Source organism: Martinezella paranaensis (genome assembly GCF_014200235.1).
In the GTDB taxonomy this organism is placed as follows: Bacteria; Pseudomonadota; Alphaproteobacteria; order Rhizobiales; family Rhizobiaceae; genus Rhizobium; species Rhizobium paranaense.
The window spans coordinates 285,644-395,733 of sequence record NZ_JACHBI010000006.1; the positions used below are offsets into that span (position 1 = coordinate 285,644).

The following is a 110,090-nucleotide window of genomic DNA, read 5'->3' on the forward strand; positions in this document are numbered from 1 at the left end:
CCTTGTCTCCGTTCGGATCGGTCAGATCGAGCCAGTTGCGGCCGGGCCGGAAGCTCTGGCGCGGATGGACGATATTGTTGCCGTCATAGTCGTAGACAAAGAAATATCCGTCCTTGCCGTAGTCGAGCGAACCGAGGATCGCCGCGACCTTCGCCTTGGCTGCCTGATCGTCCGCCGCCGCGTCTCCATAGGTCGTCTGGATCGCGGAAACGGCAAGATGGGTCAGGTTGAGGATCTCCGTTTCCTTGGACTTCAGCATGTTCTGCTCGAAGGTCGCGATATTGACTTGCGTGAGGTTCGCCGACTGCCAAGTGATGAAACTGGTGATCGCCAGGATCGCGATCACAAGCGGTATGATCGCCAGCGCAATGATCTGGTGCCTTAGCGACAAGAGATGGCCCTCCCAAGTTTCTCGGCCGATTTCGTCCGCGTCTCTCCTCTTCACGGACCGCCGAAATATCTTTCACTAAAGCGGCAAGGATAATGCACGGTCAAGTATGGCGCCTGCCCGATCGGGTGACGTTCCACTCCACGCGGTGGCGGATGACAGCGAGCCAAGGTGCGAGCACGTCGCAATAGTGTTGCTTTTTCGCAACGATTCGCGCCCGACATTCTACAATGTGAAATTGCATACTTGCCGATCGGCCGATCTCATGTACTATGGCCGCATCCGCAATCAAATCAGAGGAGGCGTGAAATGAAATCTATTCTCATGTTTAGTCGCTTCTCTGGCGGAATGGCTGCAGTGGTGTCGATGCGATGTGCCTCGAGCCCAAGCCAACATTGGCACCCGGGCTATTAAGCCTCGGATTTTCTGCCCGTTTAGCATTTTCCTTGTTACCTTGACGTGACCGGCTACCGGAGCGCTCGTTTGCATTTCCGCGTCGGTATCCGCGCGTCTTTTGACCTTCGAAAGGACCCGGCTGCATCGTTGCGCTGGGAAAGAAACTATGCGCGAAGAACAATCTTTAGTTGCCGACACTCTCGCGGCGACCGTTGATGAACTCTGCCTGAAATTCGGCGTCCGGAAGACCGCGTTTGCGTTGTTCCTCGCCGGATGGAGGCATCAGAAAACGGTAAATCAAACCTCTCACCTGTCCAACCGCATGCGCCAGGATATTGGCCTTCCGGAGGGTGAGGAAACGTGCGGATTTTCTGTTTTGAATTTCCGGTCATGGTGAGGGGCCGGAATGACCAGGCTAGGGCAAGGGGTGAAAGAGACGCCTCTCGCTCCATTCCCGGCCGGCTCGGGGCCGGTTTGGAACCATCGCTATGTGGACATGGCGCGCCCGCCACTGGGTGCGCCCGGCTCTTTTCTATTCGGCGTGCTGAGGTCAAGCGCTTTTGAGCTTTCAGCTTCTCGATGGTATGGCGTCTCTCGCGGGCCCTCGCTTCTCTTCGGGATCGGCACACGGCCCTCCCATTGGATCAGTAGAATGAGATGGCCCAATCTGTTGCGCGTTCTGACCGCGGTGAAGCGATCGACACAAGAGCCCAAGCGAGCTCATCTCATCCATCGTCCCGCGAAGGACGCCTTTCCACCGGTTGGCGGAACATTATTGTCTCTTTCCAGCAATCCACTTAGACGGACGCAGGCATATTTTCCCTCGTCCAGCGGAATTCTATTCCGTCGCTCCACATGCGGTCATGATCACGGCAAGCCGTCGCGCCAAGGCTACAATTGCCTTTTGCCGGCCGCGTCGCTTGGCGATCTGCATGGCCCACGCTTTGAGCCAGGACCATTTCTGGACCCGTGTCAGCATGACCTGCGCGGCCTCATAGAGCAGCACTCGCATGGCTTCATCGCCGCACAACGAGATCCGGCCGACACGGCGGCTTTCACCGGATTGGTTGAGAACTGGCGTCAATCCGAGGGATGGCCCAACAGCTTTCGAACTCTTGAAGCGGGCGGGAACGTCGATCGTGCTGATAAAAGCGAGCGACGTAACCGGGCCGACACCAGGAAGCGTCATCAAACGTGTGCAGATCGCATCGCTCTTGGCGATTTCCAACACTTGCCGATGCAGGCGGGAAAATTCCTCACGCAGCTTCCGCCTGGCGGCCAGGAGCGCGGCCGCGATCTGCGCCAGATCGGGCATGCCTTCAGTGAGCTCGCGGATCCTATCCTCGAAATTGACCGTTCCGACCACGCCAACTTTGAGCCCAAAATTGCGCAAGAGACCGCGAACGTCATTCTCGATGGCAATTGCCTTTTCCTGCAGAAGCTTGCGCGCCGTTAAAAGCGCACGGTACTTCTGGCTCGTCAACGTCTTCACATGGACCGGGCGGAACAGGTTAACACGCATCATCTGTGCGATGCCCCGCGCATCGTTGCGATCGCTCTTGTTGATCTGGGCCTTGAGGAAAACTTTGGTGTGCCGTGTCTCGATGCAGATTGCTGCCTGCCTCAGCAATCCGGATGAGGGAGAGCTCTCCGTCTCACTGGCCGTGGACGGTGGCGGCGGCCGTTCTGGCGAGGTCTCGCATTTAACAGCCAAGTGACCGCACTGGTGGTGTGTGGCACTACTGGGTGCGGCTTGACGTAGTGGTCGCCATCGCATTCAACGTTTCCGCGTCGCGTCCATAGATGTCGTCGTAATATTCGACAGTTCCGTCTGTAGTCGGCCATGCGGTGAAGTAAGCAACATAGACAGGCACCTGTTCAGGAAGCAGCATGTCCTTCTTCTCTCCACCCGCTATCTGCTGGCTGACGAAGTCGACCGTCTGATTGAGGACGGCCGCCGCCATGCCACGGGGGTTCTCCAGACGCACACAGCCGTGGCTGAACATGCGGTCCTGAGACGCGAATTTGCCGCGAGCCGGCGTGTCGTGCATGTAGATGTCGTGGGCATTGGGGAAGAGGATCTTCAATTGCCCGAGCGCATTATCTGGCCCAGGCGGCTGGACAACCGATATATTCTCGAGCGGCTGAGACCAATCGACCTTCGCTGACGGCATCTGCTTCCCCTTCACGGAAACGATATAGCCTTCCTTGTCCAAATAGGCAGGATCGCGCTTCAAATGTGGCAGCATCTCATTGTGAATGATCGATTGCGGCACACCCCAATCAGGATTGAATTCGACCGTCTTGATCGACGCATTGAAGAAATTTGTCTGATGGCCCTGCTGACCGATAACGGCCTTCATCGAAAGTGTGGTCTGGTCGTTTTCGTTATAATATGCCATGTAGGCGGGCTGGTTGATGAAGACGTACCGCTGCGGGAATTGCTGCGGTAGCCAACGAATCTCCTCCATGGCCACAATTACCTTATTGATATCGGCGGCGGTGTCCGGCCCCTGTCCGGATGTCCGCAAATAGTGAAGCTCGGCAGCAAGCTGGCCAAATTTCGGGTTGCCCGGCATCAGTCGGTCGAAGACGGGCATGAGATCGGGCAAGACGGATAGCTGAGACATCGTTGTCTTCAGATCGACCGGCTTGCGTTTGAAATCGTAATAGTGGGACAACTGGTTCGGATCGATGCGCCCACGGAAATTGTCCTGTAAGAACATCAGCATCTTACTGGACAACGCTACCTCGAATTGAGCCAGCGCCTTCACGCGCTCCGGTGAACCTTGCGGCAGGGACTCGAACGTTGTCGACACGGCGTAGTCCTCTGGCGTCAACCCCCAGTCGCCGGCCTGTTTCATCAGGTCGATTGCCTGCGCAGCCTTTACCGTCGCACCCTTACCATCCACCCAGACGAGCTTTGCCTTCGGTTGATTGTAGTAGGCCTCGACGATTTCCGCGATATCGACGTTCATAGGCACTTGCAGGCTGCTCATTTCGCGGAAGATCTTTGCCTGACTCGCGGCTACGGGATCAAAAAGCGTGGCTAGTGGCGATGCATTACCCTGTGGCGAGAGTTCGGCAATCCGGCGCGCCGGACCGGCGTAGGGAACTGACGATTGCGTCGCATCCGCAAGCGCCGCCGGCGAGGCTTCCGGCGGCTTGGTGGGCGCTGCCAGCGCACTTGCTGAAAGCATGCATAGACCAACGAAAGACGGGAGTGCGCAAACGGCTGGACTTCGTTTCATCTTTTGTCCCACAACGTGAATTGAATATCTGTCCACGGGCTCCGACAGTGGTTCGGCCATCGAGGCCGACATGCCATTGTTTCGAACTATCGGAAATTCGCGTGAACGTGCCGATGCCTTGGACGCATAAAGAGGCTATTTGAAGGTCAATCGCGCCGCCGATGATAACGCCAAGAGATCCCATCGCCGTCTGACGCGGGGCATAGCTGGTACACCCTTGGGCCGCTCTGGTCTTGAAAGAAGTCGAGCTGCCCGCCCGCTGCGTCTGGTTGCACTATTGTAATAGCTCGAGGCCTGCTGCACCGACCGATGTCGCGACTGCTCCATTGCTTCGGGCAGCGGAATACCGCGATTGGCCGCTTCCGTCAGATATCCCGACCGCAGCCCGTGCGCGGAAAACTCCCCAACCTCCCGCCCGGCCATTCCCACCCGCTGCCTACGATATCATTGACCGCCTTCGGATCGAGCGCCCGGCGAGACACATTCCCCCAACGATCGATCCCCCGAAACACACTGCCGCTGTCGATCTTCGCGGCCGCCAGCCAGGCATTCAACGCGTCAACGGGCCGGCCGGTCAGATAGACGACCTCGTCCTGGCTGGCGCCGGAATTTTTGGTGCGGCCGAGATGGATGGAGAGCGAGGGGAGGGGACTGCCGTCCTCGCCTTTCACCGGCGACTCGACGGTCAACTGCTCCTTGCGCAGACCGGCGACTTCGCTGCGCCGGCGGCCGCCGGAGGCGAAGGCGACCATCAGGATGGCTCGATCCCGGATTCGACCCGTCGCATCTCGTCTGGCAGGGCATCGATTACTGCCAGGCGATCAAGGATTATGCCAGCAAGGTATTCCATGTTCACGCCAAGGACATGGAGATCGACCGAAAGATTCTCGCTCGGAGCGGAATTCTCGGGCGCTCGTTCGCGCCGAAAAAAGGCCCCGACCGCCGGTGGTGGCGCGCGCGTGCGCCAGGTTGGGGCGAAGTCAACTGGCCGAAGTTCATCAGCGCCGTCATCATCTCGGGTTACCGGGGCAATCTCGATATCGAGCATGAGGATGACGTCTTCGCGAGCATGCAGACGATCCACTCGATCAGGTCGGAAGCCGATGTGGTCAGCAATTGTAGCCAGGAACGTGCTGGCTTGCGGCTCGGCTACAACACCCTCTCCAAGCTAATCGTGACGCGAGGCGGGAGATTGAGATGAGCAATTTATCCGGTCACGCTTTTCAATGGCGAGGATCTTTACGCGGCAAACCTGCAAGTCCAAGGCTGCCGGCGGCGCTGAAGACTGGCCCAGCGAAACGACGCACCGCACCGCTAACACGTTAGCTAGCAGCCGACATCAGCGCCAGCGCTGTCAGATGGATTATAGGCGCCAAGTACTTTATTCAATCCAATAGCTGAAATTTCAAATGTGACGATGGAAGTATTGCCCGTGCTATCCCGAATTAATTCCCGTTGAAATTACTTGTATATAAGGTGTAAAATCGCGGGAGAAGAAGTCGTGGTGCGGCTTCGTAGTAGTAGAAGGAGGAGATTGTCATGGCAATCGCTCTGATGAAAGGAAAACGGACGCAGGATTGGGCAATTTTAGTCCTAGCGGTATGTCTGTTCGTTTCTCCGTGGGTCTTTGGCTTCACAAGTGAGGCAATGCCAAGCTGGAACGCTTGGATTGTTGCCGTCATGCTTGGCGTGCTAGCGACCGCAGCGCTTTCGGTGTTTGCCGAATGGGAGGAATGGGCAAATATGGGGCTGGGTCTATGGTCCATCGCATCGCCCTGGTTGCTGGGTTTCGCCACGAACATGAATGCAATGTGGACAAATGTGGTTCTTGGCGTGCTTATCTTCGCTGTATCGGCGTGGGCGGTCTGGGACGTTCATCATCCACACGCCCATGCTTAGATTACGACCGCCTTGCGTCAAATGACCGTCGCGGCGGCGTGTTGCGCAGGATCAGGGCAACCAAGATTTCGAAACGCTCGTCGGCAGCCCAATGACCGCGAGCGAACTGCTCGAATCGGCGGCCCGCAAAGGCCGATTCTCGGGCGTGTGGTGCAGTTTTGGCTGCCGCCTGCCTGACCTGCCCGGATCAGAGTTGGCCGTCGATCAGTTTGGAGACCTCGGATGCCGGCAGCGGCCGCGAAAAGATATAGCCCTGGACCTCATGGAATCCTTCCGCATTGACGATCGCAAGCTGATCCTCCGTCTCGATGCCCTCGATTGTTGTCGTTATGCCCAAACTCTCACCAAGGCCGGCGACGGCTCTGACGATTGCGAGCGATTCCTTTCCATGCGGCAGGTCGCGGACAAAGGCTTGATCCACCTTGATCTTGTCGAAGGGAAAGCTTCTGAGATAGCCGAGCGACGAATAGCCTGTTCCGAAATCGTCCATGGCGATTTTCACTCCAAGGCCACGCAGCTCCTGGAGCACGTGGAGATTGTGTTCGCTCTCGTCCAACAGGACCGATTCCGTTATCTCCACTTGCAAACGTGCCGGAGCGAGGCCGGAAGCAGATAGGGCATCGGCCACCGTCTTAACAAGGTTCCGATGCTTGAATTGGACGGGCGATAGGTTGACGGCTATGCTGACATGCTCGGGCCATCGAGCAGCCTGGCGGCAGGCTTGAGCGAGAATCCACTCGCCCATCGGCACGATCAGCCCGGTTTCCTCGGCAATGGGAATGAACTCTGACGGGGAAATCATGCCTCTTTCGGGACTGCGCCACCGCAAAAGCGCTTCGCAGCCTGTTACACGGCGCGATCGTAAGTTAATTAGCGGCTGGTAATGCAGCTCGAATTCGTTCCTCTCCAGCGCACCTCGGAGCGCAATCTTGATCTGCTGGTGCGCTTGCAGTTGAGCATGCATCGCCACATTAAAGCGTCTGTAAGTGCCCCGGCCGCTCGACTTCGCGCTATAAAGAGCGATATCCGCCGCTTTCATTAATCGATTATTCGTTGAGCGAGATGGCAGGCCCCATCTTCATCCGTTGCGGCAGGGAGTATGATGGCGAATTCGTCACCCCCCAGTCGCGCAACGATGTCTGTAGCCCTCACGCTCTGAACCAACCGGGCGGATACCTGCCGCAGTTCTTCACGGCCGACTCATTCTACGACAAGAATTTTTTGCAACAAAACGCGCCATGTCGGCATCTATTTTGAGCGATTAGGCGGCCGACATTTCCGGTGTCGCAAGATCGCGCTGATCAGTCAGGTAGGTGATCAGATCTTCGATTGTCACCAGGAGAAGACCGTGACGTTCGGCGAACTTCTCAAGATCCGGAAGGCGCGCCATGGTGCCGTCGTCATTGGCGACTTCGCAGATCACCCCAGATCCGGAGTAGCCTGCAAGCCTTGCGAGATCGACGGCAGCCTCGGTATGGCCGGGGCGTCCAAGCACGCCCGCCGGGTGCGCACGCAGCGGAAAAATGTGGCCCGGGCGGGCAAGGTCGTCAGGCTGGGTGCCCTGCGTAACAAGGGCGCGAACCGTCGCCGCACGATCGGCTGCAGAAATCCCTGTCGTCGTTTCCGGAATGTAGTCCACGGACACCGTGAAGGCGGTCTTCAGAACCTCGGTATTGCGCGGAACCATGAGGGGAATGTCGAGCTCATCCAGCCTTTCACCCTCCATCGCCACGCAGATCAGTCCGCGCGCATAATTCATCATGAAGGCAATTGCCGCAGGCGTGATGGCATCAGACGCAATCACGAGGTCGCCCTCGTTTTCCCGATCCTGATCATCAACGACAACAACGATCTCACCACGCGAAATCGCCGCGATTGCATCTTCGATTTTAGAAATTGCCATGCACTTTGCCTTTCAAGGGTTAGCCGCTTTTGCGGCATCCAAGACTTCTTTCGAAGTCACTGTTTATCCCTTGGGCGAACAAGCCTGCGGACACACCACGACACTTGTGGTGCTCGCACGGTTGCTCTCTTCCATCCGGACTTTAACCGTCGGCCCCGGCCTCTCACCGGGTCTGCTGACCCTCCGCGATTTGCAGAGGCGCTCGCGGGCTCCGAGTTTCCTCGATACCGCCGGTGGGGAGTTTCACCCCGCCCTGAGAACGCGGATAAGATAGGCGATCGATATGGCTTCCCGCAAGAGGGCAGTTTCCCTCTCACTGTCTTTTATGCGACACAGCCGGTGAACAGCTTGGTTTCTCTTAGCCGACCGCGGTCAGGACATGATGAGACCGCCATCGACATTGATCGTCTGCCCCGTGATGTAGGCAGCATCATCGCTCGCGAGAAAGGTGACGAGGCCGGCGACGTCTTCGCCTGAACCGGCGCGCTTCATCGGAATGCCTTCGACCCATTCTTTCATCAACTCGCCCGGACCGTAATTGCCGAGGAGCTTACCCCAGGCCTGATCATTATAGGCCCACATGTCGGTCTCGATGATGCCGGGGCAGAAGGCATTGACGGTTATGTTTTCAGTGGCGACTTCCTTTGCGAGGCTCTGCGTGATCCCGACCACGCCCATCTTCGAGGCGGCATAGTGCGGCGTATAGATAAAGCCGTCTCGCGCCTGTCCCGATGCGGTATTGATGATGCGTCCGCCGCGACAATGCTTGCGCATGCGCAGGATCGCTTCCTGCGCGCACAGGAAAACACCCTTGGTGTTGACGGCCATGACCTTGTCCCACTCGCCTTCGGTCATGTCTTCAATCCGCGCGATCGTAATGACGCCGGCATTCTGGATCGAGACGTCGACAGAACCGAAGGCATCTTCCGCCGCGTCGTAAAGGGCCTTCACACTTGCTTTATCCGTGACGTCACCGACGAAGGAGATCGCTTTGCCGCCGTCCTTCCTGATCTGCTCGGCGACGGAGTGCACCGGTTCCTCATTGGCGGAAACGACGAGATTCGCGCCCTCTCTCGCAAAGCGTCTTGCGATGGCGGCACCAATGCCCCGGCTGCCTCCGGTGATGACGACGGTCTTGTTTTCGAAGCGGTTCATTCGGATGTCTCCCGGTCAATCGCCGTGCTTCCGCGAACGGCGCTTATCAAAGTAAACTTCAAGGCCCTGTCGGAGGCCGAACAAGCGATCGGTCTCGCCTTCAAGGAACCGCGCGAAGTATTGCCGCGAAATCCGACGCCTTGAGGGAGGCTCCCCCGACGAGCGCGCCGTCTACGCCGGCAATGGCAAAGAGCGAGGCCGCGTTCGATGGCTTCACGGAGCCGCCGTAAAGGAGCCGTATCTCACGGCCTTCCGCGCCAAAACGCTTGATCACGGCGCCGCGCAAAGCGGCGTGAACTTCGGCAATCTCGGCCTCCGTCGGAATGCGGCCGGTTCCAATTGCCCATACGGGCTCGTAGGCGATGACGGTGTTGGCAGCACAGGCGTCGTCCGGAACGGATGCCGAAAGCTGACCTTCGACCACCGTGAGCGTCTTTCCGTCGGCCCTCTCATCCTCCGTTTCGCCAACGCAGATGATGGCCGTCAGTCCGGCGCGATAGGCGGCCGCCGCTTTTGCGGCGACGAGAGCACTGGTCTCGCCATGGTCCGCCCGACGCTCGGAATGGCCGAGGATCACAGAGGCTGCTCCGAGATCGGCCAACATGTCCGCGGCAATGTCGCCGGTATGGGCGCCCGCTGACGAAACGTGGCAATCCTGGCCGCCGATCCGTAGTTTTGAACCTCTCGCTATCGACGCAGCGCGATCGATAAGGGTGGCAGGCGGGCATATGATTGCTTCGGCTTTAGCGTCATCGGCTGCCACCGCGATGGCGGCAATCTCGTTCAAATCCGAGAGCAACCCGTTCATTTTCCAGTTTCCGGCGATCAGCTTGTGAGGCATCGTCATCACCAGCAGCAGAAGCCGCCGTCGACGAGCAAGTCGACACCCGTGACAAAGCTTGCCGCCTCCGAAAGCAGAAATACGGCCGGACCAACCATCTCATCGACCGTCGCCATGCGCTGCATCGGGGTCTGCTCTTCAAACAGCTTCGTCTGGTGGACCATCTCCGGCCGGGTGTTCATCGGTGTCGCGGTATAGCCCGGGGAGATTGTGTTGACGCGAATGCCGCGGCCGACCCATTCCATTGCCAGCGACTTCGACATGTGGATGACGCCGGCCTTGGAGGCGTTGTAGTGGCACTGGCTGAGACCGCGATTGACGATCACGCCCGACATGGACGCGATATTGACGATTGATCCCTTGCCCCTCTTGAGCATCGAGCGTGCTTCGGCCTGGCAGGACAGGAAGACGCCCTTGAGGTTGATGTCCATCAGCGTCTGATATTGCTCTTCTTCCATCTCCTCGGCTGGGTTGGCGTTCGCAATGCCTGCCGCGTTAAGTGCGAGGGAGAGGGGACCAAGTTCGACATCCGCCCTTTCCACCGCGTCGGCAAGCGCTGCCTTGTTGGTCACATCAGCGGCGATCTGGATCGAGCGGCGTCCCGCCTTGCGGACGAATTCGGCGGTCTGCGACAGGCCGTCATCGTTGCGGCGGTCGAGCAACGCAACATCCGCGCCGCATTGAGCCAGGCCAATAGCGATGCGCTGGCCGATACCGCTGCCGGCGCCGGTCACGAAGGCAACTTGGCCGGAGAGATCGAAAAGCTTGGGAGCATTCAGAGTGATGTCAGGCATCGCTCTTCCTTTCTTGATGTCATTTTAGATTGTAGCCAATTCCATGACGGAAACGTCGTTTGCCTGGTCGCGCTCCAGGATCCCGGCCTGTCTTCCTTGCGCAAGCACCAGGATGCGGTTTGATACGCCGAGGACCTCTTCCAGATCGGAGCTGACCACGATGACGGCCACGCCCCTGTTCGCAAGACCGACAATAATGTCGTAGATGCCGGCGCGGGCGCCGACATCGATGCCTCGGGTCGGTTCATCGAGCACGACCACTTTTGGATCGCGCATCAACCATTTTGCGATGACGATCTTTTGCTGGTTGCCGCCCGAAAGGTCAGAGGCAAGTTGATCGCCACGGCCCTTGATGCCGAACGTTGAGATAGCCCGCTTTGCGAAATCCCGTTTCATGGCAGACGTAATCCAGCGGCCTCCGAACCGATCGAGGTTTGGATAAACGAGGTTTTCAGCGATGCGGTGGCTGACGACCAATCCCTGCAGCTTACGGTCTTCCGGCACCATAACGATGCCTCTCGCCACGGCGTCGGCCGGGCTGCGTAGTTTCAGCGGCACGCCGTTGAGGCGCACTGCACCGGACCTTATCGGATCAGCTCCGGAGATGGCGCGCACCAGTTCGGTTCGCCCCGCACCGACCAGGCCGGCTATACCCAGAATTTCTCCGGCCCTGACCTCGAAACTGATATCGCGGAACGAATCGTCCACCGAGGTCAGCGCTTCGACCTGCAACACCGGACGATCCTGCGGCACCGGCAATGTCGGGAACATTCTATCGAGCGAACGGCCGACCATGCTTTCAACGATGGTGCGGACAGGGGTCGAGCTATCGGCAAATTCCTGAACACGTTCGCCGTCGCGAAGAACGACGATGCGATCGGTGATCTGCTTGATCTCTTCCATCCGGTGCGAGATGTAAACGATACCGACGCCTTCGGAGCGCAGTTTCCTGACCTGCTCGAAAAGCGCCTCGGTTTCCGCACCGCCGAGTGCGGCCGTTGGCTCGTCGAGGATTAGCAGCTTCGCATCGAGCGCCAGGGCCTTGGCAATTTCAATAAGCTGCTGGTTGGCGGTCGACAGTCCCGCCACCTTGCGCGTTGCAGGAATATGCAGGTTCAGGCGCGAGAGCTGTTCTTGAGCGCGTTTGACCATTTGTGCCCGGTCGACGACGCCATTCTTCATCGGCCATCGGCCGATGAAGACATTTTCGGCGATCGTCAGCTCGGGAAGCAGTTGTAGCTCCTGGTGGATCAGGACCACGCCTTTGTCGATCGCCTCTCTCGGATTGGCAGGGGCGTAAGGTTGCCCCTGCCATGTCATGGAACCTTCGGAAGGCGTGCGCGATCCGGCGATGATACCCGACAGGGTCGATTTGCCCGCGCCGTTTTCGCCGAGCAAGGCGACGACCTCGCCCGAGAAGACATCGAGACTGACGTTCTTCAGGACTTCCAGAGGGCCGTAGCGCTTGGAAATACCCCTGAGTGTGAGCACCGGATCAGTCATCGCACCGCTCCCTTGGTTATGCTTACGGATGGTTGGCGATAAAGCCGGCCACGTTATCCTTTGTGGTCAGAGTCGCATCCATAAGCTGGACCGGGGGCGCTTTCTCGCCGGCGACGATCTTTACAGCATTGGCAACGGCATCGCGGCCCATTTTCTGGGTCTGCTGCGTCGCGGTCACGTCGAAGACGCCGTTTTTCAGCGCTTCGAGCGCCGCGGTGTCGCCATCGAAGCCGCCGAGAGCAATCTTCTGCGAGGGGTTTGCGACCTTGATGGCCTGTGCAGCGCCGAGCGCGAGAGCGTCGGCCTGTGCGAAGACGATCGAAACGTCCGGATTTGCCTGAAGCATGTTCTGCATGATCTGGAAGCCTTCATCCTGGCTCCAGATGTTCGACCACTGCTCCGAGACGATCTTCACGCCCGGATTTGCCTTGACGGCGTCCATGCAACCCTTCGTGCGATCGACTTCCGGCGTCGTGCCCTTCTGGCCATGGATGATCACCATGTTGCCCTTACCGCCGGCCTTCTCGATGATGTATTTGCAGACGGCGTTTGCCGATGCAACGGAATCAGTCGCCAGGAAGGTATCGCCGGGTGCACCGTCGGCGTTGCGGTCGACGTTGATGACCGGCACGTTCGACTGATGGGCGAGCTTCACCGGAATGGTTGCGGCGGCCGCACCGGCGGGAATGTAGATCAGTGCATCGATGTTCTGCGTGAGAAGATCTTGGACCTGGTTCACCTGGGTCGGGCCGTCGCCCTTCGCGTCAACGGTGATGACTTCGATGCCGCGAGTCTTGGCTTCCGCTTCGACAGCCTGCTTGATCTGGTTGAAGAAGTTTGCCTGAAGATTGGCGACCGCCAGGCCGAGTTTCTTGACTTCCTTGGCCTGAACCGAGCCCAGCGACAGTGCGAGTATGGCTGCCGTGGTCAAGAGAGTACGGGAAAGTTTCATGAGTTCCTCCTTTGGTTTCAATCCGCCCTTGGAAACGTCCTCCGCCCTCGGGCTTTCACAATCCCCGCCCGCGTGACGGAAGGGGAATTCTGGCTGTCGGCCTTGGCGGCCTGTCTTATGCCTTCCTCCGGCGCAGTGTTTCAGCGCCCACCGCAAGAACGATGACGACACCGATGATCACTTGCTGCAGGAATGGGGAGACGTTGAGCAGGTTCAGGCCGTTGCGCAAAACGCCGATGATGAGCACGCCGATCAGTGTTCCGCCGATGCCGCCGGCGCCGCCCGACAGAGATGTTCCGCCGATGACGACGGCCGCAATGGTGTCGAGTTCATAGCCAAAGCCGCTTGAAGGCTGGACGGCATCCAGGCGCGCAGCAAGGACGATCCCGGCAACGCCCGCCAGGATGGCGCAGACGACATAGACGCCGATCGTGACCACCGGCACATTGATACCGGCCAGGCGCGCGACCTCGGGATTGCCGCCGACCGCATACAACATGCGTCCTTCGGAACGGTATTTGAGAAAGAGCCAGGAGACGATGACGATCGCCAGCATCAGGAAGACCGTCGCGGTCAGGACGCCGAAATGACGGTCAATCGCCAGCATCGTGAACCAGTCGGGAAAGCCGACGATCTGCTGGCCGTCAGTAATCATATTGGCAATGCCGCGGGCGACCGACATCATCGCAAGGGTGGCAATGAAGGCGGGCACCCGGAAACTCGTCACCATCACGCCGACGATCAGGCCGCTGAGCGCAGAAGCCAGGAGCGCCAGCGGGATCGCGACGGCCATCGGAAAGCCGGCAACATTCGCGACCCAGCCCATGACCATCATCGACAGTGCAAGAACCGAGCCGACGGAAAGATCGATGCCGCCGATCAGAATGACGAAGGTCATACCCACGGACATGACGCCGAGCACGGTAATCTGATCGAGGATGTTAAGGGCATTGCGCACGGAAAGAAACCGATCCGTCGCAACGCTCAGGAAAACGCAGAGTATCAGCAAGCCGATGAGTGGGCCTGTGGCCCCGCTGAGCCATGCAATTGAGGTTCGCGGCTGCTGGCTTTGTTCGTCGACGCCCAATGCTGACATGGCTCCTCCACCCCTATGCTTGCTTTAGGTGATTTTCCTTCAAGCGTGCATATTTATGCATTCATGTTGGAAAATTCATTATCAACTCATATTTGGCCTGTCAAGCACTCAAAAAGGCGCATAGCTTTCTGGTCAATGAGGCGCAATCAATAAATGGGCTTGACTGAATGGCCATTTGTGCAAGAATATCTGTGAGTGAATATTTATGCAACGAGGGAGCATCATGCAAGTTAAGGAACTTGAGCGCGTCGCGCGCCAGATACGCCTGCGCGACCTGCAAGCGGTCTATGACGCAGGTGCGGGACATATTGGCGGTGAGATGTCGGCGATCGACATCCTGACGGCTCTCTATTTTCGCGTTCTGAAGATCTATCCCAGCGAACCGAAGCGGCCCGATCGTGATCGGTTCATTCTGTCGAAAGGCCATACCGCCTGCGCGCTATACGTCACCCTGGCAAAGCGCGGGTTCATTTCGGAGGAGGAGATTTCGACATTTCTGCAGCCGCATTCACGGCTCAACGGCCATCCCAATTGCAACAAGGTGCCGGGCGTCGAAACCAACACCGGTCCCTTGGGGCACGGACTGCCTGTCGCCGTCGGCGTTGCGAAGGCCGGGAAGCTGACCGGCGCCGGCTATCATACCTATGTCATGACTGGGGACGGCGAGATGCAGGAGGGATCGAACTGGGAGGCCATCATGGCCGCATCGCAGTTCAATCTGGACAATCTGACCCTGATCGTCGATCACAATCGTTTCCAGCAGGGCGCGGCACTCGCTGATACCAATAATGTCGCCCCGCTAAGGCCGAAGCTCGAAGCATTCGGCTGGGAAGTCAGCGAAATCAACGGCAATGAAATGGCGCAAATCGTTCCCGCGCTGGAGCATCGCAGCACGCGTCCGCACTGTATCGTCGCCCACACGAACAAGGGGCATGGCATTTCCTTCATGCAGGACCGGGTGGATTGGCATCACAAGGTGCCGAACAAGGAACAATACGAACAGGCTGTCGCAGAACTGTCGGAGGCGCTCTAATGGACACGTCCAACTCGAACTCCAATCTCTACGACTGCCGTGACGCTTTTGCTGCAACTTTGGAGGCGCTGGCCGCCGGCGAGCAGACGATTATTGCGGTCTGTAACGATTCCGTCGGCTCATCCAAGCTCGGCGGCTTCAAATCCAAATTTCCGGAACGACTGGTCAATGTCGGCATTGCCGAGCAAAACATGGTCGGCGTCGGAGCAGGGCTCGCAAACGGCGGACAGATCCCATTTGTCTGTGGAGCCGCATGCTTCCTGACGGGCCGCGCACTGGAGCAGATCAAGGCCGACATTTCCTATTCGAATGCGAACGTCAAACTGATCGGCATTTCCTCCGGCATGGCCTATGGCGAACTCGGCCCGACACATCATTCCATCGAGGATTTTGCATGGACGCGCGTCCTGCCGAACCTTCCGGTCATCGCGCCATGCGATCGCATCGAAACAGCCGCTGCCGTGAAATGGGCGGCAAGCTATGCCGGACCCTGCTTCCTGCGCCTATCGCGCGTCGGCGTTCCAGACCTGCTGCCGAACGATCACAAGTTCGAACTTGGCAAAGCCAACGTGTTGCGCGAGGGAGGGGATGTGACCCTGATTGCCAACGGCACGCTGACGCATCGCATCGTCAAGGCCGCAGAAATCCTCGCAAGCCAGGGGATCGACGCGCGTGTTCTCAATATGGCAACCGTGCGGCCGATCGATGAGCAGGCTATCATTGCCGCCGCAAAAGAAACCGGTGCAATCGTGACGGCCGAGGAGCATTCGATTTATGGCGGCCTCGGCTCGGCGGTCGCCGAAGTGGTCGTCGACCACGCGCCTGTTCCGATGAAGCGCCTGGGCGTTCCTGGTATCTTTGCTCCGACGGGCTCGGCGGAATTCCTTCTGGATGAGTTCGGAATGGCGCCGGACGCCATTGCCCAGGCGGCTTCGACGCTTCTCAAGAGGAAGTGACCTGACGCTTGCGGCGTGCTTGCCGGGGCATGGTGCCAGATGCCCCGGTTCATTCTTGCCCGGACCATTCTTGGAGGAAACATTTTATGCGAGCCATCCTGGCAATCGATCAGGGCACGACGAATTCCAAGGCCATTCTGGTCTCGGAAAAGGGCGAGCTGATTTCTCGCGGTGCCGCCCCCGTCGGGATCAGCTATCCCCAACCAGGCTGGGTCGAGCAGGATCCAAATCGCCTCTGGCAATCGGTATGCGAGGCGGTTCGCGCTTGCATCGAAGCTGCGCCGGCAAAGGTTGTGATCGAAGCGGTTGCGATTTCCAATCAGCGGGAATCGGTCACGATGTGGGATGGCGATACCGGCGAGGCGCTCAGCCCCGTCGTGAGCTGGCAGTGCCGCCGCACGGCCGCCGATTGCGAAAGATTGATCGGGCTCGGGCATGCGCAGCGGGTTGAGGAGACTACCGGTCTGCCGATCGATCCGATGTTTCCCGGCTCGAAGATGAAATGGTTGCTGGATCGCGCGCCGGCCGGGCGGACTGTGCGGATCGGCACTGTGGATAGCTGGCTTGTTCACTGCCTGACGGGTGGCCGGAAGCACGTCTCCGATGCATCGAACGCCGCTCGCAGCCAGCTCTTCGATCTCAAAGCCCAGCGTTGGAGCGAAGAGCTTTGTGCATTGTTCGGCGTAGACAAAAACCTGCTACCCGAAGTTCTCGACAGCGCAGGGCAATTCGGAACGACCGCGGGTCTTCCGGGCGTACCCGATGGAGCGCCCATTTGTGCCGCCATCGGCGATAGCCATGCCGCTCTCTTCGGGCATGGCGCCCATAAGGCTGGGGACGGCAAAGTGACGTTCGGCACCGGCTCGTCGGTCATGACGACGTTGCCGCACTTTATCGCACCACAACATGGGATCACGACGACCGTTGCTTGGCGCATCGCTGGAACCCCGACCTTCGCGTTCGAGGGCAACATCCTCGTCTCAGCGGCAAGCCTGCCGTGGATGACGGAAATTCTCGGTCTTCCCGACGTCACCGCACTTGTCGATCTGGCTGTGACGGCCGAGCCAGGCGGTCCCGGTTTCGTTCCCGCCTTTGTCGGTCTAGGCGCCCCCCATTGGAATTCGAACGCCCGGGCGCTGTTTTCGCAAATCAACTTCAGCACCACGCGGGCGCAGTTGGCGAGAGCCGTCACCGACTCCATCGCGCTTCAGGTGCATGATGTTGTCCGTGCGATGCAGAAGCAGAATGGCGGCAGCATCGGCTCCCTTTATGTGGACGGAGGACCCAGTCAGAACAGGTTTCTCATGCAGTGTGTCGCTGATCTCTTAGGGCATGCCGTCATCCAATGCGCCGCTCCCGAGGCGTCCGCTCTGGGTGCAGCCTATCTTGCCGGCCTGTCGTTGGGCATGTGGGCAGATCTTGACGCTATCGGCCGCCTTCCTCGGCAGAGCGCAATCATCGAGCCGCAGGCTAATGACAACGCCGAAAGGCTTAAAAAGTGGAATGATGCGATTGCACGCTCGACGTTCGAACCGGCGCCCGCTATTGGTGAATAAAAATTCACCGACGGAACAATCATGGGACGGATCAACGAGCTTCGCCTGATTTCTCGTGTAGCGCAGATGTATCACATCGAGCACAAGAGGCAGGCCGATATTGCCCAGCACCTGAGATTGTCGCAGGCGACCGTCTCGCGAATGCTGAAGCGTGCGGAAGCCGAAGACATTGTGCGGACCACGGTGATCCCGCCCGTCGGGACCTATACCGAACTCGAAACGGCGCTCCGGGAACGCTTCAATCTTCCCGAAGCGATCGTCGTGGAATGTTCCGAAGACCGTGAAGGTGCCATCATGGCGCGGATTGGCGAAGCGGCCGCCCACCTTCTCGAAGTCACCCTTTCCGAGGGTGAAATTATCGGCGTTTCAAGCTGGAGCCAGACGATTTTCAAGATGGTGGAGAATATCCACCCGCAAAAAAGCGCCCAGGCAAAATATATCGTCCAGACTCTCGGCGGCATGGGCGATCCTTCCGTTCAGACCCATGCGACGCAGCTAACCACAAGGCTGGCCCGCCTGACCGGTGCCGAACCGAAACTCCTTCCGGTCCAGGGTGTGACAAGTTCGCGGGAAGCCAAGCTACTCATGATGGCCGATCCGTTCGTGCGGGAAACCATCGAGCTTTTCGGCGCGATCAGCGTCGCAATCGTCGGTATCGGCGCGGTCGAACCGTCAGAGCTTCTGGCCAGATCCGGCAATATCTTTTCGTCGCGCGAACTGGCGGACCTCGCCGATGCAGGAGCGGTCGGCGATATCTCCCTGCGTTTCTTCGATGGTAAAGGCAGGCCGGTCAAAACGCCGCTTGACGAGAGGGTGATCGGTATTTCCCTCGACGAGCTTGCCAAGGTCGAGCGGGTGATTGCGCTTGCGGGAGGCGAAAAGAAGACCGCGGCAATCGCCGGCGCGCTGTGCATAGGTGTGATTGATACCTTGGTCACCGACAAATTCACCGCCCAGCGGCTGATAGAGCAGCCGGCATAGGCCTGCTCGATCAGCTCCACGGCTGTAACTTACGCCGCTGAGCTATGTTGACGGAGCTTCTCGCCAATCTCACCGGACGACATCGGCTTGCCGACCAGATAGCCTTGCAACTGGTCGCAGCCGGAGGCACGCAGTATTTCCGCCTGGCGGGGGTTCTCGATCCCTTCGGCGGTCACCGGAATTTCAAGGGCCGTTGCCAAAGCGACCGTGGCACGCAGAATATCGATCCCGTTGGCGTTCTCTTCGAGGCCCAATACCAGCGACCGGTCGATCTTCATGCGATCGAACCCGAACTGCCGCAAGGCGCCGATGCTTGCGTAGCCGCAGCCAAAGTCATCAAGCGCGAATTTGATGCCGATGCGCCTGAGCATATCGATCGAACGGCGTGCCTGGTCCGGATTGGTCATCAGGACGCCTTCGGTTATTTCCAGCATCAAGCGGGTTGGATCGAAAGCGGATTCCTCGAGGACTGCCATGACTTGCGCGGCAAAGTCCGGATTGCAGAGCTGGACGGGCGAGACGTTGACCGAAAGCGCCATGTCCGGCCAGTGCTTCGCATGATGGATCGACGCCCGCAGCATATGAACGCCCAATGCATCGATCAGACCAGACTTCTCGGCAAGCGGAATAAAAACTTCCGGGCTGATACTTCCACTCTCGCTCCGCCAGCGTGCCAGAGCTTCAAGACCGATGATGGCACCTGTGGATGCCGACACCAGGGGCTGGAAAACCGGTTGGATCGTACCGTTGTTGATGGCACTTCTCAGCTCGCTTTCCAGTTCGGCGATACGCTGGCGCTCGCGATCCAGCTCGAGATCATAGGTAACGGCCTGGCCCTTGCCATTTTCTTTGGCGCGGTAAAGAGCCATATCGGCTCTGCGAAGTAGCTCAAGGGGCGCGATATTGCCGACGCGATGCGCTACGCCAATGCTCGTCCCCACCTCGATCGTTCGTCCGCCAATCTTGAAGGGATTGAGAAAAAGTTTGAGGATGGATTCCTCGATATCGCTATGTGGAGCAGAGCCGAATTGCACCAATGCGAACTCGTCACCACCTAGTCTTGCCGAGGCCTGGATCTCGGGATGACAGCCTCGCAGTGCCTTTGCGACGATTCGGATCAATTGGTCTCCGACCGCATGTCCCCACGCATCGTTGACGGCCTTGAAACCGTCGAGATCGATCATATAGAGCGATACCGCGGAGTTGGTGCCATCCAATCGATCCAGCAGCTCAAGAACGCCGTGTCTATTGAGCAGGCCGCTCAAACTGTCATGACTTGCTTCGAATTTGGCCGCTTCCGTCAAACGGCGCAGACGCCCGGCCTCGGACGCACCTGCAAGCAAGACGGCCGCCAAGAAGAGGACGAGGATGCTGGCTGCGGCCGCCACATACGGGCGGACCCCATCAAAAATGGCATTTCCCGGGGCTTTGCTTGGCCAGACGAGATAGCCGATGATCACACCGCTCATATCCTTGATCGGCGTATTCAGCTCGTCCGGTTCAGGCGCCCCTTGGAGCCGCAGGCCGTCGAGCTCATGCTCATCCGAGAGCGCATCGACGACTTCCGGCGTCAACTCCTTGAAAAAGGTCAAAACGCTAGGCTTCGGGAGCCCGCCGCTCGCGTCGAAAGGTTGGATTGCTTGTGATGCCACAAGCAGGATTCCCGTCTTGGTCTTGAAGAAATTGAGCAGGGGTGCCGGCTGCGGGTTTACGGCAGCTTCAATCTGGTGGTCGAAGGCCTCTCCGAAATAGTCGCGCGGCTGAAACGGCTTGCCCTTCAAATAGGCGGAAACTGCTTTGCCATCGGGGCCCGTGACGACGGCACCATCATAGAGGGAATAATCCGCGCTGGTCTTGCCCCAGTTATCATAAGCCCAATCAGCGGCGGCAGGTGTGCCGATGGCCTTATAGGCATCATCCCAGACTGCATTGTCCTTGATTGTGGCGCCCAGCTTGGCCATGAACGAAACGACCGCGGCATGGGCGGCGCGGTCTGCCCGCGCATCGTCGATTTCGTTCGCCGACTGCGTCATCGTCGCAACCACATGGAACACGAGGCCGGTCAATACCAACGCAACGGCGATAAAGCACACCGTTATCGCGATCACGGAAGATGTTTGGACACGGAAGTGGCGGGGCGTCAAATCGGAGGACATAAAGGGATACGCAAACTAGGATTGACGGATCATTGCCTTGGGGGACGGCAGGAGACATCATGTCCGCTATGCGCTGCCTTTCAATTTTAAGGCCCGAAATCGTAAACCATTATTAACGGCTGCGGCACGACGCTGCCTTCGAGGTTAAATCTTGCGCGAATCGGCTACGCGCTGCGCAATTTGACCGGCCGATGCGGCTCGATAGAGGTGGCGTGGTCCGGCAGAATATAACAACGCGTCCGCCATCTATCGGCGGTGCCGGCGTTACCGCGGGCGATGGTTACATGTTTGTGACGGCTCAATTGCCAATGGCCGATAGTGTGTGGTACGCCATAATACGATTCTACTAAAGTCGATGTCGAACGGAAGTCGAGCTTGCGAAACACGTCCAATGTTGAGGTGCAGGAATGAGCGGTGCCCTAAAGGACGCAGCGATCAGGGTGGAGCGTCCCGCAAAGACGTTGCGAGAACTCGCGCTCGATAAGGTTCGCGAAGCCATCGTGAATGGATATTTTCGCCCGGGAGATAGGCTTGTCGAGCGCGACATGTGTGCTCAGCTCGGCGTGAGCCGGACGATCGTGCGCGAAGTTCTGCGGCATCTGGAATCGGAAGGGCTGGTTGCCAACCTGCCAAACAAGGGCCCGATTGTCGCCCAGCTCGATCTCGACGAGGCTAAGCAGATCTACGAAATCCGCGGTGTGCTTGAGGGCATGGCAGCGCGGTTGTGCGCACAGCGCAGAAGTCCCGAGATTGTCGCGGCGCTGGAAACATCACTGCAGGGAATCCGAGATAGCTACCGCAACAAGGACATGCCCGGAGTGCTCGCGCACACATCTGCTTTCTACCAAACGCTGTTCACGATGGTCGACCGACATGTCGCCTGGGGCGTCGTGAACCTCCTCACAGTGCGCATAAACCATCTGCGGTCGATGACGATCAAGACGAAGAACCGCGACATCGAAGGCCCGCGCCAAATGGCGAAGATCGTTGAAGCGATCCGCAATGGTGACGGGGAGGGAGCCTATCAGGCTGCCATGGACCACGTTGCCGCCGCCAGCGCCATTGCGGAAGCGGTTCTATCCGCAAAGGAATCCGCCGAATAAAGCGGTGAATGCTCCCTGCTTACAGCCGGAGCAACTGGAAACATCTTTCGACCTTCTCTTTCGATCTGTTTCGGCACGCGGGTTTGCTCGCGGGCGCGCTCGCGACTCCGCAAAAGGCGGCAAAGCAATATTGCAAGCTTGACACCTAACTTTGCTCAATGTGATGGTATGCCATATTAAGTAATAAGGTGGAGCATCGTATGAAATGCATTGCCGTGCCTCCCAACGCCCACCCGCATCCAGGGATACCTGAGCAGGCATTGCCGGCGCCGCGTCTGACGCCCGCGCTCGGAGAGATCTGGCTGGCCGATATCCGTTCGAAGTGCTTTGCATCGATGTTGAAGTCTTCGTGATCTGACAGAGGTTCGCCTCTGGCAGCTCCGTGACGCTGCAGGCAATTCATTGATTTTACGGTATATTTTAGAGATTCACTTTTGAATCTTCGCGGTAAGAAGGATTAGGCTTGACACTTTCATATTATGGCATACCATAATACGCAACGTCAAACCTGAGGTGTTCGATGACCATTCAAATTCGCAAAACCGGGCTGCAGATCGAGACGACGCTCATCGAGGGTGGCAAGGCTGCGCAGGTTCCGCTGAAGCTGTTTACCGCCTACGCCGTCGTGAAGAATCCTTGGGCGGGACGCGGCTTCGTCGAAGACCTGAAGCCCGAAATTCACGCGGTCGCTCCGATCCTCGGCGAGCTGCTGACAAAGATGCTCATCGAAGCCGTTGGCTCCGGCGATGCGGTCGAAGCGTATGGAAAATGCGCAGTGGTCGGCCTGGACGGCGAGCTCGAGCATGCCTCGGCGCTGATCCACACGCTTCGCTTCGGCAATCACTATCGCCATGCGGTTGGCGCGAAATCCTACCTCGCCTTCTGCAACACGCGCGGCCCTGCCAATGCGCCGATCATGATCCCGCTGATGGACAAGAACGATGAAGGGCGCCGCTCGCATTATCTGACAATCCAGACTGCGATCCCGGACGCACCCGCAGCCGACGAAATTGTCGTGGCGCTTGGCGCATCCATCGGTGGGCGTCCCCATCATCGCATTGGCGATCGCTACCAGGATCTCAAGGATCTGGGCCAAGACGTCGCCAACCCTGCCGGCGTTTGAAAAAAGCTGGGCGCTGACATGCTGACCGTTGGATCAACTACGCCGGGTGCTTCCGCAAAGACCAACTGGGTCTTTGCAAGGAACAAGACTGCAGGTGGAACGGCCTATCACGAAGCCGGCAACGGTGAGCCGCTTGTCCTGATTCACGGTGTCGGCATGCGGCTCGAAGCCTGGGCGCCGCAGATTCTCGCCCTGTCTGCGAGCCATCGTGTGATCGCCGTCGACATGCCCGGGCATGGCGAAACTGCCCGCCTGCCGGTCGGAAGCCGCCTTGAGGAGTTCGTCGCCTGGTTCGGGCAATTCCTGGACGAAATGGCGGTCGAGACCGCAAATGTCGCCGGCCACTCGATGGGTGCTCTGGTATCCGGAGGTGCGGCGGCAACGTTCGGCAGCCGTATCAAGCGGGTGGCGTATCTCAATGGCGTCTATCGGCGAGACCCGGCGGCAAAAGCGGCGGTGCTGGCGCGCGCTGCTGCCATTCCGCTGACGGGTGTGGACAAGGAAGGCCCGTTGCTTCGATGGTTCGGCGACGATCCGGATAGCGTCGTTGCACGCGATCTGACGCGCAACTGGCTGAACCTCGTCGATCCGCAGGGATATGCCGTTGCTTATTCGGCATTTGCCGAAGGAGACGAGACCTATGCGGATCACTGGAAGGATGTGGCAGGCCCGGCGCTGTTTCTGACGGGATCGGATGATCCCAATTCAACGCCGCTGATGGCGACCCAAATGGCGGCTCTTGCGCCCAATGGTTGGGTGCGGATCGTCGAGGGCCATCGTCACATGGTCAATCTGACGGCCCCCGACATCGTAAATGCGCTGCTCGCCGAATGGCTTTGCGAAGGGGAGGATGTGAAATGACGCTACAGCAAGCGGACCCAAGAGCGCTGCGCGATGCCTTCGGCGCATTTGCGACAGGGGTAACGGTCGTGACGGCCCAAGATGCCGACGGAAAGCCGATCGGCTTTACGGCAAATTCGTTTACGTCGGTGTCGCTCGATCCGCCTCTTCTGCTTGTCTGCCTGGCCAAGACCTCCCGCAACTACGCGACCATGACGGGTGCGAGGCATTTCGCCGTCAACGTTCTGTCGGAAGGCCAGAAGGATGTTTCGAACACCTTTGCGCGGCCCGTCGAAGACCGGTTCGCCGCGGTGGACTGGCAAGTAGGCGCCGCCGGATGCCCCATCCTGGGGAATGTCTCGGCGTGGTTCGAATGCGCGACTGAAAAGCTGGTCGAAGCCGGCGACCACGTCATCCTGATGGGGCGCATCGAAGCCTTCGAAAACAGTGGGCTGAACGGATTGGGTTATGCCCGCGGCGGCTATTTCACACCGATCCTCGCCAGCAAGGCCGTTTCGGCCGCAGCGGAAGGCAATATCGAACTCGGAGCCGTTCTGGAACGTCACGGCGAGGTTCTTCTTGTCGGCGATGATGTCTTTTCACTGCCGACCTGTGACGGCAAGGACGGAAGCCCCGCTGACATTCTTCGGGACTATCTGGAGGAACTCACCGGTCTTTCGGTGACGATCGGCTTCCTCTACTCGGTCTACGAGGGCAAGAGCGACGGAAAGCAGCACATCGTCTATCGTGCCTTCGCCTCGGAGGGCGAGCCGCGTAATGGCAGCTTCCTGAAGCCGGATTCGTTGGCCAAGACACATTTCAAAACAAGCTCGACCGCCGACATCGTTGCGCGCTTCGCAGTGGAGAGCCAGCTCGGCAATTTTGGCGTTTATTTCGGCGACGAGACCGTCGGCACGGTCCGTTCGGTTCCAACAAAGGCGGCACAGCCATGAAATTCTCTCTTTTCGTTCACATGGAGCGCCTCGACGCCAGCCAGAGCCACAAGAGCCTCTATGAGGAGTTCGTCGCTCTCTGCGAGATCGCCGACAAGGGTGGCATGCATGCCATTTGGACGGGCGAGCATCACGGCATGGATTTCACCATTGCGCCCAATCCTTTCGTGACCATCGCCGATCTGGCGCGCCGCACATCGCGGGCAAGGCTCGGCACGGGGACGGTGATCGCGCCCTTCTGGCATCCGATCAAGCTCGCCGGCGAAGCGGCTATGACCGATATCATCTGTGATGGAAGGCTCGATATCGGTATTGCGCGCGGCGCTTACTCCTTCGAATACGAGCGGCTGCTGCCGGGTCTCGACGCCTGGGGTGCAGGCCAGCGGATGCGCGAGCTCATTCCGGCAGTCAAAGGCATATGGGAAGGCGATTATGCCCATGACGGGGAATATTATAAATTCCCGTCGACCACTTCGGCGCCGAAGCCTCTGCAACAGCCGAACCCACCGATCTGGGTGGCTGCGCGCGATCCGAATTCGCATGAGTTCGCCGTCGCCAATGGCTGCAATGTTCAGGTGACGCCGCTTTGGCAGGGCGATGAGGAAGTCGTGGCGCTGATGGGCCGCTTCAACGATGCCTGCGCCAAGAATCCGGATATCGACCGACCCAAGATCATGCTGCTGCGCCATACCTATGTCGGCTCGACAGAGGCGGACATAACGCAGGCGGCCCACGAACTGAGCGTCTATTACAACTACTTCTTCGCCTGGTTCAAGAACGAGAAGCCCGTCAAGCAGGGTTTGATCGAGCGGATACCCGAAGAGGAGATCGGCGCGAACGCGATGCTTTCGGATGCGGTCATGCGCAGCAACAACGTCGTCGGCAATGCCGAGACCGTCATTGCCCGGCTCAAGGCCTATGAAGCCATGGGCTACGACGAATATTCCTTCTGGATCGATACGGGCATGTCCTTCGAGCGGAAGAAAGCGTCACTCGAGCGCTTTATCGCCGAGGTCATGCCGGCATTTGCGGAGTGAACCCCATGCAGCGTTTCCAGTGTTACATCGATGGCGAATTTCTGGACGGAGAAGCCCGATATCAGAGCATCGATCCCGCCACCGGCAAGAACTGGGCGGATATGCCGGAAGCGCGCGAAGGCGATGTCGATCGCGCGGTCAATGCGGCCGAAATGGCGCTCTATGACGGCCCCTGGTCGAAAATGACCGCCACGCAACGCGGCAAGCTCCTGTATAAGCTTGCCGATCTGGTGGCCGCCAATGCCCAGAAGCTCGCCGAACTGGAGACGCGCGACACCGGCAAGATCATCCGCGAGACGTCAGCGCAGATCGCCTATGTTGCCGACTACTATCGTTATTACGCCGGTATCGCCGACAAGATCGAAGGGTCCTATCTCCCGATCGACAAGCAGGACATGGACGTCTGGCTGCGGCGTGAGCCGATCGGCGTCGTGGCGATGGTCGTGCCCTGGAACAGCCAGTTGTTCCTCTCCGCCGTCAAGATCGGTCCGGCGCTGGCCGCTGGCTGCACGATGGTCGTCAAGGCGTCCGAAGATGGACCGGCGCCGCTTCTGGAATTCGCTCGCCTCATTCATGAGGCCGACTTTCCCGCTGGTGTCGTCAACATCATCACCGGTTTCGGCGCATCGTGCGGCGCAGCCCTTAGCCGGCATCCGAAGGTCGCACATGTCGCCTTCACCGGCGGGCCTGAAACGGCGCGCCACATCGTTCGAAATTCGGCCGAAAACCTTGCCTCGACATCGCTGGAGCTTGGCGGCAAGTCGCCCTTCATCGTCTTTGCCGACGCCGACCTCGAAAGCGCCGCCAATGCCCAGGTCGCGGGGATCTTCGCCGCGACCGGACAAAGCTGCGTCGCCGGTTCGCGGTTGATCGTGGAACGGAGCATCAAGGACAGGTTCCTGAACCTTTTGAAGGACAAGGCCGAGGCCATCCGTGTCGGTACGCCCTTGGATATGGCGACCGAGGTCGGTCCGCTTGCGACGAAGCGCCAACAGGATCACGTTGCCGCACTCATCGACAAATCCGTTCAAAGCGGCGCCCGCATCGTCACGGGTGGACAGACGCCGGACGGTGAGGGCTTCTACTTCCCGCCGACGATTCTTGACTGCGATGGCGTTGCATCGCCTTCGCTTGCCGAGGAGTTCTTCGGTCCTGTGTTGTCCGTCGTCGCGTTCGACACCGAAGCCGAAGCGTTGGGGCTTGCCAATGATACCCGCTACGGCCTTGCGTCCGGTGTCTTCACCCAGAATCTCACCCGCGCCCACCGCCTGATGAAAGGCATCCGCGCCGGTATCGTCTGGGTCAATACCTATCGTGCCGTATCGCCGATCGCCCCCTTCGGCGGCTTCGGCCTTTCCGGCCACGGCCGGGAAGGTGGCTTGGCCGCGGCGCTCGATTACACCCGCACGAAGACGATCTGGCTTAGGACGTCGGACGATCCGATCCCAGATCCTTTCGTCATGAGGTGATGCCGATGTTCTATGAAATCCGGACCTATCGGCTGAAGAACGGTGCGATCCCGCAATATCTGAAGGTCGTCGAGGACGAAGGGATCGCCATTCAGAAAGCGCATCTCGGCAATCTGGTCGGCTACTTTTATTCGGAGATCGGGACCATCAACGAGATCGTTCATATCTGGGCCTATGCGAGCCTCGATGATCGCGAGGAAAGGCGCCAGAGCTTGGCGTCCGATCCGCAATGGCAGGCTTTCCTGCCAAAGATACGCGACCTGATCGAACTGGCCGAGAACAAGATTATGAAGCCGGCGAATTTCTCTCCTCTCGGGAAGAGTGCGCCAGCCGCATAAAGCATGCCTGTAAGACAACAATACAAGGACAAGGGAACATGAAAAGAACAATTGCACTGGCGGCTTTCGCCGCAATAATGGCTGTGTCCGGGATTGCAAAGGCCGATACGCTCGTCTTCACGAGCTGGGGAGGAACGACGCAGGACGCGCAGAAGGTCGCCTGGGCCAATCCGTTCACGGATAAGACCGGCATCGTCATCGCACAGGACGGACCCACCGATTACGGCAAGCTGAAAGCCATGGTCGAAGCGGGCCAAGTCAGTTGGGACGTCGTCGACGTCGAAGGCGACTACGCCGCACAGGCTGGCAAGGACGGGCTGCTGGAAAAGCTTGATTTCTCTGTCATCGACAAGTCCAAGCTCGATCCCCGTTTCGTCACGGACTATTCGGTCGGCAGCTTCTACTATTCCTTCGTGATCGGCTGCAATGCCGACGCCGTGAAAGCCTGCCCGAAGACTTGGGCCGATCTCTTCGACACGACGAAATTTCCTGGCAAGCGCACTTTCTACAAGTGGTCGGCGCCGGGCGTGATCGAAGCGGCTCTGCTGGCTGACGGCGTTCCCGCCGACAAGCTCTACCCGCTTGATCTCGATCGGGCTTTCAAGAAGCTGGATACGATCAAATCCGATATCATCTGGTGGTCCAGCGGCGCTCAGTCGCAGCAGCTTCTCGCATCCGCCGAGGCTCCCTTCGGCAGCCTGTGGAATGGCCGCATGACCGCGCTCGCCGCCAGCGGCGTCAAGACGGAAACCTCCTGGGAGCAGAACATCACGGCGGCCGATTCGCTCGTCGTACCGAAGGGTGCACCGAACTCTGAAACCGCGATGAAGTTCATTGCCCTTGCGACGTCGGCACAGCCCCAGGCTGATCTGGCGAAGACGACTGGTTACGCACCGATCAACATCGACTCGGCCAAGTTGATGGACCCGGCAACGGCCAAGACCTTGCCGGACCAGCAGACCGCAAGCCAGGTCAATGCCAGCATGGCTTATTGGGCCGAAAATCGCGATGCCATCGGCAAGCGGTGGTATGCTTGGCAGGCCAAATAAGCTGAAGAAACTCCGAGGCAGCACCGCGAGCGTCGTTCTGCTCGCGGTGTGGCGCAGGTTCTAAATCTTCCTCGGAGCTGGCGCCGTTGTCTGATCCTACGGCGGGAAAGGATTGCCATGTCGACCTATATTGACGTCGCCAGTGAAACTGCGACTACATCCAAGGCCGCAAGGCCTACGGGCTTCGGCGAAATCATGCCGGCGCTGCTTTTCGTCGGGATATTCTTCATTGTCCCGGTCGTCGCGCTCCTGTTACGAAGCGTGTTGGAACCGGTGGCCGGCTTCGGCAACTATGCCGAATTGATAGGTTCGGCGACTTATCTGAAGATATTCGCCAACACCTTCATTGTCTCCGGCCTGGTCACCGCGATTTCGCTGCTGATCGGCTTTCCGGTCGCCTGGACGCTGGCAATCATGCCCACAAGACTGGCTTCTTTGATTTTCGCGGTCTTGCTGCTGTCGATGTGGACCAATCTGCTGGCCCGAACCTACGCCTGGATGGTCCTGCTTCAGCGCACCGGACTGATCAACAAGATGCTGATGGGAATGGGGCTGATCAACCAGCCTCTGCCGCTCGTCAACAATCTGACCGGTGTGACGATCGGCATGACCTATATCATGCTGCCATTCATCATCCTGCCGCTCTACGGCGTTATCAAGAAGATTGACCCGGCCATTCTGCAGGCGGCCGCACTTTGCGGAGCGAACCGCTGGCAAAGCCTTATCCGCGTTCTTCTGCCTCTGGCGGCGAGAGGCATGGTTGCCGGTGCGTTGATGGTCTTCGTCATGTCGCTTGGCTACTACGTTACCCCGTCGCTTCTCGGTGGAACGGCGAACATGATGTTGGCCGAACTCATCGCCCAGTTCGTGCAGTCGCTGGTCAATTGGGGAATGGGCGGGGCCGCAGCCCTGGTTCTCCTCGTCGTCACGCTTTCGCTCTATGCGGTCCAGCTACGGCTGTTCGGCGTGCAGAACACGGGAGGACGCTGACATGCTGCTCAATTTCGATCGTCTCGGCTGGTGGAAATATGTGCTTGTGGGGGTGACCGTCCTGACGGCTGCTTTCCTGCTGCTGCCGATCCTCTTCATCGCCGCGCTTTCCTTCGGATCTTCGCAATGGCTGATCTTTCCGCCTCCGGGCTGGACGCTGCAATGGTACAGCCAGCTCTTCGCCGATCCGCAATGGCTGGCATCCGCCTGGACGAGCTTCAAGATCGCCTCGATCGTCACGGTTCTTTCCGTGTTGCTTGGGCTGGTAACCTCATTCGGTCTGGTGCGCGGAACCTTCATGTTCCGTGACGCGTTGAAGGCGCTTTTCCTGACGCCGATGATCCTGCCAGTCGTCGTCCTCGCCGTTGCTCTCTATGCCTTCTTCCTGAGGATGGGCCTCGGCGGAACCATGATCGGCTTTGTCATTTCGCATCTCGTTTTGGCATTGCCCTTCTCCATCCTTTCCATTTCGAATGCGCTCGAAGGCTTCGACAAATCCATTGAGGATGCAGCGGTGCTTTGCGGCGCGTCGCCTCTTGAAGCGAAGATCAGGGTGACCCTGCCAGCCATCAGCCATGGACTGTTTTCGGCCGCCGTCTTCTCGTTCCTGACATCCTGGGACGAAGTGGTGGTGGCGATCTTCATGGCGAGCCCCACGCTGCAGACGTTGCCGGTGAAGGTATGGTCCACCCTCAGGCAAGATCTGACGCCGGTCATCGCTGCGGCATCGTCCCTTCTCATCCTCTTGACGATCACTTTGATGGCGCTTGTCGCGATCGCACGCAAGGTACTGAAATCATGAACGAATCTTTCCTACAGATCAGAGGCATCCGCAAGGAATACGGTCCTGTCGTCGCAGTGCAAGATGTCAATCTCGAGGTCCAGCGTGGCGAGTTCCTGACCTTTCTCGGACCGTCCGGTTCGGGCAAGAGCACGACGCTCTACATCTTGGCCGGCTTCGAAAACCCGACGAAGGGCGACATACTCCTCAACGGAGAAACGCTGCTTTCGACCCCGTCGCATAAGCGCAACATCGGCATGGTCTTCCAGCGGTACACCTTGTTTCCGCATTTGACGGTTGGCGAAAACATCGCTTTTCCGCTCAAGGTACGGCGCAAGTCCAAGGCGGAAGTCGACAGCAAGGTGAAGGAAATGCTGCGGCTCGTTAGGCTCGAGGGCTTCGAGGATCGCAAGCCGGCGCAAATGTCGGGCGGCCAGCAGCAGCGCGTGGCACTCGCCAGGGCACTCGCTTACGATCCGCCGGTGCTCTTGATGGACGAGCCGCTTTCTGCGCTCGACAAGAAGCTTCGCGAGGAAATTCAGCACGAGATCCGCCGGATCCATCAGCAGACCGAGGTGACGATCCTCTACGTCACGCACGATCAGGAGGAAGCGCTGCGTCTTTCTGATCGCATTGCGGTCTTCTCCAAGGGCGTCATCGACCAGATCGGAACAGGGCCGGAACTTTATGCCAATCCACGCACGCGCTTTGTTGCCGAATTCATCGGCGACAGCGATTTTATCTCCTGCGATCTGCTGTCATCGACGGATGGACACGCGACGATCTCGCTGGGCGGCGACGCAGTCTTCAGGATCCCGGTGCATGGCAAGGCCATCTCCGGAAAAAGGGGAGCTTTGATGCTGAGGCCCGAACGCATTCGACTGTCGCGAAATCAGGTGCAGAAGGGCAGCCTCGCGGCAACTGTCAGCGATATAACTTTCCTCGGCAACAACGTTCACGTTGCCACCGAGACCACCGCCGGCGAGGCATTGGCCGTGCGTCTTCCCTTCGGGCATGAGGCCATCACCGGGCTCAGCCGCGGCGAACAAGTGCATCTGGATTTCGATCCGGATGCTGCTCACGTATTTTGCTGAAAGTCGTCCCATGAAGCTGAATGATGTTTCACTATTTCGTCAGGCGTGTCCGGTCGCGGGCAATTGGATCGAAGCGAAGGATGATCATCAGGCGACGACGATCCGCAATCCGGCCACGGGCGACGCATTGGGCGTAGTTCCGGATCTGGGGGCTGCGGAAACCGAAGCCGCAATCCGCGCTGCAGTCATTGCCCAAAAGCTCTGGGCAAAGAAGACCGCGGGGGAGCGGGCTACCATATTGAAGGCGTGGCACCGCCTGATGATCGAAAATATCGATGATCTGGGGATGATCCTGACGCTGGAGCAGGGAAAGCCTTTGGCCGAGGCCAAGGGGGAAATTGCCTATGGTGCGAGCTTCATCGAATGGTTCGCCGAAGAGGCGAGACGCATCAACGGCGAGACCATACCAGGCCATCAGCAGGACAAGAGGATTCTTGTCCTCCGCCAGCCTGCAGGCGTTGTCGCAGCCATCACGCCTTGGAACTTTCCGAATGCCATGGTGACCCGCAAGGTCGGCCCAGCCCTTGCCGCCGGCTGCGCGGTCGTTCTCAAGCCGGCGCCGCAGACGCCTTTTTCCGCAATCGCGCTTGCCGTCCTTGCGGAGCGCGCGGGCTTGCCGCCAAGCCTTCTCAATATCGTGACCGGAGATGCCGCGGCGATCGGCGGCGCGTTGACTGCAAGCCCGGCCATCAGGGTTTTGACCTTCACCGGTTCGACGCGCACGGGCGAACTGCTTTATCGGCAATGCGCGCCGACGATTAAGAGGCTCGGTCTCGAGCTTGGCGGCAATGCCCCATTCATCGTGTTTGACGACGCGGATATCGACGCTGCGGTCGACGGAGCGATCATCGCCAAGTTTCGCAATAACGGACAAACCTGCGTTTGCGCCAACCGCCTGTATGTCCAGGAGGGTGTCTACGAAGCGTTTGCGGCCAAGCTCGCCGATGCGGTTGAAAAATTGCAAGTCGGCAACGGGCTGGATCAAGGTGTTGTCCTTGGCCCACTGATCGATCAGAACGCCGTCCTCAAGGTCGAGACGCATATTCGCGATGCGGTGGCCAATGGCGCCGAGGTCATCTCGGGCGGTAACCGTCATTCTCTTGGCGGCAATTTCTTTGAGCCGACCGTCCTTCGCAACGTCGACGACAGCATGCAGCTTGCCCGCGAGGAGACCTTTGGGCCAGTCGCGCCGCTCTTCCGCTTCCGCGACGAAAGTGACGTCATCGAACAGGCAAATGACACCGAGTTCGGTCTCGCTTCCTATTTCTACGCCCGCGACTTGTCGCGCGTATTCCGGGTCGCGGAAGCATTGGAATACGGAATGGTTGGCGTCAACACCGGCCTGATTTCCACTGCCGAGGCTCCATTCGGTGGTGTGAAAATGTCCGGTTTGGGCCGCGAAGGTTCACGCCATGGCATCGAAGAATATACAGAGCTGAAATATGTTTGTTTGGGCGGTATAGCGTAAATCTGCACTCTGCATGGCGCGGACCTCCCGCTCCATGGGGATGGTTTCTTCGGGTTGCCCCGTCAGATGGTCGAAGTTGTGCCGCCGGAAATATCCGAAAGGCGGCCATCGCCGCCGTCACGCACGGGCGGAAGGATGATCTCCACCACAAGACCATTCGGCGTCCGATCCAGCAAGGTCAGTTTTCCGCCATGACCTTTTCTAATGATGCCCTCCGCTGTCGGGAGGCCGAGGCCAAAGCCGCCTCCCACTCCCGTCGTGCGAGCCTCATCCGCTTTGAAAAAGGGTTCCAGCACCCGGGTCTTGAGCTCATCCGTCAAGCCCGGACCATTGTCGCTCACCCTAATGAGTATCCCTTCGTCGCCAGCATCCTGCAATTCGATATCGATCTGGGTCGCGTAGCGGGAAGCGTTTTCAACCAGATTGGATATCGCTCTCGTAATCGCCTCGGATTTGCACAGATACTTTAGCCGTCGAGGCCCGGAAAACCGGACATCGATGCCGGTTTCCGAGAAATCCGTCGCAATCGTTTGCAGCAGGCTCGAAAGGTCCACTTTCCGAGACGGCACGTTGTGGCCCGCATTTGTGAGAAACGCCAGACTCTCATTGATCATGCCATCGAGCACTGTCAGATCGTGGAGCATCTTGCCCTGAAGCTCCGGCTGCTCGCAGCGCTCCACGCGCATGCGCAATCGCGTCAAAGGTGTCCTGAGATCGTGGCTGATCGAACTCAGCATTCGCGTCCGACTTTCCGCCATTTGCAATATGCGGCTGCGCATCGTGTTGAGCGATGCGGCGAGGCTTCGGATCTCGGAGCTGCCTTCCGCCACGAATGGCTTTTCCAGACTGTCGTCGGTACTGGCGCGCACCGCCGCCGCGGCAAAGCGGCCCATCGGCCTGGTGATCAGCCAACTGCTGACATAGGCGAGCACGATCAGCGGAATGACAATCTTCAGAATTCCGCTGGCGACCGCGGGGAAGAACCACAAGGACCGGGAAAATACGGGCATATGGAAAACAAGAGCTCGTTCCTTGTCGACCTTCACGATGAGGGGAACGGATGTCGCTTCCTTATCAAAAAGATGGCGCAGGCCGTCGAAGAAGTCGTCTTCCAGAGCGCGTCGCGTTCTCTGAAGAATGTCGGCCGATGACGCCTCCGCCTCGTCACGCGGAGAGATCTGGCTTGCCGGCAGTGTCTCCACCGAGATTTGCAATCTCGCGGCCAAACTTAGGGCTGCCGCCTCCTCTTCAGGAGAGCGCGCATCTCGGAACTGGTCGGCCACGCGCTCGATCCGTCCCGCCAGCAAACCGATCGCCAGGCCCTTGTCGTGACGGCCGTAGATAAACGGCTCGGTGGTCGCAGCGACCACGGACACGAGAACGATCAGCAAGAACGGCAGCACGAGGATCTGTGTGCGGATGGAGGCCTTGCGGAGGCTTTTCACGGCAATTTCTCCACTGTCGCCGCGAACAGGTAGCCCCCCAGCCGGACCGTCTTGATGAAGGCCGGGTCCTTGAGGTTCGGTTCGATCTTCTGCCTTATCCGGCTGATATGGACGTCGATGCTGCGTTCGACCGGTCCAGCCGATCCGGCATGCGTCATGGAGAGAAGCTGGTCGCGGGTGAGCACCTTGTTCGGATTGGTGCAGAAGGCCCAGAGAAGATCGAACTCGGCAGTCGTCATCGACACTTCATCACCTTCGGCGTCGAAGAGCTGCCGGCTGTTGGGATCAATGCGCCATCCCGCAAAAGTCAGTGGCCCGGATACCTCTTCCTCACGCCGGGAATATGATGCCCGTCGCAGAATGCTTTTGATGCGGGCGAGCAGTTCACGGGAGTTGAATGGCTTGGTGACGTAATCGTCGGCACCCAGCTCGAGCCCCAGGACGCGATCAATATCCTCCCGCCGTGCAGTCAACATCAAAATGGGGATGGAGCGCGTGGCCCTCAGGCGCATGCAAATGCTGAAACCATCTTCGCCGGGCAGCATGCCGTCGAGAACGATCAGGTCGAACTTATGAAAACGGAGCAGCCGGTCCAACTCGGCGCCATTGGCGACGGATTGGGCAGTGATGCCATTGTTTGTCAGAAGCTCAACCAGCATGGCCGCGATATCGGCGTCGTCTTCGACGATGAGGATATTGGATTGCTCGTAGAGCGCCATTTCAAGTGCCTTTCCGTGGTTCGAGTGAGCCCCTCGAACCTCCGTGGTTTCAGCAATGATTACGTTTGCATGCGGGTAGGTCACGCCAACAACTCCGATGACTGGAAGTCATAAAGATAGCAAAGGAATTCGTGGCGCTGTGTTTGGAAATGTTGAGATATGTTGCGGAGCCGGCGGAGTCTCGGCGCTAAACGAGAGAGGCGCGCAGGAAAATCGCGGCCAGGTTCCGCCGTGGGACAGCATTCGCAAACGTCTTCGCAACATAACTTAACATCAAAAGACACTCCGCAATCTGGGCCTGGCGCATGGTGCATCGTCACGAGCGGGTCGAGTGTTTTGTCTCGCCCTCTCCCTTGCAAAACACGATGGGGCATCTCCATGCATTTCAGAATATTCGCTTTCGGCGCCTTCGTTCTCTCGCTGGCCGCGCCGGCTATGGCTGCAGACTTAATTTCGCAGTCTGCACCGCAACCGGAGCAACAGAACTATTCAGCCTTTGACTGGTCTGGCTTCTATCTTGGTGCCCAGGGCGGATACACCTGGAACAAAGCGACCTATTTGGGCCTGGACCAAAACCTCAACAGCGGATCGGCTGGCGTTCATGCCGGCTATAATTTTCAAACCGGAAGTATCGTTTACGGCATTGAGAACGACTTCAACTACAACTTCGAAAAAGGCAACGAAGCAAATCTCAAGTGGGACGCCTCCGGCCGCGCTCGCGTCGGCTACGCGCTGGATCAAAATCTGATCTTTGCGACGGCGGGTCTTGCGGCAGCAGGCGGCAAGGTCGACGTTCCCGCAGTCGGCAAAAAAGACGATATCCTGATCGGCTGGACGGCAGGCGGCGGCATCGAGCACGCGCTCACCAAAAATATCCTTATCCGTGGCGAATATCGCTACTCCGATTTCGGGAATAAGGACTTTGGCGACGGAATCGGAAAAGTCTCGGCCGATCAGCAAAAGATTACCATCGGTGCAAGCTACAAGTTCTGAGAGAACTGACTAGAATATTTCCTAATCGCCGCTTCGCCCAAATTGTCGTGGGCGAAGATGATGGACGTCGAGCTGCCGGTTAAATGGCAGACAAGTGTCCATAAAAGAACGGCCGGCAAACTTGAGCGCGAAGGTGATGACCTTTCTGGCTCAAGTTTGCCGACAGATAGAAACTACCGAGTTTAAACTGCTGCCGTCATTTCCAATCAGACGGTAAGCAGGTCGCTCGTCGTCGTATCATCCTGGTAGTTCGAGCTGAACAGCGAGCTGAAATCCGGAGCCGGCGGCGGTCCAGCCTTCATCGCGGTCTCGAACTGGCTCTCCGTCAGGGAACCCGAACCTGACGTATCGAGGCTATCGAACATATTGGTCGCTTGGTCCTCGCTCACGTCGGACGGACGCGCGGCGACGAATTCGGCTTCGCTGACGCTGCCGTCACCATCCGTATCCATTGCAGTGAACATGCTGGAGATCTGGCTGTCGTCCGGCGTTTCCCCAGAAGGCGGTGCCGGCGGCTGTCCATTGGACTGCATCGCACTTGCCAACTGGTCCGTCGTCAACGATCCGCTATTGCTCGTATCGAAGCTTTTAAACAGCGCAGTCGCCTGATCCTCGCTCACATCGGAGGGACGCGCGGCGACGAATTCCGCTTCGGTGATGCTGCCGTCACCATTCGTATCCATCGCAGCGATCATGTTGCTCTGGCTGCCGCCCTGACCGCCAGACTGTTGAGTAGACGATGCGCTGCTGGAGCTGTCATCCGAATCCGAGCTGGAATCGTCGCCCGAAGCGTTGGCCTGCAGATTGAGCATGATGTTCATGAGCTGCGAAACGAGCTGCTCGGCCGTCGATATCAAGGACTGATCATCCGTCGAAGAAGACGAAGAGGACGACGAAGACGAGCTTTTGCTGGACGAACTGCTGCCGAGAATGGACGATACGGATTCCTCGGATGAGGACGAGGTCGAGCCTGATCTTTGATATTGATAATAATTATTGGATAAAACGGATGAAATGCTCGTCAAGGGGGCCTCCAGATGCGAGCGTTGGCACGGACTCCGGTTTTTACGCTTACATGACTCTACGCTTGCTATGCCGCGATGAACGCGGCAGTGCATCTTTCGAGATCAATGCAGACGGATAGATTTACCGAAAACTGGAGGCCAAGCTTGGTCCGGATCCTCGCTTGCGCCGATGCGCAACCGGAAGACGGATGAAAAGATAGGCCATGACAGTTGCCGCCATCATGGCGTTATCGGCGGTCCGCATTCTCGATCTGGTACTCCCCAACGGCCTGACCTTGCACAGGAAAGCTTGCGCGAACCTTGTAAAGTTCCCCAGGCACATTCGTTTCCCGCTCCGTTGCCGGACGCGTCGCGGCCGATGAGAGGCATGCGTCACATCAATGTGCCAAGCCGGGCTCGCCAGAAACAAAATTCAATAATTCGGCACACACAGAAACAACGAATCTCCCTAGATTCCGGCGGGGCGCCCGTAGCGGAAAAGGGATATCTGGCGAATGATGGAAAATCGGCTTGTCTTCATAGCCACCCCTTGTTTTGGCGGCATGGTCGCCAAGGACTACATGCAATCCATCATTTCCCTGATGCAGGTCGGTGGGCAGTTCGGTGTGCAATTGACGCTGGCGTTGCTCGGCAACGATGCGCTGATCACCCGCAGCCGCAATACGCTCGTCTCGCATTTTCTCAATGATACCGCGGCGACCCATATGCTGTTCATCGATGCGGATATCAGCTTCGAACCGGAGCAGGTGATGCGGCTGCTGAATGCCGACAAGGATGTCGCCGCCGCCATGTATCCCATCAAGGATTATGATTGGGGCAACGCCGCAAAGGTACCCTCACGGAGCGCTGAAACTCTGGCGGAAGCGGCATTACACTATGTGGGCACGCCGCTGACCGGTCCGGGTACTGAACGGGACGGCGATTTCGTCACTGCGATCTATGCGGGCACCGGCATGCTTCTCATCAAGCGCGCCGTCATCGAAAAGATGATCGCCGCCTATCCCAACCTGCGCTACGACGCGATCCACGCCTATCCCGGCACCAAACGCACGCCAGCCACGCAATATGCGCTCTTCGAGTGTCTTATCGAGGAAGAGACCGGCATCTATCTCAGCGAGGACTTTGCCTTCTGTCACCGCTGGCGAGCGCTTGGCGGAGAGATTTGGCTCGATACCGGTAGCAAGCTCAGCCACACCGGTGCCCATCGTTTCGCCGGCAATCCCCGGCCGCGTTATGAAGTGTTTAAGGCCTGAAAAAGGCGCCGAACGATCCGTCCGCCAACGGCATCGTCGCCCGGATTGGTCAGCCCTTTCTTCGCAGCATCATCATGAGGAAGGGTGCGCCGACGATCGCCGAGACGAGGCCGGCCGGTATCTGATATGGCCAGACGATGGTCCGGCCGATGAAGTCTGCAAACACCATCAACGCGCCCCCGATGGCGGCCGCTCCCGCCATTTGCGGCAGCGCACGGACGAGCCCGGCTTCCCTTGCCAGATGAGGCCCCATCAGACCGATGAATGTCAGCGGACCGACGCTCAATGTGGCCGCAGCGCTCATCAGGCCGGCAAGTCCGAAGAGCGCGAAACGGGACTTGCGCACCGGAATGCCGATGGCGGCAGCCTGCGATGGACCGAGCGGCAGGATGTCCAGCCATCGCCGGGCGAGGAAAGCGGCGGCGGTCAGAATCGCGGCGGCAATAGTAACGGCTACGGCGGTCCGGGCATCGACGCCGTAGGTCGAGCCGCTCATCCAGCGCATCAGCAGGACGGCGCGCGGATCGCCGGTGGAACTGAGGACACCGACAATGGCATCGACCAGGGCACTCAAGGAGATGCCGGCAAGCAGGACACGCTCCGGCGCCAGTCCCGTGCGCATGGAACTGAGCAGGATCATGGCGAGCACAAGAAGCGCGCCTATGGCCGCGAAGGCCATTTGCCCGAAAGGCCCGGGAACGATGACGAAGACGGCGATTGCCACGCCGGAGGTCGCGCCCGCGCTGACACCGAGCAACTCTGGGCTCGCCATCTCATTGCCGGTGATCCTCTGCAGGATGACGCCTGCGACGGCGAGCATCGCGCCGGAGGATAATGCGGCAAAAACCTTGGGCAGCCGCATTGGAATGATTTCGCCGAAGAGCGCCCCGTGCGGAAAGCCCCAGCTTCCATCGATACCGCGTCCGACGAACACACCGACGGCGAGCGCGAGAAGCAAAACGACGAGCGCGACGACCAGCACGTTCGTTCCCGCCGCCTTCCACGAGCGAACTCTCTCTTTCATCTGCAGCGCTCGATGCCGGACTTTCAACCTGGGAAGCAGCAGCAGAAGCAAGGGCGAACCGAAGATCGCCGTCACCGCGCCCGTGGGCAGGAATTCCCCCAATTTGCCCGCAACCAATTGAATGGCAGTATCCGCGATCAGCAACAGCCCAGCGCCGATCACGGGCGACCACAACAGCAATTGCTGCGGCCGCCGCGCCCCGGAAAGCCGGGCGATTGTCGGCGCAACCAGACCGATGAAGCCGATAACCCCGACCGCGCTGGTCACAACAGCGGCAAGCGCTACCGCGCCGCCGACGACGATGAAGCGCAGCCGGGTAAGGCGAACTCCGAGCGCCGATGCTGTGCCTTCACCGAGATCGAGGAGGGAAAGCGGCCGCATGACGAGCGCGCAGATGATCGCGATGGCCGCCGTCTTCCAGAGGAGCGACAGTGGAATGACCCAGCTCTGCTGCGCAAGCGATCCCGCGCCCCAGATGAAGAGGCTGACGAGGTAGCGCTCATTGAGAAGGGTGAGGATTGCCGACAGGGCGCCGCACCACAGGCTGATGACCAGGCCCGACAAAACCAGCGAAAAGGGTGAAAAGCCGCGCCGTGCCCCGAGGCTCATGACGATGCAGGCGACCACTGCGCTTCCTGCGAGTGCGACCATATCCCGGCCCAGCCCCAGCAAGCCCGGGAAAAACAAGGTCGTGACGACCAGCGCCAGATTGGCACCAGCGGAAATTCCGAGCGTCGTCGGATCGGCAAGGGGATTGCGCAGAACCTGCTGAAGGAGCGCACCGGCCAGCGAAAGCGCGGCCCCGGCGAGCAGGGCCGTCGCGAGGCGAGGGAGCGCCGAATAGAAAAGCACCATTCTCGGCACGTCATAGCCCGTCTGGCTCATGGCTTCGAACAAGGGGGCGACGAGGAACCACGACAGGAGGCAGCCGGCACTGAGGAGCACCAGCGCGACGACTGCGGGTCCGAAGGTGAACCTTCTAAAAATCCTGTTCATTCCTTGGGATCCAAAAGGTCGGTCAGAAGGCGGCCGAACCGCAGCGCCTCGTTGACCATGCCGAACATCAAAGCAGGGGGAAGAATTGAAAGATGCCCCGGCCGGGCGAAGGGGAGACTTTGCCAAAGCGGGCTTTGCATGATTTTGGGCAGGACATCCGCTGGTACAGGCTCGAAGGCGATCAGGCGCGCATCGGGATCGGCGACACGGGAGAGATCCTCGAGGGCGATCGTTTGGAAGCCCCAGTAGTTCGATTCCTCGGTCCAGGCGTTTCGCACGCCGATGCGCTCCAGAACGTTATGATAGAGGCCTGGGCTCGCATAGATCCTGGCGTGGCGCGCGTCCATGAAGTTGATGAGCGCCACGGAGGGAGGGGATTTTGCGGCAAGACGGGTGCGGCATTCGGCGAAGAAGGCGTCCGCTCGCTGGAGAAAACCTTCCGCCTCCGCCTCGCGGTCGATCGCCGCCGCCAGTTTTCGTGTGGCCGCGATGGCCGCCGGCAATATGGGGCCGATACCGGGCGCGTAAATCTCGAGGCGGACGACCTTCGCAACCTGCTTTAGCTTCGGCAGCAGTTCGTCGAGATAGGGTGTCGTCAGAATGATATCCGGCTTGAGGGCAACAAGGAGTTCGAAATTGACCTCCCATGAGCTGCCAAGGTTGACGACGGACTGCGGCATTGCCGGCTCGACCACCCATTTATCCCAATCGGCCAGATCGGATACCGCCACCGGAACGATGCCGAGCGAGAGAAGCGTCGATGCGAGACCGTAGTCGAGGCTGACGATCCGCGGTGCGGATTGTGCAAAAGCCGGAGCATTGCCCGCCACCACCGCGGCGGCGATCGTTCGCAACAGGGCCCGGCGTGACAGTGCGGAAAAAGGAACGGGATTAGCAGGCATAGGCGAGCGGATAGCCGGTCTTCGGCGCGGCGATGACATCCATGTCGATACCGTAGATCTCCTGCAGTCGCTCACGCGTCAGGATCTCATCCGGCCGTCCATTGGCGACGATGCGACCACGTTTCAGCGCGCAGATGCGGTCGCAGAAGCGGGCAGCCATGTTGATATCATGGAGGACGATGACCACACTCAGGGCTTTTTCATGGGATAGCCTGCGTATCAGAGACAGGACCTCGATCTGATGCGCAATATCGAGGGCCGCGGTCGGCTCATCCAGCAGCAGGCATTCGGTATCCTGCGCGACGAGCATGGCAAGCCATGCCCGCTGCCTTTCACCGCCGGAAAGCGTCGCTACGATGCGGTCCGCCAGTGGTTCCAGATGCGTCAGGGCAAGCGCTTCCTCTACCTTTTCCCCATCTGTCCTGGTGAAGCGCCCGAGCGGGCCGTGCCAAGGATAGCGCCCGCAGCGCACCAGCTCCCGAACGGTCATGTCGGTGCTGGTGCTCACATCCTGCGGCAGATAGGCAACCGAGCGCGCAAAGGCGCGTTCCGGAAATGAGCTGACATCCCGCCCGGCATAGCGGGCCGAACCCGCTGTCGGCAGGAGCTGTCGGCCGATGATTTTCAGCAGGCTCGATTTTCCCGAACCATTATGACCGACTAGCGCGACGAACTCGCCTTTCGGAAACGAAAGATCGATATCGCTCAGGATGTCGGTTCCGTCGATCGAAAGCCGAATATGATGCGTCGCGAACGCCTCGGTCGAGGCAGTTGCGCCAGCTATGTCGTTACGATTTTCCACGTGTCGTCCCTCGCGGCAAGGTGCCTGTCGGTACTAAAGATGACTAATGTTATCAAGTATTATTTTCTGTCTCTGCAATCCTCGCTCAAGCCGCCAGCGAGAGCTCTACCGTCTCATGCCTGACGAGCGCGAAAATCCACGTCGGTCATCAGCTTATCCCATCTCGCGGGCTCTTTCAGCCGTGTATGGACATTGGATTTTTTAAGTTGACTCTTTTGGTTATGTTTATATTTTGCGCCCAACGCAGGCGGATCGCCGGGGACCGCTGCTCCGCCGCGTGACCAAAAAATGACAGACAGGAGTGGCTTTGCATGGTGATCATGCGGCAGGCAGGATTTCGCGCGTCCTTAAATTGCGCGGACCGGCATTGTGTGACGAGGCCTCTGATCGCCAGCAGTGCTTTGACGGCTGTGTCCCTGGCCTTGGCGCCGGCGGCTTGGGCGCAGGATTCCGCGACCGAACTTCCGAAGATCGTCGTGGTCGGCAAGTCCGACCGGGCAATCGGCCCTGATGCGACCATCGTCGCCAAGGAAACAACCACCGGCACCAAGACGGATACCCCCATCATCGATATCCCTGCCGCCGTTTCGGTCGTGACGGAAAAGGAACTCGAAGAGCGTCACGTCGACAATCTGCAGCAGGCAGTCGCCTACACCGCCGGTGTCTTCTCCGACGAGTTCGGCAATGACGATCGTTACGACTATTTTCGTATTCGCGGCTTCGATCAGACGACGCTCGGCACCTATCGCGATGGTCTCGCGGCCCGCGTTCCGGCCTGGTACACGGCAAGCCGCCTCGAGCCCTACGGGCTGCAGCGGGTGGAAGTGCTGAAGGGATCGACGTCGACGCTTTTTGGTCTGAATGCTCCAGGTGGTCTCATCAATGCGATCACGAAGCGGCCGCCGGAGGAAAAGCAGGGCGAGGTCTACACATCCTTCGGCGATGGCACCAAAGAGGTCGGTACCGACTTCGGCGGGCCGCTCGATGCTGACGGTGTGTGGAGCTATCGGTTTACGGCGCTCGCCAAGGACGGAGACCTCGGCTGGGAATATTCCAAGGACGATCGTCTCTATATCGCGCCGGCTCTGACCATCAAGCCCGAGGAAGGAACGTCGCTCACCATTCTCACCGACTACTATAAGCGGAATGGTACAGGTGCCCGCGGGTTTCCGGCCGGTGCCAATCTGAATATCAATACATTCCTGGGCGAGCCTGATTTCAATCGCTTCAACACCCGTGAAAGTGATATCGGCTATCAGTTCGAGCATGAAATCAGCGACGGCCTGACCTTCCGCTCGAACGCCCGCTATACGCATCTCAGCCTCGATTATGCCGAGGTTTACGGAGCCTCTTTCGATCCAACAGCCGACCGTCAGGCTTTCTCGGTGGATGGCCTGTCGAACCGCTATGCGATCGACAACCAGCTTCAATACGATACGGGGTGGAAGGACTTCGACAGCAAGACGCTTGTGGGCATCGACTACGCCAACGACAATACTCGCGAAAACATCCAGTATGGCACAGCCGGGCCGATCGACATCTACAATCCCGTCTATTGCGGTCTCTCCTGCATCAATCTCAACCCCTTCGTAAACTGGCGCGTCAAGCAGCAGTCCGTCGGGCTCTATGCACAGGAGCAACTGACCTTCGACGATCGTTGGATCGCGACACTGGGCGGCCGCTGGGACCATGTCCATACGACCGCTGATTATGTCGATCTCGGCACCAGGGACGACAATACCGAATCCGCCTTCACCAAGCGCGTCGGACTGACCTACAAGATCAATTCCAACCTTGCCGCCTATGTGAATTATTCGGAAAGCTTCCAGCCGCTCGTGACCCCCTCCGCCAATGGCTATGCCTTGAGCGGTTCGCTCAAGCCTCAGAAGGGCGAGCAATACGAAGTCGGTCTGAAGTATCAACCCGACAATTTCGATGGATTGTTCAGCGCTGCCCTATTCGATCTGACGCAGACAAACGTGCCGACCTATGTGACGCCGCTCATTCAGCAGCAGATCGGCAAAGTGGGCGTGCGCGGTCTCGAATTGGAGGGCAAAGCGGCACTCAACGATCACATCAACCTGACGCTTGCTTATTCCTACTGGGATGCCGAGATCCGCGAGGATGGAATGGGCGGAAATCTCGGCAACAGGCCGCAGCGCGTCCCGAGGCATCTCGCCTCGGCTTGGCTCGACTACACGATCCCGGGAGAGGGACAGCGTGGCGATCTGACACTCGGCGGCGGGGTGCGTTACATCGGGCAGACCTATGGCGACGATGCCAACACGGTTTCAGTCGGCGGATATACCGTGTTCGATGCGGCGGTCAGCTACAACGTGACGAAGAACGTCAAGCTTGCAGTCAATGCGACAAATCTCTTCGACCGCAAGTATGTCGCAAGCAGCTATTACGGCACCGAATATTACGGCGATCGACGCAAGGTCGTTGGAACGCTGAAGTATACGTGGTGAGATATTGGGTGAGCGATTGACCCAAGCTGCGCCAAAACAACCGATGCCGTCCGCGCCAGAGAATGCGGACGGCGAACGCGATCTCGGAGCGCTGTTGGTTCGCCGCGGCGGGGAGAAATACGGCTTCTGCCGCGGAAAATTCTTGCTGGACGCGCCGGCGGGCTGCGATGTCATCGCGTGCTCCGCGCTTTGCGAAGCGGATCGCTTCAATAGCATCATCGACCGCTACGGGGCGGCGTTCTTGCCGGCCGATCGTCGCGCCATCGTCTCCCTGTGGACCCTTTATTATTTCAGTACCTTGACCATCAACACCGCGCTCGCTTGGCTCGAGCTGCGGCGCGTTCTGCCCGTCTCGCTCAACGAAATCTCGCTATGTCTCGACCGGGAAACGGCAACGCCGGTGTCGTTTCTTTTGCCTGATCTCGGACAGGTGCGCGAGCTCGATATCCACGCAGCGATGACGCCCCTCGTGCGGCAGCACATAGCCCCCTTGACCGACGCGATTTCCGATCATGCGCACCTGAGCGCCAAGCTGCTTTGGGGAAATGCGGCTGGTTATCTCGACTGGATCGTCGATGAAACGGGCCGTCAAAGCGCTCCCGCATTGGCGGAGGAAGGGGCGCCGTTGTTTTCCGATCCTGTCTTTCCCGACGGTGAGAAGAACCCCTTGTGCGGCACCCTTCGCAGTATGACGGACGAGAGCGGGCTTCAATTCAAACGTCGCAAAGTCTGTTGTCTGCGCTACTGCCTTCCGGATATCGGCGGATGCGGTCTTACCTGTCCGCTGCCGCAAGGACGGCAACAGGCCTGAAGCAAAGTCGCTCGCCTTCGCCTGATGGAAGCCACCTTTGGACACTGTGCAAATATAGCCCTCCCCGTGACGATACAAAGGTGGCATTATGCCTGAAGTGCGCCCGGTCGACCGGCAATTCGGCGTCTCTGCCATCTGAAAAATACAAGCACAGAGATTTACCTCAGCCGGCGGTAACATCCGCAACGGCACCGTTTGGCGTGAACCGGCGCAGCGGAACCGCCCTGACCGATGAGTGCTTCCACAAATGGAAAAAGGCGAGCAACGCCTAGATAAATTATGGAGGAGGAGAATCCACTATGAACGTGTTGATTGTCGAAGACGAGGGACTCGTCGCGTTGCAACTCAAGAAAATAGCCGCTGATGCAGGGTTCTCGGTCCTTGGCCCAGCATCTGGCGTCGAGCAGGCGCTTGCCTACGCCAGGCGTGCCGAGATCGCTTTGGTCGATGTCGGCCTTTCGGAGGGAAAAAGCGGCCCTCAGCTTGCTCGCCGGCTTATCGACCGTTTTCATACGACGGTTATTTTCGTGACCGGAATACCCGAGGCGATCCGGCAGGGATTCGGCGGCGCCTTCGCGATTATTCCAAAGCCGTTCAGCGATAAACAGGTTGCCGAAGCCCTGCGTCGTGCCCGCGACATGCGCATGGGCAGGGAGAATCAAATCACGTCTTCCGGGGTATGAGGCTGAGCAGCGGACGATTATCTCGATCAAATGCTTCGACGATCAAAAGATGGTCGGAGGCTGTCCTCCTGATGTGGTCCTAACTCCATTGCCGTGTTGAAGATTTTGCTTCTGCGACGACCGTCCGGCCAAATGGAACCTTTCAACGCTACCGGCATTATCGTCTTTATTCTGCCTATGCGGGGAATGGCGATGAGCATCGAACCGAAATCAGCGCCAACCTCGGCAAATTTCCTATCCTTCGTCGGGAATGCAACGTCGTTGCAGGTCAGCCAAGACTTCGTCGAAAGGCTGCCCGTGGCAATCTATGCTTGCGATGCCGACGGTCGTATCCTTTGGTTCAATTCCCTTGCCGCGACTTTATGGGGCCGTTCGCCTCTCATCGGTGATGACAGCGAGAAATATTGCGGCTCATACCGCCTCTACACTGACGGCCGGCGAATTCGCCGGGATGAAACACCGATGGCAACGGTGTTGCTCACCCGCACTCCGGTGCATGGGGCCGAAGCCAGGGTCGAACGGCCGGACGGCTCCTCGATCTGGGCCATGGTTCACATCGATCCGGTGGAAGACGAAACAGGAAAGTTGATCGGGGCCATCAACTGCTTTCACGAAACCACAGCTCTTCATAACGCCAAGGAAGATCTCTCCGAATTTTTCGAGAATGGCGCCGTCAGCCTGCATGTCGTAGCGGACAACGGAACTATATTGCAGGCCAACCAGGCTGAACTCGCAATGCTCGGCTATGCCGCAAGTGAGTATGTTGGCCATAACATCAATGACTATCATCTCGACCAGTCGGTCATCTCTGACATTCTCGATCGCCTGCGCGCTCATCAGCCGATCAGCCGCTATCCTGCGAGACTACGGGCAAAGGACGGTTCGGTTCGTCATGTCTTGATAACGTCGAATGGCCGCGCACGCGATCGGGGAACGATCGGCACGCGCTGCTTTACGATCGACGTCACCGATCGGGCCGACGCCGAGGCCCGGCTGCACGAGCAGGAGCGCAGGCTTGCCACCACGTATGAGCATGCCGGCAGCGGCATCGCAGAGATCGATGCTGACGGAAGATTGTTGCGCGTCAATCTGCGGCTTTGTGAACTGATGGATATGCCCGCCGACCAGCTCGTCGGCCATTCGATCTTTGATGAGATGTTTTCCGAGGATGTTGAGTACGATCGTGAACAGTTCCAGCGTCAGATTGCCGGCCTAATCGATCGATACTCCATCGAGAAACGGGTTTCCCGAAAGGACGGCAGCTTTTTCTGGACCTCGGTCACGTCATCGAGCGTCCGCGACCCAGACGGTCGCTTTCTCTATGCCGTACGCGTCCAGCACGACATAACCGAGCGCAAACAGGTGCAGGAAGAACTCGATGCCCGTATCGAGGAGCAGGCTGCGCTTTATCGCCTTACGGACAGGTTGCAACATGCCCGATCGCTGGGTGATGTCTACGAACTGGCTCTAGATGCCATTCAAGAGGCGCTGCGTTGCCAGCGCTCATCGATCCTTTTGTATGACAGCGCCTCTATTTTGCAATTCGTGGCTTGGAGAGAGCTGTCCGACGCCTATCGCGCGGCCGTCGAGGGCCATTCGCCTTGGAAAGCGAATGAGGAAAATCCTCAGCCCATCTACATCGCGGACATCGGGCAGGCCGCTCTTCCCGAATCGCTGAAGCAAACCATACTCGATGAGGGGATAGGAGCCATGGCCTTCATTCCCGTGCTGGATAGCGGAAGGCTGCTCGGCAAGTTCATGGCATATTTTGATCAGCCGCACGTTTTTACGGATGGAGAGACCGACGTCGCCTTGGCGCTCGCGCATCAGCTTGGGTTCGGCATCGAGCGCATGCGGGCGCAGAAGGCAGCCCAACATTTGGTTTCGATCGTCGAATCTTCGCATGACGCGATCGTGAGCAAGAGTCTCGATGGCATAATCACGACCTGGAATCGCAGTGCCGAACGACTTTTCGGCTATGCCGCCAAAGAGGTGATCGGCAAATCGATCGCCATCATAATTCCGCCGGACCGGATGGATGAGGAGACGGAAATTCTAAGGTGCATCCGCACCGGCGAGATGATCGACCACCTCGAAACCGTAAGACGGCGCAAGGACGGTAGCCTAGTGGATATTTCGCTGACCATTTCACCCGTCCGTGATGCCAAGGGGCGGATTGTCGGAGCTTCTAAGATCGCCCGCGACATTACTGAGCGTAAGGAAGCCGAGACCAGGATTCGCACGAGCGAACAACAGCTTCAGAACCTTCTGGCAGCCATTCCGGCAGCGATCTACACGACTGACGCTCGCGGCAAGATCACATATTTCAATCAGGCGGCGGTGGACTTCGCCGGCCGAGTTCCGGTGCTCGGCAGCGACAGGTGGTGTGTAAGCCCGAAGCTCTATTGGCCGGATGGAACGCCACTGCCGCGCGACAAATGTCCGATGGCGATGGCGCTGAAGGAGAAGAGGACAGTGCGCGGTGTGGAAGTCGTGGCGGAACGGCCCGATGGCACGCGTATTCCGTTCATTCCCCATCCAACACCGATATGCGACGCGGATGGCAACATTGTCGGCGGCATCAACATGTTGGTGGATATCAGCGAGCGCAAGCAAGCCGAGACGCAACAGCGAATGCTGCTCAACGAACTCAACCATCGGGTCAAGAACAACATGCAGATGCTGCAGTCTTTGCTTTCAAGCGCCGCAAGGCGTAGCAAGAGCGAGGAGGCGCGCCAGATCCTCGAGGATGCAACCGGCCGGATTAGCGCGATGGCTGCTGCGCAACGCGTCTTGTATGACACGATCGACGCGACAAAATTCAGCCTGCCGCAGTTTCTCGATGCCGTCTGTGCTGCGGTGGAGCAGACCCTTCCATCCTATGCAAAAATCACCCGCAAAGCCGATGCCGGCGAGCTTCCCAATGACGCCGCAATGCCACTTGCGCTGATTATCAACGAACTGGTCACCAATGCCTTCAAGCATGGCGGCACCGGAGAGGATGAGTTCAACGTCCGGGTCTCACTGCTCCAGGAGGAGGGCGGCGACGTTCTCTCCGTCGAGGATGACGGACCGGGTTTTGAACTGAATTCCGTGCGTCAAAGATCATCGGGCCTTCGGTTGGTGGAAGGCCTTGCCCGACAACTCGGCGCCACCTTCACCGTAAGCTCAGGCTCGACGACGCGCTGCAGTGTCGCGTTTTCGCGAATGGCGGAGAGGGCAGGGCTGACTTGAGCAATGAGACCATTCTGATTGTCGAGGATGATTTTTTTATCGCCATGGACGTTGAAGCTACGCTCATCGCTGCCGGATATTCGCTGGCCGGGATCGCCGCCTCCGCTGAGGAGGCGATCCACCTGGCCGTTTCGTCTCGACCGGCGCTGGTAATCATGGACATCAGGCTTGCGGGCAAACGCGATGGCGTGGATGCCGCGCTGGAGCTCTTTAGAGATCACGGCATTCGCTGTATTTTCGCGACGGCCCACGCCGACCACGAGATCATCCAGCGCGCGGATCCCGCGTGCCCGCTTGCTTGGCTCCAGAAACCCTATTCAATGACATCCCTGGTGGGCGCGGTTCAGAAGGCTTTGATCGAAATTTCGTCAAAGTCCGTCGATGAGTGAACCCGATAAGCCTAGCGGGTACGGGAGATCAAGGCGATCATGGGAGCGCTCGAACTCCCATCGAGACTATTCGGCCTCACGATACCAGCGCAGCGACAGGCAGGAGAGACCTGCATCGATCTTGCCGATTTCGGCGGTCTTCATCGGCACAATCCGGTAGTCAAGCTTGTCGAGCATTTCGAGCGTACGCGGATGATCGGCAGGGACCATGAGAACGTCGTTGACGCGCAGTGCGTTCGCAGCCGCCTCTTCGCCTTCCGGAATGATGATCTGCCTGAAATCCTTGAAAACGCCGGAGCGCGCAAGGCGGGCGGTCGAGAGCACGGTTTCCTCGTCCAGCAACGAGCAGTCGGTCTTGAAATGCAGCACGCCTTCCGGCGTGGCAACCAGCTCCGCTTTGCGGCCGAGCTTGTCGATACAGACGGCGAGAGCTTCCGCACCCGCCTTGTCGGTTCGCGCCGAAAGGCCGATCATGACACCCTTCGGCGTCGTCAACACATCGCCGCCGTCGACGTATCCGTTGCCCGGGAGATCAAGGACGGTGTCGAACATGTGACGCAAGGTGGGTGCGATTGCCTCGGGCTCGCCGAGGCGGCTTACAGCGCCCGGACGAAGCAGGATCGCGCCTTCCGTGAACACCAGCGCCGGGTCCTCGACGAAGATGGAATCGGGAAAGGTCTCCAGCGCCGGCAAGACGGTCACCTTGACCCCCGCGTCGCGCATGGCGGCGATGTAGTCATCATGCTCCGCCTTCACGCCCTCATAGGTCGGGCTGGCATGCTCCCCGGCACGCAGGCCGTCAACAACAGAGCGCGATGGCTCCCGAACGATGGCGGAGTTGAAACGATAAACCGATCTGGGTGAGGACATTTCCAAAAATACCTTTTTTGCCGTTCGGCGCGTTTCTATCGTGCTTGTCAACGGCGGTCGATAGCTATGGCAGCCACATCCTATTTTGAGCACGTCGCGTCATGCCCGACGGCGGCAGCTATTGTCGGGGGACAGTTGCGGTAGGGACAATCGTGGTACTTGAAATCCACAAGCGCGCGCCTCCGGGGACGACTACGGGCCCTCGGGAACTAATGCGTGCGCAGGAAGAGCGAAGCGTTACGCGTCAATCGTCAATGCGAAATCCGACCTTCATCACCACCTGGTAATGCGCGACCGCGCCATCCTTGATGTGCCCTCGGATTTGCTCCACCTCGAACCAGTCGAGATTTCTCATGGTCTTCGAGGCTCGGGAAATCGCCGTTTCAATCGCGTCGGTCACCGAGGTCTTGGAACTGCCGATAAGTTCCACTTTCTTATAGACATGATCGCTCACGTTATCCTCCCAGTTTCGTGCAGATTATGTTTAACTTCGAACTCCCGACTGTGTTCCCGCGGCCGGCTCAAGAGACGTCTGCTGTTCCAGGCGTCTCGCACTCACGATCCGGCAACAGTGGTCCTTTGTCAAACGATCGAAATCGCGCTTGAGGCCGTTGCCAACCGGACTCGAGCGCGGACTCATTAGCACGCGGCCAAATTCGGATTGACGCGAGCTTGACGAACGCCAGATGGTTGGCTGCGAGTTTGTCATATCGGGTTGCAACGCGCCGACATTGCTTGATCTTGTTGAAGAACCGTTCGATCAAGTTGCGCGCGATACAGATACGGGCTGAAGCAGGTCGCGTCTTTGCGATTTCGTTTCGGCGGAATGTTCGCCCATGCTCCTTGCTGGCGGGCAAGCTCGCTGATCCAATCCACGTCGTATCCGCGATCCGCGAGTAACATCGTTTGTGGAAGCAAGGCACTGAGGAGAACCGAACACAACCGATTGTCGTGCGCCTCACCAGGTGTAAGCGCGAGATGGACCGGCAAGCCATTGGGCTGTTGCAAATTTCCATTTTGGTCAGCGGCCTTTCAATGATCCCGATGGGCCATTTTGCCGTCAATCCTGTAGCTGACGCTGAGGTCGTCCTTGAGAGTGATCTTTCCAAAATCCCCTCTGAGCTTGGAGCTTGGAGCTTGGAGCTTGGATCATAGCCCATCAGCGGACGCCCTGCTGCTCAACGAAGTAGGCCCGGCCGGCTCGAGGTTGTGAAATTGGCCAGGTCGAGCGTCAAGGGCATAGCTGTATGCCGCTTGCAAACATAGTCATTTTTCGGGGCCGGAGACTGCCCTCCGACCCCTTTGTGCATCGCAGCACACCCAGATCCAGATACTCGCAACTTAGCCGTTCTGGTCTCCGCCGTCGTCGGCAGGCTGGGCCCTTTCCTTTTCATTGATCAGGTCGCTCAGCTTGTTCACACCTTCAAATCCTGCGATGGCGGCTGCTGTTTTGGCGAGGAAACCGGCGTTCGGATCGATGGCGTTCAGCGCGTCTTCCGCGGCGACGGCACCAGCGACTTCTTCAATAAGCTTTCCAAGCCCCATCTGACGTCTTCTCCCGGTTCAAAGCTTCAGTTAGATCCTGCTATCACGGCAGTTGGCGGACGTAAGAGTCGGATATTTCCGTTGAGACCGTGTTTGACCCTTCCGGTTCGCTTTCGGCAATGAGCGATTGGCGTTTCTCAGAGCGTTTATCGATCCGGAAGGTTGCGCGGTGGATGCGATTGTGCGCCGGCTAGGAAAGTCAGTTCTTCTTCAATGCAGCAGCCTTGCACTCCTCGCGGAACTTCTTGCGATCCTTGCCGTGCAGACCCTTGGCGTCGGCATCAGCCGAACATTTTTTGGAAATGGTCTGCTTCTGCGCGTCGCCGGCAGCCGGTTTTGCCACCGTGGTCGCAGTGGCCGCCGGCTTCGTCGTTGCGGTTGCAGCCGGCTTGACGGTGGTGTCGGTGGTTGCGGCGGTCGAAGACGCTGCGAAAGCCGAACCGGAGAACGCCATCATGCCGGCGAGAGCGAGAGCATAGGTGATTTTCATGTATTGGCTCCGAAAGTTAGGGGGTGTCTCAGAGGACGCTTGTATTTGTGCATGCGCCCTCTGAACCCGAAATGAATAGGCCCAGTCGACCCGCAGCTGATTTTGGCCAACTCGAAAAACGGACAGTGAACGCACAATCAAATAGTTTCTGAAGACGCGTCCTGATGGTCATCCTGGAAATTTTCAGATCACGAGCGACCGCCGCCTTGCTCGCGCCAGCAGCGATAATAGATGCAGTGGTTCCGGTAGAGCAGGCCGCGCAGGCCCTCCGAAATATGATCGCGGGGAGATCCGGTGAAGTCCACCTCGGCGATCCATGCGATCTTGGCGGTCAGGTCGGCTAAGAATTCCTGCGCATAGTGAGCGATGATCAGGATCGATAGCAAGCGACGATCGATGCCGGCAGGTTGGCTGTAATTGGTTGACTTGGCCGGACTTGGCGCGACCCGGTCGCGAGTGACCCGACTCCGACATTGGAAGCTTGTTCCCATGTGGAGCACCGTTTCCGCTCGCTAATGTGGTAGACTCTATCCTCGGCCTGAGGACGCATGGCTCGGAAGAGGGTGTCGTGCGGCCGAACGAGGGAAACCGCCCATGCCCACTTTGCAGCCCGTGGATCGGTTGGAATTTCAGATCCTGATCGACAATCTGACCGATAGCTTGTCCACGGCCCCGTCGAATGTCACACTTGAGTGGACAGCACTTATGCGGGCGGGCATGCGACAATTGTCCGGCCGCTGCCAATGTTGTGCGAATCACGGCTTGGCAGTCGTCGTCAAAGCGTTTCGCGGCGAGGCGAGCCGCGTTGTTCTGTTCGATGCCGGTCCAGTGGAGTTCGCGGTCGAATACAATGGAACCCGGCTGGGCATCGACTTCGCCAGCATCAATGCTGTGGTGCTCTCGCACGGGCACTGGGACCACGCCGGCGGGCTGCCAATTGCGTTTGACCTCATCACCAAAGCAAACGGTGGCCGCGCGATTCCGTGCTATTTGCACCCCGGCATGTTTCGCCAGCGCGCCTTGCCGCTCACGGGCGGCGGATTACTTCCCATCCGCGAGATCCCCTCGCCGGACGATCTCGTTGCGAAGGGAGCCGTCCCGGTCGTCACGACAGAGGCGCAAGTCCTGCTCGACGATATGTTTCTAGTCAGCGGCGAGATTCCCCGCATGACGAGCTACGAGAAGGGGTTCCCAGGCCACAAGCGGCGGAGCGAGGACGGAAAATCTTGGGAAGATGATCCACTCATCATGGACGAGCGCTTTCTGGCCGTTCACGTGGGCGGCAAAGGCATTGTCGTGTTCACGGCCTGCTCGCACGCAGGTATCATCAACGTTCTCAAACATGCGCAATCCAGTTTCCCGGCGATCCCGCTCTATGCTGTTGCTGGCGGCTTCCACTTGGCGGGCGGCAACGAGAAGATCATTGCCGAATCCGTGCGCGACATCGGAACGTTCGGTCTTACCTTGATCGCGCCGGGCCATTGCACGGGTTGGCGGGCGGTGAATGCCCTCGCGAACGCCTATGGTGACAGCACCGTGGCACCCTTGGCCGTCGGAAAGATATTCGCAATCTGATGCGCGAGCATTACAAACGTGAGGCCTCGACTTCAGCTCCTGGCCCTTCGCGTCATTCAGCTGCGCTGCAGAATTTGGCTGCTATCGGCGCATAGCGGGCTCTGGCAAACCGTCCGCCCGGCAGATTTATGGGTTCACGGCCCCGTCTTTTGCTCAACATTTCCGGCGCCAACATTTTTGTAAACCAATGTTTCCGGCGTGAGTTTTCGCTGGTTTCGCCTGCGAAAAACCTTCTTTTGGAGAGGAGTTGGTATAAAAGTCTGAAGAACTGGAATAATGGCTATGACTGTAACCGCCGCGTCCGACATCTTGATTGTCGATGACGACCACGAAATCCGCACGCTTCTGAGCCGCTATCTCGAGGAGCAGGGTTTTCGCGTCTCGACGGCAAGCGACCTTCGCGGCTGCAATGACGCGCTCAATCGGCGCACTCCGGATCTCCTCGTTTTGGACGTCATGCTGCCCGATGGATCGGGCCTTGATCTTTGCCGCGATCTGCGGAACCGCCGTCCCCGTGTCCCCATCATTCTCCTGACCGCTCTCAAGGAAGACATCGATCGGATCCTGGGGCTTGAGATCGGTGCAGACGACTATCTCGGCAAGCCGTTCAACCCGCGCGAGCTGGCAGCGCGCATTCGGGCGGTCCTGCGCCGGATCAATGAGGATACGTCTTCCGAGCCGGAGCAGCGCCGTTTTCATTTTGCCGAGATGACGCTCGATCCGCAGCTTCGTCGCGTGACGCGGGACAATGGTGAGGTTATTTCGCTGACCGGAGCCGAATTCGATCTACTCAAAGCCTTTATCGAGCGAGCCGGTCGGCTGCTGTCCCGAGACCAACTGCTCGACTTGACGCAGGGGCGTGATCGCGATCCGGCCGATCGCTCGATCGACGTGCTGATGAGCCGATTGCGTCGCAAGCTCGGGGAAACGGCCGAAGAGCCGGTGTTCAGGACGATCCGTAACGGCGGATATCAGCTCGTTGTCCCGGTAACGGCTGTCAAGGCCGATCCATGAAATCCCTGGGCGCCCGCCTGGCGCTTCTCTTGCTGACGGCCATTGTTCTGGTGGTTATCACGTCGTCTTTTGTGGCGAGCCTTGTGATGCGAGGGCCGCGGCCGGAAATTACCATGGAGCCGATGGCCCGCCAGCTATCCATACTCGCGAAATTTGCCGAGACAGACAGGGCTGCGGCGATCTCTGCCGGCGTGGTTATAGCTCCTGTCCCCGCGAGCGGGCCCCGCGATGATGGGCTTTCCGATTTTCTAAGGGAAAGTCTGCAGCGAACCGGCGACGTGCGGGAAGCCATCGTATCCCGCCACCCGAGAGGCGCCACGACTGCTTCGGTCAGGCTTCCGGATGACAATTGGATGGTGATGCAGATCTCGGAACTCGGCCCGCCTCCAGGAGGATGGAAGATTCTTGCGGGATGGCTCGGCCTCATCATTACGGGAAGCGTGCTGGTTTCCATATTTGCCGCGTCAAAGATCATGAAGCCGCTTCGCCTGCTTGAACGGGCCTCGACTGAGATTGGTCCGGATGGGACGCTCCCGCATGTTCCGGAAACCGGTCCGGGTGAAATTCGCGTCACGGCACGGGCGCTCAACGAACTATCGGCAAGGGTGAAGGCTGCAACGGAGAGCCGGATGCGGCTGGTTGCGGCCGCCGGACATGATCTTAGAACACCCATGACGCGCATGCGATTGCGGGCTGAATTCATCAAGGATGATGAAGATCGGCAGAAATGGCTCGCCGATCTCGAAGAACTCGATACGATCGCCGACAGCGCCATCGGATTGGTGCGGGAAGAAATCTCCAGGGACAGCCTGCAGTGCATAAGGCTCGATACCATCGTCGCAGACATCGTGACGGAGCTGACGTCGATGGACATGGATATCAGAACCGGCGAGCTGCAGCCTGCGACAATTTCTGCGGGGCGTTTGGCGATTACCAGGGCTCTGCGCAACCTCTTGATCAACGCTGCCACGCATGGCCAATCGGCAATCGTGAGCGTCACGCATCCCGGCGATAAGGTTGTGGTCACAATTGTCGACACGGGGCCAGGCATTCCCGAAGACCGCTTGAGCCAGGTCTTCGAACCTTTCTTTCGGATCGATATCGCGCGGCAGCGATCTTTCCCCGGAGCCGGGCTTGGAATGGCCATCGCCAAGGAAATCGTTTCCAGGTTCGAGGGAGAGATCACCGTGCGCAATCGGTATCCCAGGGGGCTGGAGCAAGTAGTGTCTTTCAAGAGCCGCGGCGATAGACTCGCCGGTTAAGAGCTGTCTTTATTCAACATCGGCCGACGGTTTCAGTGTGGGCGCCGATTGTCAAACATAGGCCGTCCGTTCCCCGAACGCGGTATCCCCATCGAAATTCGTTGACCCGATGCGATCACTTTCGCCCGAAAGCGATGATTGCTGCTTGCTCTTCGAGGAGGTGGATTGCCCGACCTGCGAGACAGATGCCGCGTTGGACTTGGTCGATTGACCGGTTGCGTCGGACTTGGCGGATTGACCGGATGCGCTGGATTGACTGTTTGAAGTGGATTGGCCATTGGCGGATTTTTCCAGCTTAGTCAGTTTTGCCTCCAGCGCGGCAAGTTCCTTTTGCAGCGTTTCAGCCTCGTCTGGATCTTTGGTATTGGCGAGCTCTGCCTTCTTGGCTGCGATCTGTGCCTGGATCTTGGCGGCGTCATCAGAGGTTGAAGAGCTTGTGGATGTGGAGCTGATCAGGGATCCTGTTGAAGATGCGGAAATTGCGCTGATCATTTTACGTCCTGATTGTTGCTTCGTGATTTGTAAGACGGATCATGGTGCGACCTGCGTTAAGTGAAGGTAAATAGTAAAATTAGTGATGTCGAATGTAATTTTGCCAATCTCGAATGTTGTACTCACGAAAATCATAAGAGATATAAATAAACGCCAGGGTATAGATAAATATATCGAAAGTTGTACTGGATAAATACAGGGATGTTCGGCTATATTGGAAATGTCCGGACAAGAAATTTCCCGAAAACGCCCCTTTTCGGCAATGTTCAGAAATAATTCCGGAGATAGTTGCTGTAAATTCGCATGCGGTCCTGAGCGCTCTGCTCTGGTCACCCGCGTGCCGGCTCCGTCAGACGCCCCCAACATGAATGGCGGAGCCGGTTCTTCTTTTCTCAAAAAAACAGATGGCTTGTCTTGTGGGATCGGACTTCTGATCAGCCCGCAATCAATCTCTTGAAAGGGCTGCCACGGGATCGAGTCTCGAGGCGTTGCGCGCCGGCAGGTAGCCGAAGGTGAGGCCTATCGCGCAGGAACAGGTAAATGCGAGCGCGATGGTGCTTCCCGAATAGACCATGGCGAAGTTTGACGCCAAGCCATTGAAGGCAAGGCCGAAGCTGAGCGCAAGGGTCACTCCAACCGCACCGCCCAGGAGGCAGACCAGCACGGCCTCGATCAGGAATTGCTGCAATATATCCTGACGACGGGCGCCGACGGCCATGCGAACGCCGATCTCGGCGATGCGTTCGGACACCGAGACGAGCATGATGTTCATGACGCCGATGCCGCCAACAAGCAGCGAGATGACGGCAATTGCCGAGACGAGCAAGGTCATCGTCCGCGTCGTGCTTGTGATCGTTTGCCGGATGTCATCCGTGTTGAGGGTAAAGAAATCCTTGGTGCCGTGACGGCGTTCCAGGAATTGTGTCACTGCGGCTTCAGCAGTCGAACTTTCGGTATCGTCATTGACGCGTACGGTGATGCTGCGCAGCGACATGTCGCCAAGGAACCGTGCCTGCACGCTGGTATAGGGAAGATAGATCGAGAGATTGTCGCTGGCTCCGAAACCACCCTGCTGAGAGGCGATGACGCCGATGACACGGATGGGCACTTTGCCGACGAACATCACCTGCCCGGTGGGATTGAGGCCCTTATCCGTAAACAGGGTTGTCGCCGTATTCTGATCGATCACCGCATCCTGCACCATCCGTCGCACGCCGTCGGCGTCGAACAGCCGGCCGGCGACAAGCTTCGAACCCTTCACCGAGAAATAGGCATCGCCAACGCCGTTGATCAGCGCGTTGGCCTCCGTCGCGCCGAACCGGACTGTGCTGCTGGTCGAAACGGTCGGCGTGACGGCACCGATATAGGTCAGTTTGGCCAAGGCATCGGCATCGGCAACCACCAAGGTCTTTATGCGTCCCGAACGGGTATCTCCGAAGCTCTTGCCAGGAAAAATCTCCAGCGTGTTGGTGCCGAGACTATTGATATTGGCCAGCACCTTGCGCTGCGATCCTTCCCCGAGCGCAACGACGCTGACGACCGAGGCGATGCCGATGATAATGCCGAGCATCGTGAGGAAGGCGCGCAGCCGATGTGCTTTCAGGGCAAGGACCGCCATGAAGAAGGCCTCGCGCAGCCGGTTGCCCAGCTCACGCCAACCGCCGCGGGAATCCATCTTGGGCGCGGAGCGGTGATTGTGAGAATCCCGATTTTTTTCACCGGTTGTGCGCCCGTCGGCGACGATGCGGCCGTCCGATATCTCGATGACGCGTTGCGCGCGGGCGGCGACCTTCATGTCATGGGTGACGATCACGATGGTATGGCCTTCGGCATGCAGCTCGGAGAGAATGCCGAGCACTTCCTCACCGCTTTGCTGATCAAGCGCGCCGGTCGGCTCGTCAGCGAGGATGACATTGCCATTGTTCATCAAGGCACGGGCGATGGAGACACGCTGCTGCTGGCCACCGGAAAGCTGACCCGGCTTGTGTCCGGTCCTGTCACCCATGCCAAGACGGTGGAGAAGTGCTGCGGCGCGGGCATGCCGTGCCTGGTTGGGCTGATCCGCATAGATTGCCGGAACCTCGACATTGCCAAGCGCGGTCAGTTCGGAGAGCAGATGATAACGCTGGAAAATAAAGCCGAAATGCTCTCGCCGCAGCCTTGAAAGCGCATCGCTGTCGAGCCGATGCGTCTCCGAGCCGCCGATCTCATAGGTGCCGGCGGTGGGGCGATCGAGCAGGCCTATGATGTTCATCAGCGTCGATTTGCCGGAACCGGAGGGGCCGACAATGGCGACCATCTCTCCCTCGGCAATCGATAGATCGATGTCCTTCAGCACCGCAATGATGTTGTCGCCGGACTGGTATTCCCGGCCGACGCCCTTCAGCTCTATGAGTGGAGCGGCCATCGCTCAGAACCCCATAGGCGGTGGCGGTCCGCCGCCCATGCTGCTTTTGGTGGTGGTCGTGCTCGCTTCGCCGATAACGACGCGTTCGCCTTCCGAAAGGCCCGATTGCACCTCGGCGGTGACATTGTTGTTGAGGCCGATGGTGATGTTTCTGGAAGCCTGTTTGCCGTCCGGGTCGACCACCTGCACACTATAGGAGCCGTCAGTATCCTTCGCGCCAAGTGCCGAGGACGGAATGATCAGCGCATGTTTGGCCGCGCCGAGCACGATATGGACCTCGGCCGACATATAGGTGCGGAAGCGGTTATTCTGGTTCGGCACGGCGAAGATGCCGTTGTAGTAGATCGCCGAAGACGATGAAGAAGAGGTCGTGCTGCTGCTGGATGAGGTCGTGCCGGAAGACGTGACGCTGCTGTCGCTGGTGATCGATTCCGGCGCCGGCTCGATCGATTGCAGCACGGCGTCATAGCGGGTGGAGGGATCGCCGAGGATGGTGAAATAGACCGGCTGGCTCACCTTGACCTTGACGATGTCGGCCTCCGATATCTCGGTGCGGACGATCATCGTGTCGAGCTCGCCGAGAATGACGATCGTAGGAGCCGACTGGGCCGCATTGACGGTTTGGCCTTGCTGATTGACGATGGCAAGCACGGTCCCGTCCATCGGCGCGGTGATGCGCGTATAGGATAGATTGGCCTGTGCCGTCTCCACCGCAACCTCCGCAGCCATGATCTGTGCGTCGATCGCAGCGATCTGGGCGGTGATCTTCTCGACGCTGGCCTCGGCACTATCGAGATCGGCCTTGGAGCCGGCTTGATTGCTAAAAACGGTCTGCTGCCGCGTCAGCGTCACTTGCGCATTGGCAAGATCGGCTTCGCTTCCCTCACGCTGCGCTTTGACATTGGCAAGCGAGGCCTGGGCTGTCCTCAGATCGTTGTTTTGTGTTGTGGAGTCGATCTCGGCAATCAGCGTATCCTTCTTGATCTCATCGCCGAGCTTGACATTCAGCGCGGTGATACGCCCCGAGACCTGTGCGCCGACGGCGACGAGCTTGCTCGGTTTGAACGTGCCCGAGGCAAGCACGGCTTCTTCGACATCGCCCCGTGTTACCATGGCGGTGATGGCGGATGGGCTTTCCTGGGCAAAGAGACCGCCGCGAAGCAGCAAGGCACCGGTGCAGGCTCGCAGGGTTAACGCTGCCAAGGCTAGTACCGGACGCCTAAACCGCTTGTTTTTCGACGTGCCCAGCGGCCGCACACGCAGCACGGTTCCATCAGCCTGTTTCAGTTCGGTTCGTGCCCTCATCGGGTCTGGAAAGTTCAGCATGGAATTATCTGGCTGCGGTCAGGTGCGGACCACTGTCGGTGTCGACCACGGCGGGTTCGGAGGTGTCGACCTCGCCCTCCCAACCTCCACCGAGGGCCTTGTTGAGGGCGACATAATCGGTTGCGATCGATGCCTGGCTCTCTATCAGTGCTTCTTCCGCACTGTAAAGTGACCGCTCGGCATCGAGCACATCAAGGAAATCGGTTACACCGGCTTGATTGAGCGTGCGGGATAGGTCCGTTGCCCGGCGATAGGAGATGGCCGAAGAGCTGAGCTTGCCGTGTTTTAGCCGTTCCTGCGTCAGCGATACCACTGCATTTTCGACGTCTTCCATGGCAGAGAGAACCGCAGATTGGTAGGCGACGTAATATTGGTCGCCTTGCGCCTTGGCGACGTCGACCGCCGCCTTGAGCTGGCCGCCCTGAAAGATCGGCACGGTGAGCGACGGCCCAAACGACCAGCCGATGGTCGATTTCTTGCCGAGATCCGAAATGCTGGTCGCGGACGATGCGATATCGCCCGTGAGCGAGATCGATGGATAGCGATTGGCTTCCGCCTGGCCGATCTTCGCTGTGTATTGAGCGAGCTGCCGCTCGGCGAGGCGGACATCGGGCCGGGAGTTCAGGATATCGGCGGGAATGCCGGTCGAAACCGCGATCCTCGGATTTGGGATCGGGCCGCCCGTTTTCAACCGTTCCTCCAGCGCTGCCGGCGGCTTGCCGAGCAACACGCTCAATCGATGGACCGCCGTGGCATAGGAGATTTCATAGGTCGGGATGTCAGCTTCCGTGCTGCTTGCCAGCGCGTCGGCCTTGGCGGTATCGACGCCGGTGGCGCTTCCGGCCTTGTATTCGGCCTGTGTCAAAGCCGCGGTCGTGCGCTGCGAGACGGCGGTGCGCCGCGCAAGATCGCGCAGCGTCTGATATTCGCGGGCCTGAACATAGTAGGAAGCGACGTCGCCGACGAGGGTTAACATCGTATCGCGCAGCTCTTCCTCGGCAGCGTCGACACCATATTTCGCGGCCTCTGCGGCGCGCTTATTGCCGCCGAAAAGGTCGAGCTCCCAGCTTGCATCGAAGCCCGCCTGGTATTGCGAATAGACGGTCGCCTCGGAACTTGTGTCGGAGGCCGCCGTCCTGGTCCGTGTAGCCGATGCCGTTCCCTCAAGAGAGGGTAGGAGCGCACCCTTCTGTTCACGGTAGCTGGCACGCGCTTCGCGGATCTTCGCCTTGGCCGAAGCGACATCGAGGTTCCCCGCGACCGCCTCCTCGATCAACAAATTGAGCGTCGGGTCCTTGAGCTGTTTCCACCACTGCGACAGTTCCGCAGGCTTGGCGGGTTGGCTCGAGGACTTGTTGCCCCAATGCGGCGGCATTGTAAGATCTGGCTTACGGTAATCTGGCCCGACCACGCAACTGGTCAATGTCGCGGAAAGCACGATAGAAGCGGCAATGCTCGGAAGCCGTTTGTGGGTATGCGAACATATTTGCAAAGTGGGTATCTCTGGTTTTCTGATCATCCGCACCCGTTTTCGCTGCGGCGCAGACATAAGCGCGAAGATATCCGTGAAGAGGTTGGTCCGGGGATGCCGGGCGGGGCGCCCCGGACCTTTCGGCCGTTTTACGGGCCACTCCATCCAACCGACAAGGATCGCACGAAACGCGTCCGGGGGGCCGGTCCTCGTCGGATGGAGAAGGAGGTAAAATGGATTATCCATAAAGGCGGAAAGCCTTGGTTTTTAATGGAACCCGTGAGGAGGGCCTGGATCGAGCGACCGTTCGGCATCCTTAAGCTTCTGAAGCTGATAAGCCGTCAGAACGGTGCGAAGCGCAGCCGCCTTGTCTTTCAGCACGCGAGCTTTGACGGCCTGGTTCAATACGTGATCGGCGATCTCTTCGCCGAACAATCCGGACGGTTTCCCTGCAGCGGCATCGGAACCTGACGGTTTCGTTTCCGGCGCTGAAAAAGGCCCTTGCGGCATAGGGTGCGGAACATCGAGAAAGTCCGTCAGTGCGGCGGTATAGTCCCTCCAGGCATCAAGCTGGGCGACATGGATGCCGATCATAGTTTCCATGGCCGACAGTCTGCTTGCGAGTTCCAATGTGGGATCCGGATGAGGAGGAAAATCGCCAGGCATCCCGTGTGGCGGCGGGGGGAGGGGCAAGCCGTTCCCGAACGCCATCCCATGGCTGCCAAACCGGGGATCGCGACCAAAACCGGGGCATTGCCCTGGCTTCATCCCCATCCCTACGGGCAGAGATTCCGTCCTCTCAGCGCCGGCGGGGGCCTGTTCGACGGCCGGGATTGGCGGCTGTTCGGCAAGAGCCGGAACGTTCATGCCGCTTATGGCCGTTGAGATTAAAGTTGCGACAATACCCAAATGCCTCATGATCAGTGCCCTTGAATCTGCTTCAATTCACTGACGCAAGGCTAGTCGGCTCATATAAACGGCATACGTCTCTACGTTTCCGAGTGTTTCTTCGCGCAAGATTGTTGCGAACGAAGTTTGCTATGACCTCCTTAGCAAAAATTCATTACAAAAATTGTCTTCTTTTTGTTTGTCCTGGCTTTGGCCCGGACGGAAGTGAGCGCTTGAGAAACGTCTGCGATTCGTCGCCTATGTCGCGCTCCTGACAGTGGTGGCGAAGATTCCTCAGAAGAGCCGCATTACCAGTGTCTTCACGAGAGGGTTAGAAGAGCTGGTACTGCTGCCGAGATTCAGACTTCATCAAAGAATCCAGGCTAACGTCTTTTAAAATTTTGGATAAGTGATCGTGGCTTGGCAAGTTTTGATCGGCAATGTTGCTGCCGTCTCACTCCTCATTTCAGTGTGGATGCACCTCCACTACCGACTCTATCGGCTCTCCGAGGTTCAAGCCAAAATCGCCTTTGGTTTGATGATGGGGCTGGGAGCGATCACTTCCATGGTGCTCTCCATCGAGATCGATAGCGGTTACTATCTCGATCTACGCTCGACCTTGCTCGCCGTATCGGCAGTCTATGGCGGTCCGTTGGCTATCCTGGTCACGGGCTCGCTTACGGTCATCTACAGAACTGCAATGGGGGGAGCAGGAGTTCAAACGGGCCTGATCTCGATCATCGTTGTGTCGCTCCTCGCGTCGTCGGTGCATTTTCTGCTCCGCCGGCAGCCGATGAACCTAAAAAGAATTGTGGCCACAGCATCCACTGTGCCCGTGGTCACCCTGGCGATGGGCCTTGCCTATGGCGGTGAAGACTTCCCGATCACACTCCTCAGCTTCACCATTATAGGGTTTGTTGCAACCCTGGTCGCGGCCTCGGTGATAACCTATTTCCACGCCTTCACGGTCGAGCGAGACATTCTGCGAGCCGCACTCACTCAAGCGCCCGACCTTTATTATGTCAAAGACCACAAGAGCCGTTTCGTGGTCGCCAACCTGAACATCGCCCGAAATCATGGCCGTACGAAATCGTCGGAGATGGTCGGTCTGACCGATTTCGATCTCTATCCTCGCGAAAGGGCTCAAGCTTTTTTTGATCGCGAGCAGGAGATCATGTCGACGGGAGATCCGATGGTGGATTTCGAGGAGCCCTACGTGATCGAGGGTGGCCGAGAGCGCTGGTTCCTGACATCAAAGGTCCCTTTGCGAGATCGCCACGGCCATCTGATCGGGCTTGCCGGCGTGACGCGTGATATCACCGACAAAAAGCGCCTGACGCAGGAAGCCGTCGACAGCAAGAATGTGCTTTCGCAGGCGATGGCCGAAATGTCGGATGGGCTTGCCATGTTCAGTCCGGACGGCAAGCTGGTGTTCTGCAACGATCAGTACCGTACTGCATTTCCTCGCTCCGGATATGCCAGGCAACCGGGTGCCCACATCTCGGATATTGTCCGGGCCGTGGTGCGCAATGCGGAAAGGATCGATGTCAGCCCGGATGTCAGCGAGGAGTGGATACAGGCTTCCGCCGCGCAGCTTTTCCTCACGCGAGACACGGAAATTCCTCTGTTTGACGGGCGTTGGCTCAGCCTGCGCACCCGCTTGGCGTCCGATGGATCCGCGCTGGTCGTCGTCTCGGACATCACCTCGATGAAGCATTCCGAGGAGCAATTGAAGCAGCTTGCTCAGAAGATGACAGGGCTTGCCTACACCGACGCGCTGACCGGCATCGCAAATCGACGGGTATTCGACGAAGTGATCTTGACGGAGTTTACCCGAGCACGGCGCAACGGTTCTCCTCTTAGTCTGCTGCTGATCGATATCGATCATTTCAAGAGCTACAACGACACCTACGGTCATCTTGAGGGAGATAAATGCCTCAAGGCTATCGGCGACGTGCTCCGTTCCGTGGTCATGCGAACGTCCGACCTCGCGGCTCGTTTCGGAGGCGAAGAATTTGCGATCGTTCTGCCTGGAACGGATAGAGACGGCGCCTTAGCCCTCGCCGAGCTTCTGCGCTCCGCACTGCATCAACTTGCAATACCCCACAGGGCAAGTAGCAAATCGATCGTGACGACCAGCATTGGAGTGGCGAACATGTTCGATGGATCGACATTCGCAAGTGCAGTCGAATTGGTGGAGGCTGCCGACCAGGCACTTTATGATGCCAAGACGAAAGGCCGGGATTGCATCGCGGCCGCCGGCGACCAGGCAACGGCCGCGTAGTCAAAGGCTAAATTTGCCGTCAGGTCCGGTTCTCGGGAACAAAGGACGCGATCAAATGTTCGATGCGCGGTGAGCGACTCCCTTGGCTCGCCAACGCGCCGTTTCCCAGAGCGGCCATCAGAAGACTGTTTACGGAACGCTTCCGGTGTCAACGCAGCCTTCTATAAAACGCGGCAGGGAACTCGCCATGCGCCCTTCCCACTGTTCCCTGCCGTGTCTGACATCATCTTTTGAATAATATGGCTGTTCGCCGGCCCGAAAATTAAGGCTGCGTTGGTCGGGCCGGCAAGCGTTTCATCGAGTGGCTTCCTGTGTCCGCGGGGCGGCATGGAGTTCGTTCATGAGAATGGCGGCGGCCCCGATTGCCGCCGGAACGGCAAGCGCGCAGAAGATGCCACGGAAGTCCCAGCCAAAGCCGAGCAATACACCGCCGATCGAGGAACCCAGAATGCTGCCCAGCCGGCCGACGCCCAGCATCCAGCTCACGCCGGTCGCGCGGGCAAAGGTGGGATAGCGGCCGGGGGCGTAGGCGTTGAGACCGGTTTGGCCGCCGCTCATGAAGAAGCCGACGATGCCGACGATCAGCGCGAGGGCTGCGGAGGTCAGGCCGGTGAATGCGAGCGCGATCAGAGCTATCGCGCCGAGCAGATAGGACAGCGAGATCGCGCTCTTCGATCCCACGCGGTGCATCGCAAAGCCCACGACAACCGCGCCGATCGTGCCGCCGAGCTGGAACATGGCGGTCACATTGGCTGCGGTTTCGATCGGCATTCCGGCATCCTTGATCATGGTCGGCAGCCAGCTTGTCGTCAGATAGATGACCAGCAGACCCATGAAGTAGCACATCCAGAGCGACAGCGTGCGTATGATGAACGTGGGTGTGAAGAGGAGCGCAACCGGCTGTGACGCGGTCACCGGTTCGTCTTCCAGCGTAAATTCGGATACGGCTCTCAGATCCTGACCAGTCACGCCGGCGAGCTGATGTCGGATGCGATCGGTCGGAGCCCCGCGGACGACCATGAAACGGGCCGATTCCGGCAGCGCGAAAAACAAGATCACGGAAAGCGCGAGCGGCACGATGCCGCCGAACACCAGCACCGAATGCCAGCCGAACTTCGGAAGCAGATATGCGGCGACAAAGCCGATGATCGCCGAGCCGAAGTTGAAGCCGGTGAACATGATCGCCAGAAGAACGGAGCGCTTCTGCTCGGGCACATATTCAGACAAAAGCGTTGTCGTGTTGGGCATCGCCGCGCCGAGGCCGAGGCCCGTCAGGAAACGCAGCACGGCCATCTCCATGGGGCTTTGAGCAAGCGCGGTAAGCAGGCTTAAGACACCGAAGGCGAAGACTGAGCCGAGCAGGACCCGGCGCCGACCGAACCAATCGGAAGACGAGCCTGCAAAGATCGCGCCGATGGCTAGGCCAACCGGCGCCGCGGCCATTACCAGACCGAAGGCAGGCTTGGATATACCCCAGTCACCCGTGATAGCGGGAGCGAGAAAGCCCATAATGGCGACGTCCATGCCGTCGCAGAAGACGATGAGGAAGCACAGGACAGTCAGTGTCCATTGCATTCGCGACATCGGGCGGCTGTTGATGTAAGACCTGATCTCCAGGACGGTTGGCTGTGTCATGTGCTCCTCCGACATGATTGTTGCGCGTGTCCGCAGGAGGCTTGATGCTGAGCGTTCCGGATTCCCCATGCGTCGGTCCGCTCGAGGAAAATAGCTTTGCGAAAGCACTTGATCGACGCTCGCCGCCAACCTCCTCCACCCCTGCGCTTCGTTGACGGGCCAAGCAGTACGCGTCTTGCACCACAACCTCCAATCCAATCAGAGGTGCGCGGCATAAGGAGCGGCTATAGGGCGCCTGCCTCGCAAGCGGCTCGCAATATTGTGCTGCAGCTTGAGGACCAAAGGGATGGTCTGGCCTTCCGAGAGGCCGTGGTCATGCGGCGCCGGCATCACACGGCGCACATGCTGTGTTCGCATCCGTTCGAGGAGGAAGTCTTAAGGGAAGGCTATAGACGGCGACTTTGGGTGGCTTTTGCTTCCGCGCGGATATCGTCGAGAAAATCTGCTTGAGCGGCTGTCGGCAGCCACCCCTTGCGTTTCGTGATGCCGATCGGCCGTTCGGTATGGCCTAGATCGAATGGCAGGGACGTCATTAGGCCGCGCTCGATTTCCGCCGCCGCCTGGCCGCCCGAAACGAAACCGAGATGGTCGCTCTGGTCGAGCAGTTCGCGCATCAGGATCAGCGAGCTGGATTCGACCACGCTTTTCGGTCCCTGAGATTGCCCTTGGAATAAGGCGTCGAAGTGGGTTCTGATTGGAGTGCCGGTCGTTGCGACCACCCAGGGATAGGAGGCCAGATCATCTATGCATATCGGGGATTTCCCGACGAGCGGATGGTGCTTGCCGGCGACGATCACGACGATGTCATTGAACAGCGTTTCCTGCTCGACGTCGTCGATGGGAAGCGGATTGCGCATCGCTCCGATCAGGAAATCGATCTCTCCGCGCCTCATGCCGCCGAGCAGTTCGGCATAGACACCCTCGACAACCTTGATCGGCAGCTTCGGCCGCTTCTTGCGAAACCGGGCGATGGCCGACGGCAGGATGAACGAGCGCGACAGAGGCATGCCGCCCACGATGATCAGTCCAGCCTCCTGCGCGCGGGCTTCGGCAAGGTCCGCCTCTGCCTGATGTAGTTCGGCGAGGGCGAGGCGGGTCGCATGCGCCAGGTTCTGGGCCAGGCGCGTCGCAACCGTCCCGTAGGACGTTCTCTCGAATAAGGGACGCGCGGCCTCCTTTTCAAGTTGGCTGACGGCGCGATGGACGGTCGGCTGCGCCACCCCGAGCCGCCGCGCCGCAAGCGTGAAATTCTCCAGCTCCCTGACGGCGACCAGGGCTTCCAGTTGCGCCGAAGTGGCGGTGACCTTGAGCCGGGGCGCAAGCTCCGCCAGCGCCGGATCAAGATAGGAGAAGGCGCGCCTCACGCGCAGAACCAGGAGCTTACCCTCATCGTTGACGAAGAGGCCATGCGGCGAACGCGAGAACAAGGCATATCCGAGCGTCTTTTCGATCTTTGATATGGCCTGCGTGACCGCCGGCTGGGATACGTGGCAAATCTCGGCGGCGCGCGTGACGGAGCCCGTTTCCACGACGGCCAGAAAAACGCGTAGGTGCCGCAGATTTTGCCTCATCGGATCGCCGTGGCTCCCTTGTCCCTTTCCTTATCCATCCGTTCGAGGATGCTGTCGGCGCGGCTTCCCAGATCATCGATATCCGCCGGCACGGAGAGCGCGGCAATCTCGTCCTGCCAGTCGGCGATGGCTGCCGACATTCTGTCCGGAAGTCCGAGATCGCGGACAGTGGCAGCGACCTCCCGCATCTCGGCCGCCCGACGCGCGCCATGCACCATCATCCGTTCGAGGTTGTAGGACGAGCGCTTGGCCCAATCTATCCCCGGGTCGGAGGCCTGCAGAGAGGCGATGACGGCATTCTCCACCCCGACGCGGCGAGCGGCGAGCATCGATTCCGCCGTCAGGGCCTCCATGCCCTTGATGATGACGGAACGCAGCATCTTGATCGATGATGCTTGCCCCACTTTCTCGCCTGCGGATTTCGGCTTCATCCCGAGATGTTCAAGCGTCTCGATGGCGGCTTCGGCATGGGGACCGGAAACCAAAAGAGGCGTGAGATGGCGTGCCGGATGCACGGGCGACATGACGGCGATGTCGACATAACGGCCGCCTGCCGCTTCGATCGCCTCGGCTGCGATAATTTTGGCGGATGGAGAGCAGGAATTGCAGTCGAAATAGAGCGCACCGGCTTCCAGCCAGCTAGCGGCGTTCCTTGCTGCTGGCAAAGCCTGATCGGCCGTGACGACGCTGAAGATGAGCCCAGCGCCGGAGAGGGCTTGCCGGGCCTCATCGGCATACCGGACATCGAATTCATCGCATGCTGCGACGATTTGGCTGGCACTGCGCGGGTCGGCGATCTTGATGTCATAGGCGAAAAAGACGGCGCCGTCAGGTCGTGTCCAGCCCGATGCAAATGCGCGTGCTGCTTCGCCGAATCCGATCATGCCAATCTTTAAGTGGTTCATCGTCCGCGATCCCCAGACCATTCAATCAAGCTATGCTCGCTTTAGACCGAGACCGGTCGCGTCGCCACTCATTATAGCCAAAACTTATGGGCAAGGCGTCGAAAGAAAATTGGCAAGCCGGCCGTTCGGAGCGACATACGGTTTGGAAAAACAGGAGGCTTCCATGTCCGACAAGAAAACCGCGTTGGTGATCAGCGCCCACGCCGCAGATTTCGTCTGGCGCTGCGGGGGTGCGATCGCGCTGCATGCCGACAAAGGTTATGACGTGACCGTCGTCTGCTTGTCCTTCGGCGAGCGAGGCGAGTCCGCCAAGCTATGGAAACAGAAGGACATGACGCTCGACCGCGTAAAGGCTGCGCGGCGTGCCGAATCTGAAAAGGCTGCCCAGGCGCTCGGCGTCCATGACCTGATCTGCTTCGATCTCGGCGACTATCCGCTACGCATGACAGATGACGACAAGTATCGCCTCGTCGAGGTGATCCGCAAGGTGCAGCCCTCCTTCATGCTGAGCCACTCGCAATACGATCCCTATAATACCGACCATATGTATGCCACGCAGGTCGCGCTCGAAACCCGCATGATCGCACAGGCCTGGGGCCACAATCCCGGCGAAAACGTCCTCGGTGCGCCACAGCTTTACCTGTTCGAGCCGCATCAGACGGAGCAGATGGGCTGGAAACCGGACGTGTTCCTCGACATCACCTCCGTATGGGATAAGAAGCGGGCCGCCATCGAATGCATGGAAGGGCAGGAGCATCTCTGGGAGTTTTATACCCGCGTCGCCCAAAACCGCGCCAACCACTTCCAACGCAATTCCGGCGGCCAATCCGGCGGCCGTGCGGCCCAATATGCGGAAGGCTTTCAGTCGATTTTCCCGCGTACGGTCGACGAGCTTTGATGACGCTCTCGGGAGGAGCTTAAAATGGAACCATGTTTCGATATCGCTCACCTCGCTCATGTCGAGATGTTCACCGACAAATATGACGAGAGCCTCGATTTCTTCGTCAATGTCTATGGATTGACCTTGGCGGGCGAGGACGAAAGCTCCGCTTATTTGCGAGGCTGGGACGACTACGAGTTCCATACCCTGAAATTGACGCGCCATGAGACGACCGGCATCGGCCACGTGGCCTACAGGGTTTCTTCGCCCGAAGCGCTTGAGCGGCGCGTCAAGGCGATCGAGGCGAGCGGTTACGATGTGCTCGGCTGGGTCGACGGCGATATGGGCCATGGCAAGGCGTTCCGATTCCGGGATCCTTTCGGCCATATCTTCGAAATTTATTGGGAGACGGTTCGCTACGATCCGCCGCCGGAAGAGAGGCCGAAGCTCAAGAATCTCGCCCAGCGCTATCATGCGCGGGGCTGCCATCCGCGCCGGCTCGATCACCTGAACCTGCTCGCAGCCGACGTATCCGAGTTCCGCAGGTTCATGCATACCTGTCTCGGATCGCGCGTGACCGAAATGATCCAGCTCGACAATGGCCGCCTCGGCGGATGCTGGTTCACGGTCAACAACAAGACCTATGACCTTGCCTGCACAGAAGAACACGGCGGCGGCGATGGGCGCCTTCACCATGTAACTTATGCGACCGACACGCGGGAGGAAATCCTGCGTGCGGCCGACATTTTCCTCGAAAACGGCATCCACATCGAGACAGGGCCGCATAAGCACGCAATTCAGGGGACTTTCTTCCTCTATGTCTGGGAGCCTGCCGGCAATCGTGTCGAGCTTGCCAATTCGGGTGCACGGCTGATCCTCGCACCCGACTGGCACCCCATCGTCTGGACCGAGACGGAACGAAAAAAGGGCCAGGCCTGGGGTCTGAAGACAATCGAAACCTTCCATACGCACGGGACACCGCCCGTAAAGAAGCAGGGAGACCATTGATGGGAGTCGTCGTTCAGAACATTTCGCGCGCTGAACCTGACCTGATCGAAAGGCTTGCCAAGGCGGGCGTCGCAACCGTTCACGAGGCGCAGGGCCGCAAGGGAATGCTGGCGAGCTATATGCGGCCGATCTATTCCGGCACGCAGGTCGCCGGATCGGCAGTGACGATTTCAGCACCGCCCGGCGATAACTGGATGGTTCATGTGGCAATCGAGCAGCTCCGGAAAGGGGACATTCTCGTTCTTGCGCCGACATCGCCTTGCGACAACGGTTATTTCGGCGACCTGCTCGCGACATCGGCCATGGCGCGCGGCTGCTGCGGCCTCGTCATCGACGCCGGCGTTCGTGATGTGCGGGACCTGACGCAGATGGGTTTTCCCGTCTGGTCAAAGGCGGTCTCCGCACAGGGCACCGTCAAGGAAACCCTCGGCTCGGTGAATGTCCCTGTCGTCTGCGCCGGCGCCCATATCGAGGCCGGAGATATCATCGTTGCCGATGACGACGGCGTCTGCGTCGTCAAGCGGGCCGAAGCGGCCGATGTGCTGGCCGCGGCGGAGAAGCGGCTTGCCAACGAAGAAGCCAAACGCAGACGTTTGGCATCCGGGGAATTGGGCCTCGATATCTACGGCATGCGCGAGGCGTTGGCGGCAAAGGGGCTCAAATATGTATGAGGAGGGCATCCCCTGTCTGTGGATGCGAGGCGGCACGTCGAAGGGCGCCTATTTCCTGACCGAGCATTTGCCGAGCGATAAGGTGGAACGCGATGATCTGCTGCTGAGGATCATGGGTTCGCCCGATCCGCGCCAGATAGACGGTATCGGCGGGGCGGACCCGCTGACGTCAAAGGTCGCCGTGCTTTCTGCCTCCACACGCCAAGACGCGGACGTGGACTACCTGTTCCTGCAGGTCTTCGTTGACCAGGCATTGGTGAGCGATGCGCAGGGATGCGGCAACATTCTGGCCGGTGTCGGCCCCGCCGCCATAGAGCGCGGTCTGGTGAAGCCGACTGGAGACCTCACCGAAGTTCGCATCCATATGCTCAACTCGGGCGAGGTCGCGGTCGCCAAGGTCGAGACGCCGAACGGGCGGGTGAACTATACGGGTGAGGCCTCGATCGCCGGCGTGCCGGGCACGAATGCCGCCGTTCCGCTGCTATTCACGAACATTGCCGGGACAATGTGCGGCGCACTGCTGCCGACTGATAACGAGGTCGATATCATCGATGGCGTCGAGGCGACCCTTATCGACAACGGCATGCCCTGCGTGATCATGCGGGCGTCGGACTTCGGCCTGACCGGCAAGGAAATTCGCGAGGAACTCGAGGCGAATGCCGCGGTCAAAACGCGGATCGAGGCCATCCGCATCAAGAGCGGACCGATGATGCAACTCGGCGAGGTCACGACCGCATCCGTTCCGAAGATCATCCTTATTTCTTCGCCTGCAAACGGTGGAGCGATCTCCACGCGCAGCTTCATTCCACACCGCGTCCATGCGTCCATCGGCGTTCTCGCAGCGGTGACGGTCGCAACAGCCACGCGCCTGAAGAATAGCCCGGCAGGAAAGCTGGTAAACGCGCCTTCAGACGGCCGCTACGAAATCGAGCATCCGACGGGAAGCATGGAAGTGTTCCTGGATCTGGACAGCCAGGAAGAGATAAAGGGAGCGGGCACGATCCGTACTGCCCGAAAGCTGTTCGATGGCAGGGTTTTCCCACGCTGAAGGCATTCAAGTGGGCGAGTTATATGCTGTCTTTTTTGTAAAGAGATATTATTTAGCGATAACGAAATAAAGAAATCTCTTACATGGAGATATATTCAAGAAGCCACGCATGTGCGTAAAGATATGCTTAAGGGCATTGGTTATCATAAAGTAAAATTTAACTAAAATCTCATTATAAGTCCTCAGTTCGGTGAACGCCTGGGGTCAATAATGAGAAAAACCTTACTTGCTGCTTTCGTGATGGCGATGTGCGCCTCCACTGCGAGCGCACAAACGATCGGTGTATTAATGTCCGATCTGGATAAATTCCGGGCGATGGTGCTGAACGGCGTCCTTTCGCATGGAAAAACGATTTCCGGGCTGAAGCTGGTCCAGCAAAATGCCAAGGGCGACACCGAGCTTCAGAAGAAACAGCTCCAACAGATGATCGCCGACAAGGTCGACGCCATCATCATTGCAGTCTCCGACGGCGACCTCGGACCGCAGATGACCAAGCTTGCGGCGGATGCCCATATTCCGCTGGTCTACATCAATAACGTTCCCTCCAACCTCTCCGACTTGCCGGAAAACCAGGTTGTTGTCGCGTCCGACGAAGCGGAATCGGGAACCTTGGAAACCAAGCAGGTCTGCTCTCTCTTGCAGGGTAAGGGACGTGTCGTGGTGCTGATGGGCGAACCCTTCCACCAAGCCGCCCGCGCCCGCACTCAGGATATCGACGACGTCATTGCCACGCCCGAATGCAAAGGCCTGCAGGTCGTCGAGCGACAAGCCGCCTATTGGTCGCGGGATTATGCCGATCAGCAGATGCAGGAATGGCTAACGGCCGGGGTGAAGTTCGACGCGGTTATCGCCAATAACGACGAGATGGCGCTGGGTGCAATCCGGGCCATGAAGCGCAATGGCATGTCGATGAAAGACGTCGTTGTCGCCGGCGTCGATGCAACCGACGACGCGCTCGCGGCAATGGAGGCCGGCGATCTCGATGTGACCATTCTTCAGAGCGCGGTCGGACAGGGCGCGACGGCAGTCGATGCGGCAATCAAGCTCATCAATGGCCAGCAAGTGCCGCGCGTCAACAACGTGCCGTTCGAACTCGTCACGCCCCAGAATATCGCCCAATACCTGCCGAAGAGCCAGTGAGCAAAAGAGGATTATGATGTTGCGCTTTTGGAATAAACTCGGCATCCGCGCACAGATTACGGCCGGTTTCCTGCCGCTGATCCTGCTCATGAGCTTGCTGTCGGTCAACGCGATTTCCGGTATGGGCGGACTTTCGTCCATCTTCTCCTCTTATCGCGGTACCGCGGGCCAGAGCCTTGCTATTTCGGATCACAGCAACCAGCTCCACGAAATCCAGATGTCGGTGGAAGCTTTCAGATCCAACCCGACACAGGAAATCGTCGACCGTTTCCGTGCAGGGGTTCAGGCATTTGCCGCCGAGGACCAACGCTTTGCCGGCAACAGTTCTCTGGAGACGGGCATGGCGACCATCCGTCAGGATGTTGACGCCTATGGCAAGGCTTTCGAGCAGGTCGTAACCCTCCACGCCCGGCGCGAGGCTCTGATCGCCAAGGTCACAGAGTTCGGTCCTTGGACCAGCATTGCGCTCAATGACGTGATGCGCAGTGCATGGAGGCAGAACGATGTGACGCTGCTGCATATGACCGGGGCAACACTCGAAGCCTTGAACCGTAGCCTCTATTTCTCTGAGCGTTTTATCCACTCCGGTGATCTGGCATCCTACGATACCGCACAGGCGGCGCTGAACGATGCCATGGCCTTGAACGACGCGGCCGCCAAAGCTGCAAAGGATGAATTGCAGCACAAACGTATTCTCGGTGCCGGTCGGCTCATGCAGAACTACACAGGCCGCCTTGGCGACGTGAGGGACGTGTCGCTGGCGGCCAACAAGATCCGCGACAGCGAACTCAACGTTCTGGCCCCGAAAATCGCCACTGGCTTCCAAGATCTGCAGGCGACTGTCATGGATGCACAGAAGGCTCTCGACGGTTCTGTCGATACGACGGTTGCGTCTGCGACCCGCTCGACGCTGGTGATCAGCGGACTTCTGATCGTGATCGGTCTCGTGCTTGCCTATTTCATTGGTCAGTTGATTTCCTCTGCTGTCCGAAGAATGGCATGGACAATGGAGCGCCTTGCCCGCGGTGACGACACGATGGCGGTCGACGGCACCGAACATCATCACGAGCTCGGCGCCATGGCACGTTCGCTGAAGGTCTTCCAGGAGACGGGACACGCCAAGATCATCGCAGAGGCCAATGCCGAGCGCGCTCGCCTTGCCGCCGAGGAAGAGCGCTTGCGCCAGGAAGCAGAGCGACTTTCCGATGCCCAGATCATGGAACACGCCTTCCAGCAGATTTCCCGTGGTCTCGATGCGCTCGCAAAGGGTGACCTTACCGTGCGTGTCGGTGAGGTTGACGGCCGCTACATCCGCATTCGGGATCATTTCAACAGCGCGGTTTCCAGCCTGGAAGAGGCCATGGGCTCCGTCATCCGTGCCGTCGGCACGATCAGATCGGGCCTCACGGAAATCTCCTCCGCATCCCACGATCTTGCCCGTCGTACCGAACAGCAAGCCACTTCGCTCGAGGAAACGGTCGCAGCGCTCGGCGACGTCACGCGGGGTGTCAACGGCACGGCGGAAGGAGCAAGTCATGCTCAGAGCGCCGTGGCGACCGCACGCGCCACTGCGGAGAATGGCGGCGCGATTGTCTCCCGCGCGATTGCCGCGATGACGGAGATTCAAAATTCTTCGTCCAAGATCGGCAACATCATCGGCGTTATCGACGAAATCGCCTTCCAGACCAACCTGCTCGCCCTCAACGCCGGCGTGGAAGCGGCGCGCGCGGGAGAGGCAGGCAAGGGCTTTGCCGTCGTCGCCCAGGAGGTGCGTGAACTCGCACAGCGCTCTGCGAGTGCCGCCAGGGAAATCAAGGAGCTGATCTCCACCTCCTCCGCCCAAGTTACGACCGGTGTGCAGCTTGTCGGCGAATCCGGCATTTCGCTCGAACAAATTGTCGAGCAGGTCATCGCCATGAGTTCGACTGTTGCCCAGATCGCCGTTGCGGCTCGTGAACAGGCAGCAAGCCTGCGAGAAGTCTCGGCTGCCGGCGACCAAATGGACAAGGTGACCCAGCAAAATGCCGCCATGGTGGAAGAAACCACGGCAGCCGCCCAGAGCTTGACCCAGGAAACCGAGAACCTCGCCGATCTGGTACAACGGTTCAGAACGCGGCATGCGGCGCAATCTGCGCATCGCCACTATGCGATGGCGTCTTAGTGCCTGGGCGATATAGCCTGTGAAATGTCTGAGCCCGCCGCGCGATAAGCAAGGCGGGCTCAAGCTCCGGTGACCCGCGTGAACACCTGAGCTGCGGCCTTGGAGACCGCACTAATAAATGAATGACGAGGAGCTATGTTCCCGCGATAGGCCCCGTGGGCGGCATGATCGACGTTATCCCGCCTGATCCTTGCGCGGGAAACCGCGCCTACTTCAAAGGGCTCGCATAGAGGCCATGCAAATGCGCGTTATGCATCCTTTTGACTCCTGACGCGTTCTCCTGTGATCCAGCGACCGTAGGAGAGATGGGATGTTCACGCGCGAGCGCACCGCTTCCGGAAACGACAACTGCGACTTGTTTCCCCATCAGGGAGGCAGCCATGAACACTTCTAACCGGCCGGATGGCTTTCGCACCCATGCCGAGTTGCAGGCTCATCTCGCCGCGCTCGAGGCTGATGCACCGGCGGAAGAAGGCGTTCAAAGCTCCATTGACGACATGGGCGCCGAACGACAGCGCCTTGACCATCTCAAAAGTGAGATCGCCAACCTCAGAGATGAGATCGAAAATCTGCGAGTTCGATTAGGTGCCGTTGCGCAGCAGACAACAACCGTCGTCAAATCGAACCTCGATTGGGCAGACGCGAGCGCGCACGCCCAGCTCGGCCGCTATCCATGGGCAAAACTGGCGGGCGCGATGGCAACGACTTTTATCTGTGTCCGACTGTTCAAGCGATTGCCGCTCGGAAGGGTCGCAAGCATGGCGATACCACTGATCATTGGTTGGCCCGATGAAAAGTCACGGTAGCAGTTCGATTGAAACGTCGCGGTGGTCTCGGCGGAGTTTTCAATCAGTAAGTATGTACTTATTGATTGTGCCTTCAATATCCGGACATGAGCAGCATCTGAGCTTAAGGTCGCACCTGGCTCGCCGTCAAAAGTGGGCTTTGAAGCTCTCGTGATCCTCTGCGAGCCAATCAAATCGTCCCGCAGGCCGCCGCGTGCTCAAGCGTCCGGAGGAAAATGCTCAGGTCGGGTCGAGCTGAACGTAACGCGCGAGACCCTTGTCCGATTGATTGAGGAGGGGCATCTGAAACGACGCAACGGTGACGGCGCAGCCGGATGCTCGACAAAACGGCTTCGATCCCATCTTATCACGACGTCCGAAGAAGGAGTTCCGTTCGGTCAATACAATCTACCGCTAGAATGCCGCCAATATCGCGTTTCTCGTTACCTATGATCCTGGGAAACGCATGCTGAATTTTGAGGGGAAGCGCGACGCTGCGAAGTTGGACACGATCGACTTGTTCGTTGTCGACGAGGATCGGTCAATTGCCCGGTTGGAAGAGGCGTTGGTGTCGTTGATTGAGAAGACGCCAAGGCGACGGTGAATTTTTTCGACTAAACTCGCGAAAACGGACATTGAACGCTCGTTGAGACGGATGAATTCGGCCATTAAACAGCAAAACTTGACGGATTAATGCTCTTAAGTGGTAAAAATTGACACGTACTGTCGGTGTCACGTTGTTAAGTCGCAAAAATTGCCAAAAATCGGTTCTTGAAGCGTTTTAAGGTGATAAATTGCCTGTGTTTGCTGAATTCGTTCTCTCCACAACGGCGACTTCCAAAACAATTGCGAGGGGTGTGGAAGCAAAACAGCTCCGTGGGCTCGGCGGCCGCTTGTACACGACTAACATGCGCGACGACCCTGAGCAGCTTGTGAAACGAAAGCTTTGGGACATCGTAGCTGTTTCGGTGCCGAACTCAGTGATCGTTGACAGGACAGCTTTCGAGCGAAAGCCCGCGGCCGACAGTTCTGTTTTTTTGGTTGGCCCAACAAACCGAGAGATCGAATTACCCGGAGTTTCGTTGAAGGTGCGCAAGGGTCAGCCTTTGCCGGAAGATGATCAACCGATGAGGTCTGGGCTTTACATCTCGTCGCAGGCTCGAATGCTCGTCGAGAATATGGTGCAGTCACGAGCGAGAAATGGCGTGGCTCGAACGGTATCACGTCAGGAAGTGGAAGGGTTTCTTCTTCAACGCCTGCGTAACGACAGGGAAACGGGTCTTGACGGTTTGGGTGTTCTACGGGACCGGATCAAGGCAGTCGGCAAAGCGCTGAACTTAGAATCCAATGCAACTGAACTAGACGGAATGATCGGAACATTGCTCGGCACAAAAGATGTCGAGCTTACGTCGCCATTGGCAATTTCTCACAAACTCGGAACGCCTTATGACAGCAAGCGTGTTAACCTATTCAACACGCTGCACGACGTATTGCGTGGTCGAGCACCGGCCGCACCTCGCCTCACGAGGGAACAGGATCAAGGATTGCTTCACGGTAAGCGGTGTGCCGCTGGCACATTGAATTCGCACCCCTATCAACATGCAAATGCGGCGCGGGTATTTTGCAAGGATCACGCTTGATTACTTGATGGCCCATATCTGGCCCATGCGGGTCGAATTTTGTAGAAATCAGGACGGATAGTCGCTAGATATTTCCCACAGCGCGTGCTGCGGTGCTGCGGGTTCCCCCGAAATCCACGGAGACTACGATCAACCTCTCACAAGGAGCGCGAACCCATGTCTTCGACGATGTCCAAGGGCCGCATTCAATCCACTCTCCGCCACTTTCTCGATAACGAGGCATCAGGCGGTATCATCCTGATGTTTGTTGCCGCACTGGCAATCGCGACAGCAAATTCGCCGATGGCGGACGCGTATTTCGATATCCTGCATGTCTATATCGGGCCGCTCAGCATCCAGCACTGGATCAATGACGCACTGATGGCGGTCTTCTTCTTGCTGGTGGGACTGGAAATAAAGCGAGAGATGCTAGACGGCCAGCTATCGACCTGGAGCAGACGTATCCTTCCAGGAGCCGCCGCCGCCGGAGGGATGGTGTTTCCGGCGCTGTTCTACATCTACTTCAACTGGAACGATGCGTCCGCGCTCAGGGGATGGGCCATTCCGACGGCGACCGACATCGCTTTTGCGCTCGGCGTGCTGTCGCTGTTCGGGAAACGTGTCCCGGCATCGCTGAAAATCTTTCTAGCCGCGTTGGCAATCATTGATGATCTCGGGGCAGTCATCGTAATTGCACTGTTCTATACCGCCGACCTCAACCTGCTGGCACTTTCCGGTGCGGCTATTGTCGTCGGCAACCTAATCATCTTTAACCGGATGGGCGTGAAAGCACTGTGGCCCTACTTGGTGCTGGGTGCGGTGCTCTGGGTTTTGGTGTTCTCATCCGGTGTCCATGCTACGCTGGCGGGTGTCGTATTAGCGCTGACGATCCCTTTGAAACTCACGCCGGGCACTCCGGAAGCCACGCACGCAGAATCTCCTCTCCATAAATTGGAGCACTATCTGCACAAGCCCGTTGCGTTTGCCATCGTGCCGATCTTTGGGTTTGCGAATGCGGGCGTCTCGTTTGCTGGGGTCTCCATGTCGGTCTTTACCGAGCCCCTGACCATGGGTGTCGCCGCAGGGCTGCTATTCGGGAAACTGGTCGGTGTTCTCGGCACCGTGGCAATCCTTGTAAACCTTAAACTCGCCGAGCTTCCTGCAAAAGCGAGCTGGGGACAGATGGTCGGGGTAGCTCTCTTGTGCGGTATCGGCTTCACCATGTCTCTGTTTATCGGATTGCTGGCATTCAACGATCCGAACGTGCAGGATCACGTGAAAATCGGTATTCTGCTGGGTTCACTGACATCGGGCTTGATCGGTGCGGTTTTGCTCACCGCATTTGGCCGTCGGTCCGAGACGTAGATCGGGTGCTCCACGGTAGCAGGTCGTCGATCTGACTCTGCTTGTGGCTGTTGACAATGGCGGCGACCAAGCCCGTCGACTTCCGCAAAGGTCACGACGGGCTGGCGGCGCTGGTCGCCGCGAACTCCACCGCATCCTGAGGTGCTGGCAGAACCAGCTTGCCCTGCCGTGCCATCGTTCGCCAAGTCGAGAGGTGGTTTGGCTTTAGGCCGTGGCGTTCTGCAACTTCATTCACCAGCGCTCCCGGCCGAAGGCTCTCCGAAACGATCTGCGCCTTCACCTCGTCTGGCCAATGCCGATGCGGCTCACGTCCAGACTTCCTGGTCGTGAGAAACTCCAGTGTACTCTCCATGGAGAAACTCCCTTTGCTCACCCATGGAAAGCGGATCACAGATCAGCGCGGCGAGGACAACGTGGGAGCGGGACACCGGTTACGCTTCACGCCGCCTTCTTCGAAGCCTATTTCTCCAACTTCAATGAAGGAACAGAGTTTGAGATTGGAGAAGCGGAGGATATCATTTTTGGAGGGCGCATCCACAATGACCGACCTGCGGATGCCCATGATATTCGTGGGACTTTCGACATCGTTTCTAGCCGTGAGGAGATGGCTAAGACGCCAAAAAAATTCGAAGAACTGCTCGGTCTCCTAAAACAGAGGCATGCGCTTATGTTGGGCGGCAGGTCGGAGACCATGCCGGGAGAGTTCAAGTCCAAGTCGAACCGGGCAGGGGTGACGACATTCGTCAGACCCGACGAAGTCATCGGCACCTTGGAAAAAGGCTTCGAAATTTACAGTCGTCTCGATACTCCGTTTGATCGAGCCGTCTTTATGATGTTCATGATAGCCGTGGTTCATCCATTTTCGGACGGCAACGGAAGATCGGCACGAATTATGATGAACGCCGAGCTTGCTGTCGCGAACGAGTCACGCATTATCATCCCAACGATATATCGCTCGAATTGCCTGGAAGGGCTGAGCCTGATGTCCACCCACGGTGACCCGGACACTCTCATTAGGACTTTGGACTTCGGCCAGAGGTACGTCCACAGCTTCCATTGGTCGAACCTTGATCAGACGATGGATGTTCTCAAAAAGACCAACGCCTTCTTGAGGCCGGAGGAAGGGGACCGCAACGGTATCCGTCTGCGTTTGCCCAGGGCAGTCGATTTTGCTCGCGACAACGATGAAAACGATGGTGGCGGCGGAGCTTCTGGTGGTGTCGGACGCCCTCAAAGCGATGTGCGGCCTGATCGCCTGGACCCGGAGAGAAAGGACGGCTGAACGTCAGGCTGACGTCTTCACCGCGATCGCTGTTTTTGCCGCCTTTGTTTCTCCGCGACACTTCATTCTCCAGACACGGGTCATGGGACTCACCGAGCGTCCCAGTGACATCGACGACATCGCTCGCACTCTAAATTGTGTCCTTAGCCATGAAGCGATCGCTGTTCGTGTGAGCGATGTAGGTCGATCTCAATGGAATCAGAAAGTGCCTGTTCAGAGGTACGTGGGGACCGACACCTATCCCCGCCTTTCGTTCATTCCCGATGAGATATCAGCGCATAAATATACGCCGCCATTGCCGCGGCGCCGACAGCCAGAAGGGGCCGTTCCCTCACGCGCTCCCGAAAATCAGCAAGCATGCTTCTCGCCGTCGATGGAGAGTCCGAAAACCCCGCAGCCTCTACATCACGTTGCCCATCGTCACCTCGACCTCGCTCAAAGGCGACACGATCGCTGATCAGCCGAGCGCCCGTGTTGGCCGAGGGACTAGCCTGACGTTTCACCCGTTGGGCCTCCTCCGCATCCGCGCGTCCTGAAGGAATGTCGCTGCGGGTCACGGACACTGGGTCCGATGCCGGGAAGGTATTTTCGAGGCCCACATCGAGCTCACCCTTATTGGCCTTTCGCCGCTGTGCAGCCTGTTCCCGCCTCATGGATACCACTGCGGGAGATGTCTTCGAGTTGTCAGGCATGATTTTCTCTCCTTGGTGTCCGTGAGATGCATTGCTGTATTCCTTGCGATGAGAACAAAACTCGGCTGACGGCTCACGGTTCCCTGGCCTCACAGGTGCGGGGTGTGGCGTGCAGGAACAGAATTTTTCCGGTGCAAGCGTTAGTCTGCGTTTTGCCTTTGACGGAACGCGATTTCGAAACAGCTCGTTCGGTCGCAGTAAGCGTCCTCCTTGCGAAAATCGCGGTCCCTATGTCAAAGTTAATTGGCGCGCCGGATTTTTTGCCTACTGTCTGATGAAGGAGTTTGACCTCTGATAGGAGGACGGGATGTTCCAGGCATCTGGCGGCTGGATGCCGCCGCTTTATCCGGAAGACGTTATGATGATGCAGGCTCTTCTGAGAGATTACTGCGAGGATCGGTGTTGCGAGAAAGCGGGCGCGGAAGCCCAGGAGGCGGCGCGAGAGCTTGTCCATTGGTTTCAGATCGGTGTGACCAAGCAAAGCCAGCTCCGCAAGTTGCTCTATTTACGGGCGTGGCATTAGTCGGGAGAAAATGGATGGCGGACGCGATGGCCAGTGCGGATAGTGATTGCAATCCGCACTTTGAATATTCTCCCTTGTCTCGGCCGTATATTACCGAGGCAACAAGTGTGATCGTCGAAATTTTTCGACCGTTCGGTGAGAGCCGTGGATGGAATCTTCAGGTGATCGATGAAGGGCTCGATATCACGGTGTGGATGGATGTGTTCGACACGGACGTGGAGGCGTTTGAACAATTCCTCCAGACGGTAGAACTCGAAGGCATCGACTCGTTCGCTGCGGCGCCCATCAAACCTTTGAACTGACGTGTTTGGCACCGTCTCTCGGATCGACGCGGCTGCCGTCACCAGCCGTCTGGCCGCGGACTGTTGATGCAAGCAACGAAAGCTTATGCGTTCGGCGAGCTTGCCTTGTAAAGCACCACACGGTTTCGGCCAGACTGCTTGGCAATGTAGAGGGCCTTGTCAGCCCGGTTCTGAAGCTGCTCCGGCGAGGCGGTATTGATGTGCGGTATGTAAACGACCCCGATGCTGACGGTGACGCACGACGACATTCCAGATGCAGGATTCGGAAGGGAGGCAGTTTCTACACCTTCTCGAATTCTTTCGGCGACAGCGATTGCCTCTTCCTCGTTCACACCGGGAAGCACAATCAGAAACTCTTCGCCGCCATAGCGTGACACACGGTCGCGATTTCCTCTCATGCTGCTTTGAATAATGCCGGCAACTTTTACAAGGCAACGGTCTCCCTCGCCATGGCCGAGACTGTCGTTCAGCAGCTTGAAATGATCGATGTCGCACATCAGCATGGCAATCCCCTCTGTAGGTTGGCTATCCCCACTCCAGAGACGATTGAGCATTTCCATCATCCACCTTCGGTTGGCGATGCCGGTCAGGGGATCCGTTCTCGCAAGAAGTTCGAGCCGAGCATTCGCATCCGCCAATTCCGCCACTCGGCTCTTGTCGCGCAGTTCAAGAAGGAAGGTCTTCTGGGCTAAAATCGTCATGGTGCGCCGGGCAACCACCGTTGCGACGATGCCGCTGGCGAAGAACAGCGTTGCGGCCTCCGAGCTTCCCAATTCGACATTCGGGTTGTACATCTGGAAAAACAAATAGAGACCAAGCGCCATGACTGCGATCATCGTCGTCCACACCAGCGGTATGGCAAAAATGATGATCGCGGTAATGGCCACGAACAGCATGATGGTCAAATGCCGTTCGTAGAACTCACCTCCCGCATTCACGCCCACGAGCGCTACGGAGAGGAGGATAAAGAACATACCGACAATCAAGACGATCCTTTGGAGCTCAAAAGCGCGCGGGATTTTCCAGATGAAGGCAGTGGCCAGAGCGGCCGGAGGGAGGATGCAGGCCGGCGCAAGCATCGACAGCACGATCGCCTTTGGAAGCAGGATGGCGTTGAGGCCCAATGTCAGCACATCTATCAGCGCGACCCAGATCATCCAGGAACGAATGATCTTAGCCGTTCGAAACCAGGAGCGTTCTTGAAAGAGGCGATAAAGCTCACCTTTTAGCCTGATATCGCGGGTTCGCCCTCTCAGAAAGAGTTCTACCTCGGCCATGATAACAGGGTTTGGCGCCTGGAGTGGCATCTGTGTGGGCGCGTCCATAGAACTCGCCGAGACTTTGTTCTCCTGTACATCCATTCTCGTCAACATAGGGGAGCATCTGTCGCAGGCAAGAATGATGAGGTGAGACCAAGGGTGTCACTTGGCTTAACATCCCCGACCTTTTGGCCGTATGGGTGTTGCGCCGGATATGACCTGCATTTTGCCCACACCGTTACTCGAAAAATGCGTGAGTTCCCGATCATCTAGGATGAACGGTATTGCTCGGAAAGCCCGAATTGCTCTCACCGCTTGTGACCTTGCAACACGGACAAAGCCATTGCGGAAAGTCTACAGCCACCCCATAATTAGGCCAAGGAGATCATGATGCGCAACCGCCAAGACCTACCTGAGCCTGACGAGCAGTTCATTCAGCGTCAGCTCGAATCCGGTCGTTACCATGACCGCAATGAAGCCATCCATGCCGGCTTGCGCATGCTCGAAGAGTTCGAAGATGGTCTTGAGCGCTGGGTCCACGACGAGATCCCGGGCCGGTACGCAGAGCTGCAGCGCCATCCGTCCAAGGCGGTTTCGTTCGAGGATGCCCGAGCCCGCTTCGAAAACAAGCACCGGGACGCGCTGGCAAAAGCCAAGTAGCGGATGGATTACCGTGTCCGACTACACGAGCTGGCCGAGGCCGAGCTTGACAAGATTTTTGACGATATCACCGCCGAGGCTGGGCCGATTATCGCCGGCAACTATGTCGGTGGCATTTATGAACTTATCGACGGGTTCAGGACGCTTCCAGAGCCCGGGACCGTCCGCGACGGGCCGGTGGCGGGATTGCCGGTTACCGCCGCAGCGCGTCTATCGCGTTCATCGTCGAAGGCGACCAAGTGACGGACCTGGGTGTTTTCCGGCGCGGCCGAAACGTCACGGCGGAAATGCTCAAGAATCGCCTCTAGCCGGATAGCAATGGGTAGTCGCGAAGCTGGGAGTGTGTGACCTGCCGACGCTCTTAACACGGACCTTCCGGCGCCTGCATCTTTTTTCCTGCGCCTGCGTTCTGCAGACGAAGCAAGCTGGAAGGACGCATCTCATGAGCAAGCGTGAACTCATCGATATCGGCGCCGACAATCGCTACGTTCGCCGAAACGAAAAGGCTCAATTCGAGCAGAGTGCCGATATCGGTCCGACGCTTCCACCAGATTGTCTCTATCGGGCCAAGTGCGGAGCCAAGCCTGGCGAAGGCGATCGCGGCGCCCGCAATTCGAGGCGCTGACGTCGTTGAAGCTCGCAAGTTTCAACGTCAACGGCATCAACGGTCGCCTCGACATTCTCCTCCGGTGGTTGGCGCAGGCCTCTCCGGATGTGGTCTGCCTTCAGGAACTGAAGGCGCCCGACGAGAAGTTTCCTTGGCGCGCAATCGAAAAGGCTGGATATGGTGCCATCTGGCATGGCCAGAAAAGCTGGAACGGCGTTGCCGTTTTGGCAAGGGGACACGATCCGATAGAGACGCGACGCGGACTTCCGGGCGATTTGGATGATACGCACAGCCGCTACATCGAGGCAGCGGTCAACGGCATACTTGTCGGCTGTCTTTATCTTCCGAACGGCAATCCGGCGCCCGGGCCAAAGTTCGATTACAAGCTGCGCTGGTTCCAGCGCCTCACCGCTTATGCCGAAGAGCTGCTCGCGTTGGAAATACCTGTCGCGCTCGTCGGCGACTTCAACGTCATGCCGACCGACCTCGATGTCTATGCGCCTGAGCGCTGGCGCGATGATGCACTGTTTCGGCCGGAAGTGCGAGCCGCCTACCGTGATCTCGTCTCTCAAGGATGGACCGATGCATTGCGTCATCTATTCCCGGATCAGCGCGTCTACACATTTTGGAAGTATTTCCGCAACGCCTTTGCCCGCAATGCGGGTTTGCGCATAGACCATCTCCTGCTCAGTCCTCCATTGGCGGACGATCTATTACGGGCAGGTGTCGATAAGTCGATCCGCGCTTTGCCTCATGCAAGCGACCACGCCCCGGTCTGGATCGAACTTAGAGACTGAATCTCTCATCTGACCGGCGGGGAAGCGAAGCTGACGACGCAGGGCACGGGGCGCCACTGCTTCTGTCCGGAAGCGTTCGCGAAGCGCCTTAGTGATGATCGTCATCTCCCTCGTGCTCGTGCTTCAGCCACGAGCAGAGTTCGGCAGGCAGCAGCTTCTCGTAGGCGTCGTCGCTGCCGACAAACGCGCCCAGGTTCCTGGCGCTCACAAAGCCCACGTTCGGAAATTCCTTTGCAGCCGCACGGAGGAAGCTGAACTCGTCGTCTCCGATCCCGACCATGACATAGTAGATCTGCGACTGCGCGTGCTCGGCATCGCTAAGAAGACGCCATGCGGCTTCGTGGTCCGAGTTCTGCCCGTCCGTCAGGAAGTAGTTGATGGCTGGAACGCCCGAGCGCGTTTCCTCGCCAAGCGAGTCGCGCTTCATGCCGAAGATCATTGCGAGAAGGCCGCCGGCGTTATGCTCTTCGAGCAATCCGTAGGTCATCAGGTTGGAGCGAATGACCGGAGCATAGTCCGTGCCTCCCCAGAGGATGCGTTTCAGCAGCGGGTTGCCGGTGATTTCGCGCTCGACATAGTCGGCATAATTGTTAGCCGTTGCCGGAGTAATAGATGCGATTCTATCGGTGTCGGAAAAGACCCATGTGTCGATACGGCCGTCATCGTCGAAGTACAAGGCAACCGGGAGCACCCGCTCGAGCGCGGATTGCACGATGCCGGATGAGAATAACTCCGCCATGGAGCCTGACACGTCGATGTTCAGTCCCACCTGCGCCGGGATGCGTTCGTGGATGCCTTGTTTCTGGAGCACAAAGCCAACCCGGCGGACTTCCTCCTCGGGCTTTTGCAGTTTGAATGTCGTCATGGGTCATCCTTCCATTATGAGTGTGTTTCGTAAGCGGGTGTGGAGCTGCTTGAGGCGAGGGAGGCCGTCGGCCGCGGCATGGGCATCTGATGCGCGCGCCATCAACGCGGCTGAATAGGCGGTTTTCCAAGCCGGCAGTTCTTCATTGACGAGGTCGGAGGCAAAGCGTTCGGTCCCCGCAACGATTGTGTGAATGGATTCGATCATTCGATGCCCGACCGCAACGGACGCCGCCGTCATCGAAAGTGCGGTAATTCGTGCTTCAAGGGCATCGGCCTGGGATGTGTAATGTTTCTCGGTCACACTGTCCTCATAGGTATGCCTAGCTATGTGCCGCATAAGAAAGCGTGCTGCGACAACATGAGCTGCGAGGCCGTTTTCCAAGGATGTGTACTTGTTTCTCAGCGCATTGATCGTGCCGGCCAGCCTTGAAATCTCCGGCAGCCGGGCCTTAAGTCCCTTGGTGATCTCCGTCATTTCTCCATAGCGGCGCGCAAGGAGCCTCTCGGGGTCTTCTCGCATGATGGCACGCAGAATGCCGCCAACGCCGCGTTGTCGCGCAAATACGAGTGCCGGGTCGAGCTGGTCGAGATGCTGCAGAAGATCGCCGCTGAGACGTTTGACCGTCGCGAGCGTATCGTCGTCCGCGAGGGCGAGTTGTTCGTCGGCGAGTCTCCCGTGCCTTTCCTGAAGCGATGCGCCGAACCGTACGACATCGTCGAAATGATGATCGTCGAGGTTCGTCGCATCGATGAGCTGCATCGCGCTGCGAAGCACTGCCTCCGCAGCGTCCGGCTCGATCTCTCGCAATCCTGAAATGGTGCATTCGATGCGCCGACGTATCTCACCACCCGCGACGATGCGAGGGAAAGTACCCTTAGCCGCCGGTTGATGAGGAGAGCCGAAGAGCACGCGCGGTTTTCCACCCGAGTTTTCGAGGCCTGCTTCCTCAGTCGGCGTGCGCTCCCCAAAGAGAATTTTGGGAGACGTTTTGCGATGCCGGTCGCCGTCGTCGTCCCCCGGTCCCACGGCATCCGGCTCCTTCATCCCAAATAGGCGTTGATGACTTCACCCAGGCCGGCATTCGACCCCGCACCGACGGCGTGGAACTTCCACGAGCCGTCTGATTGCTTAAGAAAGGACGCGACCTGTATTGTCGTCTTTCCCGCGAATTCGGCCGTGAGCTGATATCGGCAGAGTTCGTCGTCCATGGCGTCGCAGACCTCGATGTAGGCGTTCTTCACCTTCCCGAAATCCTGGCGTTTGCGTTCGGCGTCATGAATGGTCGCCCAGACCGCCAGTTCGGCGACGTCTGCCGGCAGCTTGGCGAGGACGATCTTGAATTCCTCCCTGAAGCCTTCGCCGTGGTGTCCGCCTTCCTTGTCATCATCGTCGTCGGCCCGCACAGGCCCACCGCGACCGGTGCGGTCGTCGCGCTCGTGCCACATGGAGCCGTCGTCGGTCTGGAACGAGCCGTCGGGATTCTTGAAGAGAGAGCCCTCGGGGTTGCCGGGGCTGCGCACGAAGGCGTAGCAGAGCGCATGCGAACCGTCATTATAGAGCCGGGCACGGTTGGCGTCGCCGCCCGGATGAATAAGCGCGAAGCAGTGAACGTCGAGATCAAATGCCGGGCCGGAGCCTTCTGGCGGATCCCACACAAGTCCGGAATGGACGAGTTCCATCTCCTTGTGAATCTGAAACGACTGACCCTTCGCAAGCTTGAATGTCGCCATGCGTTCTTCACTCCATGTCTTAAATCGGGCGGTCGGTGACAAGCTGCCGGGCCTGCTCCAGCTTTACGCGGGCGGCGGAGTAGCGCTGCTTGTTCTGCTCGCCTTCGGCGAGCACCTTGTCGGCGATCGAGCGCAGGCGCTGCGCTGTTTCAAGCACCAGGTCCGCATCCGCCAGGCGCGTCTCGCCCAAAGCCTTCGCCGCGTTCACGGACACGTCCTCCAACACCTGCAGTCCATACCGCTGGAGCGAAGAGCGAAGCTCCCGGCGCATTTCGTTCATCTGCTGAATCGACTGCATCTGGAACAACACATGTAGTCGAATAAGGATCGATTTGATGTCGTTGAACTCGGCGTTTGCAGACGAAACCGTTTCCGCAAGCGTCGCAAGCGCGGCACCGCGGGCGATGCCGATAGAGTCGAGATCGGCCGGCGCCTTGGCATAGGTCGTTTCAAGCACCAAAACCCGGTTCTGGAAAATATCCAGCTTCTGTGCGAATTCACGCGCCGTCTGGATACGCAGTGGATCCCCGGCGGCGGCCTCTTCCTTAAGTCGCATCAGATCGCCTTCGGCCTCTGCGATTATCAGCCGCCCAGCCTCGACGAACTTGCCGAGGGACACGATCGAATCGCGATAACCATTGGCGAGCTGGCTCATGCGTGACACGTCGGTGACCAGCTTTGAGCTCTCCTGATTGACCCGGGCTTCCATAGGCTTGATGAGGTCGCTCAGAGATTTGGTCTTGCTCTGCAGAATGCCGCGCACCTCGTCGGTGACGCGCTTCAATCTATTGGCCGGATCCCCCAATCCAATGGCGATCAATATTCTATCGAGAAAGCTGCCCTTGAGCTTTTCGCGGATGCTGTTTTCGAGAGTTTTCAGGTCGGCGTCGTTGATCCCGTCGCGTACCGTTCGAAACAATTCGAAAAGGACGGGAGACTGGGCGTTCGTTATCTGGGACAGAATTTCGTCCAGCCGTGAGCCGAAGCCGCTGATGGCCTCCTGGCCGAACGTTACCAGACCGCTTGGTTCCGCTGTTTCGAGACGGAATTTCTCCGCAATCACTTCCGCATCCGCGCGGTTCTCGGGAGAAAGGACAATGGTGACTTTGGCGGGCAACCCGCCCGACGTCACCGTCCTTTGAAACTGATCGTCGACTATTTCCGTCCTCCCCCAGGCTCTGATGGCCATTGCTCGAACGACGCGAACTTAGCCGAGAGCCATATGGAAGACAATGATAACGTGTATTTTTTGCGAGTAAGGAAAAAGTAGCCACGTTCGAATGCTGCTGGTTAACCAATACAAGCGTCTGTGTTGCAAAAATACACACGGCTCACCAAAAGCGAGCACGAATCGACGCTGCGACAATTCTAACTATCCGTGTGTCGAATGAAGTCTGCTATTGGACAGGTCAAGCCGATGATCGGCCGCACTGTCTAGGTGCTCTTTCATGATTTTGATGATTTTTCGGTGAGCAAGTGCCTCTTGCTCAATCGAGTAGTTGTGACCTCTAGGAAGCTTCGCATGACGTTTGTTGTTTTGAATGACGTGTTTTCCGCCAAGAATCTCGCATCCGCAATTCTGGTGTCATCCGCTCTTTATGCGTCGTCTGGCATGGCCCAAGAGCAGCCGGCGACAGGTGCGACCGCGCCGGCCAACGCGGGTGCTCAACAGAATTCCGCTACGGCACCTGCCGGTCAAACACCTGCTGGTCAGCAACAGCCGGCATCGCAAGCCCGCGTACAGAAATTTGACGGCTGGTATTACCGCTGTGTCGATGGCAAGGCCGCCGACGGTTCGGCGACGACAAGTTGTGAAGTGGCCCAGATCGCGACGGTGAAGCAGGGAGAGCAGGACGTCAACATCCTGACCTTGGCGATCGCCAAGGCGCCGGCACCCGCTCCGGCTCCGTCGAAGAAGGAGAGCAAGACGGCGCAGAGCGATCTCGTGCTGACGACGCTTGTGCCGCTCAACATGTATCTGCCGGCAGGGCTCAGCATCGACGTGAACGATAAGCCCGTCGTCCAGCTTACCTATCGCAATTGCAACCAGGCCGGTTGCTGGTCGCAGCAGAAACTGGATGCAAAAATGGTTGCGGCACTTTCAAAGGCGGCGGACGGGGTCGGTCACGTGCAGATGATGAATGGCCAGAAGGTCAACATCAAATTCTCCTTGAAGGGACTGGCCGCGGCACTAGATGCGCTGCAGAAGCCCGCTTCGAACTAACGGCACGACGCGAACGATCCCATGACATCGGCCCGGCAACCGACGGCTGCCCGACACAGCCTTGCCTCCACGGCGTCCCTTTCCATCGTGCGTGTCATTGTGTTGCTCACGACAGCTTTGGCGGCGTCGATGGCGGCTGCGCAGCAATCGCCGAATGACGATTTTGCGCGTCGGCACGCACAGCAGAATGAACAACAGCGTCTCGATGCGCTACGCAAGAGCACGCCGAAGCCGTCAGAGGCGCCAGCCGAGCAGCAGGGAGCGGGAGCGAAAAAAGGCGGCCCCTGTTTCGCGGTTACTGATGTCCAGGTGGAGGGCGTCACGCGATTAAGGGGCGCCGATGTCGGCAGGGTCACCGCCCCCTACCGCAACCGCTGCGTCGGTGTCGGGGAGATCAACACGCTGCTGCGGGACCTGACCCAGCTCTATCTCGACAGGAGCTTCGTGACCTCGCGCCTCTACGTGCCGGCGCAAGACATTGCCAAGACGAAAACATTGCGTCTGGTCGCTGTCGAGGGAACGCTGTCCGACATCTATATCAACGGTAAGCCGGCACCTGTTTCCGGTGTGATGGGTTCCGGCATGCTTGCCACCGCCTTTCCCGGCCTGAAGGACCATATCGTCAATCTGCGCGACATTGAGCAGGGCCTCGACCAGATCAACCGGCTGAATTCCAACAATGCCAAGACGGCAATGCTACCGGGAAAGACGGACGGAACGTCGATTCTCAACATCGAGAACAAGCCCAGCCATCCCTGGCACCTTTGGGTCGGCAACAGCAATCTCGGTCAGGCGCAGACTGGCTATTCCAAGAGCTCGGCCTCCATCGGCTACGACAATCTCTTCGGGGTGAATGACCAGTGGAGCTTCAGCTACGAGCACACGGGTCCGAACTATCCCTGGCACGACGACGGCCAGGGCAGGAGCGATAGCTATACTGGCAATGTCAGCGTCCCCTATGGTTATTGGACGCTCTCGGCAAACGGTGCCTTGTACGGCTATGACAGCTCGGTTCCTGGCAATTTCGGGACGCTGCAGACATCGGGCGACTCTAAGCAGCTCGGCATCGGTGCCGACCGGGTTATCTTCCGCGACAAGGATTCGATCACCACCTTCAACAGCGGCTTGACCTACAAGGAAACCAACAATTTCTTGCTCGGCAGCAAGATCGAGGTCGGCAGCCGCAAGTATACTGTCGGTGATCTCGGCATCTCGCATTCGCGGCGCATGCTGGGGGGCCTCTGGGTCTTCGATCTTTCCTACAACCAGGGCCTGAACCTCTTCGATGCCGTCGATCCGGGCGATGCCGGAGCCGGCAATGCCGATCCGCGGTTTTCGAAGTTCACCGGCACCATCACCATGACCCGGCCGTTCCAGCTCGGCGAACAGCATTTCGAGGTCAATTCAGTTCTGACCGGACAATATTCCCCGGACAATCTGTTTGGAGCCGAACAGATCTCGCTCGGCAGCTATTCCACCGTCCGCGGCACGCGCGAAAGCATGCTGTTTGGCAACAACGGCTTTTTCACGCGCAACGACCTAGTCTGGCGTGCCCAGCCCTTTGCCGACAATGCGGCGCTTTCGAAAATGTTCGGCGAGTTCCGCCCCTACGTCGGGCTCGATTACGGCCGGATCGCCTCTGAGACGCGCCATCAGATCGAGGGTGGCGACATGCTCGGCTGGACGGTCGGTGCGAAGCTCGCGGGCGGCAATCTCAATCTCGACATCGGCTATTCCGACGTGCTGGCCGGCACTGTCGATAAAAAGGATGGGGGGCTTCTATTCGTCAGCTCCTCCGTAAAATGGTAACCAGAATTTAGAGGAAAATCATGGCTTTATTCATTCGGAAAGATAACAAGACGACCTTTTCGCTACCCGCGGCTGCGCTTCTCTGTTGCGCCATCGCGCTTTCGAGCTGCGGCGGCCGCGAAGCGCATCCAATTGCCTCGACCAATGTCGGCGACGGCGGCATGGATTGCGGCGGGATCTCGCGCGAATTCGAAGCCAACGAACGCCAGATCCTCGCGACCGTCAAGGAACGCTCGCAGGCTCAAGGCAAAAACGTCATCCTGGGCGCCACCGGCGTTCTTCTCTTCTGGCCGGCGCTGTTCTTCATGGATCCCAAATCCCCGGAAAAGATTGAGATCGACGCCTTGCGCAATCGCAATCGCGTACTCACCGAGATCGCCCTGGGCAAGCGCTGCCCGGCGCCGAAGTCTCAGTTGAGCGATGTCTACAAGAAGCTCGACGGCGGCGTGAAGACAGCCCCGGCCAAGAGAGACGGCTGAGGTGGTGTAATGATGTCCATGCGTTTGATGTCCGATATCAGCGATTTCAGCGTGCGGTTGATGCGGAGCGTGTCCTGCGTAATCGCCTTCCTCCTCGTGACGATGCTTGCCTCCTGCGTTACCGCTGATCCCCGGCTTGTCGCTGCGCTTCAACAAAGTTCGGTGCGTGAGATACGCATCGAGACGGCGCCTGATGTCAAGATGACGGGCCTGTTCACCGAAGGCAAACCAGATCCGCAACTGCCAACGGTGCTCAGAGTGCTGAAAGCGAGTATGGAAAAAGAACTAATTGGCCTTCCCGGCGGCCCGACGCGGGCCCGGTTGGTCGTTACTCTGCATGTGGTCGACTTGGCTTCCAAGGCCGGACGTATTCTCATTCACAGCGACAGCCAAATTTCCGGGACGGTCAGGCTGGAAGATGTGAATTCGGGACGCCTCATTGCGGAAAAGCCCGTCGTCGCGGCCGGTAACAGTGGTATGCGGGGTGAGGGGCTTGGAATATTCGTCGCCATGGCCGTCAATGCGGCAGAGGCAGCGGGACCGGATGATATTCTGGCGCAACGCCTTTCAAATGCTTTCACTCGCCAAGTTAAGCTGTGGCTGTTGACGAAGAAGTAAGACAAGCCACAGTTTGCCCCGCCGATAGGCGGGGCGTCTACATCGCCGTGCCGCAAGACCTGAAACACCTGCGAAAAAATCATCCATAACGCGTATTCTTCTCCGCTTTGACTATAGGTTTTGGTGTAAAATTCACACTGGCTTTACCAAATTCACGCGAACTCTCCAAAATTTGCTCTCCATATCCGTGTGGTGAATTGACGGCCGCCACCAAGTCCATCAAGACAAACCATCAATAGGGTGCCGCATGACGCGGTCCGGGCGAGGCAAGAATAGGCGACATTGTCCTGCGAGATCCGCAGAGGTGGCCTAGCCTCAAAAGGGCGAGAGCGTATCGTGCGTAAACATTCAGGGCAGGATTCCAGCAAATCGTTCAATGAGCGGATTGTTTTTCGGTCGACGGCAAGCAATGCCATTCACCGGCTGGCGCGCCTCGGACAGCAATCGCTGGCCGTCACCCTTAGCGCGCTTCTGTTTTTGCAGCCGGCGATTGCCAACGCCCAATCCGTCTCAGCTAGTACGACGGCGCCCGCCGCCAACCAGCCAAGCGTCGGTGCTGCTCCGAACGGCGTACCGCTCATCGATATCGTCACGCCGAACGCCGCCGGCCTGTCACACAACAAATACGACAATTTCAATGTCGGAACCCAGGGCGCGATCCTCAACAACTTCAAGGGCGAGCAGGGCACCTCGAACCTTGGCGGCGTCACGCCGGGCAATCCCAACCTCAATGGCTCGAACCCGGCCTCGGTCATTTTGAACGAGGTGACCAGTTCCAATCGCTCGGCGCTGAATGGTCCAATAGAAGTGTTCGGTGGTCGCGCCGACGTCATAGTGGCTAACCCCAACGGAATAACCTGCAACGGCTGTGGCTTCATCAACACGCCGCATGCCACGCTGACGACCGGTGTGCCCACGATCGGCAGCGACGGCAGCCTGACGGGTTTCACCGTCAATGGCGGTGATGTCATCTTCGAAGGAGCAGGGGGTAACTTCGCTGCCAGCCCCGGTGCCGTCGACCTGTTCGACGTCGTTGCGCGCAACATCCACGTCAACGCGCCGATCTATGGCAAGACCGTCCGTCTGACGGGCGGTGCGAGCCAATACAACTATGCGACCGGTGAGGCCACAGCGCTGACCGCCACCTCCGGCACGCCGGAATATGCGATCGATGGCACGGCGCTTGGCGCCATGCAGGCCGACCGCATCAAGATCGTCGTCACCGAGAAGGGTGCCGGCGTTAACATGAGTGGCGACATGGCCGCCAATGCCGGCGAACTGTCGCTGTCGGCCGATGGCAAGATCTCGATCGGCAATGCCTCGGGCAGCCAGGGCGTCAGCATCACCTCGAAGCAGAAGATTACGGCCGCCAAGGTGAGCTCGAAGGCGAAGGTCGCCATTCAGGCCGATCAGGGGATTACCCTGCAGTCGGTCGCGGCCGACGACGATATTACCCTGTCGAGCGGCAGCGGCCTGTTGAGTGTTTCGGGTGACAGCAACAGCGCCGCCAATCTTGTGATGAGCTCGGCCGGCGGTATTGCCGCCGCCAATGTCACGGCCGGTGGCACGGCGACGCTTTTGGCCTCTGCCGGCAATATCGGTTTGACGGGATCCGCCAACAGCACGGGTGCACTGTCGATCACCGCGACCTCCGGTTCGATCTCGGCCGCTTCACTGCTGAGTTATAACAATATCGGCCTCAATGCCGGCCTCGATATAGCCGTTGCCGGCACAGTCTTTGCTCAGGGTACAATTGCCGCCACCGGCCGGTCGATCTCGAGCGGCGCCACCGTCTCCGGCCTCGACATTGCCGCCACCCAGGCGGATGCGGCGGGCAAAACCGTGCTGGCGAGTGCTGCCGACCTGCAACTGATGGCGACCGGTGGCGCGGTCAATGCCGCAAGCCTGCTCTCCTCCGGCAACATCACGGTCGATGCGACGTCGCTGACAGCCCAGAATATCACAGCGCATGGTACCGTCGGCATCAATGCTGCCACCAATATTTCCGGACAGCTTCTCGCCTCGGGCGATGTCGCCATCAACGGCCAAGGCATTCAGGCGGCAACAATTGCTTCGGGCGTCGATTTTACCGCCACCGATGCAGCGGGCGGCACTATCGCTCTCGGGTCCTCCGGCACGCTCGATCTGACCGCCGGCGCCGGCACGACCGACGTCGATACCCTGCTGTCGGCCGGTGATCTGACGGCCCAGGCGGCACTGCTGCAGTCAACCAATATCACCAGCCACGGCAATGTCGGCATCGATGGCGGCGTCGATGTCAGCAGCCAACTGCTTGCTGCCGGTGCGATCACCATCAATGGCAACACCAATGGCGTCAGCGCCGATCTTCTCGCCTCCGGCGTCGATTTTGCCGCGACCCAGGCGGCCGGCGGCAATATCGTGTTGGCGAATAGCGGCGATCTGACCATCAACGACAGCGCCGGCGCCATAAAGGCGGGCACCATCCTGTCGGCCGGCACGATCGATGTGGTCGGTCAGACGATCACTGCCGACAATATCACCGGCCATAAGGACATCACCCTTGCCGGCACCACCAGCACGACGGCCGGCAGCGGTGGTATTGACATCAGCGGCCAGGTCCTCGGGGCCGGCAATGTCAACCTCTCCGGTTCCAGCATTGCCGCCGACGCCCTCGTCTCCGGCGTCGATATCGCCGCCACCAATGCGGCCGGCGGCACGATTGTCCTTGGTACCACGGCAGCCGGAACCGGCAATCTGACATTGACCGCGTCCGGCGCGCTCAGCGCCGGAACGCTGTTGTCGTCAGGCGATCTTACTGCCAGCGCCGCGACCATTGCGGCCGACGATATCTCCGCCCATGGCGACATGATGCTCGGTGGCGCAATCGGCACGACGACCGCAAGCGGTCGCGTGGACGTTACCGACCAGATCCTTGGCGCCGGCAACATATCGATCACTGGCCAGAGCTTGTCCGCGCAGACCCTTGTCGCCGGCATTGACTTTGACGCCACCAATGCTGCCGGCGGCACTGTCGTGCTTGGCCAGGCGGGTGATCTATCGGTCTCAACCAACGGTGCTGCGGCGGCATCGACCATCGAGGCCGCCGGTACGATCGACATGACTGCGGCTTCCATTGCCGCCGACGCGATCACCGGTCATAAGGACATCACGCTTTCTGGTGCGACCAATGTCACTGGCCAAGTTCTTGGTGGCGGTGACATCGGCATATCCGGCTCCAACATCACCGCCGGCGCGCTCGTTTCCGGCGTCGACTTCACGGCGACCACTGCTTCTGGTGGCGGCATTGTGCTCGCCAGCGGCGGCGACCTGACGCTGGCCTCGACAGGCGTGCTTGATGCAGGCACGTTGCTATCGGCAGGCGATCTCAGTGCGAGCGGTAGCACTGTCACCGCCGATTACGTCACGGCCCATGGTGATGTCACGCTCGGCGGCGCCATCGACGTCAGCGGTCAGATCCTCGGTGCCGGCAACGTCTCGATCACCGGCCAGAGCCTGTCCGCTCAGACCCTTATCGCCGGCATCGACTTCGACGCCACCAATGCTGCCAGCGGCGATATCGTGCTTGGCCAGAGCGGCGACCTGACGGTTGCGGTCAATGGTGCAGCCGCCGTTTCGACCATGGAGGCCGCCGGCACGATCGATGTCGACGCGGGGACCGTGACCGCCGATGCGATCACCGGCCACAAGACTATCACCCTTTCCGGCGCGGCTGCGGGCGGCGTTGATGTCAGCGGCCAAATCCTTGGTGGCGGCGACATCACCATCTCCGGCCCGAGCATCGCCGCCGGTGCCATCGTCTCCGGTGTCGATTTCGCCGCAACATCCGCCGGCAGTGGCAATATCGCGCTCGCAGGTAGCGGTGACCTGACGCTTGCCTCGACCGGCAATATCGATACCGGCACCCTCCTGTCGGCCGGCGATCTCAATGCCAGCGGCGCCATCGTCACTGCCGATGCGGTCACGGCCCATGGCGATGTGACGCTTGGCGGCGCCATCAGCGTCACGGATCAAATTCTCGGGTCCGGCAACGTGTTGATCACCGGCCAGAGTCTGTCAGCGCAGACCCTCGTTTCCGGCGTTGATTTTACGGCAACCGCCGCCGCCGGCGGCAATATCGTCCTGGGATCGTCCGGCGTGACGGACTTCACCCTCTCTGGCAATGCCGTAGCCGGCACCATCCTCTCGGCTGGCGACTTTACGGCGACAGCAGCCGAACTTCAGGCCGACAGCGTCACCGGCCATGGCAAGGTCGGGATCAACGGCAATGTCGATGTCACCAGCCAGATTCTCGCCGCCGGTGATCTGACACTGAATGGCGGCAGCATCAGCGCACCCACCCTGATCTCCGGTATCGACTTTACCGCGACCACGGCGGCCGGCGGCACTATCGTGCTCGGATCATCCGGCGCCATGAACCTCGCTGCGACCGGCAATATCGTCTCGCAAACCATGTTGTCGGCTGGCGACTTTACGGCACACGCCGCCGATCTTACCGCCGACAGCATTACCAGCCACGGCAAGGTGGCGATCACCGCCAGCGGCAATGTCGACGTCACGAACCAGGTGCTTGCTGCCGGCAACCTCGCGATCACCGGCGGCAGCATCAGCGCGCCGACCCTGATCTCCGGCATCGACTTTGCCGCCACCACTGCGGCCGGCGGCAGCATCGTGCTCGGATCATCCGGTGATTTGAACCTTGCCGCCTCTGGCAGTATCGCGATGTCAACCATGCTGTCGGCCGGCGATATCGACGCCAGTGCTGCCACCATCTCCGCCGGCGCCGTCACCGCGCGTGGCGATGTCACCCTTGCCGGCAGCAACAGCGTTGCTGTCACCGGCCAGCTTCTGAGCGCCGACGATGTCTTACTCTCCGGTCAGACCGTGCAGGTCGGCCAGGCCGTCACCGGCGTCGACTTTGCCGCCACCAGCCAATCGTCCAACGGCGCCATCGCGCTCGGATCGGGTGGCGATCTCGATATCGTCGCTGCAAGCGCCACGGCCGGCACACTGATCGTCGCCGGCAATCTCGATGTGGCGGCAAGCGCCTTTACCGGCGGCAACATCACCAGCCACGGCACCGTTGCGCTCGGTTCGACCACCAGTCCCGGCGCGGTCGCGATCAACGGCCAGCTTCTCGGCGGAAGCGACGTGTCGATCACCGGTTCCGGCATCAGCGGCAATGTCATCGTCGCCGGTGTCGATTTTGCCGCCACCAGTCAGTCCGCCTCCGGTAACATCGTTCTCGGCACTGCGGGTGATCTGACGCTGCAGGCAACCTCCGGCGACATTGCCGTCAACAGCCTGATGGCCGCCGGCAGCATCACCGCCAATGCGGCGAACAATGTCAGCACCAACGCCGTTGCCCATGGCGACCTGACAATGACCGCCGGCAATGCCGTCACTCTCACCGGCCAGTCGCTGGCTGCGCGCAACGCCACTCTGTCCGCCCGGTCGATCACAGCGGATTCGCTGGTGTCCGGCGTCGATTTTGCCGCCACCAATGCGGCTTCCGGCGGCAGCCTGATGCTGCAGCATACCGGCGCGATGACGCTTGCCGCCTCCAGCGGCAGCATCAGCGCCCACGTATTGCTCTCCGGCGGCAGCCTTGCCGCAACCGCAACGCAGAACATCGGCTATGCCAGCCTGCAGAGCCTCGGCAATGCCACGCTCACCGCACCCGGCGCGATCAGCTATACCAGCACCACCCGCGTCGGCGGCAATCTCACCCTCAACACCGGCGCTCTCGATCTCTCCGGCAACCGAGGCAGCGCGATTGCCGGCGCCGGCACCTTGATCGTCAACGCCTCTTCCGCCAATCTTTCCGGCAGCAATCTCGTCTTCGGCGGCCTGACGCTTAATCTTTCCGGCAATGCCGACCTCTCCAATGCCGACGTCAGTGCCGTCACCAATGGTGGCGCTTCCGGCGATATCGCCATCTCCGCCGCCGGCCTGACCACGACGGCCGGCACTTCGCTGCTGGCCGCGCACGACCTGACGCTCAGCCTGCCGTCGCTCGCCAATACCGGTCAGCTTGCTGCCGGCAACGATCTCACCTTCAATATCGCGGGGGATTTCTACAACAGCCCCTCCGGCCTGGTCTTTACCGGCAACAACGCCAGCTTCTTCGTCGGCGGTGTACTCACCAATGACCAGGGGGCCATCCTTGCCGGCAACGGTCTTACCATCGCAGGCCCGGGCGGCGGCGGTCGCAATGGTGCCGTCGTCAACTCCGCCGGCCTCATTCAGTCCGGCGGCGATATGTCGATCCTGACCAATGGGTTGACCAACACCACGACCTCCGGACCGGTGATCCAGCGCAATGTGCAACTCTCCAACACCATCCTCAGCGCCTATGATCTGATCACCGAGACCTACAAGTGCGAGACGCGGTGCGGCACCGGCTCGGGACAACATGAGCCGACCTATGCCTGGACCGAGACCGTCGATCATCTGGTGAGCCAGATCGTCACGCAGGATCAACTGATCTCGGGCGCCGGCGCCTCGGCCAAGATCCGTGCTGGTGGTTCCCTGACCATCAATGCGATCAATCTGACCAACGCCTATAGCTCGATCGAGTCCGACAGCAACATGCTGTTGACCGTCGCCGGCACGCTGACCAATGACGGCGTCACGCTGAACCGCACCACCACGACCACCTGCGACAGCGCCACCCCCTGCCAATATTATCCTGACGTCATCACCTCCGACACCACGCAGGGCGGTCCGGATTGCAGCGGCCCCAACAACCCTTGCATCGGCAGCAGCGATCCGTCGCTTACCTATTCCGACAACCCCAACGGCAATCGTGACGCTTCCAAGGATCTTGCTGCCGGCTCGACAGTGAGCCTGCAGGCGATCGGCGCCATCTCTGGCGTCATCGAGGCGCGCGGCGCGCTGACCATCAATGGCGGCGGCACCGTCAACAACGTCGCTGCCAATGGCTCGATCGCCGGCGGGGTTGCCATCGATGCTGCGGCGACGACGAGCAACCCGCTTGGCGCCTTAAACAGCATGACGGCCGGCGGGGCGCTGTTCAACGTCAACGCTGCACTCACCAGCGTCGCCGCCAACGGCAGCGCCAGTATCAGCAGCGGCCCGTCCTTGACGGGTGGCAGCGCAACGATCGGCAACGGCCCAACGGTCAATGGCAACAGCCTGACGGCCGCCGGCAGTCCCTCGATCAATGGCAGCAGCCTGACGACCGGCGGCGCTGCGATCAGTTCCAACAGCCTGATGGGCAAACTGACCGCCGCCATCGGCAGCAGCGGCAACCTTGCCCAGATGCTGCAGGTAAACGGCGCTCAGCTTGCCTCGGTCGCCAAGCCGCAATCCGGTGGCGTCGGCGGCACCGTTCCCGGCCAGGTCTTCCTGTTCGAAACGCGGGCCGCCTTCCTCGACGTCTCGAAGTTCTACGGCTCGGGTTATTTTATCGACCGCATCGGCTATACGCCGGAGACCCAGGTCCCCTTCCTCGGCGACGCCTATTTCGACAACCAGCTCGTCGACGAACAGATGCGGCAACTGGTCGGCGATGGCCTTGGCGCCGGTTCCTTCATCCCCGGCAACAACGCCACCGATCAGATGAAGACGCTGCTCGACAATGGTGTCGCCTATGCCGAAGCCAATGGCCTTGCCCTCGGTCAGGCGCTGACACCTGGGCAGGCGGCGTCACTGACCCAGTCGATCGTCATCTACCAGACCGAGATCGTCGACGACGCGCAGGTGCTGGTGCCGGTCGTCTACCTCTCGGCCGCCGACCGCGCCAAGGTCAACAATTCTGCCGCGGTCATCGCCGGCAACACGGTCAGCATCGATGCCGGCGCGGTCAACAACTCCGGCGCGATTGCCGCCGCCGACGGCATGACCATCAATGCCACCGACATCAAGGCCAATGGCGGCGTCTTCCTTGCCGGCGGCAACATGAACCTCAATGCCAGCAACGGCATCACGCTCGCCGCCCAGACGATGAACATCGGTGGCCAGACCGTCGTTGCCGCGAGTGGCGGCATCACCGCCGGTGGCAATCTGAAGGTCGATGCCGGCGCCGGCAGCCTGACGCTCACCGGCACCAAGGTCGCCGCCGGCGGCTCGGCCGAGCTTTCCGGCAAGACCGTGACGCTTGGCGCCGTCAAGCAGGACAATGGCGGCACTGAGGCCCTCATCGGCACGACGGTGACGACAGGCGGCAATCTCACCGTCGCCGGCACGAGCGGCGTCAACATCATCACAAGTTCCGCCAAGGTCGGCGGCGACCTATCCGTTCTCTCCTCGAACGGTTCGGTCAACATCATCTCCGCCGGCGTCGAAAACACCGTCCTCAGCAAGGACCGGCTGAGCCTTGCCCAAGGCGGTACCGTCACCACGACCACCAGCCAGATGCAGCAGGGCTCGTCGCTGATCGCCGGCGGCGGCATGACCGTGTCGGGCAATCAGGGCGTGCTGATTGCCGGCTCGGCGCTCGATGCCAAGGGCAATCTCGACATCGTCTCGACGAACGGCAACATCGCGATCACGGCGACTGAAGATCAGACCACCAGCCAGTCGAAGACGATCGCCGGTATAGCCACCGGCTACAAGGGCGGCAGCGCGTCCTCGACTTCGGTCACCAGCAACGGGTCGTCGATCACCTCCGAGAACGGCAGCGTCACGGTAGAGGCCGACAACGGAGCGATCAGCGTCATCGGCTCCGATGTCGCCGCCAAGGGCGGCACGGCCAATCTCACCGCCAAGGGCGATATCACCATTGGTGAGGCCACCGACAGCGCTTCTTCCTCCAGCAAGTCCGGATCGAAAAAGGCGAGCGAGGCGACGACCACGGCTGAGGGCTCGTCGATCTCGGGTCAGACCGGCGTCACCATCACTTCCACCGGCGGCAACGTCACCATCTCGGCCTCCGACGTCACCGCTGGAGATGCGACCCATACGGCGGATGCCAAGATCAGTGCCGCCGGCAACATCGTCATCGCCTCCGGCAAGGATACCGACGAGACCACCTCCGACAGCAAGTCTAGCGGCTTCCTGTCCTCGTCCAAAACCCATACCCACACCTATGACGAGGACACTGTCGGCTCCTCGATCTCCGCATCCGGCAACGTTAACGTCGCCGCCGGTGGTGAGGCCATTGTCTCGGGCTCCAATATCGCCGCTGGCAATGATCTCAGCCTCTCCGGCTCGACCGTCACCGTCATGGCAGCCGAGGAGGAGCACGAGAGCGACAAGCAGACCAAAAAGTCCGGCATCGGTGTGGGATCGGGTGGCGGATTCATCTCGATCTATGGATCGAAGGACTCGAAGAGCAGCCAGAGCGAGACCGACAATATCGGCTCGACGCTGTCGTCGGGCGGCACGACGACGATCACCTCGACGCAAGGCGACGTCAACATTTTCGGCTCCTCGTCACATTCAGGCACGGGCACGGAGATCTCTTCGGCACGCGATGTGAACATCGCGCCGGGCGCTGAGGAGCAGTCCTCCTCCAGCCAGACCAAGCGCTCCGGCTTCGGCATCAACGTCTCCGTCGGCGACGGCAGCGTCTCGGTTGGCATCGGTGTTGGCACCTCGGAAGAGAAGCGCTCGAAAGATGCCAACATTAATGCGGTGAGCTCGCTCGACAGCGATGGCGGCATTACCATTCTCGCCAACCGCAACATCAACGATCAGTCCGGCCAGATTGCCGCCAACGGTGCGATCGACCTGGTCGCCGGCGACAGCGTCAACATGCTCTCGAGTAACGATGTCACCAACGCCTCCGAGATGCAGAAAAAGAGCTTCGCCGGTGTCAGCATCACGGTGTCGTCGCAGCTGATCAGTGCGGCTCAGTCCGGGGCGCAGGCGGCCAGCCTGCTTTCGGGCGATAACGGCGTCTACGGAATCGCGCCTGCGGTGCTGGCCGGTGTGAAGGGTTATCAGGCGATCACGTCGACCATGACCGCTATCAAGGCAAAGCCGGACCCGGACACCGGCCTGCGCCCTTCAGTCGCGCAGGTTTCGTTGACAGCTGGCTACAGCTTTAGCGAAAGCTCCTCGGAATCGACGACCTCTATTCCGGTTCCGCCCACAATCCGGGGCAGCTCAGTCACCATCATCGCCCAATCCGGCGATGTCCTCGGCCGTGGCGTGCAGATCAGCGCCGGCGTCGGCAAAGACGGCCAGGCTACGACAACGTTCGATGATCCCGACAACGGCAATGTGCTGATCTCGGCGGCTGGTGATGTCGACCTCGAAAGCGTACAGGCAACCAGCGACGGCAAGAGCAACAGCAAGGCCGGCAGCGTCAGCATTGGTGTTGCCGCTGGAATTGACGCCGGCGCCAACATCCTGGGCGGCGGTCCAACCGCCAACGCAAGCTACAGCTCTGGCAAGGAGACCAGCAATTCGGTCACCCAGGTCAATTCGAATGTCAGCGGCACGAACACGGTCACGATCGTTTCCGGCGACACGCTGACGCTGGCGGGAGGTGTGCTCTCCGGCAACACGGTCAATGCCAGTGCCGCCAATGGCATCGTCATCGAAAGCCGCCAGGACATCGCATCCTATAACGAGAAGACGAAGAGCGCCCAACTTGGCGTCAGTTCGGGTGGCATCAGCGGTGGCTATAACCAGGGCACGATCACCGGCGATTACGCGAACGTATCGCAGCAGAGTGGTATCTTTGCCGGTTCCGGCGGCTATCACGTTTCAACCGACGGCACGATCGAGCTTGTCGGCGGTTTCATCGGCTCCAGTGCAGATCCCAAGAACAACGATCTGACTGCCAATCAAATCCTTTATTCCAACATCGACAATTCGATGTCGGCATCTTCCACCAGTTACGGCTTCAGCCTGATCGGTGCCGGTATTCCCGTCCCGGTCGTTGGCCAGCCGGCCAAGCAGGACGATCATGGCGAGACGCTGGCGACGATCACGCCCGGAAACTGGAACCTGACGAACCAGCAGCAAGACCTGTCTGGGCTCAACACTGACGCCTCTAAGGCCAACACTCAGGTCGATCCGTTCGATATCGATAAGCTGAAGGCCCAACAGCAGAGCGCAGCGGCACTCTCGCAACTTGCAAATATGGCGATCGGCGAGCTCGCTAGTCGGATGCAGTGGCCTGAAGGCAGTCCGGAGAAAGTTGCGCTCCATGCCGCAGCCGCTGCCCTAGTTGCGCAGCTTGCCGGCGGCAATCCGGGCCAGGCTGCGGCGGCGGCCGGCTTGGAGGAGCTCGCCAACGGCATCCTGCAGCAGGTGTTGGACGCCAATCCCAATCTCACCTACGCGCAAAGGACCGCGATTGGTGAATGGGCCGCGGCCTTTGTCGGCGCCGTGGTGGGCGGCACCCAAGGCGCGGCCGCGAGCCTCGACAATTTCAATAATAACTATCTTAAGCATGACGAGCTTGCACATCTATTGCAGGCGCTTCGCGATTGCGGCGCCGACGTTGCCTGCAAGCAAGAAGCAGCAGCAGCCGCCCAACAACAATCCATCACCAACTCGATCGACCTGCAGAAGTGTGGAGATCTTGCGTGCTTTGAAGCCGCCCAGAAGGAAATGGATCTCAACAGTCAGTTGTTGAATGGTGATACTGGCGCACAAGACTTGCTTGCCAGCGTAAATGTTAGATCAGGCTTGAGCTGGTCGAATGCCTATGCTGACGTTTTCGGGACATCTGCTGTCCCGGGCCGAGCTAACTTTGATCAGGAGTATGTTTATCTCGCCACTAATATATTAAACGGAACGACAACCGGGCCGGCGTATCGCACGCCAAGCGTTACGCAAAGGTGGGATCAACTTCAGGCCGCGAGAGCTAGTGGAAACACCGACGCCATTGCGGGCGCACTGCAGGATTATATTTCCACCGTTGATGGCTATAACCAGCTTGCGGTGCTCTCCGGGCTTGAGGCAGTAGGAAACATAGGAGGCCTAGTCAGCGAAGGTGTCTTCACAACTGAAACCAGCAATTCAGGGCAAGGTGCAGTTGCACATGCTAATTTCGCCCAATCGTCGATTAACTCCGCTGAAAAGTTTAGTCCCCAGGGCGTGACCAAATACAGTCAACTTGCAGGAGTTCCCATAAACACGGTCGATGATTTGGCGGCTGCAATCAAGAGCGGACTTATCAATGCACGACAGCTACCTATTGATTATGTCATCATGAGTGACGGCACACAGCTCATCTTAAATACTCGTACCTCTGTTGCCCTGAGCCGCGCAGGAATTCCGCAATCACAATGGTATGGTACGAATCAAACTCAGGTGCAGGTGCCGAGCATGCCTGCAGGAACAACGTATAATGATCTGGCTGCCGCTCAATTGGTGCGAAACAAGCTACCGCCGAGCGGAACTCCAAACGTGCCGAAAGGTTCTAAATGATGAAAATTGGCCACGGAGTCGAAGTTCTCGACCTTTATGAATGGCTCCCGGGACATGGCGAAACCAGAGTAGAAATACGAATGGAAGGAGCCGAACTTATTGTCGCCGTTACGTATGACGACGAAGCAATAGAACGTGAACGTAAGCTGCGCTTTTCTTCTGTCTGCTCCTTTTACCTGCAGACTTTTCCTGGACCTACTATGCTTGGCATAGAAACCGGTGATGCGAATCCCATCTTACGTGGTGTATTGGTAGAGTATCCTGACTCCGAAGCGGCTGCTGCTTGGAGAAGACACTTTAATCATTCGAGGTCTGTTCGGCATTACAGCATCGCATTCTTAGCGGAGAACCTTCTGCTGGCTGTGTGGGCAGATAGCGTTTCGGTCAGCAAATGACTTAGCTTTGCATTGGTCTGCGGGTCACAAGGCTAACGATGATGATCAACCCCAAGGCACTTTCCAGCCTCATAGTGGTGTTGAGACTGATGAGGGACTGTCGCAGGAACGACAACCAATTGTGTGTCATGTGTGAACGCATTTATGGCAAGACTGGCCGGCGATGCTGACGCTGTTGCGACACCCGGGGTTGCGCAAGATGCTTGGTTCCTCAATGTGTTTGGACTTAGAAAGCCAGCAACCGTCGACGAAGCAGTTGCGAAGATCATCAAATACGACGAACCTTACGGAGCCGTGGTCATTGATCAAGGTCCTGACGTCGCTCGCCATGTTGTGGGTTTCATTAATCAGGGCGGCAATGTGATTTTCGTTGATCCGCAAATGGGTAAAATCGTAACCCTTAAGCCAACTCTTAAGGTCGAGGTGGGAACTCCTCCGTGACAGCACAAAAGCCAATCACTTTACAAGAGGCACGCGGGATAGCGGCTGATGAAGCAAGGCGCATCATTGGCGAATTCCTGCCGAAATCTGGTATCAGCTCAATCTTGGAGGATGAGTATGTTGAGAATGACGATTGTTGGATTTTCTTTCGGAATAGACAGATCAATGTTCCCGTTCCAAACAGGACAATAGTCGCGCACTGGTCCTTTGCGGTTAGTAGGTTTGGTGAATATTTAACAGTTCCGGACAACTACGGGGACGCTGCCGCGATATCCGCGCAACTAGAAAAACTTTCAGCATATTATAAGTCTCACGATTTTCCTTAAAGACCGTTGGCTGTCCAGTGGTCAACCAGGTTCAATACAGCCCAGCAAGCACGGCCTCCGAGCATGCCGGGCAATACTATAAGTTTAGCTACTCTGACGGGGCAACCGTTAAGGTTATAGGGTGACTGGGTGGCCGGAAACCAAATCCGGCGCCGTCGTCGCGATCGCCTGGATTCCAGGCTTCTCGTCATAGGAGACGATCGCGACCGGCTTGCCCGATTTGTTACCAAGGGATCCATCCTCGCCAATGTCCAGCAATATTGGTCGCGCCAATTGTGACGAGGACTAACCGACAGCTCAACTGGCTTCCACCGTCCCGCCCATACCACCTCTGCTCCTTCGGATTATAAATCCCGGGAATTGAGTGGTACTTATTGATCAACATGAAATCCTTGACGTTCATCGTAGCAATAGCTGCGCCACGCGCAATGGCCACGGCAGCGGTTTGGATGTCTTGGCTCGTTCGAGGTGTCGCTGCACCTCGTCGCGGCAGGCGCAGACCATTTAACCGTCTGTTGCCCTCCAAGCGGCCCCATGTTTCCAGGATATCAATCGTGGGCTCAATCACCGGCAATTGAAGAAGTTTGTGGTACCAATTGCTGAGCCTCGCGGCTTTCGCTGGGTCGGAAGCGGCGATATTTGCGATCCCGACCTGTGCTTCGAAGAGCACTGCGGCCGGGATGTAATATTCGTCTGCCATCTCCAAGAAATCCAGAACGGCTGGATCCGGGCGCGGCTTGGTAGCTTCACTGACCACGCAGGTACCTAGCAAGAATGGCAACATCAGCCTTTCTCCTTCTACACTCGGGTCTGGAAAGTTGCGCCCCATTGGCCTTGGTTATAATCCGCAAGCTGCGCGGGCTTTGAGTGCCAGCGATGCTCAATCGGATTATAAATGCCGGGCAGGGGGAAATATTTATTGATCAACGCGAAACCTTCCACCTCCATCGTTGCGATTGGGAGTTGGGTCACTAAGTACCACTCTTGCTGAGCTGCCGCTCTAACCGGATCAACAGCATCAGTTCGCGCTATATCAGCTTGCAACTCGACGAGCACTCCTCCGGGAATGTAGAAGAGTTTCGTTTCCTCAATAAATGAAACCACAGCCGCATTCGGTCGTCGCTTTCGCAACTCCCGCAATACGCAGGTTGATCCTTCGAACCTGTCAAGCTGCTTGCCGGGCGGGCTTCACCTATAAAAATCGTATGGCCCGCCCCGCTTGCAAGATTCTACGATTTGCTGATCAGTCTGCGTCAACGTATAGGGTCTCATGAGTAAGCCCATGGCCAAGATGGACATCCGCACGTTCAGAGCCCCAATAAACACTTCGGCACTCAGTGCCATTTTTTAACCGGGCTTTCCAAACGCCGTTCGGTGGCGGTGTACGTAATGCCGACAAAGGTTGATCTTGCCGGCAACTTCCCTGGGATTTCCCACAAGGCATGCCATCGAGCAAAAGCTAAAGCGGAACGGCCAACAAACGAAGGTGCAGCACGAGGCTTCACTTTGAGGCAGCACGCCACGGGTAGGCATAACGCTAGAGAAGAGCGGCCGAGAACTGCGGAGCCCGTCAGGGCAAGCACTCCCCGATTCTGGTCAGAATACCTTCTGGACCCGAAAGCGCGTCGATCTCCTTTTTACGGATGCCAAACCTTGATCTGAGATAATGCTTTGGTATATACATGGTATAGCAATATGGGAGCTTGTCATGTCGACAAAAGCCGTTTTCACAATGAAACTGGAACCGGAATTGCGCGATACGTTCATGGCCGAAGCCGCTGCGGATGACCGGCCGGCGGCCCAGGTTCTGCGCGAGTTGATGCGCGAATACATCAACCGCCGCCAGCAGGCGCGCCAGTACGATGATTACTTGCGCCGCAAGGTGGAGATCGCACGCGAACAGCGTAATGCAGGCATGCATGTGTCCAATGAGGACGTGGAAGCCGAAGCGACAGCACGCCGCACGGAGCTACGACGCCGGATCGATGAGGCAGATCTGTGAAAGTCCGATGGATTGCGGCGGCGCGACAGGATCGAGGTGATATTGTCGATTATATCGCAGTCGAGAACCCACGCGCGGCGCTCAAGATGGACGAGCTGTTCAGCGAGGCGGCTGCAAAGCTCGGCGATTTTCCAATGCTGGGCCGCATGGGGAAGATTCCCGGAACACGTGAATTCATCCCGCATGAAAGCTACCGGCTTGTCTACGAAGTGGACGAACCAGCAAACACGGTATGGGTAATGGCGCTCGTGCATACCGCCCGCCAGTGGCCACCGGCCGGCGAAGATTAATCGGCTTGCCCATCTGAAATGCGCCCCGAGCCTAAAGCAAAAAAATGGGCCGCCGGAAGAATCCGCGGCCCTTATACCGAAGCCTGATGAGGTCGACTCACGCGATTCCATTTTTGGGCAAATCATGATTCAACATGGCGAAAGGAGATTTCGCCATGGGAACAGCAT

Annotated in this window: 94 protein-coding genes, 4 pseudogenes and 1 riboswitch (1 of these 99 cut by a window edge); of the genes and pseudogenes, 56 read left to right on the forward strand and 42 right to left on the reverse strand. The window is 58.8% G+C overall.

Translation table 11 applies throughout. The annotated features are described in order from the left end of the window. Positions 1-391: the 5' portion of a two-component system sensor histidine kinase MctS gene (gene mctS / locus GGD50_RS17150; RefSeq protein ID WP_183938547.1), read on the reverse strand. The gene continues 995 nt to the left of window position 1, outside the view; only the first 391 of its 1,386 coding nucleotides appear in the window; the start codon lies at positions 389-391; its stop codon lies off the left edge, out of view. A 559-nt stretch (positions 392-950) separates the two neighbouring features. Here mctS and GGD50_RS17155 point away from each other — a divergent pair. Then, the gene (locus GGD50_RS17155) at positions 951-1,181 is read left to right on the forward strand and encodes a DUF1127 domain-containing protein (RefSeq protein WP_183938548.1); all 231 of its coding nucleotides are present in this window, start codon (positions 951-953) and stop codon (positions 1,179-1,181) included. 400 nt (positions 1,182-1,581) lie between these two features. Here GGD50_RS17155 and GGD50_RS17160 read toward each other — a convergent pair. The 3 genes and pseudogenes from GGD50_RS17160 to GGD50_RS17170 all read right to left on the reverse strand — a co-directional run. Further along, positions 1,582-2,396, reverse strand: a pseudogene (locus GGD50_RS17160) (IS110 family RNA-guided transposase); the annotation flags it as partial. A 127-nt stretch (positions 2,397-2,523) separates the two neighbouring features. Next, positions 2,524-3,984, reverse strand: coding sequence for a L,D-transpeptidase family protein (locus GGD50_RS17165; protein WP_183938549.1), 1,461 nt, complete (start codon positions 3,982-3,984; stop codon positions 2,524-2,526). Between the two features lie 288 nt (positions 3,985-4,272). Then, a pseudogene (locus tag GGD50_RS17170) lies at positions 4,273-4,808 on the reverse strand (tyrosine-type recombinase/integrase); the annotation flags it as partial. A 29-nt stretch (positions 4,809-4,837) separates the two neighbouring features. On the opposite strand from GGD50_RS17170, the gene GGD50_RS17175 reads away from it, so the two are divergent. Both GGD50_RS17175 and GGD50_RS17180 read left to right on the forward strand, forming a co-directional pair. Then, positions 4,838-5,236: a hypothetical protein gene (locus tag GGD50_RS17175; protein ID WP_331371195.1), complete on the forward strand. Its 399-nt coding sequence runs from the start codon at positions 4,838-4,840 to the stop codon at positions 5,234-5,236. A 338-nt stretch (positions 5,237-5,574) separates the two neighbouring features. Beyond that, positions 5,575-5,934, forward strand: coding sequence for an SPW repeat protein (locus GGD50_RS17180; RefSeq protein WP_183938551.1), 360 nt, complete (start codon positions 5,575-5,577; stop codon positions 5,932-5,934). 187 nt (positions 5,935-6,121) lie between these two features. On the opposite strand, the pseudogene GGD50_RS17185 reads toward GGD50_RS17180, so the two are convergent. The 8 genes and pseudogenes from GGD50_RS17185 to GGD50_RS17220 all read right to left on the reverse strand — a co-directional run. Next, positions 6,122-7,119, reverse strand: a pseudogene (locus GGD50_RS17185) (putative bifunctional diguanylate cyclase/phosphodiesterase); the annotation flags it as partial. 76 nt (positions 7,120-7,195) lie between these two features. Then, on the reverse strand, positions 7,196-7,837 hold the full coding sequence (gene ribB / locus GGD50_RS17190; protein WP_183938552.1) for a 3,4-dihydroxy-2-butanone-4-phosphate synthase: 642 nt from the start codon (positions 7,835-7,837) through the stop codon (positions 7,196-7,198). A 119-nt stretch (positions 7,838-7,956) separates the two neighbouring features. Continuing rightward, a riboswitch (FMN riboswitch) is annotated at positions 7,957-8,102 on the reverse strand. A 107-nt stretch (positions 8,103-8,209) separates the two neighbouring features. After that, entirely contained in the window at positions 8,210-8,992 is a 783-nt protein-coding gene (locus tag GGD50_RS17195; RefSeq protein ID WP_183938553.1) for an SDR family NAD(P)-dependent oxidoreductase, read from the reverse strand. Between the two features lie 100 nt (positions 8,993-9,092). Beyond that, a complete protein-coding gene (tpiA, locus tag GGD50_RS17200; protein ID WP_246451263.1) occupies positions 9,093-9,833 on the reverse strand; it encodes a triose-phosphate isomerase in 741 nt (246 codons plus the stop codon). 5 nt (positions 9,834-9,838) lie between these two features. Further along, the gene (locus tag GGD50_RS17205; RefSeq protein WP_183938555.1) at positions 9,839-10,627 is read right to left on the reverse strand and encodes an SDR family oxidoreductase; all 789 of its coding nucleotides are present in this window, start codon (positions 10,625-10,627) and stop codon (positions 9,839-9,841) included. 24 nt (positions 10,628-10,651) lie between these two features. After that, a complete protein-coding gene (locus GGD50_RS17210; RefSeq protein ID WP_183938556.1) occupies positions 10,652-12,130 on the reverse strand; it encodes a sugar ABC transporter ATP-binding protein in 1,479 nt (492 codons plus the stop codon). Between the two features lie 22 nt (positions 12,131-12,152). After that, the gene (locus GGD50_RS17215) at positions 12,153-13,082 is read right to left on the reverse strand and encodes a sugar ABC transporter substrate-binding protein (RefSeq protein ID WP_183938557.1); all 930 of its coding nucleotides are present in this window, start codon (positions 13,080-13,082) and stop codon (positions 12,153-12,155) included. 115 nt (positions 13,083-13,197) lie between these two features. Beyond that, positions 13,198-14,178: an ABC transporter permease gene (locus tag GGD50_RS17220; protein ID WP_183938558.1), complete on the reverse strand. Its 981-nt coding sequence runs from the start codon at positions 14,176-14,178 to the stop codon at positions 13,198-13,200. A gap of 223 nt (positions 14,179-14,401) precedes the next feature. Here GGD50_RS17220 and GGD50_RS17225 point away from each other — a divergent pair, with 223 nt between their 5' ends. The 4 genes from GGD50_RS17225 (at position 14,402) to GGD50_RS17240 (ending at position 18,704) form a co-directional block, all read left to right on the forward strand. Beyond that, positions 14,402-15,211: a transketolase gene (locus GGD50_RS17225; protein WP_183938559.1), complete on the forward strand. Its 810-nt coding sequence runs from the start codon at positions 14,402-14,404 to the stop codon at positions 15,209-15,211. After that, positions 15,211-16,167 (forward strand): transketolase family protein, encoded by a 957-nt coding sequence (locus tag GGD50_RS17230; RefSeq protein WP_183938560.1) that lies wholly within the window; start codon positions 15,211-15,213, stop codon positions 16,165-16,167. The genes GGD50_RS17225 and GGD50_RS17230 overlap by 1 nt, the downstream gene beginning before the upstream one ends. Positions 16,168-16,253: 86 nt before the next feature. Beyond that, positions 16,254-17,723: an FGGY family carbohydrate kinase gene (locus GGD50_RS17235; protein ID WP_183938561.1), complete on the forward strand. Its 1,470-nt coding sequence runs from the start codon at positions 16,254-16,256 to the stop codon at positions 17,721-17,723. Between the two features lie 21 nt (positions 17,724-17,744). Next, a complete protein-coding gene (locus GGD50_RS17240) occupies positions 17,745-18,704 on the forward strand; it encodes a sugar-binding transcriptional regulator (RefSeq protein ID WP_183938562.1) in 960 nt (319 codons plus the stop codon). A gap of 29 nt (positions 18,705-18,733) precedes the next feature. Here GGD50_RS17240 and GGD50_RS17245 read toward each other — a convergent pair whose 3' ends face one another. Then, positions 18,734-20,860 carry a bifunctional diguanylate cyclase/phosphodiesterase gene (locus tag GGD50_RS17245; RefSeq protein ID WP_183938563.1) on the reverse strand — a complete coding sequence of 709 codons (2,127 nt, stop codon included), beginning with the start codon at positions 20,858-20,860 and terminating at the stop codon, positions 18,734-18,736. Positions 20,861-21,267: 407 nt separating this feature from the next. Here GGD50_RS17245 and GGD50_RS17250 point away from each other — a divergent pair, with 407 nt between their 5' ends. The 12 genes from GGD50_RS17250 to GGD50_RS17305 all read left to right on the forward strand — a co-directional run bounded on the left by GGD50_RS17250 (position 21,268) and on the right by GGD50_RS17305 (position 33,105). Continuing rightward, entirely contained in the window at positions 21,268-21,963 is a 696-nt protein-coding gene (locus tag GGD50_RS17250) for a GntR family transcriptional regulator (RefSeq protein WP_183938564.1), read from the forward strand. Positions 21,964-22,483: 520 nt separating this feature from the next. Beyond that, positions 22,484-23,086, forward strand: a complete 603-nt coding sequence (locus tag GGD50_RS17255; RefSeq protein WP_183938565.1) for an amino acid synthesis family protein — start codon at positions 22,484-22,486, stop codon at positions 23,084-23,086. 18 nt (positions 23,087-23,104) lie between these two features. Then, positions 23,105-23,947, forward strand: coding sequence for an alpha/beta fold hydrolase (locus GGD50_RS17260; RefSeq protein ID WP_183938566.1), 843 nt, complete (start codon positions 23,105-23,107; stop codon positions 23,945-23,947). Beyond that, a complete protein-coding gene (locus GGD50_RS17265; RefSeq protein ID WP_183938567.1) occupies positions 23,944-24,879 on the forward strand; it encodes a flavin reductase family protein in 936 nt (311 codons plus the stop codon). The genes GGD50_RS17260 and GGD50_RS17265 overlap by 4 nt, the downstream gene beginning before the upstream one ends. Further along, a complete protein-coding gene (locus GGD50_RS17270; RefSeq protein WP_183938568.1) occupies positions 24,876-25,916 on the forward strand; it encodes an LLM class flavin-dependent oxidoreductase in 1,041 nt (346 codons plus the stop codon). Before GGD50_RS17265 ends, GGD50_RS17270 begins: the two co-directional genes overlap by 4 nt. 5 nt (positions 25,917-25,921) lie before the next feature. Beyond that, entirely contained in the window at positions 25,922-27,385 is a 1,464-nt protein-coding gene (locus tag GGD50_RS17275; protein ID WP_183938569.1) for an aldehyde dehydrogenase, read from the forward strand. 5 nt (positions 27,386-27,390) lie between these two features. After that, on the forward strand, positions 27,391-27,723 hold the full coding sequence (locus GGD50_RS17280) for an NIPSNAP family protein (protein ID WP_183938570.1): 333 nt from the start codon (positions 27,391-27,393) through the stop codon (positions 27,721-27,723). A gap of 38 nt (positions 27,724-27,761) precedes the next feature. After that, complete coding sequence (locus GGD50_RS17285; RefSeq protein WP_183938571.1) at positions 27,762-28,772, forward strand: polyamine ABC transporter substrate-binding protein; 1,011 nt, start codon at positions 27,762-27,764, stop codon at positions 28,770-28,772. Between the two features lie 117 nt (positions 28,773-28,889). Further along, positions 28,890-29,762, forward strand: coding sequence for an ABC transporter permease (locus GGD50_RS17290; RefSeq protein ID WP_183938572.1), 873 nt, complete (start codon positions 28,890-28,892; stop codon positions 29,760-29,762). A 1-nt stretch (position 29,763) separates the two neighbouring features. Further along, the gene (locus GGD50_RS17295; RefSeq protein ID WP_183938573.1) at positions 29,764-30,564 is read left to right on the forward strand and encodes an ABC transporter permease; all 801 of its coding nucleotides are present in this window, start codon (positions 29,764-29,766) and stop codon (positions 30,562-30,564) included. Beyond that, entirely contained in the window at positions 30,561-31,637 is a 1,077-nt protein-coding gene (locus GGD50_RS17300; protein ID WP_183938574.1) for an ABC transporter ATP-binding protein, read from the forward strand. The genes GGD50_RS17295 and GGD50_RS17300 overlap by 4 nt, the downstream gene beginning before the upstream one ends. Positions 31,638-31,647: 10 nt before the next feature. Further along, positions 31,648-33,105, forward strand: a complete 1,458-nt coding sequence (locus GGD50_RS17305; protein ID WP_183938575.1) for an NAD-dependent succinate-semialdehyde dehydrogenase — start codon at positions 31,648-31,650, stop codon at positions 33,103-33,105. A gap of 62 nt (positions 33,106-33,167) precedes the next feature. On the opposite strand, the gene GGD50_RS17310 is transcribed toward GGD50_RS17305, so the two are convergent. Beyond that, positions 33,168-34,550, reverse strand: a complete 1,383-nt coding sequence (locus GGD50_RS17310; protein WP_183938576.1) for an ATP-binding protein — start codon at positions 34,548-34,550, stop codon at positions 33,168-33,170. Further along, a complete protein-coding gene (locus GGD50_RS17315; protein WP_183938647.1) occupies positions 34,547-35,269 on the reverse strand; it encodes a response regulator in 723 nt (240 codons plus the stop codon). Before GGD50_RS17315 ends, GGD50_RS17310 begins: the two co-directional genes overlap by 4 nt. A 378-nt stretch (positions 35,270-35,647) precedes the next feature. Between GGD50_RS17315 and GGD50_RS17320 the strand changes: the two genes are divergently transcribed. Next, positions 35,648-36,262, forward strand: coding sequence for an outer membrane protein (locus GGD50_RS17320; protein ID WP_183938648.1), 615 nt, complete (start codon positions 35,648-35,650; stop codon positions 36,260-36,262). Between the two features lie 206 nt (positions 36,263-36,468). Here the strand turns inward: GGD50_RS17320 and GGD50_RS17325 are convergent, their stop codons facing one another. Beyond that, entirely contained in the window at positions 36,469-37,119 is a 651-nt protein-coding gene (locus GGD50_RS17325; RefSeq protein ID WP_246451265.1) for an EF-hand domain-containing protein, read from the reverse strand. A 662-nt stretch (positions 37,120-37,781) separates the two neighbouring features. Here GGD50_RS17325 and GGD50_RS17330 point away from each other — a divergent pair. After that, on the forward strand, positions 37,782-38,540 hold the full coding sequence (locus GGD50_RS17330; RefSeq protein WP_183938578.1) for a hypothetical protein: 759 nt from the start codon (positions 37,782-37,784) through the stop codon (positions 38,538-38,540). A 49-nt stretch (positions 38,541-38,589) separates the two neighbouring features. Here GGD50_RS17330 and fhuB read toward each other — a convergent pair whose 3' ends face one another. Genes fhuB through GGD50_RS17345 form a run of 3 tightly spaced genes read right to left on the reverse strand, consistent with a single transcriptional unit; the run spans position 38,590 to position 42,246 of the window. Next, positions 38,590-40,560 (reverse strand): Fe(3+)-hydroxamate ABC transporter permease FhuB, encoded by a 1,971-nt coding sequence (gene fhuB, locus GGD50_RS17335; protein WP_183938579.1) that lies wholly within the window; start codon positions 40,558-40,560, stop codon positions 38,590-38,592. Next, positions 40,557-41,462: an iron-siderophore ABC transporter substrate-binding protein gene (locus GGD50_RS17340; protein ID WP_183938580.1), complete on the reverse strand. Its 906-nt coding sequence runs from the start codon at positions 41,460-41,462 to the stop codon at positions 40,557-40,559. Before GGD50_RS17340 ends, fhuB begins: the two co-directional genes overlap by 4 nt. Further along, a complete protein-coding gene (locus tag GGD50_RS17345; protein WP_183938649.1) occupies positions 41,452-42,246 on the reverse strand; it encodes an ABC transporter ATP-binding protein in 795 nt (264 codons plus the stop codon). The genes GGD50_RS17340 and GGD50_RS17345 overlap by 11 nt, the downstream gene beginning before the upstream one ends. A gap of 338 nt (positions 42,247-42,584) precedes the next feature. Here GGD50_RS17345 and GGD50_RS17350 point away from each other — a divergent pair, with 338 nt between their 5' ends. The 5 genes from GGD50_RS17350 to GGD50_RS17370 all read left to right on the forward strand — a co-directional run bounded on the left by GGD50_RS17350 (position 42,585) and on the right by GGD50_RS17370 (position 49,852). After that, positions 42,585-44,735 (forward strand): TonB-dependent siderophore receptor, encoded by a 2,151-nt coding sequence (locus GGD50_RS17350; RefSeq protein ID WP_183938650.1) that lies wholly within the window; start codon positions 42,585-42,587, stop codon positions 44,733-44,735. A gap of 43 nt (positions 44,736-44,778) precedes the next feature. After that, complete coding sequence (gene fhuF, locus GGD50_RS17355) at positions 44,779-45,546, forward strand: siderophore-iron reductase FhuF (protein ID WP_183938581.1); 768 nt, start codon at positions 44,779-44,781, stop codon at positions 45,544-45,546. A 299-nt stretch (positions 45,547-45,845) separates the two neighbouring features. Further along, positions 45,846-46,229 (forward strand): response regulator, encoded by a 384-nt coding sequence (locus tag GGD50_RS17360; protein ID WP_183938582.1) that lies wholly within the window; start codon positions 45,846-45,848, stop codon positions 46,227-46,229. A gap of 192 nt (positions 46,230-46,421) precedes the next feature. After that, positions 46,422-49,463, forward strand: a complete 3,042-nt coding sequence (locus tag GGD50_RS17365) for a PAS domain S-box protein (RefSeq protein WP_246451268.1) — start codon at positions 46,422-46,424, stop codon at positions 49,461-49,463. After that, positions 49,460-49,852: a response regulator gene (locus GGD50_RS17370; protein ID WP_246451272.1), complete on the forward strand. Its 393-nt coding sequence runs from the start codon at positions 49,460-49,462 to the stop codon at positions 49,850-49,852. Before GGD50_RS17365 ends, GGD50_RS17370 begins: the two co-directional genes overlap by 4 nt. Before the next feature lie 66 nt (positions 49,853-49,918). Here the strand turns inward: GGD50_RS17370 and GGD50_RS17375 are convergent, their stop codons facing one another. The 6 genes and pseudogenes from GGD50_RS17375 to GGD50_RS17400 all read right to left on the reverse strand — a co-directional run bounded on the left by GGD50_RS17375 (position 49,919) and on the right by GGD50_RS17400 (position 53,248). Next, a complete protein-coding gene (locus tag GGD50_RS17375; RefSeq protein ID WP_183938584.1) occupies positions 49,919-50,722 on the reverse strand; it encodes a dimethylarginine dimethylaminohydrolase family protein in 804 nt (267 codons plus the stop codon). A 244-nt stretch (positions 50,723-50,966) separates the two neighbouring features. Further along, positions 50,967-51,176 (reverse strand): dodecin, encoded by a 210-nt coding sequence (locus GGD50_RS17380; protein ID WP_183938585.1) that lies wholly within the window; start codon positions 51,174-51,176, stop codon positions 50,967-50,969. Positions 51,177-51,351: 175 nt separating this feature from the next. Next, a pseudogene (locus GGD50_RS17385) lies at positions 51,352-51,718 on the reverse strand (IS5 family transposase); the annotation flags it as partial. A gap of 345 nt (positions 51,719-52,063) precedes the next feature. Further along, a complete protein-coding gene (locus GGD50_RS17390) occupies positions 52,064-52,267 on the reverse strand; it encodes a hypothetical protein (RefSeq protein WP_183938586.1) in 204 nt (67 codons plus the stop codon). Between the two features lie 199 nt (positions 52,268-52,466). Then, positions 52,467-52,757 carry a PsiF family protein gene (locus GGD50_RS17395; protein WP_246451274.1) on the reverse strand — a complete coding sequence of 97 codons (291 nt, stop codon included), beginning with the start codon at positions 52,755-52,757 and terminating at the stop codon, positions 52,467-52,469. Positions 52,758-52,945: 188 nt separating this feature from the next. After that, positions 52,946-53,248 carry a hypothetical protein gene (locus GGD50_RS17400; RefSeq protein WP_210318894.1) on the reverse strand — a complete coding sequence of 101 codons (303 nt, stop codon included), beginning with the start codon at positions 53,246-53,248 and terminating at the stop codon, positions 52,946-52,948. A gap of 103 nt (positions 53,249-53,351) precedes the next feature. Between GGD50_RS17400 and GGD50_RS17405 the strand changes: the two genes are divergently transcribed. The 3 genes from GGD50_RS17405 (at position 53,352) to GGD50_RS17415 (ending at position 56,608) form a co-directional block, all read left to right on the forward strand. Next, positions 53,352-54,332: an MBL fold metallo-hydrolase gene (locus tag GGD50_RS17405; protein WP_183938587.1), complete on the forward strand. Its 981-nt coding sequence runs from the start codon at positions 53,352-53,354 to the stop codon at positions 54,330-54,332. 282 nt (positions 54,333-54,614) lie between these two features. After that, positions 54,615-55,346, forward strand: a complete 732-nt coding sequence (locus tag GGD50_RS17410; RefSeq protein WP_183938588.1) for a response regulator — start codon at positions 54,615-54,617, stop codon at positions 55,344-55,346. After that, positions 55,343-56,608 (forward strand): ATP-binding protein, encoded by a 1,266-nt coding sequence (locus tag GGD50_RS17415; protein ID WP_183938589.1) that lies wholly within the window; start codon positions 55,343-55,345, stop codon positions 56,606-56,608. The genes GGD50_RS17410 and GGD50_RS17415 overlap by 4 nt, the downstream gene beginning before the upstream one ends. A 51-nt stretch (positions 56,609-56,659) precedes the next feature. Here GGD50_RS17415 and GGD50_RS17420 read toward each other — a convergent pair whose 3' ends face one another. From GGD50_RS17420 to GGD50_RS32785, 5 genes are all read right to left on the reverse strand, one after another. After that, positions 56,660-57,100 (reverse strand): hypothetical protein, encoded by a 441-nt coding sequence (locus tag GGD50_RS17420; protein ID WP_183938590.1) that lies wholly within the window; start codon positions 57,098-57,100, stop codon positions 56,660-56,662. Positions 57,101-57,545: 445 nt separating this feature from the next. Next, positions 57,546-59,507, reverse strand: coding sequence for a MacB family efflux pump subunit (locus GGD50_RS17425; RefSeq protein ID WP_183938591.1), 1,962 nt, complete (start codon positions 59,505-59,507; stop codon positions 57,546-57,548). Positions 59,508-59,510: 3 nt separating this feature from the next. Next, complete coding sequence (locus GGD50_RS17430) at positions 59,511-60,833, reverse strand: efflux RND transporter periplasmic adaptor subunit (RefSeq protein WP_246451277.1); 1,323 nt, start codon at positions 60,831-60,833, stop codon at positions 59,511-59,513. A 4-nt stretch (positions 60,834-60,837) separates the two neighbouring features. Further along, positions 60,838-62,352 carry an efflux transporter outer membrane subunit gene (locus tag GGD50_RS17435; protein WP_183938592.1) on the reverse strand — a complete coding sequence of 505 codons (1,515 nt, stop codon included), beginning with the start codon at positions 62,350-62,352 and terminating at the stop codon, positions 60,838-60,840. A 219-nt stretch (positions 62,353-62,571) separates the two neighbouring features. Continuing rightward, entirely contained in the window at positions 62,572-62,907 is a 336-nt protein-coding gene (locus GGD50_RS32785; RefSeq protein ID WP_246451279.1) for a hypothetical protein, read from the reverse strand. A 700-nt stretch (positions 62,908-63,607) separates the two neighbouring features. Between GGD50_RS32785 and GGD50_RS17445 the strand changes: the two genes are divergently transcribed. Further along, a complete protein-coding gene (locus tag GGD50_RS17445; protein WP_183938594.1) occupies positions 63,608-65,476 on the forward strand; it encodes a diguanylate cyclase in 1,869 nt (622 codons plus the stop codon). A 294-nt stretch (positions 65,477-65,770) separates the two neighbouring features. Here the strand turns inward: GGD50_RS17445 and GGD50_RS17450 are convergent, their stop codons facing one another. From GGD50_RS17450 to GGD50_RS17460, 3 genes are all read right to left on the reverse strand, one after another. Beyond that, positions 65,771-67,111, reverse strand: coding sequence for an MFS transporter (locus tag GGD50_RS17450; protein WP_183938595.1), 1,341 nt, complete (start codon positions 67,109-67,111; stop codon positions 65,771-65,773). A gap of 386 nt (positions 67,112-67,497) precedes the next feature. Beyond that, complete coding sequence (locus GGD50_RS17455; RefSeq protein ID WP_183938596.1) at positions 67,498-68,682, reverse strand: LysR family transcriptional regulator; 1,185 nt, start codon at positions 68,680-68,682, stop codon at positions 67,498-67,500. Next, a complete protein-coding gene (locus GGD50_RS17460; RefSeq protein ID WP_183938597.1) occupies positions 68,679-69,587 on the reverse strand; it encodes a DUF1932 domain-containing protein in 909 nt (302 codons plus the stop codon). The genes GGD50_RS17455 and GGD50_RS17460 overlap by 4 nt, the downstream gene beginning before the upstream one ends. A gap of 163 nt (positions 69,588-69,750) precedes the next feature. Between GGD50_RS17460 and GGD50_RS17465 the strand changes: the two genes are divergently transcribed. The 9 genes from GGD50_RS17465 to nhaA all read left to right on the forward strand — a co-directional run bounded on the left by GGD50_RS17465 (position 69,751) and on the right by nhaA (position 80,264). Further along, the gene (locus GGD50_RS17465; protein WP_183938598.1) at positions 69,751-70,485 is read left to right on the forward strand and encodes a PIG-L deacetylase family protein; all 735 of its coding nucleotides are present in this window, start codon (positions 69,751-69,753) and stop codon (positions 70,483-70,485) included. A gap of 24 nt (positions 70,486-70,509) precedes the next feature. Continuing rightward, complete coding sequence (locus tag GGD50_RS17470; RefSeq protein ID WP_183938599.1) at positions 70,510-71,475, forward strand: VOC family protein; 966 nt, start codon at positions 70,510-70,512, stop codon at positions 71,473-71,475. Beyond that, positions 71,475-72,146, forward strand: a complete 672-nt coding sequence (locus GGD50_RS17475; protein WP_183938600.1) for a 4-carboxy-4-hydroxy-2-oxoadipate aldolase/oxaloacetate decarboxylase — start codon at positions 71,475-71,477, stop codon at positions 72,144-72,146. Before GGD50_RS17470 ends, GGD50_RS17475 begins: the two co-directional genes overlap by 1 nt. Further along, complete coding sequence (locus tag GGD50_RS17480; RefSeq protein ID WP_183938601.1) at positions 72,139-73,194, forward strand: 4-oxalomesaconate tautomerase; 1,056 nt, start codon at positions 72,139-72,141, stop codon at positions 73,192-73,194. Before GGD50_RS17475 ends, GGD50_RS17480 begins: the two co-directional genes overlap by 8 nt. A gap of 210 nt (positions 73,195-73,404) precedes the next feature. Continuing rightward, positions 73,405-74,334, forward strand: a complete 930-nt coding sequence (locus GGD50_RS17485) for a substrate-binding domain-containing protein (protein ID WP_183938602.1) — start codon at positions 73,405-73,407, stop codon at positions 74,332-74,334. A gap of 16 nt (positions 74,335-74,350) precedes the next feature. Next, a complete protein-coding gene (locus GGD50_RS17490; RefSeq protein ID WP_183938603.1) occupies positions 74,351-76,495 on the forward strand; it encodes a methyl-accepting chemotaxis protein in 2,145 nt (714 codons plus the stop codon). Between the two features lie 380 nt (positions 76,496-76,875). Further along, positions 76,876-77,301 carry a hypothetical protein gene (locus GGD50_RS17495; protein ID WP_183938604.1) on the forward strand — a complete coding sequence of 142 codons (426 nt, stop codon included), beginning with the start codon at positions 76,876-76,878 and terminating at the stop codon, positions 77,299-77,301. Between the two features lie 779 nt (positions 77,302-78,080). Next, positions 78,081-78,920, forward strand: a complete 840-nt coding sequence (locus GGD50_RS17500) for a hypothetical protein (protein ID WP_183938605.1) — start codon at positions 78,081-78,083, stop codon at positions 78,918-78,920. 156 nt (positions 78,921-79,076) lie between these two features. Beyond that, on the forward strand, positions 79,077-80,264 hold the full coding sequence (nhaA, locus tag GGD50_RS17505) for a Na+/H+ antiporter NhaA (RefSeq protein ID WP_183938606.1): 1,188 nt from the start codon (positions 79,077-79,079) through the stop codon (positions 80,262-80,264). Positions 80,265-80,355: 91 nt separating this feature from the next. On the opposite strand, the gene GGD50_RS17510 is transcribed toward nhaA, so the two are convergent. Further along, a complete protein-coding gene (locus GGD50_RS17510; RefSeq protein ID WP_183938607.1) occupies positions 80,356-80,616 on the reverse strand; it encodes a transposase in 261 nt (86 codons plus the stop codon). On the opposite strand from GGD50_RS17510, the gene GGD50_RS17515 reads away from it, so the two are divergent. Continuing rightward, positions 80,563-81,546 carry a Fic family protein gene (locus GGD50_RS17515; protein WP_246451281.1) on the forward strand — a complete coding sequence of 328 codons (984 nt, stop codon included), beginning with the start codon at positions 80,563-80,565 and terminating at the stop codon, positions 81,544-81,546. The two genes, GGD50_RS17510 and GGD50_RS17515, sit on opposite strands and share 54 nt — an antisense overlap. 254 nt (positions 81,547-81,800) lie before the next feature. On the opposite strand, the gene GGD50_RS17520 is transcribed toward GGD50_RS17515, so the two are convergent. Further along, the gene (locus tag GGD50_RS17520) at positions 81,801-82,238 is read right to left on the reverse strand and encodes a hypothetical protein (RefSeq protein WP_183938609.1); all 438 of its coding nucleotides are present in this window, start codon (positions 82,236-82,238) and stop codon (positions 81,801-81,803) included. Positions 82,239-82,545: 307 nt separating this feature from the next. On the opposite strand from GGD50_RS17520, the gene GGD50_RS17525 reads away from it, so the two are divergent. Both GGD50_RS17525 and GGD50_RS17530 read left to right on the forward strand, forming a co-directional pair. Further along, on the forward strand, positions 82,546-82,761 hold the full coding sequence (locus GGD50_RS17525; protein WP_183938610.1) for a hypothetical protein: 216 nt from the start codon (positions 82,546-82,548) through the stop codon (positions 82,759-82,761). A 14-nt stretch (positions 82,762-82,775) separates the two neighbouring features. Further along, positions 82,776-83,063 carry a hypothetical protein gene (locus GGD50_RS17530; RefSeq protein ID WP_183938611.1) on the forward strand — a complete coding sequence of 96 codons (288 nt, stop codon included), beginning with the start codon at positions 82,776-82,778 and terminating at the stop codon, positions 83,061-83,063. Positions 83,064-83,146: 83 nt separating this feature from the next. Here GGD50_RS17530 and GGD50_RS17535 read toward each other — a convergent pair whose 3' ends face one another. Next, positions 83,147-84,424 (reverse strand): GGDEF domain-containing protein, encoded by a 1,278-nt coding sequence (locus tag GGD50_RS17535; RefSeq protein ID WP_183938654.1) that lies wholly within the window; start codon positions 84,422-84,424, stop codon positions 83,147-83,149. 288 nt (positions 84,425-84,712) lie between these two features. Here GGD50_RS17535 and GGD50_RS17540 point away from each other — a divergent pair, with 288 nt between their 5' ends. The 4 genes from GGD50_RS17540 to xth all read left to right on the forward strand — a co-directional run bounded on the left by GGD50_RS17540 (position 84,713) and on the right by xth (position 86,386). Further along, entirely contained in the window at positions 84,713-84,982 is a 270-nt protein-coding gene (locus GGD50_RS17540) for a ribbon-helix-helix domain-containing protein (RefSeq protein ID WP_183938612.1), read from the forward strand. A 3-nt stretch (positions 84,983-84,985) separates the two neighbouring features. After that, positions 84,986-85,225, forward strand: a complete 240-nt coding sequence (locus tag GGD50_RS17545; protein WP_246451283.1) for a type II toxin-antitoxin system RelE/ParE family toxin — start codon at positions 84,986-84,988, stop codon at positions 85,223-85,225. Between the two features lie 199 nt (positions 85,226-85,424). Then, entirely contained in the window at positions 85,425-85,607 is a 183-nt protein-coding gene (locus GGD50_RS17550) for a hypothetical protein (RefSeq protein ID WP_183938613.1), read from the forward strand. Between the two features lie 5 nt (positions 85,608-85,612). Next, the gene (gene xth, locus GGD50_RS17555) at positions 85,613-86,386 is read left to right on the forward strand and encodes an exodeoxyribonuclease III (RefSeq protein WP_183938614.1); all 774 of its coding nucleotides are present in this window, start codon (positions 85,613-85,615) and stop codon (positions 86,384-86,386) included. A gap of 88 nt (positions 86,387-86,474) precedes the next feature. Here xth and GGD50_RS17560 read toward each other — a convergent pair whose 3' ends face one another. From GGD50_RS17560 to GGD50_RS17575, 4 genes are read right to left on the reverse strand one after another with little or no spacing between them, the layout of a single operon-like run. After that, positions 86,475-87,251 (reverse strand): VWA domain-containing protein, encoded by a 777-nt coding sequence (locus GGD50_RS17560; protein ID WP_183938615.1) that lies wholly within the window; start codon positions 87,249-87,251, stop codon positions 86,475-86,477. Between the two features lie 3 nt (positions 87,252-87,254). Next, entirely contained in the window at positions 87,255-88,280 is a 1,026-nt protein-coding gene (locus GGD50_RS17565) for a hypothetical protein (protein WP_183938616.1), read from the reverse strand. Positions 88,281-88,294: 14 nt separating this feature from the next. Beyond that, complete coding sequence (locus GGD50_RS17570; protein WP_183938617.1) at positions 88,295-88,984, reverse strand: TerD family protein; 690 nt, start codon at positions 88,982-88,984, stop codon at positions 88,295-88,297. Positions 88,985-89,003: 19 nt separating this feature from the next. Beyond that, positions 89,004-90,173, reverse strand: coding sequence for a toxic anion resistance protein (locus GGD50_RS17575; protein ID WP_183938618.1), 1,170 nt, complete (start codon positions 90,171-90,173; stop codon positions 89,004-89,006). 333 nt (positions 90,174-90,506) lie between these two features. On the opposite strand from GGD50_RS17575, the gene GGD50_RS17580 reads away from it, so the two are divergent. The 8 genes from GGD50_RS17580 (at position 90,507) to GGD50_RS17615 (ending at position 107,630) form a co-directional block, all read left to right on the forward strand. Beyond that, positions 90,507-91,208, forward strand: a complete 702-nt coding sequence (locus GGD50_RS17580; protein WP_183938619.1) for an invasion associated locus B family protein — start codon at positions 90,507-90,509, stop codon at positions 91,206-91,208. A 21-nt stretch (positions 91,209-91,229) separates the two neighbouring features. Continuing rightward, positions 91,230-93,017, forward strand: a complete 1,788-nt coding sequence (locus GGD50_RS17585; protein WP_183938620.1) for a ShlB/FhaC/HecB family hemolysin secretion/activation protein — start codon at positions 91,230-91,232, stop codon at positions 93,015-93,017. Between the two features lie 20 nt (positions 93,018-93,037). After that, on the forward strand, positions 93,038-93,496 hold the full coding sequence (locus tag GGD50_RS17590; protein WP_183938621.1) for a hypothetical protein: 459 nt from the start codon (positions 93,038-93,040) through the stop codon (positions 93,494-93,496). Between the two features lie 60 nt (positions 93,497-93,556). Beyond that, positions 93,557-94,114 carry a hypothetical protein gene (locus tag GGD50_RS17595; RefSeq protein WP_183938655.1) on the forward strand — a complete coding sequence of 186 codons (558 nt, stop codon included), beginning with the start codon at positions 93,557-93,559 and terminating at the stop codon, positions 94,112-94,114. 336 nt (positions 94,115-94,450) lie between these two features. Beyond that, the gene (locus tag GGD50_RS17600; RefSeq protein ID WP_183938622.1) at positions 94,451-106,468 is read left to right on the forward strand and encodes a two-partner secretion domain-containing protein; all 12,018 of its coding nucleotides are present in this window, start codon (positions 94,451-94,453) and stop codon (positions 106,466-106,468) included. Next, positions 106,465-106,863, forward strand: coding sequence for a hypothetical protein (locus GGD50_RS17605; RefSeq protein ID WP_210318878.1), 399 nt, complete (start codon positions 106,465-106,467; stop codon positions 106,861-106,863). The genes GGD50_RS17600 and GGD50_RS17605 overlap by 4 nt, the downstream gene beginning before the upstream one ends. Positions 106,864-107,007: 144 nt before the next feature. Beyond that, positions 107,008-107,304, forward strand: a complete 297-nt coding sequence (locus GGD50_RS17610) for a hypothetical protein (RefSeq protein ID WP_183938623.1) — start codon at positions 107,008-107,010, stop codon at positions 107,302-107,304. Then, positions 107,301-107,630 carry a hypothetical protein gene (locus GGD50_RS17615; RefSeq protein WP_183938624.1) on the forward strand — a complete coding sequence of 110 codons (330 nt, stop codon included), beginning with the start codon at positions 107,301-107,303 and terminating at the stop codon, positions 107,628-107,630. Before GGD50_RS17610 ends, GGD50_RS17615 begins: the two co-directional genes overlap by 4 nt. 223 nt (positions 107,631-107,853) lie before the next feature. Here GGD50_RS17615 and GGD50_RS17620 read toward each other — a convergent pair whose 3' ends face one another. Together GGD50_RS17620 and GGD50_RS17625 are read right to left on the reverse strand one after the other, a co-directional pair. Further along, complete coding sequence (locus GGD50_RS17620) at positions 107,854-108,414, reverse strand: PIN domain-containing protein (protein ID WP_183938625.1); 561 nt, start codon at positions 108,412-108,414, stop codon at positions 107,854-107,856. A 14-nt stretch (positions 108,415-108,428) separates the two neighbouring features. After that, entirely contained in the window at positions 108,429-108,734 is a 306-nt protein-coding gene (locus GGD50_RS17625; protein WP_183938626.1) for a hypothetical protein, read from the reverse strand. A 604-nt stretch (positions 108,735-109,338) separates the two neighbouring features. Here GGD50_RS17625 and GGD50_RS17630 point away from each other — a divergent pair. Beyond that, positions 109,339-109,632: an antitoxin of toxin-antitoxin stability system gene (locus GGD50_RS17630; RefSeq protein WP_210318879.1), complete on the forward strand. Its 294-nt coding sequence runs from the start codon at positions 109,339-109,341 to the stop codon at positions 109,630-109,632. Beyond that, positions 109,629-109,922 (forward strand): type II toxin-antitoxin system RelE/ParE family toxin, encoded by a 294-nt coding sequence (locus GGD50_RS17635; RefSeq protein WP_183938627.1) that lies wholly within the window; start codon positions 109,629-109,631, stop codon positions 109,920-109,922. The genes GGD50_RS17630 and GGD50_RS17635 overlap by 4 nt, the downstream gene beginning before the upstream one ends. Positions 109,923-110,090 lie beyond the last annotated feature (168 nt).

Coding starts and splice junctions, on each gene's coding strand:
- GGD50_RS17155 (WP_183938548.1), top strand. CDS start 951: ATGCGCGAAGAACAATCTTTAGTTGCCGACACTCTCGCGGCGACCGTT.
- GGD50_RS17165 (WP_183938549.1), bottom strand. CDS start 3,984: ATGCTTTCAGCAAGTGCGCTGGCAGCGCCCACCAAGCCGCCGGAAGCC.
- GGD50_RS17180 (WP_183938551.1), top strand. CDS start 5,575: ATGGCAATCGCTCTGATGAAAGGAAAACGGACGCAGGATTGGGCAATT.
- ribB (WP_183938552.1), bottom strand. CDS start 7,837: ATGGCAATTTCTAAAATCGAAGATGCAATCGCGGCGATTTCGCGTGGT.
- GGD50_RS17195 (WP_183938553.1), bottom strand. CDS start 8,992: ATGAACCGCTTCGAAAACAAGACCGTCGTCATCACCGGAGGCAGCCGG.
- tpiA (WP_246451263.1), bottom strand. CDS start 9,833: ATGCCTCACAAGCTGATCGCCGGAAACTGGAAAATGAACGGGTTGCTC.
- GGD50_RS17205 (WP_183938555.1), bottom strand. CDS start 10,627: ATGCCTGACATCACTCTGAATGCTCCCAAGCTTTTCGATCTCTCCGGC.
- GGD50_RS17210 (WP_183938556.1), bottom strand. CDS start 12,130: ATGACTGATCCGGTGCTCACACTCAGGGGTATTTCCAAGCGCTACGGC.
- GGD50_RS17215 (WP_183938557.1), bottom strand. CDS start 13,082: ATGAAACTTTCCCGTACTCTCTTGACCACGGCAGCCATACTCGCACTG.
- GGD50_RS17220 (WP_183938558.1), bottom strand. CDS start 14,178: ATGTCAGCATTGGGCGTCGACGAACAAAGCCAGCAGCCGCGAACCTCA.
- GGD50_RS17225 (WP_183938559.1), top strand. CDS start 14,402: ATGCAAGTTAAGGAACTTGAGCGCGTCGCGCGCCAGATACGCCTGCGC.
- GGD50_RS17230 (WP_183938560.1), top strand. CDS start 15,211: ATGGACACGTCCAACTCGAACTCCAATCTCTACGACTGCCGTGACGCT.
- GGD50_RS17235 (WP_183938561.1), top strand. CDS start 16,254: ATGCGAGCCATCCTGGCAATCGATCAGGGCACGACGAATTCCAAGGCC.
- GGD50_RS17240 (WP_183938562.1), top strand. CDS start 17,745: ATGGGACGGATCAACGAGCTTCGCCTGATTTCTCGTGTAGCGCAGATG.
- GGD50_RS17245 (WP_183938563.1), bottom strand. CDS start 20,860: ATGTCCTCCGATTTGACGCCCCGCCACTTCCGTGTCCAAACATCTTCC.
- GGD50_RS17250 (WP_183938564.1), top strand. CDS start 21,268: ATGAGCGGTGCCCTAAAGGACGCAGCGATCAGGGTGGAGCGTCCCGCA.
- GGD50_RS17255 (WP_183938565.1), top strand. CDS start 22,484: ATGACCATTCAAATTCGCAAAACCGGGCTGCAGATCGAGACGACGCTC.
- GGD50_RS17260 (WP_183938566.1), top strand. CDS start 23,105: ATGCTGACCGTTGGATCAACTACGCCGGGTGCTTCCGCAAAGACCAAC.
- GGD50_RS17265 (WP_183938567.1), top strand. CDS start 23,944: ATGACGCTACAGCAAGCGGACCCAAGAGCGCTGCGCGATGCCTTCGGC.
- GGD50_RS17270 (WP_183938568.1), top strand. CDS start 24,876: ATGAAATTCTCTCTTTTCGTTCACATGGAGCGCCTCGACGCCAGCCAG.
- GGD50_RS17275 (WP_183938569.1), top strand. CDS start 25,922: ATGCAGCGTTTCCAGTGTTACATCGATGGCGAATTTCTGGACGGAGAA.
- GGD50_RS17280 (WP_183938570.1), top strand. CDS start 27,391: ATGTTCTATGAAATCCGGACCTATCGGCTGAAGAACGGTGCGATCCCG.
- GGD50_RS17285 (WP_183938571.1), top strand. CDS start 27,762: ATGAAAAGAACAATTGCACTGGCGGCTTTCGCCGCAATAATGGCTGTG.
- GGD50_RS17290 (WP_183938572.1), top strand. CDS start 28,890: ATGTCGACCTATATTGACGTCGCCAGTGAAACTGCGACTACATCCAAG.
- GGD50_RS17295 (WP_183938573.1), top strand. CDS start 29,764: ATGCTGCTCAATTTCGATCGTCTCGGCTGGTGGAAATATGTGCTTGTG.
- GGD50_RS17300 (WP_183938574.1), top strand. CDS start 30,561: ATGAACGAATCTTTCCTACAGATCAGAGGCATCCGCAAGGAATACGGT.
- GGD50_RS17305 (WP_183938575.1), top strand. CDS start 31,648: ATGAAGCTGAATGATGTTTCACTATTTCGTCAGGCGTGTCCGGTCGCG.
- GGD50_RS17315 (WP_183938647.1), bottom strand. CDS start 35,269: ATGGCGCTCTACGAGCAATCCAATATCCTCATCGTCGAAGACGACGCC.
- GGD50_RS17320 (WP_183938648.1), top strand. CDS start 35,648: ATGCATTTCAGAATATTCGCTTTCGGCGCCTTCGTTCTCTCGCTGGCC.
- GGD50_RS17330 (WP_183938578.1), top strand. CDS start 37,782: ATGATGGAAAATCGGCTTGTCTTCATAGCCACCCCTTGTTTTGGCGGC.
- fhuB (WP_183938579.1), bottom strand. CDS start 40,560: ATGAACAGGATTTTTAGAAGGTTCACCTTCGGACCCGCAGTCGTCGCG.
- GGD50_RS17340 (WP_183938580.1), bottom strand. CDS start 41,462: ATGCCTGCTAATCCCGTTCCTTTTTCCGCACTGTCACGCCGGGCCCTG.
- GGD50_RS17350 (WP_183938650.1), top strand. CDS start 42,585: ATGCGGCAGGCAGGATTTCGCGCGTCCTTAAATTGCGCGGACCGGCAT.
- fhuF (WP_183938581.1), top strand. CDS start 44,779: ATGCCGTCCGCGCCAGAGAATGCGGACGGCGAACGCGATCTCGGAGCG.
- GGD50_RS17360 (WP_183938582.1), top strand. CDS start 45,846: ATGAACGTGTTGATTGTCGAAGACGAGGGACTCGTCGCGTTGCAACTC.
- GGD50_RS17365 (WP_246451268.1), top strand. CDS start 46,422: ATGAGCATCGAACCGAAATCAGCGCCAACCTCGGCAAATTTCCTATCC.
- GGD50_RS17375 (WP_183938584.1), bottom strand. CDS start 50,722: ATGTCCTCACCCAGATCGGTTTATCGTTTCAACTCCGCCATCGTTCGG.
- GGD50_RS17390 (WP_183938586.1), bottom strand. CDS start 52,267: ATGGGGCTTGGAAAGCTTATTGAAGAAGTCGCTGGTGCCGTCGCCGCG.
- GGD50_RS17395 (WP_246451274.1), bottom strand. CDS start 52,757: ATGAAAATCACCTATGCTCTCGCTCTCGCCGGCATGATGGCGTTCTCC.
- GGD50_RS17400 (WP_210318894.1), bottom strand. CDS start 53,248: ATGGGAACAAGCTTCCAATGTCGGAGTCGGGTCACTCGCGACCGGGTC.
- GGD50_RS17405 (WP_183938587.1), top strand. CDS start 53,352: ATGCCCACTTTGCAGCCCGTGGATCGGTTGGAATTTCAGATCCTGATC.
- GGD50_RS17410 (WP_183938588.1), top strand. CDS start 54,615: ATGACTGTAACCGCCGCGTCCGACATCTTGATTGTCGATGACGACCAC.
- GGD50_RS17415 (WP_183938589.1), top strand. CDS start 55,343: ATGAAATCCCTGGGCGCCCGCCTGGCGCTTCTCTTGCTGACGGCCATT.
- GGD50_RS17420 (WP_183938590.1), bottom strand. CDS start 57,100: ATGATCAGCGCAATTTCCGCATCTTCAACAGGATCCCTGATCAGCTCC.
- GGD50_RS17425 (WP_183938591.1), bottom strand. CDS start 59,507: ATGGCCGCTCCACTCATAGAGCTGAAGGGCGTCGGCCGGGAATACCAG.
- GGD50_RS17430 (WP_246451277.1), bottom strand. CDS start 60,833: ATGCTGAACTTTCCAGACCCGATGAGGGCACGAACCGAACTGAAACAG.
- GGD50_RS17435 (WP_183938592.1), bottom strand. CDS start 62,352: ATGATCAGAAAACCAGAGATACCCACTTTGCAAATATGTTCGCATACC.
- GGD50_RS32785 (WP_246451279.1), bottom strand. CDS start 62,907: ATGGAAACTATGATCGGCATCCATGTCGCCCAGCTTGATGCCTGGAGG.
- GGD50_RS17450 (WP_183938595.1), bottom strand. CDS start 67,111: ATGACACAGCCAACCGTCCTGGAGATCAGGTCTTACATCAACAGCCGC.
- GGD50_RS17455 (WP_183938596.1), bottom strand. CDS start 68,682: ATGAGGCAAAATCTGCGGCACCTACGCGTTTTTCTGGCCGTCGTGGAA.
- GGD50_RS17460 (WP_183938597.1), bottom strand. CDS start 69,587: ATGAACCACTTAAAGATTGGCATGATCGGATTCGGCGAAGCAGCACGC.
- GGD50_RS17465 (WP_183938598.1), top strand. CDS start 69,751: ATGTCCGACAAGAAAACCGCGTTGGTGATCAGCGCCCACGCCGCAGAT.
- GGD50_RS17470 (WP_183938599.1), top strand. CDS start 70,510: ATGGAACCATGTTTCGATATCGCTCACCTCGCTCATGTCGAGATGTTC.
- GGD50_RS17475 (WP_183938600.1), top strand. CDS start 71,475: ATGGGAGTCGTCGTTCAGAACATTTCGCGCGCTGAACCTGACCTGATC.
- GGD50_RS17480 (WP_183938601.1), top strand. CDS start 72,139: ATGTATGAGGAGGGCATCCCCTGTCTGTGGATGCGAGGCGGCACGTCG.
- GGD50_RS17485 (WP_183938602.1), top strand. CDS start 73,405: ATGAGAAAAACCTTACTTGCTGCTTTCGTGATGGCGATGTGCGCCTCC.
- GGD50_RS17490 (WP_183938603.1), top strand. CDS start 74,351: ATGTTGCGCTTTTGGAATAAACTCGGCATCCGCGCACAGATTACGGCC.
- GGD50_RS17495 (WP_183938604.1), top strand. CDS start 76,876: ATGAACACTTCTAACCGGCCGGATGGCTTTCGCACCCATGCCGAGTTG.
- nhaA (WP_183938606.1), top strand. CDS start 79,077: ATGTCTTCGACGATGTCCAAGGGCCGCATTCAATCCACTCTCCGCCAC.
- GGD50_RS17515 (WP_246451281.1), top strand. CDS start 80,563: ATGCGGCTCACGTCCAGACTTCCTGGTCGTGAGAAACTCCAGTGTACT.
- GGD50_RS17510 (WP_183938607.1), bottom strand. CDS start 80,616: ATGGAGAGTACACTGGAGTTTCTCACGACCAGGAAGTCTGGACGTGAG.
- GGD50_RS17520 (WP_183938609.1), bottom strand. CDS start 82,238: ATGCCTGACAACTCGAAGACATCTCCCGCAGTGGTATCCATGAGGCGG.
- GGD50_RS17525 (WP_183938610.1), top strand. CDS start 82,546: ATGTTCCAGGCATCTGGCGGCTGGATGCCGCCGCTTTATCCGGAAGAC.
- GGD50_RS17530 (WP_183938611.1), top strand. CDS start 82,776: ATGGCGGACGCGATGGCCAGTGCGGATAGTGATTGCAATCCGCACTTT.
- GGD50_RS17535 (WP_183938654.1), bottom strand. CDS start 84,424: ATGGATGTACAGGAGAACAAAGTCTCGGCGAGTTCTATGGACGCGCCC.
- GGD50_RS17540 (WP_183938612.1), top strand. CDS start 84,713: ATGCGCAACCGCCAAGACCTACCTGAGCCTGACGAGCAGTTCATTCAG.
- GGD50_RS17545 (WP_246451283.1), top strand. CDS start 84,986: ATGGATTACCGTGTCCGACTACACGAGCTGGCCGAGGCCGAGCTTGAC.
- GGD50_RS17550 (WP_183938613.1), top strand. CDS start 85,425: ATGAGCAAGCGTGAACTCATCGATATCGGCGCCGACAATCGCTACGTT.
- GGD50_RS17560 (WP_183938615.1), bottom strand. CDS start 87,251: ATGACGACATTCAAACTGCAAAAGCCCGAGGAGGAAGTCCGCCGGGTT.
- GGD50_RS17570 (WP_183938617.1), bottom strand. CDS start 88,984: ATGGCGACATTCAAGCTTGCGAAGGGTCAGTCGTTTCAGATTCACAAG.
- GGD50_RS17575 (WP_183938618.1), bottom strand. CDS start 90,173: ATGGCCATCAGAGCCTGGGGGAGGACGGAAATAGTCGACGATCAGTTT.
- GGD50_RS17580 (WP_183938619.1), top strand. CDS start 90,507: ATGACGTTTGTTGTTTTGAATGACGTGTTTTCCGCCAAGAATCTCGCA.
- GGD50_RS17585 (WP_183938620.1), top strand. CDS start 91,230: ATGACATCGGCCCGGCAACCGACGGCTGCCCGACACAGCCTTGCCTCC.
- GGD50_RS17590 (WP_183938621.1), top strand. CDS start 93,038: ATGGCTTTATTCATTCGGAAAGATAACAAGACGACCTTTTCGCTACCC.
- GGD50_RS17595 (WP_183938655.1), top strand. CDS start 93,557: ATGCGGAGCGTGTCCTGCGTAATCGCCTTCCTCCTCGTGACGATGCTT.
- GGD50_RS17605 (WP_210318878.1), top strand. CDS start 106,465: ATGATGAAAATTGGCCACGGAGTCGAAGTTCTCGACCTTTATGAATGG.
- GGD50_RS17610 (WP_183938623.1), top strand. CDS start 107,008: ATGGCAAGACTGGCCGGCGATGCTGACGCTGTTGCGACACCCGGGGTT.
- GGD50_RS17620 (WP_183938625.1), bottom strand. CDS start 108,414: ATGTTGCCATTCTTGCTAGGTACCTGCGTGGTCAGTGAAGCTACCAAG.
- GGD50_RS17630 (WP_210318879.1), top strand. CDS start 109,339: ATGTCGACAAAAGCCGTTTTCACAATGAAACTGGAACCGGAATTGCGC.